Origin of the sequence: Eubacterium maltosivorans (genome assembly GCF_002441855.2) — a bacterium.
Lineage (GTDB): Bacteria > Bacillota > Clostridia > Eubacteriales > Eubacteriaceae > Eubacterium > Eubacterium maltosivorans.
Map to the genome: position 1 here is coordinate 3047961 of NZ_CP029487.1, position 115343 is coordinate 3163303.

91 protein-coding genes and 2 tRNA genes (1 of these 93 only partly in view) are annotated in these 115343 nt (G+C 48.7%); 73 read left to right on the forward strand and 20 right to left on the reverse strand.

Annotated features, from left to right (window positions below):
• Positions 1–6385 carry the 3' portion of a SpaA isopeptide-forming pilin-related protein gene (locus CPZ25_RS14170; RefSeq protein ID WP_096919055.1) on the forward strand. The gene continues 6107 nt to the left of window position 1, outside the view, so 6385 of the gene's 12492 nt are visible here — the last part of the coding sequence; the start codon falls outside the window, past its left edge; its stop codon occupies positions 6383–6385.
• Between the two features lie 168 nt (positions 6386–6553).
• On the opposite strand, the gene CPZ25_RS14175 is transcribed toward CPZ25_RS14170, so the two are convergent.
• The 3 genes from CPZ25_RS14175 to CPZ25_RS14185 all read right to left on the reverse strand — a co-directional run bounded on the left by CPZ25_RS14175 (position 6554) and on the right by CPZ25_RS14185 (position 10151).
• Entirely contained in the window at positions 6554–6928 is a 375-nt protein-coding gene (locus CPZ25_RS14175) for a YegP family protein (RefSeq protein ID WP_074618191.1), read from the reverse strand.
• Positions 6929–7182: 254 nt separating this feature from the next.
• A complete protein-coding gene (locus CPZ25_RS14180; protein WP_096919056.1) occupies positions 7183–8052 on the reverse strand; it encodes a DegV family protein in 870 nt (289 codons plus the stop codon).
• A 110-nt stretch (positions 8053–8162) separates the two neighbouring features.
• Positions 8163–10151, reverse strand: coding sequence for a fructose-1,6-bisphosphatase (locus CPZ25_RS14185; protein WP_074618189.1), 1989 nt, complete (start codon positions 10149–10151; stop codon positions 8163–8165).
• A 249-nt stretch (positions 10152–10400) separates the two neighbouring features.
• Between CPZ25_RS14185 and CPZ25_RS14190 the strand changes: the two genes are divergently transcribed.
• From CPZ25_RS14190 to CPZ25_RS14330, 28 genes are all read left to right on the forward strand, one after another.
• Positions 10401–11033 carry a cobalamin B12-binding domain-containing protein gene (locus tag CPZ25_RS14190; protein WP_074618188.1) on the forward strand — a complete coding sequence of 211 codons (633 nt, stop codon included), beginning with the start codon at positions 10401–10403 and terminating at the stop codon, positions 11031–11033.
• Between the two features lie 6 nt (positions 11034–11039).
• The gene (locus CPZ25_RS14195) at positions 11040–11744 is read left to right on the forward strand and encodes a GntR family transcriptional regulator (RefSeq protein WP_058696131.1); all 705 of its coding nucleotides are present in this window, start codon (positions 11040–11042) and stop codon (positions 11742–11744) included.
• 20 nt (positions 11745–11764) lie between these two features.
• Positions 11765–13708, forward strand: a complete 1944-nt coding sequence (locus CPZ25_RS14200; RefSeq protein ID WP_096919057.1) for an EAL domain-containing protein — start codon at positions 11765–11767, stop codon at positions 13706–13708.
• Positions 13690–15189, forward strand: coding sequence for a sensor histidine kinase (locus CPZ25_RS14205; protein ID WP_096919058.1), 1500 nt, complete (start codon positions 13690–13692; stop codon positions 15187–15189). Before CPZ25_RS14200 ends, CPZ25_RS14205 begins: the two co-directional genes overlap by 19 nt.
• Positions 15190–15198: 9 nt before the next feature.
• On the forward strand, positions 15199–16017 hold the full coding sequence (locus CPZ25_RS14210; RefSeq protein WP_096919059.1) for a LytR/AlgR family response regulator transcription factor: 819 nt from the start codon (positions 15199–15201) through the stop codon (positions 16015–16017).
• Between the two features lie 438 nt (positions 16018–16455).
• On the forward strand, positions 16456–17028 hold the full coding sequence (locus tag CPZ25_RS14215) for a hypothetical protein (RefSeq protein WP_096919061.1): 573 nt from the start codon (positions 16456–16458) through the stop codon (positions 17026–17028).
• 284 nt (positions 17029–17312) lie between these two features.
• On the forward strand, positions 17313–17852 hold the full coding sequence (locus CPZ25_RS14220; RefSeq protein ID WP_133067061.1) for a hypothetical protein: 540 nt from the start codon (positions 17313–17315) through the stop codon (positions 17850–17852).
• Positions 17853–17970: 118 nt separating this feature from the next.
• Positions 17971–18363 (forward strand): hypothetical protein, encoded by a 393-nt coding sequence (locus CPZ25_RS14225; RefSeq protein ID WP_096919063.1) that lies wholly within the window; start codon positions 17971–17973, stop codon positions 18361–18363.
• 57 nt (positions 18364–18420) lie between these two features.
• A tRNA-Val gene (locus CPZ25_RS14230) sits at positions 18421–18496 on the forward strand.
• Positions 18497–18692: 196 nt separating this feature from the next.
• Complete coding sequence (locus tag CPZ25_RS14235; RefSeq protein ID WP_096919064.1) at positions 18693–19418, forward strand: Fic family protein; 726 nt, start codon at positions 18693–18695, stop codon at positions 19416–19418.
• A 189-nt stretch (positions 19419–19607) separates the two neighbouring features.
• On the forward strand, positions 19608–20252 hold the full coding sequence (locus CPZ25_RS14240; protein ID WP_058696115.1) for a cobalamin B12-binding domain-containing protein: 645 nt from the start codon (positions 19608–19610) through the stop codon (positions 20250–20252).
• The gene (locus tag CPZ25_RS14245; protein WP_058696114.1) at positions 20245–20961 is read left to right on the forward strand and encodes a GntR family transcriptional regulator; all 717 of its coding nucleotides are present in this window, start codon (positions 20245–20247) and stop codon (positions 20959–20961) included. Before CPZ25_RS14240 ends, CPZ25_RS14245 begins: the two co-directional genes overlap by 8 nt.
• Entirely contained in the window at positions 20951–21664 is a 714-nt protein-coding gene (locus tag CPZ25_RS14250; protein WP_058696113.1) for a GntR family transcriptional regulator, read from the forward strand. Before CPZ25_RS14245 ends, CPZ25_RS14250 begins: the two co-directional genes overlap by 11 nt.
• A 229-nt stretch (positions 21665–21893) precedes the next feature.
• Positions 21894–23336, forward strand: a complete 1443-nt coding sequence (locus CPZ25_RS14255) for a trimethylamine methyltransferase family protein (protein ID WP_058696103.1) — start codon at positions 21894–21896, stop codon at positions 23334–23336.
• Positions 23337–23516: 180 nt separating this feature from the next.
• On the forward strand, positions 23517–24809 hold the full coding sequence (locus CPZ25_RS14260) for an MFS transporter (protein WP_096919065.1): 1293 nt from the start codon (positions 23517–23519) through the stop codon (positions 24807–24809).
• A gap of 29 nt (positions 24810–24838) precedes the next feature.
• A complete protein-coding gene (locus CPZ25_RS14265; RefSeq protein WP_096919066.1) occupies positions 24839–26287 on the forward strand; it encodes a trimethylamine methyltransferase family protein in 1449 nt (482 codons plus the stop codon).
• Positions 26288–26442: 155 nt separating this feature from the next.
• On the forward strand, positions 26443–27147 hold the full coding sequence (locus tag CPZ25_RS14270) for a Fic family protein (protein ID WP_058696100.1): 705 nt from the start codon (positions 26443–26445) through the stop codon (positions 27145–27147).
• Positions 27148–28269: 1122 nt separating this feature from the next.
• Positions 28270–29157 carry an ATP-binding protein gene (locus CPZ25_RS14280; RefSeq protein ID WP_096919067.1) on the forward strand — a complete coding sequence of 296 codons (888 nt, stop codon included), beginning with the start codon at positions 28270–28272 and terminating at the stop codon, positions 29155–29157.
• Positions 29158–29381: 224 nt separating this feature from the next.
• On the forward strand, positions 29382–30653 hold the full coding sequence (locus tag CPZ25_RS14285; RefSeq protein WP_074617894.1) for a redoxin family protein: 1272 nt from the start codon (positions 29382–29384) through the stop codon (positions 30651–30653).
• A gap of 154 nt (positions 30654–30807) precedes the next feature.
• Positions 30808–32250: an alpha-amylase gene (locus tag CPZ25_RS14290; protein ID WP_096919068.1), complete on the forward strand. Its 1443-nt coding sequence runs from the start codon at positions 30808–30810 to the stop codon at positions 32248–32250.
• Between the two features lie 184 nt (positions 32251–32434).
• Positions 32435–33244 (forward strand): ZIP family metal transporter, encoded by an 810-nt coding sequence (locus tag CPZ25_RS14295; protein ID WP_058696096.1) that lies wholly within the window; start codon positions 32435–32437, stop codon positions 33242–33244.
• Positions 33245–33260: 16 nt separating this feature from the next.
• Positions 33261–34088 (forward strand): deoxyribonuclease IV, encoded by an 828-nt coding sequence (locus CPZ25_RS14300; protein ID WP_096919069.1) that lies wholly within the window; start codon positions 33261–33263, stop codon positions 34086–34088.
• A gap of 155 nt (positions 34089–34243) precedes the next feature.
• Positions 34244–35194: a cation diffusion facilitator family transporter gene (locus CPZ25_RS14305; RefSeq protein ID WP_187368477.1), complete on the forward strand. Its 951-nt coding sequence runs from the start codon at positions 34244–34246 to the stop codon at positions 35192–35194.
• A gap of 96 nt (positions 35195–35290) precedes the next feature.
• Entirely contained in the window at positions 35291–35956 is a 666-nt protein-coding gene (locus CPZ25_RS14310; RefSeq protein WP_096919070.1) for an alpha/beta fold hydrolase, read from the forward strand.
• A gap of 255 nt (positions 35957–36211) precedes the next feature.
• On the forward strand, positions 36212–38170 hold the full coding sequence (locus tag CPZ25_RS14315; protein WP_167495241.1) for an extracellular solute-binding protein: 1959 nt from the start codon (positions 36212–36214) through the stop codon (positions 38168–38170).
• Positions 38163–40787 (forward strand): response regulator, encoded by a 2625-nt coding sequence (locus CPZ25_RS14320; protein WP_120785059.1) that lies wholly within the window; start codon positions 38163–38165, stop codon positions 40785–40787. The genes CPZ25_RS14315 and CPZ25_RS14320 overlap by 8 nt, the downstream gene beginning before the upstream one ends.
• On the forward strand, positions 40784–42469 hold the full coding sequence (locus tag CPZ25_RS14325; protein WP_096919072.1) for a methyl-accepting chemotaxis protein: 1686 nt from the start codon (positions 40784–40786) through the stop codon (positions 42467–42469). The genes CPZ25_RS14320 and CPZ25_RS14325 overlap by 4 nt, the downstream gene beginning before the upstream one ends.
• A 127-nt stretch (positions 42470–42596) precedes the next feature.
• A complete protein-coding gene (locus CPZ25_RS14330) occupies positions 42597–43994 on the forward strand; it encodes a GntR family transcriptional regulator (protein ID WP_243129310.1) in 1398 nt (465 codons plus the stop codon).
• Positions 43995–44148: 154 nt separating this feature from the next.
• Here CPZ25_RS14330 and CPZ25_RS14335 read toward each other — a convergent pair whose 3' ends face one another.
• Complete coding sequence (locus CPZ25_RS14335; RefSeq protein WP_167495242.1) at positions 44149–44661, reverse strand: ECF transporter S component; 513 nt, start codon at positions 44659–44661, stop codon at positions 44149–44151.
• A gap of 135 nt (positions 44662–44796) precedes the next feature.
• On the opposite strand from CPZ25_RS14335, the gene CPZ25_RS14340 reads away from it, so the two are divergent.
• Together CPZ25_RS14340 and rd are read left to right on the forward strand one after the other, a co-directional pair.
• Positions 44797–45744, forward strand: a complete 948-nt coding sequence (locus tag CPZ25_RS14340; protein WP_096919074.1) for an ROK family protein — start codon at positions 44797–44799, stop codon at positions 45742–45744.
• A 158-nt stretch (positions 45745–45902) separates the two neighbouring features.
• Positions 45903–46067 carry a rubredoxin gene (gene rd, locus CPZ25_RS14345; RefSeq protein WP_058696088.1) on the forward strand — a complete coding sequence of 55 codons (165 nt, stop codon included), beginning with the start codon at positions 45903–45905 and terminating at the stop codon, positions 46065–46067.
• 88 nt (positions 46068–46155) lie between these two features.
• Here rd and CPZ25_RS14350 read toward each other — a convergent pair whose 3' ends face one another.
• On the reverse strand, positions 46156–46614 hold the full coding sequence (locus tag CPZ25_RS14350; RefSeq protein WP_074617902.1) for a MerR family transcriptional regulator: 459 nt from the start codon (positions 46612–46614) through the stop codon (positions 46156–46158).
• Positions 46615–47816: 1202 nt separating this feature from the next.
• On the reverse strand, positions 47817–48521 hold the full coding sequence (locus CPZ25_RS14355) for a DUF554 domain-containing protein (RefSeq protein ID WP_199678177.1): 705 nt from the start codon (positions 48519–48521) through the stop codon (positions 47817–47819).
• A 148-nt stretch (positions 48522–48669) separates the two neighbouring features.
• Here CPZ25_RS14355 and CPZ25_RS14360 point away from each other — a divergent pair, with 148 nt between their 5' ends.
• Genes CPZ25_RS14360 through CPZ25_RS14370 form a run of 3 tightly spaced genes read left to right on the forward strand, consistent with a single transcriptional unit; the run spans position 48670 to position 53912 of the window.
• Positions 48670–50217, forward strand: a complete 1548-nt coding sequence (locus tag CPZ25_RS14360) for a Ppx/GppA phosphatase family protein (RefSeq protein ID WP_058696087.1) — start codon at positions 48670–48672, stop codon at positions 50215–50217.
• Positions 50214–52331 (forward strand): RNA degradosome polyphosphate kinase, encoded by a 2118-nt coding sequence (locus tag CPZ25_RS14365; RefSeq protein WP_058696086.1) that lies wholly within the window; start codon positions 50214–50216, stop codon positions 52329–52331. Before CPZ25_RS14360 ends, CPZ25_RS14365 begins: the two co-directional genes overlap by 4 nt.
• 51 nt (positions 52332–52382) lie before the next feature.
• On the forward strand, positions 52383–53912 hold the full coding sequence (locus CPZ25_RS14370) for a Ppx/GppA phosphatase family protein (protein ID WP_096919075.1): 1530 nt from the start codon (positions 52383–52385) through the stop codon (positions 53910–53912).
• Between the two features lie 85 nt (positions 53913–53997).
• On the opposite strand, the gene CPZ25_RS14375 is transcribed toward CPZ25_RS14370, so the two are convergent.
• Positions 53998–54948: an alpha/beta fold hydrolase gene (locus tag CPZ25_RS14375; protein ID WP_096919076.1), complete on the reverse strand. Its 951-nt coding sequence runs from the start codon at positions 54946–54948 to the stop codon at positions 53998–54000.
• A gap of 131 nt (positions 54949–55079) precedes the next feature.
• Here CPZ25_RS14375 and CPZ25_RS14380 point away from each other — a divergent pair, with 131 nt between their 5' ends.
• The 4 genes from CPZ25_RS14380 (at position 55080) to CPZ25_RS14395 (ending at position 58442) form a co-directional block, all read left to right on the forward strand.
• A complete protein-coding gene (locus tag CPZ25_RS14380; RefSeq protein ID WP_096919077.1) occupies positions 55080–55559 on the forward strand; it encodes a YbhB/YbcL family Raf kinase inhibitor-like protein in 480 nt (159 codons plus the stop codon).
• Between the two features lie 437 nt (positions 55560–55996).
• Positions 55997–56401 (forward strand): hypothetical protein, encoded by a 405-nt coding sequence (locus CPZ25_RS14385; protein ID WP_096919078.1) that lies wholly within the window; start codon positions 55997–55999, stop codon positions 56399–56401.
• A 128-nt stretch (positions 56402–56529) separates the two neighbouring features.
• Positions 56530–57495, forward strand: coding sequence for a glycosyltransferase family 2 protein (locus tag CPZ25_RS14390; protein WP_096919079.1), 966 nt, complete (start codon positions 56530–56532; stop codon positions 57493–57495).
• Between the two features lie 155 nt (positions 57496–57650).
• Positions 57651–58442: a metallophosphoesterase gene (locus CPZ25_RS14395; protein ID WP_243129384.1), complete on the forward strand. Its 792-nt coding sequence runs from the start codon at positions 57651–57653 to the stop codon at positions 58440–58442.
• 193 nt (positions 58443–58635) lie between these two features.
• On the opposite strand, the gene CPZ25_RS14400 is transcribed toward CPZ25_RS14395, so the two are convergent.
• Complete coding sequence (locus CPZ25_RS14400) at positions 58636–59169, reverse strand: ferredoxin domain-containing protein (protein WP_058696079.1); 534 nt, start codon at positions 59167–59169, stop codon at positions 58636–58638.
• A 146-nt stretch (positions 59170–59315) separates the two neighbouring features.
• On the opposite strand from CPZ25_RS14400, the gene CPZ25_RS14405 reads away from it, so the two are divergent.
• A complete protein-coding gene (locus CPZ25_RS14405; protein WP_096919081.1) occupies positions 59316–59936 on the forward strand; it encodes a GyrI-like domain-containing protein in 621 nt (206 codons plus the stop codon).
• A 78-nt stretch (positions 59937–60014) separates the two neighbouring features.
• Here the strand turns inward: CPZ25_RS14405 and CPZ25_RS14410 are convergent, their stop codons facing one another.
• The 3 genes from CPZ25_RS14410 to CPZ25_RS14420 form a co-directional block, all read right to left on the reverse strand.
• Positions 60015–61073: a YkvI family membrane protein gene (locus CPZ25_RS14410; RefSeq protein WP_096919082.1), complete on the reverse strand. Its 1059-nt coding sequence runs from the start codon at positions 61071–61073 to the stop codon at positions 60015–60017.
• Between the two features lie 92 nt (positions 61074–61165).
• Positions 61166–61939, reverse strand: a complete 774-nt coding sequence (locus tag CPZ25_RS14415; RefSeq protein WP_074617913.1) for a triose-phosphate isomerase — start codon at positions 61937–61939, stop codon at positions 61166–61168.
• A 13-nt stretch (positions 61940–61952) separates the two neighbouring features.
• Entirely contained in the window at positions 61953–62402 is a 450-nt protein-coding gene (locus CPZ25_RS14420; protein ID WP_058696075.1) for an RpiB/LacA/LacB family sugar-phosphate isomerase, read from the reverse strand.
• A 197-nt stretch (positions 62403–62599) separates the two neighbouring features.
• On the opposite strand from CPZ25_RS14420, the gene CPZ25_RS14425 reads away from it, so the two are divergent.
• From CPZ25_RS14425 to CPZ25_RS14460, 8 genes are all read left to right on the forward strand, one after another.
• The gene (locus CPZ25_RS14425) at positions 62600–64615 is read left to right on the forward strand and encodes a sigma 54-interacting transcriptional regulator (protein WP_096919083.1); all 2016 of its coding nucleotides are present in this window, start codon (positions 62600–62602) and stop codon (positions 64613–64615) included.
• 126 nt (positions 64616–64741) lie between these two features.
• Positions 64742–65140 carry a dihydroxyacetone kinase phosphoryl donor subunit DhaM gene (gene dhaM / locus CPZ25_RS14430; protein WP_058696073.1) on the forward strand — a complete coding sequence of 133 codons (399 nt, stop codon included), beginning with the start codon at positions 64742–64744 and terminating at the stop codon, positions 65138–65140.
• Between the two features lie 48 nt (positions 65141–65188).
• The gene (locus CPZ25_RS14435; RefSeq protein WP_339622556.1) at positions 65189–66205 is read left to right on the forward strand and encodes a dihydroxyacetone kinase subunit DhaK; all 1017 of its coding nucleotides are present in this window, start codon (positions 65189–65191) and stop codon (positions 66203–66205) included.
• 159 nt (positions 66206–66364) lie between these two features.
• Positions 66365–67012 carry a dihydroxyacetone kinase subunit DhaL gene (dhaL, locus tag CPZ25_RS14440; RefSeq protein WP_058696072.1) on the forward strand — a complete coding sequence of 216 codons (648 nt, stop codon included), beginning with the start codon at positions 66365–66367 and terminating at the stop codon, positions 67010–67012.
• Between the two features lie 94 nt (positions 67013–67106).
• On the forward strand, positions 67107–67544 hold the full coding sequence (locus CPZ25_RS14445) for a hypothetical protein (RefSeq protein ID WP_058696071.1): 438 nt from the start codon (positions 67107–67109) through the stop codon (positions 67542–67544).
• 148 nt (positions 67545–67692) lie between these two features.
• Positions 67693–68508, forward strand: a complete 816-nt coding sequence (locus CPZ25_RS14450; RefSeq protein ID WP_058696070.1) for an amino acid ABC transporter substrate-binding protein — start codon at positions 67693–67695, stop codon at positions 68506–68508.
• A 199-nt stretch (positions 68509–68707) separates the two neighbouring features.
• Positions 68708–69364 (forward strand): amino acid ABC transporter permease, encoded by a 657-nt coding sequence (locus CPZ25_RS14455; RefSeq protein WP_058696069.1) that lies wholly within the window; start codon positions 68708–68710, stop codon positions 69362–69364.
• A gap of 9 nt (positions 69365–69373) precedes the next feature.
• The gene (locus CPZ25_RS14460; RefSeq protein ID WP_074617917.1) at positions 69374–70126 is read left to right on the forward strand and encodes an amino acid ABC transporter ATP-binding protein; all 753 of its coding nucleotides are present in this window, start codon (positions 69374–69376) and stop codon (positions 70124–70126) included.
• Positions 70127–70208: 82 nt separating this feature from the next.
• Here the strand turns inward: CPZ25_RS14460 and CPZ25_RS14465 are convergent, their stop codons facing one another.
• Together CPZ25_RS14465 and CPZ25_RS14470 are read right to left on the reverse strand one after the other, a co-directional pair.
• Positions 70209–70859 carry a TetR/AcrR family transcriptional regulator gene (locus tag CPZ25_RS14465; RefSeq protein ID WP_058696067.1) on the reverse strand — a complete coding sequence of 217 codons (651 nt, stop codon included), beginning with the start codon at positions 70857–70859 and terminating at the stop codon, positions 70209–70211.
• Positions 70860–70982: 123 nt separating this feature from the next.
• On the reverse strand, positions 70983–71645 hold the full coding sequence (locus CPZ25_RS14470) for a TetR/AcrR family transcriptional regulator (protein ID WP_096919084.1): 663 nt from the start codon (positions 71643–71645) through the stop codon (positions 70983–70985).
• 259 nt (positions 71646–71904) lie between these two features.
• Between CPZ25_RS14470 and CPZ25_RS14475 the strand changes: the two genes are divergently transcribed.
• The 7 genes from CPZ25_RS14475 (at position 71905) to CPZ25_RS14495 (ending at position 79275) form a co-directional block, all read left to right on the forward strand.
• The gene (locus CPZ25_RS14475) at positions 71905–73044 is read left to right on the forward strand and encodes a uroporphyrinogen decarboxylase family protein (RefSeq protein WP_096919085.1); all 1140 of its coding nucleotides are present in this window, start codon (positions 71905–71907) and stop codon (positions 73042–73044) included.
• A 10-nt stretch (positions 73045–73054) separates the two neighbouring features.
• Complete coding sequence (locus CPZ25_RS20530) at positions 73055–73204, forward strand: hypothetical protein (protein ID WP_167495243.1); 150 nt, start codon at positions 73055–73057, stop codon at positions 73202–73204.
• 256 nt (positions 73205–73460) lie between these two features.
• The gene (locus CPZ25_RS14480; RefSeq protein ID WP_058696064.1) at positions 73461–74615 is read left to right on the forward strand and encodes a uroporphyrinogen decarboxylase family protein; all 1155 of its coding nucleotides are present in this window, start codon (positions 73461–73463) and stop codon (positions 74613–74615) included.
• A 21-nt stretch (positions 74616–74636) separates the two neighbouring features.
• Positions 74637–74771, forward strand: a complete 135-nt coding sequence (locus CPZ25_RS21035) for a hypothetical protein (protein ID WP_263422116.1) — start codon at positions 74637–74639, stop codon at positions 74769–74771.
• Positions 74772–74847: 76 nt separating this feature from the next.
• On the forward strand, positions 74848–76266 hold the full coding sequence (locus tag CPZ25_RS14485) for an MFS transporter (protein ID WP_058696063.1): 1419 nt from the start codon (positions 74848–74850) through the stop codon (positions 76264–76266).
• A gap of 85 nt (positions 76267–76351) precedes the next feature.
• Entirely contained in the window at positions 76352–77743 is a 1392-nt protein-coding gene (locus tag CPZ25_RS14490; RefSeq protein ID WP_058696062.1) for an SLC13 family permease, read from the forward strand.
• A 329-nt stretch (positions 77744–78072) separates the two neighbouring features.
• Positions 78073–79275 carry an MFS transporter gene (locus CPZ25_RS14495; protein WP_058696061.1) on the forward strand — a complete coding sequence of 401 codons (1203 nt, stop codon included), beginning with the start codon at positions 78073–78075 and terminating at the stop codon, positions 79273–79275.
• Between the two features lie 34 nt (positions 79276–79309).
• Here the strand turns inward: CPZ25_RS14495 and CPZ25_RS14500 are convergent, their stop codons facing one another.
• Positions 79310–79957 (reverse strand): TetR/AcrR family transcriptional regulator, encoded by a 648-nt coding sequence (locus CPZ25_RS14500; protein WP_058696060.1) that lies wholly within the window; start codon positions 79955–79957, stop codon positions 79310–79312.
• Between the two features lie 142 nt (positions 79958–80099).
• On the opposite strand from CPZ25_RS14500, the gene CPZ25_RS14505 reads away from it, so the two are divergent.
• On the forward strand, positions 80100–81245 hold the full coding sequence (locus CPZ25_RS14505) for a uroporphyrinogen decarboxylase family protein (RefSeq protein WP_074617923.1): 1146 nt from the start codon (positions 80100–80102) through the stop codon (positions 81243–81245).
• A gap of 10 nt (positions 81246–81255) precedes the next feature.
• On the forward strand, positions 81256–81402 hold the full coding sequence (locus CPZ25_RS20535; RefSeq protein WP_158501405.1) for a hypothetical protein: 147 nt from the start codon (positions 81256–81258) through the stop codon (positions 81400–81402).
• A 113-nt stretch (positions 81403–81515) separates the two neighbouring features.
• On the opposite strand, the gene CPZ25_RS14510 is transcribed toward CPZ25_RS20535, so the two are convergent.
• Together CPZ25_RS14510 and CPZ25_RS14515 are read right to left on the reverse strand one after the other, a co-directional pair.
• Positions 81516–82985, reverse strand: coding sequence for an NAD(P)/FAD-dependent oxidoreductase (locus CPZ25_RS14510; protein WP_096919087.1), 1470 nt, complete (start codon positions 82983–82985; stop codon positions 81516–81518).
• A gap of 103 nt (positions 82986–83088) precedes the next feature.
• Entirely contained in the window at positions 83089–84126 is a 1038-nt protein-coding gene (locus CPZ25_RS14515; protein ID WP_096919088.1) for an asparaginase, read from the reverse strand.
• A gap of 177 nt (positions 84127–84303) precedes the next feature.
• On the opposite strand from CPZ25_RS14515, the gene CPZ25_RS14520 reads away from it, so the two are divergent.
• From CPZ25_RS14520 to CPZ25_RS14530, 3 genes are all read left to right on the forward strand, one after another.
• Positions 84304–85923, forward strand: coding sequence for a hydantoinase/oxoprolinase family protein (locus CPZ25_RS14520; protein ID WP_096919089.1), 1620 nt, complete (start codon positions 84304–84306; stop codon positions 85921–85923).
• A 123-nt stretch (positions 85924–86046) separates the two neighbouring features.
• Positions 86047–86123: transfer RNA gene (locus tag CPZ25_RS14525), tRNA-Arg, on the forward strand.
• Between the two features lie 209 nt (positions 86124–86332).
• A complete protein-coding gene (locus CPZ25_RS14530) occupies positions 86333–87052 on the forward strand; it encodes a LytR/AlgR family response regulator transcription factor (protein WP_167495244.1) in 720 nt (239 codons plus the stop codon).
• A gap of 54 nt (positions 87053–87106) precedes the next feature.
• Here the strand turns inward: CPZ25_RS14530 and CPZ25_RS14535 are convergent, their stop codons facing one another.
• The gene (locus CPZ25_RS14535) at positions 87107–88999 is read right to left on the reverse strand and encodes a sensor histidine kinase (protein WP_096919091.1); all 1893 of its coding nucleotides are present in this window, start codon (positions 88997–88999) and stop codon (positions 87107–87109) included.
• A gap of 243 nt (positions 89000–89242) precedes the next feature.
• Here CPZ25_RS14535 and CPZ25_RS14540 point away from each other — a divergent pair, with 243 nt between their 5' ends.
• Positions 89243–91708 carry an MBG domain-containing protein gene (locus CPZ25_RS14540; RefSeq protein WP_133067062.1) on the forward strand — a complete coding sequence of 822 codons (2466 nt, stop codon included), beginning with the start codon at positions 89243–89245 and terminating at the stop codon, positions 91706–91708.
• Positions 91709–91795: 87 nt separating this feature from the next.
• On the opposite strand, the gene CPZ25_RS14545 is transcribed toward CPZ25_RS14540, so the two are convergent.
• On the reverse strand, positions 91796–92416 hold the full coding sequence (locus tag CPZ25_RS14545) for a 4'-phosphopantetheinyl transferase family protein (protein ID WP_096919093.1): 621 nt from the start codon (positions 92414–92416) through the stop codon (positions 91796–91798).
• A 145-nt stretch (positions 92417–92561) separates the two neighbouring features.
• Between CPZ25_RS14545 and CPZ25_RS14550 the strand changes: the two genes are divergently transcribed.
• The 6 genes from CPZ25_RS14550 to CPZ25_RS14575 are packed head-to-tail and all read left to right on the forward strand — an operon-like array spanning position 92562 to position 107365.
• On the forward strand, positions 92562–94487 hold the full coding sequence (locus CPZ25_RS14550) for a SpoIIE family protein phosphatase (RefSeq protein WP_096919094.1): 1926 nt from the start codon (positions 92562–92564) through the stop codon (positions 94485–94487).
• A 10-nt stretch (positions 94488–94497) separates the two neighbouring features.
• Positions 94498–96249, forward strand: a complete 1752-nt coding sequence (locus CPZ25_RS14555) for an MATE family efflux transporter (RefSeq protein WP_096919095.1) — start codon at positions 94498–94500, stop codon at positions 96247–96249.
• Positions 96250–96262: 13 nt separating this feature from the next.
• Positions 96263–96562: an STAS domain-containing protein gene (locus CPZ25_RS14560; RefSeq protein ID WP_096919096.1), complete on the forward strand. Its 300-nt coding sequence runs from the start codon at positions 96263–96265 to the stop codon at positions 96560–96562.
• A gap of 4 nt (positions 96563–96566) precedes the next feature.
• A complete protein-coding gene (locus CPZ25_RS14565; RefSeq protein WP_096919097.1) occupies positions 96567–96980 on the forward strand; it encodes an ATP-binding protein in 414 nt (137 codons plus the stop codon).
• Positions 96977–98335, forward strand: a complete 1359-nt coding sequence (locus tag CPZ25_RS14570; protein ID WP_096919098.1) for a phenylacetate--CoA ligase family protein — start codon at positions 96977–96979, stop codon at positions 98333–98335. The genes CPZ25_RS14565 and CPZ25_RS14570 overlap by 4 nt, the downstream gene beginning before the upstream one ends.
• A gap of 3 nt (positions 98336–98338) precedes the next feature.
• On the forward strand, positions 98339–107365 hold the full coding sequence (locus tag CPZ25_RS14575) for a non-ribosomal peptide synthetase (protein WP_096919099.1): 9027 nt from the start codon (positions 98339–98341) through the stop codon (positions 107363–107365).
• A 45-nt stretch (positions 107366–107410) separates the two neighbouring features.
• On the opposite strand, the gene CPZ25_RS14580 is transcribed toward CPZ25_RS14575, so the two are convergent.
• Positions 107411–108043: a DUF3786 domain-containing protein gene (locus tag CPZ25_RS14580; RefSeq protein ID WP_096919100.1), complete on the reverse strand. Its 633-nt coding sequence runs from the start codon at positions 108041–108043 to the stop codon at positions 107411–107413.
• 280 nt (positions 108044–108323) lie between these two features.
• Here CPZ25_RS14580 and CPZ25_RS14585 point away from each other — a divergent pair, with 280 nt between their 5' ends.
• The 7 genes from CPZ25_RS14585 (at position 108324) to CPZ25_RS14615 (ending at position 114817) form a co-directional block, all read left to right on the forward strand.
• Positions 108324–109205 (forward strand): class I SAM-dependent methyltransferase, encoded by an 882-nt coding sequence (locus CPZ25_RS14585; protein WP_096919101.1) that lies wholly within the window; start codon positions 108324–108326, stop codon positions 109203–109205.
• The gene (locus CPZ25_RS14590) at positions 109202–110194 is read left to right on the forward strand and encodes an ABC transporter permease (RefSeq protein ID WP_096919102.1); all 993 of its coding nucleotides are present in this window, start codon (positions 109202–109204) and stop codon (positions 110192–110194) included. The genes CPZ25_RS14585 and CPZ25_RS14590 overlap by 4 nt, the downstream gene beginning before the upstream one ends.
• On the forward strand, positions 110184–111035 hold the full coding sequence (locus CPZ25_RS14595) for an ABC transporter permease (protein WP_096919103.1): 852 nt from the start codon (positions 110184–110186) through the stop codon (positions 111033–111035). Before CPZ25_RS14590 ends, CPZ25_RS14595 begins: the two co-directional genes overlap by 11 nt.
• On the forward strand, positions 111032–111943 hold the full coding sequence (locus CPZ25_RS14600; protein WP_096919104.1) for an ABC transporter ATP-binding protein: 912 nt from the start codon (positions 111032–111034) through the stop codon (positions 111941–111943). Before CPZ25_RS14595 ends, CPZ25_RS14600 begins: the two co-directional genes overlap by 4 nt.
• Positions 111933–112625 (forward strand): ABC transporter ATP-binding protein, encoded by a 693-nt coding sequence (locus tag CPZ25_RS14605; RefSeq protein WP_096919105.1) that lies wholly within the window; start codon positions 111933–111935, stop codon positions 112623–112625. The genes CPZ25_RS14600 and CPZ25_RS14605 overlap by 11 nt, the downstream gene beginning before the upstream one ends.
• A gap of 26 nt (positions 112626–112651) precedes the next feature.
• Entirely contained in the window at positions 112652–114295 is a 1644-nt protein-coding gene (locus tag CPZ25_RS14610) for an ABC transporter substrate-binding protein (RefSeq protein ID WP_096919106.1), read from the forward strand.
• A 321-nt stretch (positions 114296–114616) separates the two neighbouring features.
• Complete coding sequence (locus tag CPZ25_RS14615) at positions 114617–114817, forward strand: cold-shock protein (protein WP_058696049.1); 201 nt, start codon at positions 114617–114619, stop codon at positions 114815–114817.
• Positions 114818–114860: 43 nt separating this feature from the next.
• On the opposite strand, the gene CPZ25_RS14620 is transcribed toward CPZ25_RS14615, so the two are convergent.
• Positions 114861–115076 (reverse strand): hypothetical protein, encoded by a 216-nt coding sequence (locus CPZ25_RS14620; protein WP_096919107.1) that lies wholly within the window; start codon positions 115074–115076, stop codon positions 114861–114863.
• Positions 115077–115343 lie beyond the last annotated feature (267 nt).

Here is a 115343-nt window from a genome sequence, read left to right on the forward strand (position 1 = left end):
GGCCGAAAAATTATCCGGTGCAGAATTGAAGCTGACCGGGAAATTCGTGGATTCGACAGATACAGCTAGTGGTATCATTTGGACAACCAGCAGCGATCAATTTGAAGTATTTTCTGGAAAGCTGATTGCCGATGAAGTCTACACCCTGACCGAAGTAACCCCGCCCGCAGGCTATGAAAAAGCTGCGGATGTGAAACTGAAAGTCGACGCATTTGGAAAATTGTCCGCCAGCACAGATGGCGGTACAAACTGGCAGGAGGTTGATAATAACCAATACCAGTTAAGCGACAATCCGGTGGAAATATCTTTTGATAAAAAAGACCAGTTTATCCAGCCGGTAAATGGGGCTGAACTTGCCATTTACAAGCTTAATGCCAGCAATAATCCAGAAGGTGATGCCATCGAAACATGGACAACTGACCAAAACAGCCACAAGGTCAGCGCAAAGCTGAGCGTGGGACAAAAATACCGTTTGACAGAGGAAAACACGCCAGCGGGCTACACGACAGCCACAGCCATTGATTTTACCATCACCGATGACGGAAAAATCAGCAATCAAAAAGGTTTGAGTAATAATGACGAAACCCTCACGATGACTGATAAGCGGATTATGGCGCATGTACAACTGGCAAAAACGGATACCAGCAATCAGGCGATCGGCGGTATGCGGTTTACACTGTACAAACAGATTGGAGATGCGCCTGATCTTAAAGATGGCAGCAACGGAGATAGCGCGATTACGTCCTTTACCCTGGATACCTCTGGTATCTGGAAAAGCCAGACACAGACAGGGGTGGACAATAGAGATACAGGACAAAAACTGAACGAAGGACTGGCCATAGGAAAATATTATTTCCTCGAAACCGACGCCACCGACAGTTATTATCTGCCGGCCGACATGGATGGGCGCGTGACACCCTTTGAAGTGACAGAATTACGAGATAAACAGACAATCGAGACAAGTACAAAAAATGCGCCGATGACCGCTGGGGTCACCCTCAAAAAGGTTGACGCTGAGAGCAAAGCCACAGGTCTTGCAGGCGCGCAGTTTACTCTGACACGCGTAAAAGACGGAAAAGGCAATGAAGTAACTGAAACAGCCAAGACGTTTAGCTCAGAAGCTGACGGTACCGTCAAAGCAGAAAACCTGAAAAAAGGACACTATACCCTGAAAGAAACAGGTGCTCCAGAAGGCTATGACCTTGGAACAGAACCCTTCGAGTGTGAATTTGACGTTACCGACGCAGTTCAGGGCAAGACACTGACCATCGCGGAGAATGCGGCCAACGATAGTGCCTTTAGCTTAAGCGTTACAAAGAACAAGAGCGCGGTAATCGCTGAAGGAATTGCCAACACCCGCAAACCCGCCAGCTTCACCCTGGAAAAAATCGACAGCCAGAATAGCAGTACAAAGCTGAGCGGCGCGAAATTTGGAGTTTATACCAAAACTACAGAAGATTTTGCGAGCGACAATGGCAAAAATCTAGTCTTAACCGCGGAAACCGGCAAAACCTATGACTGCTCCAAAAAAACGCCAACAGAAACAACCGGGACCGTTGGTCAGCTTGCGCTCAACAATCTGCCTTGGGGCGATTACTGGATCATCGAGACCGTGCCGCCGGCCGGCTATCAGCTGCCAGCGAACAACACCGCCAAAGCTTTTACCGTGGACGCGGCCGCCCTTGATGTGAAGTGGATGAGTGGCGAGGCCATTACAAATGCCCAGAACAATCTGACATTAAAAAAGACGGATATGGAGGGCAACGCCCTATCCGGCGCTAAGCTTAAAATTGCAGATAGTAAGGGTGTTTCGGTAGCGGATGCTGCTTTAAATGCAGAAGCAAGTACCTGGATTATTACAGGTGCCCTAACCGCTGATACAGAATATTTCTTATATGAAGAAAACGTACCGAAGGGTTACGAAACCCCAGCGCTTAAAAACAGCGATAATGGTTACCTTGCTAAAATTGTGATGGGTGCAGACGGAAAAATAAGCGTTACAGAAGATAACACCCAGAATGGTCTGGTGAAAACAGGAGATGACTCAACCAGCCTGACCATTAAAAACCAGCCCATCGAAGTTACCTTTAATAAAACGGATATGGATGGAACTGCTCTGAACGGCGCGGAATTTGAAATCACAGGTGCTTTCACTGATGGAAAAAATCTTGTTAAAATTACAGACACCGCAGCCCTCAGCGGCAAAATGGTGGCGGGCAGCCAGTATACCGTGACCGAAACCACACCGCCGAAAGGGTATAAAAAGGCTGCTCCGTTTACCTTTACCGTGAATATCGACGGTACGATAACGCGGTCTGATGAATCGGCAAGCTATGTTTCCGTTGCGCAAAACGACCAGACCAATACGGTTACCCAGATCACTGTCAAGGATGACCTGGTCAAGACAATGATCAAAAAGACTGATGAGGATGGAAAGCCGATAGGTGGTGCGGAATTTACGGTCACCGGTAAGTTTAAAGATGCACCTGATGTCGAGACATCACAGATCGTCAAACCGACAGCCGACGGCGCGGCGGAAATTCTAAACTTGATCGAAAGCTCAAGCAAAGACAATCCTGACCACATTTATACATTGAAGGAAACCCGCGCGGCTGACGGCTACCAGCGCGTGACCGAGACAGCACAGTTCTTTATCTGTCCTGAGGCCAAGGTGCACTTTGTCGCTGGAAAAGATATTTCTGGCGTGACTGACATTGAGGTTGATGAAATTACCATGACCTTCAAGGATAAGCCCATTGAACTGAAATTGAAAAAAACCGATGAAAACAGCGCGCCTTTGGCCGGCGTCACCTTTGAGCTTGCCGGCAAGTTCGCGGATAATCCGAGTGAGTCCGCCCAAAAAACGCTCGTCAGTGATAATAACGGCGGCTATACTCTGGACAAAACGCTTATAGCTGGAGAAGAGTATACGCTCAAGGAAACCAAAGCGCCCCAGCAATATCAGATTTACGAAAATGAGGTAAAGATCAAGGTAACCGAAAATGGAGAGACCATCGAAATTGTCGGAAACCATGAGGGTATCAGCATTGATAACAATGTCCTGACCTTCCAGAACAAGCTTAAGCTGGGCGATATCGTCTTTGCGAAGCAGGCTGTAAACAGCAGTGAAGATCCAAGCCCAACCAATCTGGGCGGCGTAACCTTTGGCTTATACAGCGATGCGGAATGTAAAAGTCTAATAAAGACTGCGGTCAGCAGTGATGAAGGAAAGGTCATGTTTAAGGATATTCCGGCGGGCGAATACTTCATACAGGAAATGCCGCAAGCCGGGGATGTAACCCAGTATTATCAGGCTAATAAAACTGTCTATAAAGCAGACATTGACGGCAGCAAAAAAGCCAATACCGGTGAAGTGTATACCATTGAGCTGGAAATCATCATCAATACGGCCATCCGCGGCAGTATCACACTCAGCAAAATCGACGACACTTTTAAGACGGCCGGAGCGGATGGAAGTGAAGTAGACCTTGCCCTCAGCGGCGCACAGTTTGCAGTCTGTCTGAAAGGTACTAAAACTGCTGTGGCTGGCATCACCGAAAAATCTGAAATACCCGGCGAGTACACGTTGCAGCCGGCTGGCCAGATCGCTCTGGGCGATGGGTACACAACAGAAGTACAGAACAGTTTTGGTATCCCGTACCTGTACGATAATAAGCTACTGGCAGGCGAGTATGACATTTATGAAACCGCAGCGCCCGGCGGCTATATCACACCGGACAATGTGATGGCAGAGCTGCATATAGCAGAAATAGCTACCAGTATTAATGGAGAGCCCACCACGCAGGCGGTCATCACGAACACGATCCGCCGAAGTATGGTTTCCATCGAAAAACAGATCGAGACAACCGCCGATGGAGCTATTGATGTTAAGACCGTCAGGGCTGGAGCAGGTTATCAGTTTAAGCTGGAGCGGGCTAAGGAAGCCGACGGCACAGCCGCCCGGTTTGGTTATACTGCGACAGCAGTAACCGGGGACAACGGGAAGGCCGTGTTTGACAATGTTCCAGTAGGACAGTATCAAATTACAGAAATTCCGGTTAAAAATTTAACCGAGCCTTATGTATTGCCAGCGGCCCAGACGATTATCGTCCATGAGGACGGAAGTGTGGACAACGGTGATAAACAGAATCAATTTATCAACGCCCTCAAACGCGCCTCCATCACCGGCGTCAAAACCGACACCGACACAAAACAAGGCGTCGCTTATCCGGTTAACGGCGCGGTCATCGGGCTGTTTAAGGACAGCCAGAAGGTGGCACAAGCCACCACTGATGAAAAAGGCGCGTACTGTTTTGATAACATTCCTTATGGCAGCTATACCTTGAAAGAAATCGCCGCGCCTGAAGGTTATGTTCTCAACGACACCCAGACCATTGATGTAAAAGTAAGCGAAGATGGTCAGGAGACACAGGTCGGCGAAACCATCACCAACACACTGTTGAAAGGTAGCCTGACGCTCTTAAAAACCAATGAAGACAGCAGTAAAAATCTGCCGGGAGCTCAGTTTACTTTAACAGGTAAAAATAATTATGGTGATGACATTATACCGATTGTCAAAACCACGGGTGCCGATGGTTTAGCCGCTTTTGAAAACCTGCCGCTGGGCAGCTATATCCTCACAGAAACCAGGCAGCCAAGCGGTTATGAACGCTTGACACAGAGCTTTGATGTCCAGGTAACGGCAGACAGGAACGGCAATGCCGCTGAGGTCAGCATGACACAAGATAAAACAGCTTTGCAGCCCAACAGAGAAGGACAATATGCCGTTACTAACAGCGTATCCCGGATTACTTTTACCAAAGAAGGGCACACGGGTGAGCTTTGTGCCAATGGCGAAAACGCCGATGCTATTTTAGGCGCGCGACGGCCGTTAAAGGGCGCGAAATTCGGCCTGTACACAGCAGATAACAGCCTTGTGAAGGAAGCAGTGAGCGATGAACAGGGACAGGTTGTATTCTCGGATATTGCTTCAGGTACCTATCTTGTTAAAGAGCTTGAAGCCCCGCACTGTTATCAGGTAGATGAAGCTGTTTATATGGCAGTGGTGGATGAAAATGGCATGTTTGGAGGATTAAAAGCTCCAGACGGACAGGACATCCCCGGTAACAAGATTGTGGACGATGCAGTCCGCAGCCAGATTAAGGTGATTAAAGTAGACGAGCAGGACCCAACCAAGGTACTGCCGGGCTCTACCTACGGCCTGTTCAAGAGAGTAGCGGTTGAAGCGCCGCAGAGCAGAAGCCGGTTCGCACGCTTCTTCCGGGCGGCGACACAATATGAGGATGTACTTGTCGCCACGGCGGTCACCGATGAAAACGGAGAAATCCTTTTTGAAGGTCTGCTGACTGGCGTAGAATATACAGTAAAAGAACTGGCGGCCCCGGCAGGCAGTCAAGTTTCTGAAAAACCCATTATAATACAGTTTACGTTGGAAGAAGGGCAAACAGATCCGAAAATCGAAAAATTTGAAGACGGGAACGGAACCGCTGCTATGGATAAGGATGGAAATATCACCTGGTATGAACCTCCGATCATGGTAGAGGTATCCAAGAAAGATGTAAATGAAAAAATGCTGTCCGGCGCCAGACTGCGCATTACTGATGAAAACCACCAGCCTGTAAAGGGACTGGAAGAATGGACCTCCACCGATGAGGCCATGCTCATCAAAAATCAGCTGCACGCGGACAAACAGTATTACCTTGAAGAAATTGAAGCGCCGTCAGGCTATACGCTGGCGGAGCCGGTTCCTTTTAAAGTAACGGTTAAAGATGTCGGCCCTGGTGAAAACTTTGCCGACAAGCTGGTGATGACCGACACGCTCACCAGCCTCTTCATCAGCAAAACAACCATCAACGGCACCGACGAGCTGCCAGGCGCAGTCTTGACGGTCTATGAAACAGCCGAAGATGGCAGCATCGTGCGCGATGAAGCCGGAAACGAAGTTGTCGCGCGGACCATCACAGGCGAAAGCCTGAACTGGACCTCCGGCACAAAGATGAAAAAGATCGAGGGTTTGCCGGCCGGTGCCTATGTCCTGCGGGAAATCACCGCGCCGGATGGCTACGAGGTTGCGGAGGAAATCACCTTCACCCTCATGCCAGGCGGCGCAGTGACCGTGGGCGGCGAAGCCTGTGAGGGCAACATTGTCCGCATGCAGGATAAGCCGGCGCCGGAAACCGTGACACCCGGTGTGCCTGACGAGCCACAGACATCAACACCCAATAATCCAGAGATAAGCGGCGGCGCAGACACCGGTATTGCCGGTTTGGTCAGCCCAGCCACTTTCTGGGGCGTAATGGCACTGCTCAGTGTCACGGCGCTTCTGGTCTGCAGCGTTGTTGTCTGGAGAAGAAAACGCTGGTAAGACAGTGAATCAAACTAAATAAAAAGAAGGGAAGCAGACACAGCTTCCCTTCTTTTTTTGAAAAAATATAATTCTTCGTTCCATCAGCTAATAAACAGAGCGCAGCAAGACGCCCCCCGGATAAACGTATCCAGGGGGCGTCTCATAAAATATATGAAAGGTAAAGGATCAGGCTTCTTCAACGATAACTTCGGCCTCGGGGGCGTTATGCCGGACAGATTCGATGCCCTTCAGGCAGCTGCCCTTTTCCTTGTAGCCGGCGGATACAGCGATGATCTCGCCGTTGCTGGCTTTCAGGTGGAAGCGGTATTTACCGCCCTTATCCAGGTACAGCTCAAACTTTGGATTTTTAGCGGGCGCCGGCTCTTTGGCGGTCTGGTCTTCCAGGTGCGCGCCCTCAGCGTTTTTCTTGACAGACTCCACACCGTGCTTGCAGGTGGTCAGGCTGGAATACACCTCAGACGTCGCGATCACCTCGCCATTTCTGGCTTTCAGATGAAAGGTATAGCCGGATTTGACCGGCTTGATAACAAATTTTCCCATGACAAAAACCTCCCGGGCTCAATTTTAAAATGAAACAAATGTTTAATTTAAGTATACCACAGGAGCAGTTAAGGCGAAGAACGTTTTCAGTAGAATAGGAACAGGTTTGGTAAAAAATGGAGAACGGAGAATTACAGGAACAAAATGGCATTGCATTTTGACTGGAACAGCGGCCTATGGCCGCTGTCTTAATCGTTTTTGCCTGAGCAAAAGAGTTCTTTTAATTTTCAATTCTGCAATTATTAATTAAATTTTTACCGTTCTGTCCCCAAAAAGAACAGCGCTACTGTGCCGGGGCCGGAGTGTGCGCCGATGACCGGGTCCACCCAGTTGATGACAATTTCTTTGGGGTGGTACTTTTCCTCGATCTTTTTGGCTACGTACTGGGCGTCCTCCAGGCAGTCGCCGTGGGTGATAAAAATAGACTGCTCAGACGGGTTGATGGCTGTCTGGTCCAGCCGTTCCACCAAAGCGTCCAGGGAGCGCTTACGGCCGCGCACCTTGGTCACAAAGATCAGCCGTCCCTCGTTGTCCATGTGCATGACAGGCTTGACATTTAAGAGTGTGCCGAAAATGGCCACAGTGCCGGAGACACGTCCTCCGCGCTGTAAAAAGAATAAATCGTCCACAGTAAACCAGTGGCAGAGGTGCAGGCGGTTTTCCAGAAGCCAGTCGTTGACTTCCTCGATGCTCTTGCCGTCCTCCCGCAGGTTCGCCGCGTGGTAGACAAGAAGCCCTTCGCCCAGAGAAGCGCCCAGGGTGTCCACCGCGTAAATCTTGCGTTCAGGATATTTCTTTTTCAGCTCTTCCAGGGCCAGGTAGCCAACCTGATAGGTACCGCTGAGGGCGGAGGAGAAACCGATGTACAGAACATCCTTGCCGTCCTGGAGCAGGCTTTCAAAAAGCCGGGTACAGATATCGCTGCTGATCTGGGAAGTGGTGATTTCCTCCTTGTTGCGCATCATGGTATAGAACTGGGCCAGATCGGTGATCTCACCCTTGGTATAGCTGTAGTATTCTTTTCCCTCGACTAAAAAACGTAAAGACAGAATATGCAGACCGTAGCGGTCAATGATGTCCTCAGGCAGGTTACAGGAAGAATCTGTTACAATTTCAAAGCTCATGTTTTCCCCTCCGATTGTATTGAAGTATTAGTGATTAATAGTAGTTTTAGTTTATCATAAGGAAAGAGATTTAGCAACGATCAACTAAAAAAACGGGCTTTGCCCGTTTTTTAATAAGATTTTTCCTTAATGATCCCTTTCCGGTAGGCCGAGATCAGCATTTCCAGATCGTGTACCTGAGCCTGGATGCTCTTGCCGATGTCGGTATCCTTGACGCGCTTGCGCTCAAGGGTGGTTTCCACCACCTGGCGGGTAGATTTAATATCTACGCCCTCGCGGATCGCCATATCGACCGACTCAAAGGGCCGGTGGCTGATGAGGGTGAGGCCGTAGGAATTGTAAGTCAGGGTGTAGCCCGCGATGCCTGTGGTTTTCTGGTAGGCTTTGGCAAAGCCGCCGTCGATGACCAGCTGCTTGCCGTTCGCGCGGATAGGGCTCTCGCCCGAGCCGGCCTTTACCGGCACATGGCCGTTGATCAGGTGTCCCTCTGCCGGGTCCACGCCGAATTCCTTGAGGATCATGACCGCGATGCTCTCGTTGTCGTCAATCCTTGTGTAGAATGGGGTGTAGCGCTCCTTGTGCGGGGTTTTATCGTCGATGAAATACCGCTCAAAGGTAGCCATCTTGTCCTTGCCGAAAAGCGGGGAATCCTTGTTGCACCACAGGTACCACAGGAAGTCCGACTTGTTCGGGCATTCCTCACTGTCGCCGAAATAGGCCTCGCGGGCCATCTGGTCGTATTTATCCATGAGAGAGCGGCCGGAATAATATTTGTTGTTGATCTTTTTAACCTTAAAGGTACCGTCCTCGTTCAGCAGTACGCAGGCGTGGAACAGCAGGTTGTTATTGTACACCAGATACATGCTGCCCTTAGCGTACATAAAGCGGATGTGCTTCTGAAGCTTTTCGCTGTGGCGGAAGGTATAGCACAGCTTATCCACCACGATCTGTTCCTCCTCGCTCAATTCCCAGGGTTTTTCGTGGTCGAGGGTGGGGAAGTTGGTGTCGTTGAGTTCATAGACCACGCCGTCCACTTCGACAGTCTTGTTGTCATCGCTGATTTTGCGCAGTAGCAGCCGGTCGTCCATCTCATATTCGGGATGGCGGGAGATCAGCTGGTCCTCCAGCTTGAACTGGATCATGCTGATGGCCTTGTGCATGCGGGTCATGAGCATGATTTCCGCGTCGGTCTCGATGTCGTCCGGGCTCACCTTTGGGGTGAACTGCTGGCACGGGTCCTCGCGGTATACGCGGTTGGCAAAGGTGGCCAGGGGCAGCAGGTTGATGCCGTAGCCGGTTTCCAGAGCGTCCATGTTGGCGTAGCGCAGGGCAATACGCACCACATTGGCGATACAGGCAGCGCTGCCCGCGGCGGCGCCCATCCACAGAATATCGTGGTTGCCCCACTGCATATCCAGGGAGTGATGCTTCATGAGAGTGTCCATGACCACGTCCGGCCCAGGCCCACGGTCAAAGATGTCCCCGATGATGTGCAGGTGGTCGGTGGTCAGGCGTTTGATAACGCCGGAGATCTCGATGATAAAGTGCTCGGCCCGGCCATATTCCACCAGGCTGGCGATGATCTGGTTATAGTATTCCTTTTTATTGAAGCGGTGCTCGTCCTCCTGCAAAAGCTCCTCCATCACATAGGCAAAATCCTTAGGCAGGGCCTTGCGCACCTTGGAACGAGTGTATTTGGAGGCAGCGGCCCGGCAGACCTTAACCAGCCGGTAAATGGTGAGCTCATACCAGTTGTCCAGGTAAGGGCCCTTCTTTTCCTTTTTGATAAGGTCCAGCTTTTCGCTGGGGTAGTAGATGAGCGTGGTCAGCTCTTCCAGGTCTTCCAGACTGACCGTGCTGCCCAGCTCGTCCATGACCTTGCGGCGGATAGCGCCAGAGGCGTTCTGCATCACATGGTTAAAGGCCTCGTGCTCGCCGTGAATATCGGTCAGGAAATGCTCTGTGCTCTTAGGCAGGTTTAAAATCGCCGTCAGGTTGACCACCTCGCCCACAGCGGTGGTAATGTTGGGAAAGCTGCCGGACAGCAGCTCCAGATATTTTTTGTTTTTTTCAAGCTCGGCTTTTGTAAAGTTTTCCATAGAATGCTCCTTAAAATTCTCTATATTTTCACAATATTTCTGGGAACCTTTGCAATATATATACCCATTATACGCCTTTTTCATTAAAATTCCAATAGAATAAAGAAGAATTCCTTGACAATTCTTTAACGAAAGGTTGACTAAAGAAAAACAAATAAAAGCCGCGAAACCGCCGGTTAAACGATTGTCACAGGCTGGTTTTTGTGGTATGATTTTTACTAAAATAGATTGATTGTGGACGGAGTTATCATGGAGAAAAAATTAATCGAAGCGGTAGAAAATATCGACGAGCCCCTGGCCATCCGCCAGGTGAAATCCCTGCTCGCGTCAGGGAAAAACCCGAAGGAGATATCCAATGACCTGAACTTTGCCCTCCAGCGCGTGGCCAACCGCTACGAAAAGGGCGAATACTACATCGCGGACCTTATCATGGCCGGCGAGCTGGTGTCCAGCCTGCTCAAAATATCGGGTATGGAATCCGAGCGCTCAAGCCGGCAGGCCCCGGCGGGCAAGATCGTGGTGGGCACTGTGTTTGACGATATCCACGATGTGGGCAAAAACATTTTTGTCAGCATGCTGCATTCCGAGGGTCTGGAGGTCATCGACCTGGGCACAGACGTCCCTACAGAGGAGTTCATCCGGGCGATCAAAAAAGAAAAGCCCCAGATACTGGGCATCAGCGGGATTCTGACCTCGGTGGTGGAAAACATCAAAGTAGTGGTGGAGGCCATCACAGCGGCCGGACTCCGGGATAACATCAAGATCATCCTGGGCGGCGCCATCGCGGGCAGGGAATACGCCAAATATGTGGGTGCCGACGCCTTTTCAAGCGACGCCATCGAGGGCGTTTCCATCTGCAGAGAATGGCTTACCCAGGAGTAAGAAACCATGCGTAAAATTTTATACCTCGATATCGTAAACGACATAAAAGGAAAAATCGAAAAGGGTGAGATGAAGCCCGGCGACATCCTGCCGTCGGAGCATGAGCTGTCCGAGTTTTATGACGTCAGCCGCACCACCCTGCGCAAAAGTCTGGCGCTGCTGGTCAATGAAAATTATATTTACACCATTCCGGGCAAGGGAAACTTTGTCTGTGAGCCCACGTCCAACCATTACCAGTTTTACTTTGACGAGGTGGACAGCCTCAAGGGACAGATCGACGAGGTCAAGCTCATCAAGGTGGGCGTTGTGTCGCCGGGGCGCAGGCTCATGCGTGAGCTCAAAGTCGGCTCCTTCGATAAGGTGATCCGCGTCCAGAAGGCCTTTTACATGGGCAAGGACGTGGTGCAGTACAGCAACATCTACCTGCCTTATCAGAAGGGAAACCCCATCGTGGAGGATGTCATCAATTTTGCCAATTTCCACGGTATTATGGAAAAGTCCAAGCTTCAGTTCCAGCTCAAGAAAAAGCTGCACATCGAGATCGTACAGCCCTCCCACGAGGTGCGCGGCTATCTCAAAATTCCAAGGGAGGAGAGCGTTTTCCTCATCTCCCAGTGCATTCTGTCTGTGGAGGACGGCATGCCCATCAGCTATAATGAATTTTATATCCGGAAGGATTATTTCTCCATCGACGCTGAAACGGTAATCTGAAAATTTAAGAGGTAAAAGAAATGACATGGCATTTGGAATTTGAAATCTATTCAGCGGTAATCATCGGGATCATCATGGTCTACTATTTCAGAGGACCGCGTGTTCCCACCTGGCAGAACCGCATTTACGGCGCGACCCTTGTCATTTCCATGGCCTTTATCCTCACCAACATTGTGGCCACCCTGCTGGTAGAACACCTGACGCCCGCAAACCTTGGGCTGGCCGTTTTTTTCAACAACCTGTACCTGATTTTTTTGCCCAGCATGCCCATGATGGTGCTGCTCTACGTGATCTCCATCATTTATCAAGAGTTCTGGCACAAAAGAGCCCTGGTCATTCTGGCGTTTTCAATGTATTTTGTTTACCTGATTCTGGCCCTGTCCAACCCGCTGACGCATTTTTATTTCACACTGGATCTGGAAAACGGCTACGTGAGGGGAGCCGGCAACCCGTTTACGCACGTCAGCTCCATTTCCTATATCCTGTGCGCCGCGGTTATCGCTGTCTATAACCGGAAGAAAATCTCAAAGCTGGTCTTTACAGCGCTCTGTGCCTTTATGGTGCTGTCGCTGGCCGCCATCCTGCTTCAGTTTGTCTTTACAGGCTACATCCTCACCGGTGTGGCCTGCACCTGCTGCATTCTGCTGGTGCATCTCTCCACCCAGAGCAACAGCCTGGTCAGCGACGAGCTCACCGGCACCTTTAAGCGACAGGTCTTTCTGCAGATGATTGAGATGCATCTGAGGGACGGAAAAAAGGGAGATATCATCGCCCTTGCCCTGCGGGATTTCAAATTCGCCAACGAGGTTTTCGGCGTCAAAACCTGTGACCGCCTGCTCAAGGAGGTTGCCGGATTTCTGAAAGAGCTGGCCCCCACCGGCCGGGTCTACCGTTTCGACGGCGATGTGTTCTGTATCGCGGAGCCGGGCGGCGAGGAAAACACCGACAGAGTGGTGAATATCATCGTCGACCGTTTTAGAAAGCCCTGGCATTTCCAGGGCATTGACTACAGCCTGAACTGCAGCCTGGGTGTGGTGCCCATGGGCAAAAGCGGCACGGAGACAGTGGACGAGATTGTTTCTGCTGTCGACTTTGCCATTCAGGAGTCCAAGCACCGTGAAAACGGCGTGGTGCGCGGCGGCGAAATCTTTAACGAGAAATTCAAGCGTAAGAACCACATCCGCGCCATGCTCGCCTACGCCCTCGAAAACGACGGCTTCGAGGTGCATTACCAGCCCATCTACGCCCTCGATAAGAACCGCTACGCCAGCAGCGAGGCTCTGGTGCGCATGCGCGACCCTGAGTTTGGCCTCATCCCGCCTGACGAGTTTATCCCAATGACTGAGGAGAACGGCATGATCGTGACCATCGGCCTCATTGTGTTTGAGAAGGTCTGCCAGTTTATGGCTGCACAGCCCTATACCGAGGGAGGCTTTGAGACCATCGGCGTCAACCTCTCGGTGGTCCAGTGCATGCAGGAAAGCCTGGCGGATGACCTGATCGCCATTATGGAGCGCTACCAGCTGCCGCCCGGACGCTTTAAGTTCGAGATCACCGAGACTGTGGCCGCGGCATCCATGTCCACGCTCAAAAATACCATGGACCGCCTTATCGATTACGGCTGCGCCTTTGCCCTGGATGATTTCGGCATCGGCTATTCCGGCGTCACCAATATGCTCAACCTGCCCTTTAAGTTCATCAAGCTGGATAAGAGCCTGACCGACCGCCTCACGGGTGAGCCCAGGACCAGGATGGCTGTGGAGGCTATTATCCGCCTCATCCACCGGTTGAACATGCGCGTCATTGCCGAGGGAGTGGAGGTGGCCGAGGAGGTCAGCATCCTGCGGGAAATGGACTGCGACTATATCCAGGGCTATTATTTTTCAAAACCACTGCCCGAAGCAGCATTCACAGCCCTTGTCAAAGAAGCGGCGGAGAAAATGATATGTCATCAAAACCTATAAAAAAGCCAGCAGAAAAAACCGTCTATTTCGCCTGTCTGGCCGTTATGCTCATCCTGATCGCGTTCATGGGCCTGCACGGGCTGGTCACCGGCCAGGTCGAAAACGCCCGCGTTCATACCGAGCTTTCCATGAGCCTCGTCGACCAGGACGTGGACAGCCTGCCCTCTGGTATTTACATCACCTCTGTCTTTACTAATCTCAAGGACGACGTCAGCTATTCGCCCCTGCAGATTTTTTCCATCTCTGTTCTCAGCACAGCCGTGCTGGTATTCTGCCTGGTTTATCTGCTGGTGCTCATGATCAGCCGGGTCAAAAATTATTCCAACATGATCCTGGGGGCTGTGGTGTTCCTGATTGTGCGCATGTTCAGCGTGGACATGGCTGTTACCCTCGAGGCTTTGTTCGGCCTGCCCTTTAACACCACCCTGGCCGTCATCTTTTACGGCGCTACCCTCGACGCCTGCTTTCTGCTGTGCCTGACGGTGGAGGAACAGACAAAGGGCAGGATAAGGCTCAGGACTGTGGTCATTCTGGCGGTCTATTACGCCGCTGTGCTGGCCGCCATCGCCTTAGTGTCCAAAAACAGCCAGACCCTGTACCTGGAGCAGCACATCCGCCTGGGCATGTTTTATCCTCTGATCTATATGTATGCCCGGCTGTATTGTCTGGTGGAGGAGAAAATTCCCCATATCCGTCCCGCGCTGGTGGGTTACGCGTCCATTATCGTTGGCCTGTTTGCAGACACCATGTACCTGTCTGGCTGGGCTACGGCCGATATGTATATGCTGTATCCTGTGACCCTGTGCCTGCTGCTGATGTGCATGATCTACATTTATTACCAGCGTGTCATCGAGATCCGGCAGCAGGAGGCCATCCGCATCGCCAATCTGTATAAGGAGATGGAGCAGAAAAGCGCCGACATGATGGTCAGCCAGCTCCAGCCCCATTTTATGTTCAACACCCTCCAGGCCATCCAAGTGCTGGCCCGGCGGGACACCCGGCTGGCCGACAAGGTTATCTTCACCTTTTCCAACTATCTGCGGTCAAACCTTGACTTTGTCAAGATCAACCAGCCTGTGCCCTTCGAAAAGGCTCTGGTACCAGTCCAGTGCTATGTGGACATTGAAAAAATCCGGTTTAAAAACCGTTTCGACGCCGTATACGATATTGAGGCCACCGATTTCAGCGTGCCGCCCCTGTGCATCCAGCCCCTGGTCGAAAACGCGGTCAAGCACGGCGTCTGCCGCAAGCCTGAGGGCGGTACGGTTACCCTGTCCACCCGGGAGCATCCCGATCATTACGAGGTGGTTATCACTGACGACGGCGTGGGCTTTGATACTGAAAAGCTGTCGGAAAAAAAAGACGGCGGCATTTACAACGCCCGTTTCCAGCTCACGCATATGCTGGATGCGGTGCTGGTTATTGAGAGTGTGCCCGGCCAGGGCACTGTGCAGCGTGTAAAGATTCCCAAGAAAGAATAGGAGACGGACATGAAAGTGATCATCGTAGACGACGAGAGCTTTGCCATCGAAGCCTTGGAATATGTATTGGAGGATATGGCGGACGTGGAGGTGGCAGGCACCTTTGAAAACACCGACGACGCCCTGGATTTTGTCAGCAAAAACCATGTGGACCTGGCGTTTCTGGACATTGAGATGCCTGGCTTTACGGGTATCGAGCTGGCTGGCTACCTGAAGGATGCCGCGCCCAACATCCGCACGGTTTTTGTGACAGGCTACAACAATTACGCCCAGCAGGCCTTTGACGTGGAGGCTGTAGGCTACATTCTCAAGCCCTTTACGGCTGAGCGGGTTCAGGCGGTCATTGACAAGGTCAGCCGGACGGCTTCTCAGAAACCGGAGAACGACGTGGTGTTCCGCACCTTTGGCCGGTTTGATGTTTTTGTCAGGGGGGAGCTGCTCATCTTTAAGAGCCAGAAGGCCAAGGAGCTGGTGGCCCTGTGTGTGGACCACCGGGGCGGCGTGGTCACCATGGAGGAGGCCATCGACAAGCTGTGGGAGGACCGGCTTTTTGACGAAAAGACCAAAAAGCTTTACCGCAAGGCGGTCATGATCGCCACGCACACTTTTGAGGAGGCGGGCGCGCCGGGGATTTTTATGACACGGCGCGGCCTGTGCTATATCGAACGAGATAAAGTCTACTGCGACTACTACAAGCTTCTGGAGGGCGAAATCCTGCCGAAATCCCCTTTCACCGGAGAGTACCTGTTTGAGTACTCCTGGGCCGAGGAACGCGTCCCCGAGATCTGGGAGATACAGGAGATGGTGGAGAAGCGGGGGAAGGAGTAAAGGGGGAGGTAGAGGAGAATTGGCGCTGTCCGCGGATTAAAAATGCCCTCTCTCATGCGCGAACGACAACCTGCGGAAGTCGTTCCCGAAATCGACCCGGGCATTGTTTTAATCCTCGGACAGCTCAGGCAGTTATTTGAGACATCGCCCAATACAGCACCGAAATGCCAGAACATCCCTCCGCTCGTCTCCGAACTTTATAAATGGATCAAGCATCGTTCGTATTGCGGCCAAAGGCCGCAATCCTCAATCAAATTTTTCAAAGAAAAATTTGCACAATAACCTTCCACTTTCCACCTTCAACCTTCCACCTGTTTAAGGAGTAGCGGAAGTGTAGCGTTTCCAATTGTATAATAGGTTCATCGTTAAGAACAAGTCATTGTTAAGAGGCAGCAATGCTTAAAAATTTAGAAGTATTTATACAGGAGGAATTTAAAAATGAAAAAGAAGACTTCGTTATGGATTAGTGGAATTACTACAGTGGCAATGCTGGCTGTGGCTGTTGGGTCGTTTGCGGCTTGGGATACGTTGACGGATAAAACTATGAATTTTACGGCAACATCATCAGAACCTGCTGCTTTAAGCGCAGAGGCAGATAGCAGTTATAATAATACAACAAAATTGATACCTGAGGAGAATGCTGCTAACCCTGTAAACAATACAACTGGTGCGGCTGATGATATAGTTGTGGGAAAAGTTAATGCATATCTCACTGGAGCTGATTCAACTACTAAAGTTAACTGGAATGGAAAAGTATCAATTGGAGATGCTGAAAATGCCGATGACTTTACAGTTTCATTACAGCCTTTAGATGCTGATGGTAACGATTCGGGAAGTGTTTTAGCTAACAATGCCGAAGTTACTGGAATTTCCTCAAATTCAACAACACCAACAAAGTATGCTGTTCATTTAAAGTTTGCGAAAGACAGTAAAGAGATTGATGGAACTACATTAGGAAATTTAGATGATATTAAAGTAGATGTAACTTTCACTGCTACTAAAACTAAATAGTAGAAGTTTTATGAGACTGAATTAATGGCGATGGAGAGAGAGTCTTCATCGCTCTCTTTCGTTAATATTTAAGTTTATTTTTAAATTTTTTAAGTGGTAAAGAATGCTAATTGAAAGTGGCAAAGAATGTGAAAGTATTAGTTAAATGTTTGAAATTTATTAGTTATGTCTTTTTTATTTTTGGAATAATATGTTTACTTTCTTATGCAATATCTGTAAAAATAAGTCCGGACGACGCCCCAAAATTCTTCGGCTACAAACCCTATGTCATCCTAACCAACAGCATGGTCCCCACCTTGCCGGTCGGCTCGCTGGTTATTGACCACGCCATCGACGAGGATGACCCGATTCCGGAAAATACGCCCATCACCTTTAAGGCCGAGCTTCAGGGGCAGGAGGTCTTTGTCACGCACTATTTCCGTTACATTGACACCAGCGACGGCTATGAACGTTACATGACCCAGGGGGAGGGCTATCAGGAAGGGCAGTATGACGAGTTTGAAATCCACCGGGAGGACATTGTCGGCACTTATGCTTTTCATATCCCGTACCTTGGCCGGGTGGCCCTATTTCTCCAAAGCCCGGCGGCGCTCACCATGTTTTTGCTCTGGGGATTTATCCTCATGATGGAGCACATGGTCAAAAAATGGCTGTCGTACAAATATCCGGAGGATGAGGAGGATCTCATGAAGCCCAAACACCGGGTCAAAGCCAGGGGTATCAAACCGCCGAAAGGGCGTTATCTGCGGGGGGAAACCCCAAGACACCGTCCACCGTCCGCCCCGCCGCTTAAACGCCCCTCCATGGACGAAATAAAGGGCTAAAACACACATTCAGGCAGAAAAAGAGAAAAGATGTTACGATAAAACCAGAAGATTGAACAGGAGGTGCCCCGTCACTTTCCACCTTCAACCTTCCACTTGAAAAAGGGTGGTGCTTCACATGACCAGAAAATGGAAAATCATAAACAGCTTGATCGCATGGCTGATTTTCTTCAGCCTGGTTCAGCCTGCCTATGGCGCCTGGGATACCCTCACCGCCGAGGTCACTTTCACCGCCCAGACCGGTACCTGGAGCACAGACCCGACCCCAACGCCGGAAACGAACGAGGCCCAGCCCGCCGCCGCTTCCGCAGCCCCGCAGCAGTCCGATACCCCGGCGGCCGCCGCAGCGCAGGTGAACGAAGCCACCCAGCCGGAAGACACGGCATTCGAAGACACAACGCCCGCCGAAGACCCGTCCCCCGAGGCCGCGCCAACCCCGTCCCCCGCCCCAGACCCATTGCCAGAATCCCCAATCCTCTCCCCCCAGCAGGAAAATTTGCCAACAGAGTAAAAAAAAGACTTTACAAACGCCGGGGAATTCGTTATAATAGACAAGCATTCAAAAAGTGATCCCGTAGCTCAGCTGGAAGAGCGCTACCTTGACATGGTAGAGGTCGTTGGTTCAAGCCCAATCGGGATCACCATTATATGACGTTTAACGGCTCATGTAGCCGTTTTTTTATTTTTTGTTTCTAAGATTTTTCTAAGAAACTTGTATGTAAGTCGTATGGCGGTTTATTAATTCAGGCCCTGAATTCAATTCAGGGCCTTTTTGCCGCCCATAATTTCCTTTAATTGGGGAGAAATGTTATAATAGATTATTATACACAGGGGTTTGTTATGAAAATAGACGCATTGCACAGCCGGTTTATGAGTGAAAAAAAAGCAAAATTATCTGACGGCATTTACCACTACACGCAAATTAAGATGGCCTATAATTCCAACCGAATTGAGGGAAGTATGCTCTCCGAAGAGCAGACACGAAGCATTTTCTCAACCAATACCATTTTACCAGAAGGGGACAGTCCTGTGAAAATTGACGATATTGTTGAGACAACCAACCATTTCGAGGCCTTCGATTATATCCTTGATCTCGCCAAAGAGCCCCTGACAGAAGATATTATAAAAAAACTTCACTATCTGCTAAAGCGCGGCACCGCCTACGAGCGTGAAGGGTTTCCCGCTGGTGACTATAAAATTTATCCCAACGTTATTGGAGGAATCACAGAGACAACACCGCCGGATAAAGTGCAGGCGGCGTTGGTAATGTTGCTTGAAAAATACCATGCCATTCCCGAAAAAACCTTAGATGATTTGATTGACTTCCACGTGCAGTTTGAAACCATCCACCCGTTCCAGGATGGGAACGGCAGAGTTGGGCGGCTGATCTTGTTTAAAGAGTGTTTAAAAAATGATGTTCTTCCGTTTATCATTCTGGATGAATATAAATTGTTTTATTATCGCGGGCTGAGCGAATACAAAAAAGAAAAAGGATATTTGAGGGATACGTACTTACTGGAGCAGGATCAGTTTCGGGAGGTTTGTAAATTTTTTTTGAGTTTTTGATGATTAAATTATTTTCCATAGATATGATTCTATTTAAATAAAATTATTTTTTTAGTTTATAAAAAGTATAAATTATAACTATGCATTATTTAAAACAATTACATTTATTTGCAGTAAAATAATGCTAGTAAATATATTTTAGGATAAACTATGCTATAATACTATTATAAATAGGGAGGGGGACTAGTTGTGGTTGAGTTGCTAAAAAAAAGCTTTATTCTTTTGGACGAAGAAAAAGTTATGAATCTTGTACAGCGATGTTTGAAATTAAAAATAGATCGGAACACGATTGTGACAGCACTAAATGAAGCACTCGAAAGTATAGGAAAAAATTTTGAAAAAGGTGAATATACATTATCTGATTTAATGATGGCAGGTATCCTATATGAAGATATTATGAATTTGGAGGAAATAAAGATTTCAAATGTTGTTGTTAGTGCGAATAAACAGAAATTAGGAACTATTGTTCTTGGAACAATTGAAACAGATATGCATGATATAGGAAAATCCCTTTTTAAAAGTGCTGCATATGCAATGGGATTTACAGTGATCGATATAGGAATCGATGTTACAGCTCAAACATTTTGCAATAAAATAAAAGAGTATAAACCAGAAGTGTTAGGAATTAGCGCGATTCTTTCAAGTACGGTTAAATATTTAAAAAAGACGATTGATAAAATCGAGCAGGAAGATCTAAGAGCAGGACTTAAAATAATTGTGGGAGGAAATATGCTTGATGATGAGTTGTGTCAGTATATAGGTGCTGATGCGTTTACACATAGTGCCATTGATGGTGTTGAAATATGTAGGCAATGGGTGAATGATAATGAATGATTATGCGAAATATATTAATATTGCAAATCAAATTAAGCAGAAAATTATTAGTAATTTTTATATAAACGGTCAATTACCATCAGAAAAGCAATTATGTATAGAATATGATGTGAGTCGAAGGACAGTTCAACGTTCAATTAAAAAACTTGCTGATGATGGTTTTGTACATACCGTTGCTGGAAAAGGAACGTTTGTGCATTTAAGATCGACTAATAAATATGAAATAAGTTTGAATATTAATGATATTCTTATAAATGGTTACGATATAGCAAAAATATATTCGACCAAAATTCAAAAGCCCAATATTAATCAAGTGTATAATCTCCAAGTAGCCCCGAATGAAAGAGTTTTTTGTAATCAATGGATTATTATGCGGGATGAAAGAATAGTCGCTTATGATGTCAAAACTTTGCCGTATTTCCAAGGGATTCCAATTGATGAATCAGATTTAAGTTATAAAACTTTGCGTGAAATGTTGGGTTCTAAATTTTCTCAATTTGAACTTAAAGAAGAAGTAAGCGTAACGTGTATAATAGCCAACGAAGAATTACGTTGCCTAATGGAGATTGAGGAAAATGATCAGCCATTTTTGGTATGTATTGATGTAAAAATATATGATAGTGATATGATGCCTTTAGCATGGAATGAGTTGTATATCAAGGCGGAAGAATGTGAATTTAATGGTGAGTTGATAAATTATGACGAGTGAAAAAAAATTTACTGTTTATGAAATGATCGGACAAGATATCAAGCAAAAGATATTAAGCGGTGAATATAAACCGAATGAAAAACTTCCATCTGTATTAGAGTTGTGTAAAATATATAAAACAAGTGATGCAACAGTCAGAAAAAGTTTTGAAATTTTAAAAAAAGAGGGATATGTTTATTCACAAAAAAGGATAGGGATATTCGTTGCGGATTATAAACTTCAAAGGTATGTTTATTGCTTCCATGAATTAGAAAATTTAAAAAATCACATAGATAATTATAAATGTTTATCATTAGCAGAAAAAAAAGTTGAGTCATTGGATTTACGAATATGGGAAAAAATGGGGGCGTGTCCACTAAAGAAATGTCTGAGAATTGAAAGGATGTATTACGCCGATATTTTGCCAATAGTTTATAGAATTGATTATATTGGATACCATGCAAATTTAAATTTTATTAAAAGTAATGCAGATAAATGGATTAAGGAAATGGATTCAATCTTGGATAGTTATGATATCAGAAAAGCTATTCGGATAAAAATTGACTCACAAGACGAAGAAATTAGAAATAAAATGATTATTCCAGATGATGTAGGAATTTTTCATATTGAAAAAACACATAAAACGCATTCGAAAAAATTTGTAGCATTTTCAGATATTTTTGTAGCAGCAACAGATTTTATATTTAAAGTTGATATAGAATAATAAAAATTAATTGAACAAACACTTTTATTTTTGATTTACAAATAAAAAGGCGCTAAAAGTATAGATATCGCCTCTATAAATGATAATAAGTAATAAATTACGAAAAATATTGACATGGAATAAGTAGCATGATACAATGAGTGCATAAAAGATAAGGATTACACTTATCTTTTAATTTTTAAGGCTTCTATGGTAGTCATGAATACTATAGAAAAATGAGGAGGAAAGAATGAAACCTTACGAGAAGTTTATTAGTCGGGAAGATGTTTTGCAAATTCATGAAGCAACGCTTAGAATTTTTAAAGAGTCAGGTATTGCATTTGAAAACGATAAAATCATTGAAATTTGCAAAAAAAATGGTCTTAAAACAGAAGGATATAAAGTTTTTTTTGATGAAGAAACTGTCGAAAAAGCGCGACAAACTTTTCCGAAAAAGTTTGAACTTCGTTTGACAGCTGATGAAAATGTTATTCTAGGAGAACACGCAATGCTGCGGTTACCTATTGGACATCCTGCTTTCTATTGTGACGAAAATGGCGTAATAAAGAAAATGAATTCAGATCTGGCGATACGACAGTTTAAAATGAACGAAGCTTGTAATGCGACTAATTCTTCATTGGTTAACCAAGCAATTATGTTTGACACTAATCCAACTGAAGAACAGATGATTTTTGGAGCAGCAGCATTTAGATATAAATATTCTAATAAATATCATATTAGTGCCGGAGAATACTGTAGTGGCTTACAACCGGAAGAAGCATATCATAGATCATTACAGGGATTGGAGCTACTTAAGCGTTTTAAGGGCATTGAATCGGGAATTTATGCACAGAGCGGAATTAATTCGCTTTCTCCACTTACATTTGATGAGATGCCATTGTATAGATTATTGGCAGCTGTAGAAAATGGAATTCCAATGGCTGTTATTCCTTGTGCGATGCCTTTGTTGACAGCGCCTGCATCGTTAGCGGGATTATTAGCACAAACAAATGCCGAGACATTGGCTGGGATGATATTGACACAGTTGATTAATCCAGGAAATCCTGTAATTTATTGCAATGTGTCAGGTGGAACAGATATGCGTACTTTGCAGCTTTGTATTGGATCGCCAGAAACTGCTCTGATTGGTTATGCTACAGCAGCGATGGCAGATTTTTATGATGTTCCGTTCCGTATGGGAGGCGTTATGGGAGATGCAAAACAGGTCGACGCACAAGCCGGAGCAGAAAGTTTTATGATGTTGTACGCAACCTATGATTGTAAACCCGATATTGCGCTTCATCATGTCGGTTGTATGGGAGCAATGAATGTTTATAGCTGTGAAAAATTTATTTTGGATGAAGAAGTAGCTAATTACGTTGAAAGGATGCTAAGAGGCATTGATATTAACGAGAAAAAGCTAGCGGTCGAAGAAATTGTAAAAGCTGGTCCTAGGGGAAGTCACATAAAAGGAAGAACGCCAAAAGATTATAGGGAAGATTTTTATTTAGCTCAGCTTTTCAATAAAGATGATCCTAATAATTGGCAGAATAGTGGTGGAAAAACAATTGTAGAGGTCGCACACGAAGAGGTTGAAAGAAGATTGAAGGCTTATACGCCGCCTGTTCTTAGTAAAGAGCAAGAAGAAATCATTATGTCATACCTTCCAGAGAAATTGAAATATGGAATTTGACATTTACTCTATAATAAACACTTCAAGCTTTTTAGAGTAATCTATTGTAAGTATAAAACTATGAAAATTAGTCAGGAATTCGTTTTCCTGACTAGAAATTTTATTTTTATATTATCAGTATATGTGATAGTTAAAAATTATACTCAAAAGTTATTATTAGATTTTAAATAAGGGGAAAAAATGAAAAAAGATAAATCAAAATTAAGTGGAAAAGCATTGTTGCAGTTTCTTGTGCTTAGTTTGGGTGCAACAACAATATATATGCCTGTTCTTTCAAAAAATTTGTTTTATGATGCATTTTTAGAAGCATTTGCGATAAGTAATGTCCAATTAGGAACTTTATTTAGTGTGTATACGCTAATGACTTTATTAACTTATTTTTTAGGTGGGATTGTGGCTGACAAATACTCACCTAGAAAGCTTTTGACATTTTCTTTTTTATCAACAGCATTGCTAACGGTTTTTGAAAGTATGTTTCCAAGCTATAACCTATTAATCTTTATTTTTGGAGGAATTGGAGTAACGAATACGCTTACTTTCTGGGCCGCGTTGATTAAGGCTACACGTCAATTTGGTCAATCCGTCGGAGGAGAAAGTAAGGCGTTAGGAAGCCTTGAAGGTGCACGTGGTATAGCTGCAATGATTATTAATACGACTTGCGTCATTCTTTTTGGAAAATTTGTTGAGATGGCATTTGGGTTAAAAGTGATTTTCTGGATTTATGCAGTACTGCTCTTTATAATCGGTATTGTTGGATGGTTTGTATTTAAAGATTTAGGAAATGAAGAAGAAAGTGTATCTAAAGAAAATACTGGAAAATTGATTATTGAATGTTTGAAAAATCCGATGATTTGGATTGTTTCTTTAATGGTAATGGGAGCCTATGCGTTAACGAGTACGATGGCTGGATATGTTGCGAAGATAGGAACCGTTGGTTTTGCAATGTCCGTGCAATTGGCAGCTTCTATTACAGTAATCAGTAATTATGTAAAACCGATTGGATCGTTTAGCGGTGGTTGGTTAGGAGATCGATTAGGTGCTACCAAAACACTGGTTATTGGTACAATTGGCATGATGCTTACGGCAATTGTTGTTATTATGTTACCTTCTACAGCAGCAATGGCAATACCGTTTATAATAGTTTATACTATTATGGCAGTTTTTATGGGAATTACTCGGGGGCAGTTTTATGCACCGTTGAGGGAAGCAAATGTTCCTATGTATCTTTCAGGAACGGCTACAGGATTAATTGCAACAATAGGATATTCTTCGGATTTATTTTTACCAATTATTTCTGGAAAGTTGCTTGATAGCGGAGACCCAGTTATGGCGATCAAATATATTATAATGATTTTAATTGGATTTGGCATTTTTGCAATAATAATGGCTTCGATAATGTTGAAACTTATGAAAAAAAATAAAGAAAAAGATGGTTCTGATAGTGTAGCAGTTCATGTAGCTTCAGAAGAATAAGCAAAGATGGAAGGAATAAGGGGAGTAATATGAAAAGTTATGAAAAATTTATCAAAAAAGAAGATATATTAAAGATACATCAGAATACAGTTCAAATTCTTGAAAAAGTTGGTGTGATTTTTGAAAATGAAAAAGCTCATGAAGTGTTCAAAAAACATGGAGCAAGAGTTGACGGAAATAAAGTTTTTATTTCAGAAGATTTACTGAATAAAGCATTAGACACTGTGCCGACTCAATTTACATTGCATGCAAATACAACTCCTAATGTTACAATTGGTGGAGAAAATGGAGATAGGATAATCCTTCCTAATGTATCAAATATTTATATAGAGGATAATGGAAAAATTCGAAAAACAACAAATGCTGATAATATTAACCAATTTAAAATGGCTGCGATGAGTCCGGTAATTAATTCTATATCATTAAATCAATTTCCGGATTGCAGTCGATTTACGAAAAAAGAAAAAATTTGGGGAACGCTTGCGATGAATTTAAAATATTCACCTAAATATCACTTTTCGCCAAGCATTAACCCAAGAGAGGTATCAAAAGACGAAGTTTTCGATTTAACCAGAAATTCGATTCAGTTCTTACGTGATTTTGAGGGAATACAAGATAAAGAAAAAGTTATGTCTATATCTGGAATAAATGCACTGTCGCCATTGGCATATGACCATGATCCAATTGAAAGATTATTTGCCTCTTGTATAGAAAATCAGCCCGTTTCAGTAACTCCCTGTGCCATGCCTTTACTCACTGCACCAGCTTCATTAGCAGGGCTTATGTCCACAACGAATGCTGAGATACTGTCTGGAATGGTTTTATCACAGTTAATTAAACCTGGAATTCCATTTTTATATGGAAATGTGTCCGGTGCAACGGATATGAGAACGATACAATTAAGTATTGGGTCATCTGAAGCGGCGTTAATATGTTACATTACAGCAGGTCTTGCTGATCTTTATAAATTACCATTTAGAGCAGGTGGTTCTTTGTCTGATGCTAAAGATATGGATTCTCAAGCAGGTGCGGAAGCTATGATGATGATTTATGCAACACTTGATTGTGGAGCAGACTATATAATGCATATGGCGGGAACAATGGGTACGTTTAATGTAGTTAGTTTTGAAAAGTATATTTTAGATGAAGAAATCATAACAATGGTAAACAGACAATTAAAAGGTGTTGAATGCACAGAGGAAAAGCTTTGCTTTGATAGTATTGTTAAAGTGGGACCAAGAGGAACATTTTTACGAGGAAGAACCCCTCAAATATATAAAGATGAATTTGTAATGGGGAAATTGTTTAATAAAGATGACCCTAATAATTGGCAGAGTCATGGCGCCATGTCAGTCAAAGAAAAAGCTGCAATAGAAGTCAAAAAACGCATTGAAAATTATGAGGCACCAGAGAGAACCAAAGAGCAGCTAGACTTACTTGAACCTTTGATTCCTGCGGTTTATAGACAGGCTATCTGAAATTTATACTAGAACATCAAACAAAATATTAAAGAAAGTATTGGAGATACGTCTAAAAAATTAGTTTGAGGAATTTTTTAAATAAAAAACTAACTATTTCAGCTTTAAATTCATAATTTTAGGAAGTGTTATCAAATGATGTGGAGTGTATATGTATGGTAAAAAACGAATTGTTGGAGTGTTTGCTAAGAGAGAAAGAAGCAAGACACTCCAATGGAGTTATTTACTATTACACACAAACCAAAATGGCCTATAATTCTAATCGATTTGAAGGAAACAGGCTTTCAGAGGACCAGGTTAGGGAAATTTTTTTAAAAAATACTATTTTATCAAGTAACAATATTCCTGTTGATATTAATGATATTATCAAAACAATCAATCATTTTAATGCCTTTGATTATATGTTAGAAATTGCAAGAGAACCCTTAACGGAAAAAGTTATCAAAAAGTTTCATTTCTTGTTAAATAGAGGTACAATTTGTGAATATACAAAGGATCGAATTGAGGCATACATAAACAATCAAAATATGGAATCAATATTATCTGAATATGCGATAAATATTTTGCTTGAAAAATATAATACATTGATAAAAAAATCTTTACATAACTTAATTGAGTTTTATATGCAGTTTGAAATGATTCATCCTTTTAAAGAAGGTAATGGAAAAGTAGGACGTCTAATTTTATTTAAAGAATGCTTGAATAGTGGGATTATGCCATTTATTATAATGAAGGATTTTAGACTTTACTATAAACGAGAAATAAACGATTATGAAAAGAAAAAGAGGTATCTAAATGAAATTTGCCTGTTGTCACAAGATCAATATAGAACTATATGCAAATATTTTCAAATCATATAAAAAACAATTTAAGTATAATTAGTAGATAGCAATAAGGCATGGTTTATAAATAATTTCTCCCGTGATGTTCCCTGAAATCAGCTGGTTTTAGGGAACATCATTGGGATTGAAAAGTAGTCATATAGTCAATAATGTTTTATAAAACGCTTCTTTTTAAAAGATAGAGGTCGTTGGTTCAAGCCCAATCGGGATCACCATTATATGATATCTGACGGCTCATGCAGCCGTTTTTTATTTTTTGTTTCTAAGATTTTTTCTATGAAAGATTTGCCAGACCGCAGATCACTTTCCATCAAAATTGCACTCTTAATTAATTTGCCAACAGATGACAGGTGCTGTATGATTAAAACAGATCAACAAAGAAATAATCAATCCGGTATTCCAGCCCCAAAACGCTTTATCCTTGGAATCCAGTCCCAAAACGATACCGCTGATTTCAGCCAAACCCGTTAAAACGATGGAAAAAAGAATGGTGTAGAGGGGAGTTGCCTGAAGACGTTATTTTCTTTTGATTTGTTTGTTAAAAATGCTGATTCTTCTGTATCTTAACAGAATCAGCGTCTGTAATCCCCTTTAAAAGCTATACGGATTGTGCATTTTTTAGAAAGCGCGCGCTAAAAATAACCCGGTACGCTCGTTAAGGGGAAAACAAAGGCCGGAGCCAGCGGCTGAATGCCAAGAGGGCCCATTGGGATTCAGCAAAGGGATGGTAACGGTTATAAAATTTGAAAAAATAAAGACATTGCATGCAGGCATTATGGTGGTTATTAATTCAGTCCCTGAATTCAATTCAGGGTCTTTTTTGCTTGCCTATAATTTCTTTTAATCGGGAGAAATGTTATAATAGATTATGATACACAAGGGTTAGCTGTGAAAACAGGCCTATTAAATAGCCGCTTTATAGGTGAAAAGAAAGTAAATTATCGGCGTTGATAAAGAATTGGTGTTTCAGATTATGGACGGTATTGCGAATACAATTTCCGATTGCTGCGAGCCTCAAATTATTCCTGATATTACATTTCAAACCATTGAGGGTAAGTGTATCGTAATGATTGAAATATACCCAGGAGCAAATCGGCTATACTAACAGTCGATAAACTGTGTCGAGACATCCGCAATTATATGATAAGCACCGTTCATTCGGAGGAAGAAAGAAGGGATATTCCAGAAGTTACAGTAGATCAGTTGCTGAATTGGAAGATTCTGAAAAAAACAGAAGGAAAGCTTTTGGCTACAAATGCATTTGTGCTGTTGACAAGTGATTATTTTCGCTTTGCAAAGATCCAGTGTGGACTTTTTAAAGGAACTGACCGGGATGAATTTATCGACAAAAAGGACTATACCGGCCCTCTCTATGAACAGATTGAAGGTGCATATCAATTTGTGCTGCGCCACATCAATTTAAGTGCAGAAATTGATGGGCTGGTTCGAAAAAAACGTTATGAACTCCCTGTTGGGGCGATCCGGGAGATGATCATCAATGCCCAATGCCACCGAAATTTTATGGATAATTCCTGTGTGCAGGTGGCGATCTATGATGATCGTCTGGAGGTTACGTCGCCTGGTATGCTTTATGGTGGACTGACTTTGGAAGAGGCTATGAGCGGCCGCTCGAAAATACGTAACCGCGCTATCGCGGAAGTTTTCAGCCGTATGGAGTTGATCGAAGAATGGGGAACAGGAATTCGTCGAATTTTAAAACGAGCCGAAGAATACAATTTACCGAAGCCAGAATTTCTAGAGATAGGGGATAGCTTTCGTGTAAATCTTTATCGGACGGCCGATAAAAAGCCGATAAAAAAAGCCGATAAAAAGCCGATAAATTTAGAACGGCAAACGTTGATTCTTGATTATGTAAAGAATCACGGTTTGATTTCTAATAAAGAAGCCCGAGAACTCCTAGGCGTCGCGGAGTCCACGACCAAACGATTTTTGAGCCAGATGGTCAAAGATGGGCTGCTTGTGGAGCAGGGAGAGCGAAAAGCGCGGGTGTATGTGTTGAAAGGTTAGATAATTCAGGCCCTGAATCCAATTCAGGGTCTTTATTTGACCAAAATCTTTCTTTCGATAATTTAACGGGCTTGATCTGACTTGACTATCCCAAAAACAATTTTTCCTTAAACCCCTTGACAAATCCATCTGTAACATTTATGATTACAAAATAGAAACTGTAATGTTTAAAATTACACTTTGTGGGAAAATAAATAGAATCATCATGGAAAAGAGGTTTTGATATGGGATTTGCTTCGGGGGCCGGGGTTCCGGCCATTATGGTATTTTTACAGGGGATTCTCAGCTTTTTTTCGCCCTGTGTGCTGCCGCTGGTGCCTTTGTACATCGGCTATCTGGCGGGTGGGACAAAGACGGTGGACGCGGACGGGACGGTTCATTATAAAAAACGGACAGTTCTGATCAACACGCTCTTTTTTGTCATTGGCATCAGCGCCACGTTTTTTATTTTGGGCGTTGGCTTTACAGCGGCCGGCCAGTTTTTTACAGGCAACCGGATGCTGTTCGCGCGTATTGGCGGGGTTATCATCATTTTATTTGGGCTGGTCCAGCTGGGGGTTTTTAATTTTGATTTTTTGAACCGTGAGCACCGCCTGCCCTTTAATTTGGACAAGCTGGCCATGAACCCGCTTCTGGCCTTTGTGCTGGGCTTTACCTTCAGCTTTGCCTGGACGCCCTGCGTGGGGCCGGTTCTGGCCAGTGTGCTGCTCATGGCGTCGTCCTCATCATCTTTCGCGTCGGGCTTTATCCTTATCGGTGTCTACACGCTGGGCTTTGTCCTGCCGTTTTTGGCGGTGGGATTATTTACCAGCACGCTGCTGGATTTTTTCAAGCGGCACCAGAAAGCGGTCCGCTACACGGTAAAGGCTGGGGGTGTGCTCATGATCGTTATGGGGATTATGATGTTTACAGGATGGATGAACGGGATTACCGGTTATCTCTCTCGGGCTGGGGCCGGGAGCAGCGCGCCGCAGCCAAACCCAACGGTAACCACAGAGCCTGTGCCGTCGCCCACACCGGAAAACACGCCGGAAGAAAGTGCCAAAAAGACACTGGCTCCGGATTTCACGCTCACGGACCAGTATGGGGTGACGCATACCCTGTCGGAATACCGTGGAAAGACGGTTTTCCTCAATTTCTTTGCCACCTGGTGCGGCCCATGCCAGAAAGAAATGCCGGATATTGAGACGCTGTATAAAAAATACGGCGATAATTCCGGAGACCTGGTAGTGCTGAGTGTTGCCAATCCGCACACGGAGGAGGGGCCGAACAATAATGATATGTCACCTGAAAAAATCGCAGAGTTCATGTCGGACAACGGCTTTACCTATCCGGCGCTCATGGACCGTACGGGTGCAGTGTTCCAGACCTATGGCATCCGCTCTTTCCCGACAACTTTCATGATTGACAAGGATGGCTATGTGGAGGGCTATGTGCCGGGAATGCTGACGTCCAGCATGATGGAGAGCATTGTTAACCAGGCCATGGCGCAATAGGTAAAAAGCCTGTATCGTTTTAACGATACAGGCTTTTTTAAGTCTTGGCGAAATAATGTAGAGTGAATCTATATTATTTATAACTTTGGGTATTTATTATCGTGCGTAATGCTTTAATTAACGCTTATTCTAAAATAGAAAGAGTTGATTTTTTATGAATGGAACGATGATGCAGTATTTTGAATGGTACCTGCCTGAGGATCAGTCCCTGTGGCGGCAGGTGGCAGAGGACGCCGATCATCTTAAAGCGCTCGGGATCACAGCGGTCTGGCTTCCCCCGGCCTACAAGGGCGCGGCGGGTAAGAGCGATGTGGGCTATGCACCCTACGACCTCTATGATCTGGGTGAATTTGACCAGAAAGGCAGTGTTGCCACAAAATACGGAACGGCCGATGAGTATTGCGAAGCCGTCAGCACCCTTCAGGATAACGGAATCGAGGTATACGCGGATATCGTGCTGGACCACCGCCTTGGCGCAGACCGGACGGAAAATGTCTATGCCTGCAAGGAAAATGATGAAAACCGGAATGAGCAGATTGAGCCCATCCGGCCGATCAAGGCCTGGACGCAGTTTGACTTTCTGGGCCGGGGCGATACCTATTCGGATTTCAAATGGAACTGGACGCATTTTGCGGGCATTGACTGGGATGAGAAACAGGAGGACAGCGCCGTTTTCCAGTTTCAGGGAAAGCGCTGGGCCAGGGATGTGGACCGTGAGAACGGCAATTTTGACTACCTGATGGGCGCGGATGTGGATTTAAACAACCGCGAGGTGGTTGAGGAGTTAATCCGCTGGGGCAGATGGTACTTGGATAAAACCCGGGTCAAAGGTTTTCGCATGGACGCGGTTAAGCACATTGATTTTAATTTTTTTAATGAGTGGCTGGACGCGGTCAGGCGTGACTGGGATCAGGAGCTTTTTGCCGTGGGTGAATACTGGTCTGGCGATCTTGAGGATCTCAAACGTTATATGGAAACAACGGACCGTGCCATGTGCCTGTTTGACGTTCCTCTTCATTATCATTTTTTCGACGCTTCGAACAGCGGTGACGGCTATGATATGCGCCAGCTGCTGAATAATACCCTGACAGCCCATGACCCTACCCGGTCTGTCACCTTTGTGGACAACCACGACACCCAGCCCGGCCAGTCGCTGGAATCCTGGGTGCAGCCGTGGTTTAAGCCGCTGGCCTACGCTTTTATTCTGCTCCGGGCCGACGGCTATCCCTGCGTCTTTTACGGCGATTACTACGGTATTCCTGCCCAGGGTATTGAGCCCATGCAGGAGCTTTTAGATAAGCTGCTCTGCGCCCGGCGCGAATCGGCCTACGGCGCCCAGCGGGATTATTTTGACGACTTCCACATCATTGGATGGGTGCGCGAGGGCGATCCGGCAGAGCCGGAATCCGGCCTTGCCGTGCTGATGACAAACGGCGACGGCGGCTCAAAGCAGATGTATATGGGGCATCAGTTCGCCGGAAAAAATTTTTATGACATCACTGGCAATGTGGAAGGCACGGTCACGGTTAATGAAAACGGCGACGGTGTCTTTCATGTGGCGCCCGGCTCGGTATCGGTCTGGGTTAGGACACGGTAAATTAAAAAGACGAGAGCTTAAGCCGGCAGGTAACAAAATTGTTGCCTGCCGGTTTTGCTTTTTTGCGGTGCTATTTAAAGCAAATGGGGTATAAATGATTAAAATGCTTTGAAATGGTGTGTGGAATGTGTTATGATTTAGTAAATTATAATGACTATAAACAATATAAAAACAGGAGGAAAATATGGATTTCTTAAACAATATCCCTCCGGTGGGGCAGGCGCTGGTCGCCGGTCTTTTTACCTGGGGCTTGACAGCGCTCGGCGCTGCCATGGTTTTTTTCTTTAAGGAGATCAATAAAAAGGTATTGAACGCCATGCTGGGCTTTGCCGCCGGCGTTATGATTGCGGCCAGCTTCTGGTCTCTGCTGGCGCCGTCCATCGAGATGGCGGAGGGCGGTCCGGTGCCGCCGTATGTACCCGCTGTGGTCGGCTTTTTAGGCGGCGGCGCGTTTTTATGGTGTGTGGATAAGCTTTTGCCCCATATCCACCAGGGAACAGGCCATGAGGAAGGGATTCACACCTCGTGGCAGCGCAGCGTGCTGCTGGTTTTGGCCATCACCTTCCACAATATCCCCGAAGGGCTGGCGGTCGGCGTCGCCTTTGGCGGGCTGGCCACCGGCAATGAATATATGACGCTGGCCGGGGCCATCTCGCTGGCGCTGGGGATCGGTCTTCAGAATTTTCCCGAAGGCGCCGCAGTCTCCATTCCCCTGAGACGTGAAAACATGAGCCGGTTTAAATCCTTTATGTACGGCCAGGCCTCGGGCTTAGTTGAGCCGATCTCAGCCGTTATCGGGGCTGCCGCGGTTGTGTTTATCAACCCGATTCTGCCTTACGCCCTGGCCTTTGCGGCCGGCGCCATGATTTACGTGGTGGCAGAAGAATTGATTCCCGAATCCCAGCTGGGCCATGACGGCGAGGGCGATATCGCCACCATCGGCGTGATGATCGGCTTTGCGGTCATGATGCTCATGGACGTGGCACTGGGCTGAGAAAGGCAGTGAGAAAATGATTTATATCGGACCACATATTTCAATCGCGAAGGGCTTTACCGCTGCCGGAAAGGATGCTGTATCCATCGGCGCGGATACCTTTCAGTTTTTCACCAGAAACCCGAGGGGCGGAAACGCAAAGGCCATTGACCCAAAGGACGCCCAGGGCTTGTGTGAAATAATGGAGGAACACCATTTCGGGCCGCTGCTGGCACACGCGCCCTACACGCTCAACATGGCCTCCGCCACAGAGGCGACCCGTGATTTCGCAGAGAGGGCCTTCAGGGAAGACCTTGAACGTCTTGAGCAGCTGCCCTGCCACCTCTATAATTTTCATCCCGGCAGCCATGTAGGCCAGGGACCGGAAAAGGGCATTGAGCTGATTTTAGACATCCTCAACCGCAATATGAAGCCAGACCAGAAAACCATCGTGCTTCTGGAAGCCATGTCGGGCAAAGGCAGTGAGGTCGGCCGTGATTTTGAGCAGCTGCGGGCCATCATCGACGGCGTCGAGCTCAAGGATAAAATCGGCGTCTGTATTGATACCTGCCATATTTATTCGGCGGGATATGATATTGTGAATGATCTGGACGGTGTAATCGAGGAGTTTGACCGGGTGGTCGGTCTGGATTACTTAAAGGCCATGCACCTCAACGACAGCCTGACGCCGTTTAACAGCCATAAGGACCGCCATGAGAAGATCGGTTTTGGCAGTATTGGAGTGGATACCTTTATCGCCATTGTGAAGCATCCGCGGCTTAAGGATAAGCCTTTTTTTCTGGAAACACCCCAGGAAAAATTTGCCGATTATGCCAAAGAGGTAGAGCTGCTCAAAAACGCGTAGAAAGCTTAAAGGTGACCTGAAGTGCAAAACAGTGTATTTCAGGTCTTTTTTTGCCCTAAATTCAAAACACGCTTGACGAAATCCGGGTTTTTCTTTATACTGGGATCATGTAATATAGAATGAATCCAGATTAGTTAAGGGATATTAACTTTGTCATGCAAACAAAAGAGGGATTATCAGTGAAAAATATTGAAGAAGTCGAATATACGGAGAGCAGTAATAAAAAGATCGCCATGCGTGTGTCGGTCATATCGATTTTTGTCAATCTGGCATTATCGGTTTTTAAATTTATCGCCGGGGTTTTAGCCAATTCTGGCGCCATGATTTCCGATGCGGTGCACTCGGCGTCGGATGTGCTCAGTACCTTTGTGGTCATTATCGGGGTCAATATCTCCGGCCAGAAGGCCGACCACAAGCACCAGTACGGCCATGACCGCATGGAATGTGTGGCTGCGATCCTGCTGGCGATTATTCTGTTCGCAACTGGCGTGGGGATTGGCTGGTCCGGAATCGAGAAGATCATCAACGCCGACAGCCACACGCTGGAAATCCCGGGAATGCTGGCCCTTGTGGCGGCTGTGGTTTCCATTGTGGTGAAGGAATGGATGTACTGGTTTACCCGCGCTGCGGCCAACAAAATTAATTCCGGTGCTCTAAAGGCTGATGCCTGGCACCACCGTTCCGACGCGCTTTCCTCTGTGGGCAGTTTGATTGGGATTGCTGGCGCGCGCATGGGTTTTCCGATTCTGGACCCCGTCGCGGCAGTGGTAATCGCTTTGCTGGTTATCAAGGCAGCCTTTGATATTGGAAAGGACAGTATCAGCAAAATGCTGGACAGCTCCATCGATGAGAAAACCGAGCTGGAAATCCGTGAGCTGATTATGAAGCAGCCCGGCGTCAAGCGGATTGACGATCTGAAGACCAGGACCTTTGCCTCAAAATTTTATGTGGACCTGGAGATTGCCGTGGACGGTGAGATGAAGCTGGTCAAAGCCCACGCCATCGCCGAGAATGTCCACGACGTGCTGGAGGATACCTACCCCATGCTCAAGCACTGTATGATTCACGTCAATCCTTATGAGGCGGAAAAAACAGAAAAAGTATAGAACCGGGAGCTTGTATTTCTTAAAAAGAAAACAGGCTCTTTTCTTTTCAGGCGGAATTGGATAAAATAGTGGGAACAGAAGACGAGGAGGAACACCATGAACATTCAAATTGGAGACATCGATTTATTTTATGAACAGGAGGGCCAGGGTGCGCCGCTGATCCTGATCCACGGCAACGGGGAGGACCATACGATTTTTGATAAAATTACAGGCCCGCTGAGCAGAGATTTTACCGTCTACGCTCTGGATTCCAGAGGACACGGAAGCAGTACGCCAGTAGACGCCTTTGACTACCGCGAGATGGCGGAGGACATCCACGGCTTTATTCAAGCCCTAAAGCTTGAGAAGCCGGCAGTCTATGGCTTCAGCGACGGAGGGATCATCGGGCTGATGCTGGCTTACCAGTATCCTGAGCTGCTTTCAAAGCTTATTGTCAGCGGCGCCAACACCACCCCTGACGGGTTGAAGGAGGTCTGGCTTGATAAATTCCGGCGGGCTTATGAGCGCACCAAAAAGGACAGCATTAAGATGATGCTGGAGCAGCCCAATATCTCCAATGCGGATCTGGCTAAAATTAAAATTCCAGTGTTGGTGACCGCCGGCAGCGACGATATGATCGAGGATGACCACACCCGTTATATCGCCGAATCCATCCCAGACAGCAGCCTTCAGATTTATGACGGCGAAACCCATGAGAGCTATGTGGAGCATAACCCTAAGATGGCGGCCGTTATCCGTAATTTTTTGTTATCCGGACAGTGATTCGGCTGGCGAAACGAGACAATAAAAGGCCTCCGCGGTTTTACCGCGGAGGCCTTTGTCATTTGACGCCGCCGGATTTTCCAAACAGAACATAAGATTACAGAGCCTTTAGGGATATGCTTTTACAGTCCCCTTTATGCATTTTCGGTATATTGTATCTGTTATTGTTTCGTGTTATAATTTTATTAACGCAAACACTGTCCAGATATATATCAATTGACAGGTCAGAAAATAATGTGGGGAGGATTTAATGCGATGTGGAAAAAGTTTATTGGTTTAGGGATGATTCTTGCGGTAATGTTTTCCAGTGCGGGATGTAATTTATCGCCGACTTCTTCGCAGCAGCCGGAAAAAAAGCAGATTGAAATTTCAATGATGTATCCCATGGAGCTGAAAAATTTTGAAGCGCTGGTGGAAAAGGAATACCCGGACATTGATTTGCAGGTGGAAATGACAACAACCGCTACAATGAACGGCGACAGCGAGCGGCGTCTCAGAAAAGGGCACGGCACAGACCTTGTGGTGACCACACTGCCGACCAGCGGGGTAAAGGATTACGTGATGGATTTAAGCGCAGAAGCTTTTGCTACGGCTTATCAGGGGAGTGTTGCCAGCCCGGTAATGATTGAGGGACATACATGCTACCTGCCCCTTCCCGGCCAATATGCCGGATATATTCTCAATAAAACATTGGTCGAGCAGCTCGGCATGGAAATCCCTGACACCAACAGTGCGATGACAGATATTTTTAAGGCCGGAAAAGAGCAGGGGAAGGGCATCGGCGAAGACGGCGCGATGTTTGGCCTCGCCACTGTGTCGCCTGCCTCTGTGGGGGCTTATATGATCGGCACACAGGTTCCGGATTTTCTGGGAACGGCGGACGGCATCAAGTGGATGTCCGAGTTTGACAGTGGAACCGCTGCCTTCAGCGGCGTCTGGGATAACAGCTTGGATTTGCTGGCAGCGTGGACGGAGCAGGGATATCTGAATGCGGGAACCTTATCGCTTAAATCCAAAAACACCATGCCGATCGAGTCAAGACTGCTGGATGGCACCCTGATGCTGTCTCACGGCAACGTGCAGATGCTGACAAAATTAAACAGCCAGAGCCAGCAGTATGAGTATGTGATGCTGCCCTATTTAAGCGATCAGGGAAACACCTCGTGGGTGACCTCTGAACCGGATGGTTATATTGCCATAAACGATGCCCTCTCGAATGAGGGGAGCAAGGATAAGCGTGATGCCTGCGTCCGTATTTTAGAGCTGCTGTCTACCCCGGAGGGGCAGCAGGCCTGGATGCAGGACACAGAAGCGCCTCATTCCTATCTTTCAGATTTTAAAGAATCCTTGGAAACGGTCCCCCAGGGCATTGCAGACTGTGTAAAGACAGGCTATATTTATGACCTGCAGCTGTCCTCTGATGTGGTTCAGTATTTCGGAAAAAACATGACCTCTGTGCTGGATCAGAAGATGAAAATGGACGAAGCGCTTTCAGCTGTGGATGATTACTGCCGCAATGGCTCTGCCCAGGTCGAGTACGACCAGTCCTTTATCGGGACCATGGCAGAGGACCTGCTCTATGAAAACTATAATACCCGGAGGGAAGAGACGGCGATTGGCAATTTGATTGCGGATGCCGTGAAAGAGTACACGGGGGCAGACATCGCGGTGGTCAACGGCGGCGGTATCCGCGCCAGCCTGTATAAAGGGGATGTCCTCGGGGAGGATCTCGATGCGGTCTGCCCCTATGACAATAAAATAATTTTGGTCGAAACAAAAGGGGAGACCATTGTCAGCATGCTTGAAAATGGCATCTCTCAGACTGTAAGAGATGCGTCTGTGCCTGCGGGGCGCTTTCTCCAGGTTTCAGGTTTAAACTATACCTATCAGCCAAAGGATGAAGAACAGCCGTCGAAGCTTGTATCCGTTACATTGGCAGATGGGTCTGAGCTGGATAAAAGCGCAGAGTACACTCTGGCGGTGACTAATTATATGGCCGGAAGTGTCGGGTATATTGATAACAACGGCGACGGCTATACAATGTTGAATCTCTACAGCGACACTACTCCTAAAGCGGAAAATGTTAAGCTTGTAAAGGAAACTGACGCAACCTACAGCGATGCCATAAAACAGTATTTTCAAAACCATGGTGACGCGCCAATTCAATCAAAATTAGAGGGGCGGATCACTGTGGTGGGTGCCGGGAATGAATGAGGCAATAAAGAAGCTCCAGGGCAATAGCCGGTATATCATCATCTTTTTTATTATCATGACAATGACCTGTACGTTTGGGTTTATCTGGTTTATCACGGCATCGTCAGGGGCTTCGCAAAAGGCGGGCGTCGAGATGAATAATCTTTACCTGCGGGAGCTGACCACCCAGACAATCGGAAATTTTCAAGCCAGTATCAATGGTCAGTTTTCGCAGCTTAAAACCTCGGCGTCATCAATAAAAAAGGAAGATCTGGAAAACCTCGGGACGCTTACCGAATATTTAAAGCGCACACAGGAAAATAATCATTTTGATTTTTTTGCTCTGGTGGATGAAAACGGGCGGTATTACTGTGCAGAGGGTGTGTTCCCGGCAGCGTCCAAGATCAGCTTTCTCGGACAACTGCTCGAGGGAGAGTCCAATCTGATTTCATATAACGAAACGGTTCTGGGCAAAGATATTATTTTAATCGGGGACGCTATGGCGCCGGTGGTCTATGAAGACCGGAAAATGATAGGCGTACTGGCGGGAATGGACGTCAATGTGATTAACAGCCAGCTCGCGCTGAAAAAAAAAGATGCGCAGACCTACTCGAGCATCATTGAACGAAACGGCAGATTTGTTGTCAATAATAATTATAATAATTTATTCCAGAGCTCAAATATTCTCTCGAAGCTGCAAAAGGATGCGGAATTTTCTTCGGACAGCACTCTGGAAATGGTTCAAAATGATTTAAAGAGTGGGGAATCAGGCCTTGTGGCATATACCCTTGAGGGACAGAAGGAGTACCTGTATTATGCCCCGATTGAGGGGACAGACTGGTATCTGCTGACAACCGTACCCTACGAGGTCGTAAATTCGACAATTGATGAGCTGATTGGCAGCCTAAGAAGGGATGCAATCGGGATGATGGTGTTCATTTTAGTCCTTTTGTCAGCTGTTTTTGTGTTTTTCTACATCAGAATCAGCAAAGAGGAGCAAAAACTGCAGGATGCAAAGGCCTTGGCGGAGAAGGCGCGTATAAAGGCAGAGGATGCGAACCGCGCCAAGAGTGAGTTTCTCAGCCGTATGAGTCATGAAATACGAACGCCGATGAACGGGATTATCGGTATGGGGACCATCGCAAGCCAGAATATCAATAATCCTGCCAGAGTTGAAGAATGCCTGAAAAAACAGGCCTTATCCTCACAGCATCTCCTGTCATTGATCAACGATGTTCTTGACATGTCTAAGATAGAAAGCGGAAAAGTTGAATTAAGAAATGAACCCTTTGATTTCAGAAATTTTCTGGAGGGGCTCGGAAGCATTTACTATGGACAGGCCAGGGTAAAGGATATTGATTATCAGACCATTCTGGCAGGAAATGTGGATGAGATGCTGGCCGGGGATTCTCTGCGCCTTAATCAGATATTGTCCAATCTTTTATCCAATGCCATGAAGTTTACACCCTCCGGCGGTTCCATCCGGCTGCGGGTGTCAAAGGTCGGCGAAGATGAGGAACGGGTTTGCCTCCGCTTTGAAGTAAGCGATACGGGCTGTGGAATCGCCAAAGAAAATTTCGGGAAAATATTCGAATCATTTGAGCAGGAAAACGCAGATATCACCAGCACATATGGTGGAACGGGGCTCGGACTGGCCATTGTCAAACGTTTTTCTGAATTGATGGGTGGAAAGGTGTGGCTGGACAGCCGTCTTGGCGTCGGAACAACCTTTACGGTTGAGCTGCCATTTGGAAAGGCAGCGGCTTTGCCAGAGGCTGTGGATTTTAATGGGCTTAAAGTTCTGGTCGTGGACAGTAACCGGGATAACGGGGAGCACGCGGCGACGCTCTTAGGCGCTATGAATTTAAAAAGCAGCTGGACCGCTGAAGGCGCCAACGCCATTTTGCAGGTGAAAGCGGCCCATGAAAGGCATGAGGATTATGATATATGCCTGGTGGACTGGAGACTGCCGGACATGGATGGTCTGGAAACAGCGCGCCGGATTCGTGAGGCTGTAGGAAAAGAAAAGCCGGTAATTATAATGACTGCCTATGACTCAGCGGAGTGCAGCCAGAATACAGGGACAACAGAGGAATACGAGGTGCTGACAAAACCGTTGTTTGCCAGCGCCATTGCTCAGGCGATCGCCGGAATCGGGCAGAAACGGCCGTCCGACACGCCGAATACGGCCGAGTTTGATTTTCATGGCAGACATATTTTGCTTGTGGAGGATAATGATCTAAACCGTGAAATCGCCACAGAGCTGATCGGGGCGGCAGGAGCCAGCGTCGAGACGGCTGAGGATGGAAAAGAGGCCGTTGAAAAATTTAAGGCCTCAGCGCCGGGGTACTATGATCTGATTCTGATGGATGTTCAGATGCCGGTCATGAACGGTTATGAAGCCACAAAAAGTATCAGGGAGATGGAGCGTGAGGACGCAAACACTGTCCCGATTTTTGCCATGACAGCCAATGCCTTTGCGGAAGATGAAGAAAAGAGCCGCAGGGCCGGGATGGATGTGCACATCACAAAACCGCTGGACATAAAGGTACTCTATACGATGATGAATCAGTATTTGTCAAAACAAAAAAGAAGTGAAGAAATGATCAAAAAATATAGCGGAGGCAGCGGACAATGAAGAATTTGAAGGTGGGGAAAAAGCTGTTTATCTCCTATGCGTTAATTTTAGCCATGCTTATTGCAGGCTGTATTGTAAGTGTGGCCGATCTGGTCAAACTGGGTAGCCAGATTGAAGTTTTTTACAATGGACCCTTTACGGTTAACGGCAGTGCCAATATAATCAATGCAAACTTTGAGCAGATGCAGAAAGGTGTTTACAGAGCCATATCGAATTCGGATTCAGCCATTGTGGACGAGGCGATTTTAAACGCAAAGGATTCAGCCGAAAATATAAAAGAGCAGATCCCTGTTATTAAGGAACATTTTCTGGGGGATCAGCAGATAATCGAACGGCTGGACACGGCGCTCGCTAAGCTGGAGCCTATGCGGGAAACCGTGCTTTTAATGGCGAAGGAAAACAGGAATGCCGAAGCCGCAAATTATATGGAAAACAATAATATCATTGTCATCCATGAAGCGCAGAAAGAACTAGATAAACTTGTGGAGAGCGGTAACGCCAAGGGCGAGGAGTTGATTAATGGTTTAAAAAGCAATCAGGCAGATGCGATACGCACGCTGGTTTTGCTGGGCGGCGCCAGTGTGATCGTCAGCATTATTTTTGGCGTCTACATTACGCGGGGGATTACCCGGCCGGTCGAGACGCTGGAAAAGGCGGCGCGCAGCATGGCCCGGGGCGATCTTTCCTCTGTCCAGATCTCCTATGAGGCGGGCGATGAGCTGGGAAGTCTTGCAGACGATATGCGCAGCATGACCGCCATTTTACTAAACGTTATCCAGGATGAAACATATCTTCTGGGTGAAATGGCGGATGGGAATTTTGATGTGCGCAGTAAAACGGAAGCGTCTTACGTGGGCGATTTCCAGCGGCTGCTGCTGTCTATGAGAGCAATCAACAGCCGTCTGAGCAGTACGCTGCGGCAGATGAGCCAGGCGGCAAGCGAGGTGGCGTCAGGTTCTGAACAATTATCATCAGAAGCGCAGATCCTTGCGCAGGGAACAATGGAGCAGGCAGCTTCTGTAGAGGAGGCATCACATACCATTAACGATATATCGGACCAGGCTGATGGAAATGCTGAAAAGGCCCAGGAAGCCAGCAGCAAGGCCCAAAAAGTAAAATCAGATACCGAACAGAGCAGCGAGAGGATGCAGGATATGCTGTGCGCGATGTCCGATATCAGCAGAGATTCCATTGAGATCCGTAAAATTGTAAAAACCATTGAGGATATCGCCTTCCAGACCAATATCCTTGCCCTGAACGCGGCGGTAGAGGCTGCCCGTGCCGGAGATCAGGGAAAAGGCTTTTCGGCAGTGGCAAATGAGGTGCAGCATCTGGCGAACAAGTCCAGCGCCGCGGCCAAGAGCACGGCAGGTCTGATTGAAAATGCCGTTCGGACAGTTGAAAAGGGTAAAAAAACAGCTTATGAAACAGCGGATATCCTCTCAGAGGTAGTCAGGGGAGTCGACGGCGTATCGGGAGCCCTGCAGCTTATCACGGAGGCTTCGGTTAAACAGTCAGACGCCGTTAAGCAGATAACAGAGAGTGTGGACATGATCTCCAACGTGGTGCAGACCAACTCGGCCATGGCGGAGGAAAGCGCTGCCGCCAGCGAGGAATTATCATCCCAGGCAGAGCTTTTGAACAGCCTTGCCAGTCATTTTAAAATAAAAACCGAGGAATAGCCCCGTCTGTGCCAGCCGGGCAGCCAAATTGTGAATTCTTGTACGTTTCACCTTCATGTGGTATAATTGCCCAAATGCCTGCGGGCAGAATTAATATGGAGCATACAATAAGAGAAGGATTTTAGCTGTGAGTGCAGAACTGATTTATAATTTGGTTTACGATTATTATGAGACAAGAATTGCGATGGGGGTTTACCGGCGCGGCGATATCCTGCCGTCAATCTCCAAGATTGCAGAGGGCTTTCAGATGGCGCCTCTGACGGTCCGCTCTGCCCTTACACGCCTGGAGAAAAAGGGATACATAAGGATCATTCCCAGAAAGCCGGCCGAGGTGATATACCGGATAGACGAGAGCCATGTAAGGCAGAATGCGGCGTCCTACTTTGTACCGAGAATGGCAGGCCTCGTCGATTTTTGCCAGTCCGGAAAATTGCTGATTGAACCTGTCTGGGAATACGCGCGGCTTAACCTCGGCGAAGAAAAACTGCCGTGTCTGAAAAGTAAACTGGCGCAAGCTGGAAAAGTAGAGCTGCCGGTGTCTGTCCGCCATCACCTTTATGTTTTTGCGGCCCTGAAAAATAAACTTTTTCTGAACTTTTACTGGGAAGTCCTGCGCTATATGCGCTTTCCCTATCTGGCAGGCCATAGCACGCACCAGGAAAGAGACCAGGCGCTTCTATTTAATAAAAACGAAAACCAGATCGAATTTATGAAAGAAGCCTTTGAAGGCGATTATGGCAGCAGCTTAAAGTATCTCCAGGATTTCTGTTTATGGGCGCAGAAAGAATATGATTTGGAAGATAAGGAACAGATACCATTTTGCTGGAATATTTACTGGCAGAGACCACAGCTGTGCTACACACTGGTTTCACACATTATCCTGGAAATTATAAGGGGGACCTATCCTGAGGGCAGCGCCCTGCCCTCTATGCCGATAATGTCAAAGCAGCTAAAGGTCTCCTACCGTACGCTGCGCCGCACCCTCAGTATTCTCGGCGGCCTTGGCGTTATCCGCTTACACCAGGGAAAAGCAGCGGAGGTCTGTACAGATATTGAGCAGATTGATTTTTCCAGACAGGAAATAAAGGAAGGGGCGAGGTTTTATAGAGAAAGCCTCCAGTTTATGGCGCTGACAATACGTCCCGTGCTGCTTTTTACCCTTGAAAATGCCAGAAAAGAGGATCAGGAGTATCTGGCGGATGCGTTTGCTCAGATGCTCAGACAGAATACCTGCCATAAGTGTTTTAAGCTTACTATCGGGTTTATAATTGAAAAATGTCCGTCTGCGACGGTTCGCGAATGCTACAGGAAATTGTCAGAATTTATGGTCTGGGGATATCCCTTTACGCTGCGCCGCGTTAAAAAGGAGCAGCTGAAGAATGAATACGCGTCGATGGTCCAAAGGACAGCGCCCTGCCTGAAAGATGGTGATTGGGCGTGCTTCGCAGAGCACTGGAAGGATTTGATGGCCTGTGAGCAGCAGAAAGCCGAACACTTTTTATTTAAGAATAATATCCGCCTGTAGCGCGTTTGGTCCGTGTTTTTATGAAGGAAAATTTGGGAGAGAAAGCATTTTTCAGATAAAAAGGGCACAGTCCTGGACTGTGCCCTTTTTATGACAGCTTGAAACCGTCTGTTTTTTTTGGTGGCCCCACTTTTAACCCGCTGTCTGCGGGTTTTTAGGATTGCTCAAATTTTCCTTTGAGGGCTTTTTTAAAGGCCAGATACAGCAGAGCCGCAATGGCTACGTTGACTGTGGAGGCGATGAGCAGTGGCGCCAGCATGGGAATGACAAAGCCCATGACAGAGGGCGAGATGCCCAGGATCACAGCCAGAACGCCAGACAGGAAGGTCATGACCACACCGTTGATCAGAATGGCGATGACAGAAGCCACGATCAGGTTGGTCTTTTTATTAATCCAGGCATAGGCGTAGCAGGCGCCGGCCATGCAGGCAGCTACCAGAATGTGCATTGGCAGGCCCATAGGAAAGCCGGACAGGGCTGCGGAGAAAAGGTGTCCTACCGCGCCGATCAGCGCGCCGACAGGTCCGCCGAGCATCAGCGCGCCAAAGTACGCTGGAAGGGCGTCCAGCGCGACGCTTCCGAATATTTTTACAAGGGAGCCCAGATAAGACAGGGCGATGAGCAATGCGGTAAAAACAAGGGTTTTCGTATTCAGTTGATTCTTCATGAGGTCCTCCGGTTGCATTAAGATAAATGAATTGCGGAAGTTATTATATCGCAGAAACCCGAGAATGTAAAGCGTGATGAACTTAAGGGTATAAAATGCTATAATAGAGAAAATGACGAACGGAGGATAAATAACATGAATATCGGGATCGATGTAGGCGGTACTAACCTGGTAGCCGGGCTGATCGGCGAGGGCGGCAGGGTGTTAATCAAAAAAAAGCAGCCCACAAAGGCCAGGGAGGGCTATGAGGCCGTGACAGGAAAGATTGCAGCGCTGGTGGAGCAGGTAAAGGCAGACGCTGCGGAATACTCTGTTGACAGCATCGGTATCGGAGTGCCTGGAATCGTCTCAGCGAACGGAAAAACGGTTGTGTCCTGTCCTAACCTTTATTGGGAAAACAGGCCCTTAAAACGTGATTTGGAGGAAAAACTGGGTCTTCCGGTTTATATGGCCAACGACGCCACTGTGGCAGGTATTGCCGAGAACCGGTACGGCAGCAGCAGAGGCTGCAGTGATGCGGTGATGTTTACGCTGGGCACCGGGGTAGGCGGCAGCGTGATCGTCGGCGGAAAGATCATTACGGGGGTGCACGGCGTCGCCTCGGAATTTGGTCATATGATTGTGGGAGACGGCCACTATCAATGTAACTGTGGCAAAATGGGCTGCCTGGAGACTTATTCCTCAGCGACGGGAGTGATCTGGCTGGCGAGAAAGCGTATTGAGGAAGGCCGCGAAACGGTGATTCTGTCCATGGCCGGGGGCGATCCGGAAGCGGTCAACGCTGAGATGGTCATCAATGCGGCCAGAAACGGCGATGCAGTAGGCCTTGAATGCTTTGAGTCGATGGTGGAGCACCTGGCCATCGCTATTTCCAACCTTGTGGATGTTCTGGACCCTGAGGTCTGCGTTCTGGGCGGCGGAGTAGCCCACGCGGGCGCTTTTCTGCTGGAGGCGGTGCAGAATGCCACAGCGGAAAAGATCACCTATAAGCGTCTGGTGAAGCCCGAGATTGTTCTGGCGACGCTTGAGAACGACGCGGGCCTGGTGGGGGCCTCCTGTATTAAGGAATATCTGTACGATTAAGAAAACTCCTTGCATTTATAGAAAGTGCTTGCAAAATCCTTTGTATTTTATTATGATAGGGTAAGTGAATTTAAAATTTTCTTTCTTATTAATATAATAATAGGTTAAGGATGTTAACCGGTTGTTAAAATAAGAGGGACCGTCAAGGAGGCACGATCATGCAGAAGTATGAATGTGAAATTTGCGAGTATGTCTATGATCCGGAATTAGGTGATCCGGAAAACGGCGTTGCTCCGGGTACCCCGTTCGAAAATCTGCCGGATGGCTGGTTTTGTCCCACCTGTGGTGTGGATAAGGACGCGTTTAAACCTGTGGCTAAGTAGATACAAAGAATGCAGGAAAAGAAAAAGGGCTCTGTTTGGAGAGCCCGATAATCTCAATAACGATGATTAAGCTTACTGATTTTGCCGGTTATCCGGCATTTTTTATTTTTTTGGCGGCCTCTATCTCGGGGCGCTCGCCCTTTTCTTTTTTGTCCGCCTCGTTTTCACGCTGGCGCGCTTCGTAGATAGCGCAGGCTTCGTCGTAAAACTGGATGCGGTGTTCAACCATCTCCAGGTTTTTTTCCAGCTCTTCGATCTTTTTAAGCAGGCGGACCCGGTGGTCGATAAAGATCTGGCGCCTTGTCTCAAGGGTGGAGGTGCCTTCCAAAAACAGATCGATGTATTCTTTTATTTCTTTCAGCGGCATCCCGGTATCCTTCAGGCAGCAGATCGTCGACAGCCATTCCAGGTCGGCGTCAGTAAACTGGCGGATGCCGGTCTCGCTGCGCTCCACAAAGGGGAGCAGGCCTTCCTTGTCGTAATAGCGGAGGGTATAGATGCTGAGCCCGGTCTTTTCAGACACTTCTTTGATCGTGTAAATGTTCATAAACGCCTCTCCTTTCCATAAAACAGCTGTTTTCTCTCTATTAGGTATACCCCAAAAAGGAATGAAAGTCAATCATTTCCTGCGGAAAACCTAGAGTAGACTCTATTGTTTTCGTTTAAAAAAATGTTCTTTCGTAAATACAATCTGAAATCTTAAAAATTTCTTAGATAAAAAAGAATCGTTCTAAATTAGTGCGACGAAATATTGTTTGAGAATTAGAACATCAGAAAGCACTGTATTTAGCTGATGTAAACGACCTGTCAGGATTTGGTTAAATTTACCACAACCTGTAAGGGTTTTACGGGTTTTTAAAAATAAAAATAAAACCGTGAAAGGGTATTGACCTAGAGTATGCTCTAGGGTCTAGAATTATAACCAAGTTAAGGGAAACACCCAAGACAAACAGGAAAGAAGGTCATAACAATGATGTACTACAATCCAAGAAGAGCAGCGTTGCTGAAACTTAAAAAAGTTGTAGAAGAATCAAAATGATCCGTATTTGGTAACTTGTTAGATTGATATAATAAAATAAAAATTGAAGAAAGAGGTAAACACAATGATGTACTATAATCCAATGAAATTATTACTAGAAAAATTAGAATGCGGAGCAAAAGCTTCCAAGTAAACAGCATACAAAAAATACGATAAATTAAAAAGGAGGTAAGCGAAATGATGTATTACAACCCAATCCGTAAATTATTAGAAAAAGTATCCAGATAATGAAGCTAAACCGGCGAGTGATTCGCTTTATATAAAATAAATTGATCAGGAAAGAGGTAAGTATAATGATGTATTACAATCCAATCCGTAAATTATTAGAAGAAATTGAACAGGCAGAAAAATCTGCAAAATAACAGGCAGACCGTGAGATAACGAAATTTTGAAAAAAAGGGAGGTACACAAAATGATGTACTATAATCCATTAAGAAAATTATATTCAGAATTACAGGAATCAGCTGAGTAAAAACAGTTGATTTACTAATGACATTAGGAGGTAAGCATAATGTTTGTATTTGGTAAAGAAAATAAACACAGTGTCGGGGCCCCCTGCGGGTTCTGCTGTGACACAAACAGAAAATAACAAATGGTGAAAACTCAGGAGAAGTTCTTAGCGAGACTCCTCATCCCTCATATAAATAGTTCTAAAGCGCAAAGCGGACAGGCATCCCCCTTATTTGACCTGTCCGTTTTGTTTTTTTATTTTATAAAGAAAATCCAAAGCAGCCCATGAGCCAGAGCAGCAAAATGGGTATAAAGATAGCGGGGATCAGATTGCCGAGTCTCAGGGATTTAATCTCCAGCAAATTGATGCCAATGCCCATGATGAGCACGCCGCCGACGGCGTTCATCTCTGTGATCATCGGCTCAGTTAAAAAGACTTTGATTGTGCCTGCGGCCAGAGTGATAGCGCCCTGGTAAAGCAGGACAGGCACAGCGGCAAAGAGAACGCCGACCCCCATGGTGGAGGCAAAGATAATGGCGAAAATACCGTCTAAAAGCGCTTTGGTTACCAGAATGGTATAGGTGCCTGAAATCCCGCCCTCAATAGCGCCCATGATGGCCATGGAGCCGGTGCAATACAGAAGTGACGCGGTGACAAAACCCTGGGCAAAGCTGCTGTTTTCGCCGCTCCCAAATTTTCGTTCAAGTCGGCCGCCAAGACCGTTGAGGCGGCCCTCGATATTTAAAGCTTCGCCGATCACTGCCCCGAGGGCCAGTGAGATCAAAACGATTAGAAAATTCTGTGTCTGAACGCCCATGGAAATCCCCAGCACCATGATACCAAGGCTGAGCCCGTGGGTGATGGTGGTGCTGACGCGCTCAGGCAGTCCCTTTCTGAAAAGAAGTCCTAAAAAACCGCCCACTAAGATGGCGGCCACATTGATGATGGTACCGAGCACAGACATGCCCTCCTTTACGAGAATGCGTTAAAGCGTTTGCTCCATCAATTCTATCATAACCGGCGAAGCGAAAAAAGAAATTTTTTCAAAGATTTAACATTCGAAAAAGCTTCTTATGCTATAATATTAAAAAAACGAAAGAGGTGAAACCTCCTTGATTAAACGATTTGCAGCGATTTATATCGGTTCCAGCAAATGTGAGCTGGTGGTAGGCCAGCGCGGCAAAGGAGCCATCAATATTTTAGACCGCGCGGTTTACCCCATTGACTTTGGTGAGCAGAGCTTTGCAAGCGGTAAAATATCCTTCAGCTCGGTGTATGCCCTGTGCCGGATTATCGGTGAATATATTGAGATCGCCAAGGCTTCAGCTGTCGAAGAGATTGAAATCGTAGCCACTGCTGCCCTGCGCGAGGCAGAAAACCGTATCTACCTGCTGGAGCAGATAAGAACTTACACTGGCGGCTACCGGGTGCATCTGCTGGAAAAGGAAGACGAGATTGAGCTGATCTACCGTTATATGCTGCTCAAATGCGAGGATTTCCTAACTGAGGAAAGAGTGCAGGAGGAGACTATGCTCTGCTCCATTTCCAGCGGAAATATCGCTCTCGCCCTCATGAACGGCGGCCTCATCGACTACTATCAGACGCTGGAGATGGGCTACCTGAAGATCCGCGAGGTGTTGCGCGCCATCGAGGAGGAAACCGAAAACTTTGAAAATCTCCTCTCAGATTTTTTTGCCATCAACCTTCATGCCGTGACGGACAATATCCACAAGCGGAAGATCAAAAATCTGGTGGTCACCTCCCACGATGCCGAGATTATCGCCCGTTTCTGCGGCATGGAAGCCGGGAACGCTTATTACCGGATCAGCCGGGAGCGCTTTGTGGAGCTGCACGAAAGTCTTAAAGGGCTGACCTCCGGACAGCTTCAAAGAAAATACCCTGAGCTTAACCTGTTCGAGGCCGAGACCATGCGGCATACCCTGATGTTTTACCTGAAACTGCTGGATGATACCAAAATGGACGAGATCGTCCTGGTACAGCTGAGTCTCTGTGACGCCATGGTCGATTTCAAATTCAACCTGACCAAGGACCAGCGCCTGCGGGAATGGATCGAGGAGAGCAGCTACAGCTCTGCCCGGATGCTGGGGAAAAAATACCACGTGGACAGCAAACATGCCGAGACGGTTGAAAAGCTGGCGCTGAAGCTTTTTGATTTCCTGAAAAAGCGTTACCAGCTGGATAAGAAAGAGCGGCGCCTGCTCAGGCTTACCGCCGAACTGCTGGACGTGGGGCGTTATGTGGGCGGGCAGAACAGTAAGCCCATGAACCGCATGATCATTGAGAACGCGGACATTATCGGGGTGAGCGAGCGGGAGCGCAAGATCATCGGGACAGTGGCGGACTGTGTCCGGACCATTCCCTTTGACGAATCCCTGCTGGACAAAGCCATGCCGGCCGAGGAACAGCTGGCCATTTCCTGCCTCACCGCTATTTTGAAGCTGGCCACAGCCTTAGATAAAAGCCATAAGCAGAAGATCAGTAAAATACAGTGCCGGATCGAGGAGCGGGAATTTATTATCACTGCGGTCACAAGCAAGAACGTACAGCTGGAAAGCTATTTCTTTAACGGGAGCAAGCTGGCCATGCGCAAGGTCTTTGGCCTGAAGCCTGTACTTAAAATCAAGAGGGAAAAAATATGAAAGAGAATTTATATATCAACCGAGAGAAGAGCTGGCTGGATTTTAATTACCGGGTGCTGGAGGAAGCCTATGACAAGACCAACATGATCATGGACCGGATGAAATTTTTGGCCATCACAGCCTCCAATCTGGATGAGTTCTTTATGGTGCGTATCGCCGGCCTCATGGACCAGGTGAATGTGGGCTACAACAAGAAGGGGCTGGACGGCAAAACGCCTACCGAGCAGCTGGCAGAGATCAACACTATTACCCAGGAGATGATGAAAAGACAGTATAACTGCCTGCTGAAATCCCTGGTGCCTGAGTTAAATCAGAATCATATCTTTTTTGTGGAGTATGACGAGCTGACCCCCGAGGAACGGGAATATGTGGACGACTATTTCCTGGAAACCTGTTACCCAGTGCTCACGCCCCAGGCCATTGACAACAGCCGCCCCTTTCCGCTGGTCAAGAACAACCAGGTTTATCTCTGCGTCCAGCTTCTGGATACTCAGGAGGACAAAAAGAAAAAGAAGAAGGACGGCAAAGAAGATGAGGAATACATGGCGATTTTGGAAATTCCAAAGGTACTGGACCGCATCATCGCTTTGCCGAGGGCAGACCGCGACGCGCCCTACCGCTATGTTTTCATCGAGAACATTATTATCCACAACGCCGGGCAGCTTTTTACCGGCTATGACGTCAAGCATGTCTCCGAGTTCCGAATCACCCGAAACGGGGACCTTGCCATTGACGAGGACGAAGCAGAGGATCTGCTGATCGAGATTGAAAAGTCCATCCAGCAGCGCAAATGGGGCGCCTGCATCAAGCTGGAGATCACCAAGGCCATGAGCAAAAAGGCCAAGCGGAAGCTCATCGAGGAGCTGGAAATCTCAGAGGAGGACGTCTATGAGCTCAAGGGACAGCTGGATTTGACCTGCTTTATGAAATTCCAAGGGCGGCCGGAATTTGACGAGCTGCGTGAGCCCATCTACAAGCCATTGCCGTCCAGAGATTTTTACGAGCGAGAGGATATCTTTGAAGTGATCCGTGAGAAGGACCGCCTGCTTCACCATCCTTATCAGTCCTTTGACACCGTGGTCGATTTTGTAAGAAAGGCAGCCGCGGACCCGGATGTGCTGGCCATCAAGCAGACCCTTTACCGCGTCAGCGGGGATTCGCCCATCATTGCCGCCCTTATCGAGGCAGCCCAGAACGGCAAGCAGGTCACAGTGCTGGTTGAGCTGAAAGCCCGGTTCGACGAGGCCAACAACATCGTCTGGGCTAAAAAGCTGGAGCGCGCGGGCTGTCATGTTATTTACGGCCTGGTGGGTTTAAAAATCCACTGCAAGATGATTCTGGTGGTGCGCAAGGAAGAAGACGGCATCCGAAGGTACGTTCACCTGGGTACCGGCAATTATAATGATGTGACCGCCCGTCTCTACACCGATATCGGCATGTTCACGGCCAAGGAGAGCTACGGCTCAGACGTCTCCACCCTGTTTAACGTGCTGTCCGGCTACAGCCATTACACCCTGTGGAAAAAGCTGGAGGTAGCGCCCACCACCATGCGGGAAGCCTTTAACCGCCACATTGACCGAGAGATCGAGAACGTGAAGCTGGGCGTGCGCGGCCGGATTATCGCCAAGATGAATTCTCTGATCGACGACCAGATCGTGGAAAAGCTGTACGAGGCCTCCCAGGCCGGCGTCGAGATCAAACTCATTGTCAGAGGCATGTGCTCGCTTATTCCGGGGATACCAGGAGTGAGCGATAATATCACAGTCCACAGTATCGTGGGCACCTTCCTGGAACACAGCCGGATCTACTATTTTTATAACCAGGGCAAGGAGGAACTTTATCTTTCCAGCGCAGACTGGATGCAGCGGAATCTGAACCGCCGCATTGAGACTTTGTTCCCGGTGGAGGACCCGGATTTGAAAAACGAGCTGAAGCATATACTGGACATCACCCTGCGCGATACCATCAAAACCCGCGTGATGACCGAAACCGGCGAGTACGTGAGGGTTGACAAGCGGGGTAAGGAACTGTTAAGCTGTCAGCAGTACTTCTGCGAGGAGGCCGAAGGACAGTTTGAGGAAGCGAAGCGTAAATTGCGGCTGAAGGCAGAGTAGCGGCGGGTTTGAAATTTGTTGAAAATCCTTAAATAGAGAAGGTGGAGAGAAATGGATAAAAGTATTGGAGTCATTGATATTGGCTCAAACAGTGTGCACCTGGTGGTGGGGGAATACCACAACAACGAGTATTTTCACATCATAGACGATGTCAAGGTAAATGTGCGTCTGTGCGAGGGGCTGTCTGAAACGGGCTGCCTGCGGGAAGACCGCATGGCGCTGGGGGAACAGACCCTCATGATGTTTAAAAATATGTGCGATACCTACAAGCTGGACAAGGTAATCGCCGTGGCCACCGCGGCAGTCCGCAAGGCCAAAAACGGTCAGGTTTTTGTCGATCTGATCAAAAAAACAACCGGTATTGAGATTGAGATCATCCCAGGTGAGACCGAGGCCGCCATGGATTATCTGGGCGCCATTAACACCATCGACATCCGCGACGCGCTGCTCATGGATATCGGCGGCGGCAGCGTGGAGTTTGTCCTGATCCGTGACCGCAAAATGGCGGACGCAGTGAGCCTGCCCTTTGGCTCCATCGACCTGACGGAAAAATTTGGGCTAGAGGATGTGGCGACACCGGGCAAGCTTCAGAAGCTGCACGCCTTTTTAGAGGAGGCCTTCGCAGGGGTCGAGCTGTTTGAAAAAGCCAGAGGACTGCCCGTGCTGGGTGTGGGCGGCACGATTCGGAATATTGGCCGTATCCATCGCCGGGTGGTCGACTATCCTTTGGAAATTGCCCATAATTACCGTATGTGCGAGGATGAGGTCGCTAAAATCTGTCACATGACTGCGAAGATGAACCTGGAGGAACGCAAAAACCTTAAGGGACTGTCCAAAGGCCGGACCGATATTTTTGTGGGCGCCAGCCAGGCGGTTTATAAGGTCATGCAGACCATTTTCTCACCAGAATTGATCATCTCTGACGCCGGTCTGCGGGACGGCTTGATTTTCAAGCATTTCGGCAACGGGCCGGAGGATCTGGTCCACAATATCTTTGATAACTCCCTGGTCAATACCATGCTCAACTACGATGTCAATATTCCACACGCCTATCACGTGTACGGGCTGTCTGTGAAGCTGTTTGAACAGCTGAAGTCTTTGCACGGCATCGAGGAGGATGTGTCCAGGATGATGAAAACCAGTGCCATGCTCCACGATGTGGGGATCAAAATCCAGTACAGCAACCACCACGAGCACAGCTTTTACCTGATTTTGAACTCCGGACTCGAGGGCCTTTTGCAAAAGGAACTGCTCATGAGCGCTTTTATTGCCCTGAACCACCGGACTAACAAAAAGGTCAAGGTCGAGGCAGAATACATGACGCTGCTGCGTGAGGAGGACAAACGCCTCATTGACAAGCTCAGCCTTTTCCTCCAGATCGCTGAGTATCTGGACCGCAGCATGGACGGCATCGTGAAGGATATCGACTGCGACATTAAGGACGATGTGGTCGAGATGATGGTGCTGACCACCACCCATTCTGTCTTTGCGGATATGATCATCAGCGAGTGCGGTAAAAAATTTAAACGCGTGCTGGGCCGTGAGCTGACCATTAAGAACAAGGTCATCGCCGCGGTGTAGGCAGACATGATTGATGCTGCAAAAAATACCGAAAAATCCCATCCGGGGACTTTTCGGTATTTTTGTATCTAAAGCCAGTGCCCGTTTAATTTTTCAGGATGGCGGTCATGGCCTCTTTAAAAGCCCGGGGATTGTCAAGCATTGGGCTGTGGCCTGCATCTTTGATCCGGAATTCCCTTTTGACCGGTGCGGTGAGGCGCTTCAGGTATTTCTCTGCTTCGCTGGCCGGGGTGGTCATGTCACGGTCCCCGGAGATAAAGTAGACGGGCACCTGATAGTCATGGCTGTAGTCATAGAGGGTGAAATTGCCCACTGAGACGAGCAGCGCGGTGTTGATTTTACTGCTCTGGAACAGGCCGAGGATATCCGAAGGTTTAAAAATAGGGCTTTTGAGCGCGGATTTGATGATCGCTCCGGTTTTGCCGTCCGGAAAGTATTTTTGCTTCAGGGCGCTGACTTTGGTCATTTTCTGGAGCATGACTTCATCGAATGGACGCTCTGGATATGGGCCGATACGGCGCAGCTTTTTGATGTCGCGGCTGTTGCCGGAGCGGATCACCGCGCCTTTGAGCGCATTGTAGCCAGCCTGCTCGTTTTCGATCACGTCCACCAGCTGGCCTACGCCGATATAGGCCGCTACGTTTTCAGGGTGCTCCAGGGCGTAGAGGGCGCCAAGCACAGTCCCCCAGGAATGTCCCAGAACATAGAGCTTATCTTTATGATATTGTTTTTTAAGCGTTTCGACGGTCTCATGCAGGTCAGTCATGAGGCTGTGCAGGTCGGGAGCCGCGCCGGGATTGCGCATAAAGGTTTTGCCGGTGCCGCGCTGGTCGTAGTGGACCACAGTGCACAGGTCTGAGAAAATCGACTCCATCACATAGGCAAAATAAGCCTCGGAGGAGCCGGGCCCGCCGTGGACAAAGAGCAGAACTGGCAGCTCGGGCGCGGCGGTATAGTGGAGGGTATACTCCTCAATGCCGTTTACAGCAATGTATGTTTCTGTGAAATTATCGGGTATGGGTGCTTTCTTTTTCATGATGACCTCCTTTGGGATTAGTATTAGTGTACCCCAGAAGCAGAGGAAAGAAAAGGGAATTCAGGTTTATAAAAGAAAATAAAAAGCAAAAAAGCGTATAATGGGGACAGCAAGATGATTGGAGGATATGGATGGAAGTATTGACATTAAGCAGCAGAGATTTTGAGGCCGGGGGCTGGATTCCCAGAAAAAATTCGGCCAGAGGTGAAAACCGCTCCCCGGCCCTGACACTGGAGGGGATCACGCCAGAGGCCAGGTCACTGGCCGTCACCATGGACGACGCGTCGCATCCTTTATTTAAAAATTATAATCACTGGGTCATCTGGAATCTGCCCGTGCAGGCAGAGATTCCGGAGGGTATTCCGGCGGGCAAGATCGTGGACAACCTGGGCGGAGCGGTGCAGGGGATGGCCTATGGCAGGCATGTTTACAAAGGGCCGAAGCCGCCGTTTAAGTCGGTTCATACCTATACCTTTACCGCCTATGTACTGGACTGTGAGATCAGCCTGCCACCGGAAAGCCACCGGGCTGAGCTGCTTGCAGTCATAGAAGGGCATGTGCTGCAGAGAGCGACCCTGTCGGCAAAGTTCCAGAGCCGGCGTAAGGAGTAGAAGGGATCTGCGGGGGATTTTCAGATTGTACAAAATTCAGGATTTTAAATAAAGAGATTGCGCAAAAGGCGAAAGCAGTTTATAATAAAGGGTAGAAAACTGAATAGAAAATGCGGCATCCGGAATAGTGTTCGCACCACTAATCCGGCTTGCGCAAGGTGTAGACCCACCGTACACAACGGCCTCTTGGGGCACGTACCGCATTACTTATTATAGATGATTTGAGTTCCAAAAACAAGGGATTCGTCCAACTATTTAAGTAGGCTTTTGTTTGTGTTAGCATTTTTAAGAAGAAGAATCTTTTTAGCTGTGTACAGGTGGCGTCTGCCCTGCACAGCTTTTTTATTTGGACTTTCTGATGACAGCGGGGAAGCAGGCCTTTTCCGCTGTCTGCTTATTCACTGAAAGGGAATAATAAGGATGGGAGGTGCCAGTAAATGAAAAAAGAACGATCTCCGGGGTTTTCCCAGAAGGGAGACAGGTACTATGCTAAAGGAAGCTTTTTTGATGAGGATAAAACCTTTGACGGCCGGCTGGCGCGTGTTGAGCGCCATGTGGCCCGGGACCCTGATGCGCCGGACTCCAAACGGCTTTACAGCTTTCACACTTTTGTGATTCAAAAGGGCGCAAAAACCCGGACCTATGTCTTTAAAGGCGTAAAGGAGATTAATCTGACGGGCTATTTTAAGGAAGGTGACCGGGTACGGCATCATTACGGCCATGCGATTCCGGAAAAGTATGATAAGTCTGGAGACTCGGAAGTGGTCTGTATTGTGTGTGGCGAGCCAGTCAACTGCCGGCGGAGCGTCTGCCCCTACTGCGGAAGTGTTTTGCTGAAATAAGTTGATACAGAAAATACAGAAAAGTCAGCGTTTTGGACTTTTCTGTATTTTTTGTACCCAAATTAAAGCCATTTGCCGGTCTGTTCATGTTATAATGAATGAAAAGTAACTTGGAAAGGAAGAATGCCATGGGTTTAATCACCATTGTGATCCCCTGTTATAATGAGGAGGCGGTGCTGCCGGCCTTTTATCAGGCCGTCTGTGAGGCGACCGCGGCCTTTCCAGCGTCGGAGGATTTTGAGCTTTTGTTTGTGGACGATGGCTCTGGCGACAGCACCCTCGCAGTGCTCCGGGACTTTGCCGGGCGTGACCGCCGGGTGCGCTACCTGTCCTTCTCACGCAATTTCGGCAAGGAGGCCGCCATCTACGCGGGACTTAAGCACGCCAGAGGCGACCTGGTGGCGCTGATGGACGCTGATCTGCAGGACCCGCCGGATTATCTGCTCAAAATGTACTTAGCCATCACCGAAGAGGGCTACGACTGCGCAGCGGCCAGACGGGTGAGCCGCAGAGGCGAGCCGAGAATCCGCTCCTTTCTGGCCAGACGTTTCTACCGGATCATGCGCCGGATATCCAATGCCGACATCGTGGACGGCGCCCGGGACTTCAGGATGATGACCAGGCCGGTCGTCGAGGCGATCCTCAGCGTGACGGAGTACAACCGGTTCTCAAAGGGCATTTTTGGCTGGGTGGGCTTTAAGACCAAATGGCTGGAGTATGAAAACATCAAACGTGCGGCCGGGGAGACCAAGTGGTCGGTCTGGAAGCTGTTTAAATACTCGATGGAGGGCATCACTGCCTTTTCAGTGGCGCCTCTGGCGCTGGCCTCCTTCGGCGGCATCGCCCTGTGCGGCGTGGCCGTCATCGCCATTCTGTTCATCATCATCCGCCAGCTGCTCTACGGCGGCTCCGCCTTTGGCTGGCCTTCCATGGCCTGTATCGTGATCTTCATCGGCGGCATTCAGCTGCTGTGTGTGGGCATTCTGGGACAATATCTGGCCAAAACTTATCTGGAGGTCAAGGAGCGCCCGGTTTACATTGTGCGGGAGGAATCCCGGCATGTGGATAGAGCCGATGGTGAGCGGCAGAGATAAATGGGAATCATTTAAGCATCGTCCGTTACAATAGGCTTCATAGGACATACGAAAAATGCCAAAAAGTCCAGAAAAAGACTTTTCGGCATTTTTTGTACCTTACCTGTAAGAAATGACGACCTGAAAGGATTTGATCATAGATGAAGAAAACAATCATGACCGCCCTGGCCGGGGTCGGCCTGCTGGCGGCTTACAGCATTCTTGTGGAGCCGAACCGCCTGGCGGTAAAAAAACACGCGGTGGGCAGCGGCGAGACGCGGCTGCGGGTGGTCCAGCTCACCGATATTCATATCGGTCCCTTTTATCCCAGGCGCAAAGTCGCCCGTCTGGTGCGCAGGGTCAACCGGCTCTCGCCCGACGTGGTGGTGTTCACCGGCGACTTGTACGACCGCTTTATCCATTACCGGCGTGAGGACGCGGCCGGCCCGCTTGCAGAGCTGGAAGCGCCTATGGGTAAATTCGCGGTCTGGGGCAATCACGACTGCACCAAGATGGCAAGATGGTACGCGCCGGTGCTGGAACAGGCGGGCTTTACCCTGCTGGAAAACGAGGCGGTGTGCCTCCCGGCCGGAGAGGGACGGACCCTGGCCATCGGCGGCGTCGATGACTTGCTCTATGGCGAACCCGATGTCCGGCAGACGGTCCGGGGCACAGCGGGTGGTGATTACAGAATCATTCTCATGCACGAGCCCGACGGGGCGGACCGGTTGAAGGGAGCCGGGGTGGATTTGATTCTCTCCGGCCACACCCACGGCGGGCAGATCCGCCTGCCGCTGCTGCCCACCGTGCCCACAGACCTCGGGAAAAAATATATCCGCGGCTTTTACACCATCGATGTGGAAAACAGCACGGAGTTGTATGTGAACAAAGGCATCGGCTGCACCCAGATTCCGGCCCGCCTCGGCGCGGCGCCGGAGATCGCGGTCTTTGATATTAAAATGACGTAGTATGTGGGAGAGCAGAAGGGTTAAGGCGAAGCTGAATTTGAGAAAAATCTGGAGATAAAGGTTGAGATCATTCGAGTGGAAAATGAATGAACGTCTTGGCGATCACCAAAACGAAAAAAACGCGGCCGCAGGCCGCGTCAAATCAAAATGCGTCAGCATTTTGCTCCTATAATTCTCCATTTTTAATTAATCCCTAACCCCGGTCAAAGTAAGGTGATTTTCCCTTAGCGGAAAGTGGAATCCCCAGCACCATGGTCATTTTTTCGTCCAGATAGCCCAGAGAAATGGCCGCCTTCCCCACAGAAAACATGATGCGGTTGTCTACATGGGCGGATGCGGCCACGCTCACGGCAGAACCAAGGGCAATCCCCAGATCCATGGGGTCAAAGGCACAGAGTCCGTTTTCACGGGCGCACTCAGCACAGTTCTCGTGGCCGCAGTACTGGCAGGCCTCGTTCAGGCCTCTCTGGCCAGCGCTGGCGCCGATGAGCACCACAGCCGCGCTGTCGCGCACATTCTGCGCGTCGCGGATAAAAAAGGCCAGATCCTGCGCCTTGCCCAGACGGTCCATTTCAGCTGCCAGCGCCTCCTTTTCCACGTCCGTCAGGTAACAGGAATCAATGTGGTCGACGCCGCGGGCTTTGGGCGCTGTACGGGCAGCCACACACATGCTCTGGGCTACGCTTAAAATACCGGATGTCTCAGCATCCTGAGAATGACAAATCATTTTAAAAGCCTCCTTCTTATGACAATGCTTTTTAAGATTATAGCACAAAGTCCTGTAAGAAACCAAAATTGTATCAAAAAAGCCTTGACCTTCCCCTGCGCGGGAGATGTTATCCTGAAGATAAGAAAAAACAGGAGGATACTCAGATGACAATCGCCAAGATGGATTATAAAAAAGAATACAAGGATTTATACATGCCGGGAAAAAAGCCCGGACGCATTACTGTGCCAGAGATCGCCTTTATGATGGTGGATGGCGCCGGCGCGCCGGAAAGCCCGTGCTACCAAAACGCGGTGGGCGTCCTGTACGCCCTCAGCTTTGGCATCAAGATGCAGAAGATGAAGGACAGGCCGCCAGAGGGCTATTTCGAATATGTTGTGCCGCCCCTGGAGGGCCTGTGGTGGTGTGTTTCAGATAATCGTGACGACTGGCAGTGGACCTCCATGATCCGCCAGCCTGAATTTGTGACGTCTGAGCTGTATGAAGCTGTGCTTCTGGAGAGCAGGGAAAAAAAGCCGGAGCTTGATTTTGAGACGGTCCGTTTTCAGCGTTTTGACGAGGGAGACTGCGTCCAGATCATGCACATCGGCCCTTATGCGGACGAGGGAAGGTCTTTTGATGAGCTGGCCGCCTTCATGGAAGCCGAGGGTCTGGCCCGCCGCCCAGGGTGGGAACAGAAGCATCATGAAATCTACCTCTCCGACCCGCGCCGGGCAAAGCCAGAGCGCTTGAAAACCGTACTGCGCATGCCGATCGCAGCCGTTTAAGATACAAATAATGCGGAAAAGTTTCAATTTTGGACTTTTCCGCATTATTTGTATGTCAAATCACTTTCTGTTTAAAAACTATGGATGGCTTTTCCGAACGATGGATAAGTAATGCCAGGCCACGCTCACCAAAGCCAGCAGTCCAAAATATCCAAACAGGGGAAAGAGGGTGGCGATGAGGTTTTTAAATCCGGCGATACTCCCGAGCGTGGCGGCGGTCATGATGGTGATCAGCAGGCCCTTTCCACGGACAGGGCCGATCCGGCGCACGCGGGTGGACACCGCGTAAAGGCAGGAAAGCCCGGAGCCGAACATGCCACAGAGCAGCAGCAGGGCATAGACAATACCCAAAACCGGATGAATGGCAGAGGCAAGGGTGAGCATGGGCAGGCTGGAGGCCTGGACCAGCGGTAAATGCAGGGCGATGGGCACCAGCACGCACAGGGCAATGACAAACAGCAGAAGCGATCCCCAGAATATCCCCCGGGTAATTGAACGATCCGAGTCCACATGGGGCGCGATGGGCGTAAGTACAGAAATGGCCACCAGCAGGTTGTAAGAGACAAAGGTTAAAGCCGCTATAAGCCAGTTGCCAACCAGTGGATTGCTGCCGGATACAGGTGAGGTGGTCAGTGGCGAGAGAGACAGGTTAAAAAAGGACAGAACACCCACCAAAAGACCGACCGCCACCATAAAGGGAACCACAAAGCCAAAGGCTGAGACCATCCCCCGGGCGCCGGTCGTTCCTGCCGCGGCCAGCAGAAGCCCCATGAAAACACTGCCTGCAAAGGCCGGAAAGCCCCAGAGTTGTTCAAGAAGCGCGCCGGCGCCGGCCACCACGACCATGACCACCGTGAACATAAAAAGCAGGGTAAAACCGCCGAAGATCAGGCGCAGAACCGGATGATAACCCCGGACCACCAGCTTTTCAAAATCCCGGATGCCCGTGCGGTGGGAAATGCGCATAATCATACAGCCAAAAATAAAAAAAACAAACACCGCCACCGCCATACCTGCAATGCCATATCCGCCGAACACGCCGAAAAACTGGTAGATCTCCTGGCCAGAGACAAAGCTTGCCCCCAGGTAGATACCGATAAAGGTCATCATGACCTGCCGCATGGTGATTTTTTTCATGGCCCTTCCCCCTTAAAGCTGATTAAGATTATATCACAAAAACGTTCCACAAGAAAAGAAACAAACAAAAAAGCCCCGAAAGGCTTTTTTGTTTATGCTAAGGTTTCGTGCAAAGATTTCATGATGGCTTCGAAGGAGTCTGGCTGCCATGCGCTTCTGCCGATGAACAGCCCGTTGACATTTTCGAAAGGGGCGTACTGCTTGGCGTTGTCAATGTTGACACTACCGCCGAACAGCAGCGGAATTTCACGTCCGGCTTCGCCGTAGAGCTCAACCGTGACATCCCGCAAATGGTTGTGAATGTCGTTCACCAAAGGTGCTTCAGCGGGAATCCCGTTAACGCCGATGGCCCAGACAGGCTCATAGGCCACCCAGAATTTGCCGATGGCCTCTGCAGGCACATCATGCAGGGCAATTTTGAGCTGGCGGGCCAGCACTTCTTTAGACACACCGTATTTTTTGTCCTGCATGCTGTCGCCGATGCAGACAAGCGGCGTAAAACCGTGCTTTAAGGCTGCAAGGGTTTTGAGGTTAACGGTGTAGTCGGTCTCGTTAAAGTACTGGCGGCGTTCGCTGTGGCCGATTTCCAGGATGTCCACGCCGATTTCCTTTAGCTGTGTGGGGGAAATCTCCCCGGTAAACTGTCCGGCGTCCTCATAATGCACGTTTTGGGCGCCCAGTTTTAAAGCGGATTTTTTAGAGTCGATGAGCTCACGGATTTTCCAAAGCTGAACATAGGGCGGAATGATGAAAAATTCAAATTCCGGGTAGTTTGGAATAATGTCCGTCAGCGCCTCCGTGTAAGACAGCCCCTCAGCGGTTGTCTTATTCATTTTCCAGTTTGTTCCTAAAAACATCTTTTTCATGATGGAACCTGGATTATTTCATGTAAGTTTTTTCGAGCTCGCGCATGCGTTCTACTTTTTTGGTAGAACCGCCGCCGGCAAATTCACTCTTCAGGTAAGCGTCAACGATCATTTTGCCAAGTTCAACCCCAATGCAGCGTGCGCCCATGGTGATAATGTTGGCGTCGTTAGATTTTGCCAGACGTTCTGCGGCAAAGGTATCGTGGCAGGTGCCTGCGAAAGCGCCTGGTACCTTGTTCGCCATCATGGCAACGCCAAGGCCGGTACCGCAGATGATGATTCCTCTGTCATAGGTTTTGTCCGCTACCTTTTCAGCCAGATTAAAAGCAATGTCCGGGTAATCGCAGTCATGGTCAGCAGAATATTTTAAGTCCGTAATGTCGTAACCTTCGCTTTTTAAATGTTCGTAGATCGCATCCTTGAAATCAAAAGCAGCATCATCACAATCAATTGCAATTCTCATTTGTAAATCCTCCTGGAATTTTATTAGTTTCTTTAAGTCTATTATGCCATATTTTTAATTATTTGCATAGCAGAAATTAATTTCCGAGTAAAATGTAAAGTTTTATTAAGGTTACAGGAACACGACAAAATAAACACTGGAAAAAAGCATAAAAACAGGATAGAATGAATGCAATTGAAAAAGAAGGAGGGCGCAGCTTGCGAACAAAAAAAAACGTGACCATCGGCTACGAGAAGGGAATTCATACCCGGGTGGCCGCGATGGTGGTTCAGAAGACAACAGAGCTTGAGGAGCGTTTTGGATGCCGCCTGTACATTAAGCGGGTGGACCGTGCCCTGATCGTTCCCTGCAATTCCGTACTGCCGCTGGTGGGGATGAAGTTAAAGAAGGGCGAACAGATCCAGATCTTTGGCGACGGCACGGGGAGTGAGCAGGCTGTGACCGCCCTGGCCGAGTTTATGGACGGCGCCGGTGTGGTGGATCAGGATGAGGTTGACAACATCATCCAGAAAAATACCCTGACCAGTGAAAAGATTTTTGAGAGCATCCACAACGGCCTCATTGTCATGGACGGCGCAGGGCGCATCACCATTTTCAACGCTGCCGCTGAGGCCATGACCGGTATCGACGCCGCTGAGGCCATCGGCCGCCTGGTGGACGACCTGATCCCCGGCTTCGGCGCAGCGGAAGTGATTGCGACTGGCAGGGAAAAGCTGGGGGTAAAGGAGGCCGTGGGCGGCAACTGGGTCATTAGCGACAAAAGCCCGGTGGTGGTGGAAAACTGCAATGTGGGCGCTGTGGCCGTGCTTCAGGACATCACCCAGATCGAGGCGTTATCCTGGGAGCTGAGCAGTGTAAAAGAGCTGGAGGGTAAGCTTATCAGCATTCTGGAGGCTGTGTACGATGGCATCTGCCTGGTAGACAAGGACCATCGGATCACCTATGCCAACGATGCTTTTACGGGTATTTTGAAAAAGCGGGTGTCCGAGCTCACTGAACAGAGCATCAGCATTTTGTTCCCTGGGGAAAAAATCCCCAATGGTTTTTTTAACGGACAGAGCGGTACGGTCATCACCAACGCCGATGGGCGGGAATTCATGCTGGACGTGCGCCCGATCGCAGTGGATGGTGCGGTCAGCGGCAACGCCATCGTGGCCCGTGAACTGACTGAGATCACCAAGCTGGCCGCCAAGGTAGAGGAGCTTTCCGCCAAGACGGTCATGCTCGAAAAGGAACTGGAAAAGCGGGAGGACATCGGCGCCTCCTTTGAGAAAATCATCGGCAAGAGCGGCGTACTTTTAGAGGCGCTGTCTCTGGCCTCCAAGGCATCCAAAACCGACGCCACAGTGCTCATCCGCGGCGAGAGCGGTACCGGCAAGGAACTGGTGGCCAAGGCCATTCATAACGCCAGCACCCGGAAAGACGCAGCCTTTGTGAGTATGAACTGTGCGGCCATCCCGGCTGACCTTCTGGAGGCCGAACTTTTCGGCTATGAGAAGGGTGCCTTTACGGGAGCGGTGCGCATGAAACCGGGTAAATTTGAGCTGGCCGACGGCGGCACCATTTTCCTGGACGAGATTGGAGATATGGACCGCGCCATGCAGGCCAAGCTGCTGCGGGTGCTGCAGGAGCAGGAGGTTGAGCGGGTCGGCGGACTTGCGCCTGTCAAGATCAATGTGCGGGTCATCGCAGCCACCAACGCGCCCCTTGAGAAATTAATGGAAAATAACAGCTTCCGCAAGGATTTATACTACCGTTTGAACGTTATTTCAGTCATTTTACCGCCTTTACGCCAAAGAAAAGGCGATATTCCCTTGCTTGTGGAAGCATTTATTGATAAAATATGTATGCGATACCAATTACCGCCGAGGCACATCACAAAGCCTGCGCTTCAGTGCCTGGAGGACTATGTCTTTCCTGGGAACGTCCGTGAGCTGGAGAACATCATCGAGCGGGGGGTTACCCTGAGCGCCGGTGAGTGGATCGGCGTGGACGATCTGCCGTCCTACGTCCGAGCGATTGGGGAAAATATCCCCGGATTTTCGGGTGTGCCGGATGAAAACGGGGAAAAAATACCCACCTTTGCGGAAATGGAGCGGGACCTCATCGCTTCTGCCCTGTCTAAATATAAAAGTTTCAGAAAAGCTGGGGAGGCCCTTGGCCTTGACCACAAGACGGTTTCAGCCAAAGCTAAGAAATATGGGTTAACATAAAAACAGACCCGGTCTTAAGTTTTGGCACGCATCTTGCGTTATATAATCAGCGTGCCCATTTGGCAGTGTTCAACGGGCATAAAAGAAGCTTCACGGCGAAGTGAATCAAATTTTAGGAGGATATTTATGGCAGGTACAGGTGTTGTAATCGTTTCTCACAGCGCAAAGCTGGCAGAAGGTTTGGCAGAAATTGTCGAAGAAATGAATGATGGTAGTGTAAAGGTAATCGCGGCAGGCGGCGCTGACGGCGGAAGAATCGGAACCAGCGCGATTAAGATTCAGGACGCCATCGAGTCCCTGGAGGACTGTAAGAACATTTTGATTTACGCCGATATGGGCAGCTCGATCATCAGTGCGGAAACCGCCATCGATATGCTCGAGGACGACCTGCAGGAAAGAGTCCATATGGTGGACTGCCCCATCGTGGAAGGCGCTTTCGCCGGTGTGGTGCAGGCGACCATCACCGACGACCCGGAAGAAATCATGAATGTGTCCAAATCAGCTAAAGAGCTGTGTAAATGTTAATAACGGGAGTCACCCGTTAAAATAAAGAATTTCAGGAGGAAATTTATCATGACAATGAAACGTTTGATCAACGATCCCTACGACGTAGTGGAAGAAATGGTGGAAGGATATGTCAAAGCGCATGACCGCTATGTAAAAATGTGTGACCTTGAAGAAGCGCAGGGCCGTGTCGTTGTGGCAAAAGATGCTGGAACAAAAGACAAAGTTGGTGTTGTTATTGGTGGTGGCTCCGGTCATGAACCGCTGTTCATCGGTTATGTCGGTGAAAACTTTGCGGATGGCGTTGTAATTGGTAATATCAATACTTCTCCTTCTCCAGACCCATGCTACGCAGCCGCTAAAGCTGTTGACAATGGCAAGGGCGTTATCTATTTATACGGTAACTACGCAGGCGACGTGATGAACTTTGACATGGGCGCAGAAAAAGCCGATGAAGAAGACGATATCCGTGTTGAAACTGTTCTGGTAACAGACGATGTTGTTTCCTCAGAAAATATCCCTGACCGCCGCGGTATTGCAGGCGACTTCTTCGTATTCAAGGCTGCTGGCGCAAAAGCTGCCATGGGCGCAGATCTGGACGCTGTTGTCGCCGCCGCTTCAAAATGTAATGACAATACCCGCAGCATGGGCGTTGCCATGTCTTCCGCTACCTTACCATCTAAAGGCGGCCCGATCTTTGACATGGAAGACGGCGATATGGAAATCGGTATGGGTATCCACGGCGAACCTGGTGTCAGAAGAGGCAAGATCGAACCGGCTGACGCGGTAATCGACGAAATCATGGACCCAATCCTGAAAGACCTGCCATACGAATCTGGCGATGAAGTTTATGTACTGGTAAACAGCTTAGGCGCTACTCCGATTCTTGACTTACACATCTGCTACAGACGTGTTGCGCAGATCCTGGAAGAAAAGGGCATTAAGGTTCACAGAGCTTTAGTTGGTCCTTTTGCCTGTTCCATGGATATGGCCGGGATGTCCGTTACCTTATGTAAACTGGATGACGAACTGAAAGAATTATTAGACTACCCATGTGATACACCTTACTTCACACAGGTAAAATAATTAAGACGTTAACGAAATTAAGAGAGAATAAACTATAACTGTGTCTCGGGCCCTTAGCGGGGTCCGGGATTCTTTACTTCACAAAGTACGTCCTGTCCTATGTCCCTATCGATAGGACAGGGCGCATTTGGTGAAATAAGAACAAAAGGAGACCAAAAAATGAGCGAATATGTTTTAGATAAACAGTACTTTGTAGATGTTGTCAAAGATCTCATCAAGCTGGCAGAAGACCGTAAGGACTATTTTACAGAGCTGGACTCTGCCATCGGCGACGGCGACCACGGTATGAACCTGTCCATCGGCTTCAGAGAAGTGGATAAAAACCTGGACGAATGGCAGAAGGAAAGTGTTAACGGCTTTTATAAAAAAGTTGGTACCGCGTTACTTGACAAGGTTGGTGGTTCCTCCGGACCGTTATACGGCAGCTTTTTTATGAAATTTGGCCTGCCGGTCAAGACAAAGGGCCCGGACGACGGCGTTACCTTTGACGAATTCATCGAAATGATGGAAACCGGCGTCAACATCATTAAAAAGCGTGGCAAATCGACCACCGGTGAAAAAACAATGCTGGATACTTTAGTACCAGCGGTTGAAACTTTAAAATCCGCCTATGAAGGTGGTGCAGCTCCGAAAGAAGCCATGGCGAAAGCAGTAGAAGCCGGCAAAGACGGCCTTGAATCGACCCGCAACATTGTTGCGACCAAAGGCAGAGCCATGCGTCTTGGTGAACGTGCCATCGGCCATCTGGACCCGGGTGCTGCATCCTCCGCAGAAATTCTGGAAGTATTCTACAATCATATGCCGTAAGAGAACAAAAAGGCAGACAGGTGCGTCGCGAAACAGGACGCACCTGTTTTTTTGTAATTGAAAAGGTAAAGAAAAACCAAGGAAGGGACAACATATGAAAAATACGTTTGCGATCCGCTGCCAAAAGTGCGGCTATGAAAAGGACTTTTACCTGGGCGTTGGACTGCTCCATTCCGGGGCGCCGGATTTCGATTCGGAGTATGCTGTGCTGCCAAGACTGGTCCGGGACCCGGAGGCGCTGGCCCGCATTAAGCGTATGGTGGCAGAGGAAGGCGGAACCCTCGTCACCGATTACCGCTACGGCGTTTACCGCTGCCCGGCCTGCGGAGCTTTTTATAAACGCTTTGCCTACGCGGTGGAGAAAGCCGATGGACAGAAGATCATGCCAGAATATATTTGTGAATGCGGCGAAACGCTTGAAGCAGTGGAACCCGAGACCCTCAACCTTTCGGACTGCGTTTGCCCGGAATGTGGCGAAAAGCGGCTGCATGAAGCGGATTCAACCTTTTCACCTCTGGATAGTGAGGATTAATTATGAGGAAAAGGCACTCTAAGGCTAATGGACAATAAATAAGTACAACAAATAAATAATAAAAAAATATGCATTTTATAGTAGCATTTTACTGTAATGAAGTGTATAATACAGGTATATGAATACTGTCATTTTAAAGGAGAGAGAAATGAAAAAGAAAAGTATGATGACCTTACTCATCGTTGCGCTTCTGTCCCTGGCCATGCTGTCAGGCTGCAGCAGCAGCGGTGGAAACGACAACCAGGCAGCAGGAAACAGCGCCAATGACGACAAAACCTTTGTGGTTGGTCTGGACGATTCCTTTCCGCCAATGGGCTTCCGAGACGATCAGAACAACATCGTCGGCTTTGATGTGGATTTAGCTACCGAAGCCGCCAAACGCATGGGTATGGAACCTAAGATGCAGGTCGTCAACTGGGATACCAAAGAGCTTGAGTTGGACAGCGGCAACATCGACGCGATCTGGAACGGCCTGTCCGTCACACCAGAGCGCCAGGAAGCCATGCTCATGACCAAGCCGTACCTGAAAAACGATCAGGTAATCGTGGTTAAGAAGGATTCCGGCATCGCTAAAAAAGCAGACCTTGAAGGCAAGAACGTCGGCCTCCAGAAGGGCTCCACCGCCTATGACGCCTTTGAAGCGGACGATATCCACACCAAGGTTGCGGGAATGAATGAATACCCCGAAAATGTATCCGCCCTTCAGGATTTAGGCATTGGCCGTATCGACGCCGTCATTGTCGACTCTGTGGTCGCGCGCTACTACATCTCAAGTGAAAATGCAGATTATGTGATCCTGGACGAAAGCCTGTCACCAGAAACCTATGCGGTTGGTGTCAAGAAAGGCAATACTGAATTACAGGAAAAAATTCAGAAAGCCATCGACGACATGGTCGCTGACGGTACTGCCGCTGAAATTTCCAAGAAATGGTTCGGCGAAGACATTTTCTATACAGGAAATTAAATGATTTGAGAATTGAGCATTGAAAATGGAGAATTAGAGGAGCGGATGCGCTGTGCGCATCCTACAGATTGTCAAAAGAGTGCCGCAGGCCGAGACTGCACCTTTTAAGATTTTTTGATACTCTGAAACCATACAGTGGTTTGCCCTTTTAATTCTCCATTCTGCATTCTCAATTCTCCACCTAAAAACGGGAGATATTATGGATTCAACCTATTTTATGAATGTGCTCACGCCAATGCTCCAGGGGTGTCTGGTGACATTGGCTGTTTTTGCGGTAACGATCATTTCGTCCCTGCCGCTGGGATTTTTGTTTACCCTGATGTCCAGAAGCAGGATTATGGTGCTGCGGGGCTTTGCAGAAGTCTATATCTACATCCTCAGAGGAACGCCGCTGCTCTTACAGTTGATGTTTGTCTATTTTGGCCTGCCGCTTCTACCGGGCGTTGGCAAATTTTTGGTGTTTGACCGCTTTGTGGCAGCCTGCATCGCCTTTGGGCTTAACTACGCCGCCTATTTTGCCGAAATTTTCAGAGGCGGGCTCTTAGCCATTGACAAGGGGCAGTACGAAGCGTCTAAGGTGCTGGGGCTGACTAAGTTTGAGACCATGACCCGTGTGGTCATTCCGCAGATGATCAGAGTCTGTCTGCCCTCCATCAGCAATGAGACCATTACCCTGCTCAAGGATACCGCGCTGGTCACCACCATCGGTGTGGCGGAAATCATCCACTATGCCAAAACAGCAGTGAACCGGGACGCCAACCCCTTTGCCTTTGTGGTGGCAGCGGCGATTTATCTGGTCATCAATTTTGTACTCACCTTTGTCTTTAAAAAACTGGAAAAGAAATACGAATTTTAGGAGACTGTCATGGAAGAAATCATCAACGTATTCAATTTGAACAAGAGCTTTGACACCAATCATGTGCTGAAGGGCGTCTCCTTTCAGGTGAACCGGGGCGATGTTGTGGCGGTGATCGGCTCCTCCGGCTCTGGGAAATCGACACTTTTACGCTGCCTGATCGATCTTGAAAAGGCCGATAGCGGCACCATCACCATGGAGGGCAAGGACCTGATGAAGGACGGCGTTTATGCTTCCCAGAACGAGATTCGGAGCATTATCATGAAGATGGGGATGGTGTTCCAGCATTTTAATCTCTTTCCGCACCTCACAGTCCGCCAGAATCTGGAGCTCGCCCCCAAGGTTGTCAAGAAGGAAAAGGGCGAGGCTATGGATATGCGCTGTGAGAAGCATCTGGCCCAGGTCGGTCTGCTCGAAAAGATCGACGCCATGCCGTCCACTCTTTCCGGCGGCGAAAAACAGCGCGTCGCCATCGCCCGCGCCCTTATGATGAACCCAGACATTCTGCTTTTTGACGAGCCGACCTCCGCTCTGGACCCAGAACTGACCGGCGAGGTTCTGAACGTTATGCAGCAGCTGGCCGAGGCACACATGACCATGATCGTCGTGACCCATGAAATGAGTTTTGCCAGAGAGGTCGCCAACAAGATCCTCTTTATGAACGACGGCATCATCTTAGAGGAGGGCACGCCTGAAGATATCTTCGAGCATCCGAAAAACGACCGGACAAAGGAATTCCTCAGCAGTATCACGCGCAGATAATATCTAAAAAATACAGAAAAGTCCAAAATCACAAAGGTTTTGGACTTTTCTGCATTTTTTGTACCCAGTTCAGGAAAAAACATCATTTTAAAAGCTGAACGTCTGAAAAATCATGGCTTCTGTAAAAAACCAGAGACTGGTAGCTGGTTTTATAGATGGCGGCCTCAGGAATACCGATACAGCGGGCTGTATTGGTCAGGAGGAAAATGCCGAAATCCTCAATGGGCATCTTCAAACGTCCCTCACAATAGGAAAGCAGACACTCGCGGCGGGCACCGAAATCGGCGGTTACAATGGCGTTAAACTCAATGGGCCGAATGCGCAGACTGTAATCCCTTATAAAATCATGGTAAATCTGGCTGATGTTCCCGTGAAGAGAGCTGAACAACGTATCATTCTTAAAAACCTCGTAATAGAAATTCCGCGTGTGCGGGTCTGATAAGAGGTTGTGGTAGTAGATCATGGTCAGCCGGAAGTGGCTCTCAAAGGAATTCCACGGTTCGTATTGTTTTTGGCGGATGGCTGAGTCAAGATTGGTAAAGTAGTCGTCGAAAAGACGGCTCACAAAGGTGGCTTTGGTCGCAAAATGGTAGGTCATAGAGCCAAGCGTTGTCCCCGAATGGTCAGCGATCTGTTGGATGGTGGTTGCGTCGTAGCCCTGTTCGTAAAACAGCTCCTTGGCGCTCGCGAGAATGCGCTCCTTTGTCATTTCGCCTTTTGTCATTTTTCGCATAGTTGGGCTCCTTCTAAAAAAGTTCTAACAAAAATTTTAACATGGATTTTAGAGGAGGACAAGGCGTAAACACGCCGGAACAGACAGAATTTTGACGTGTCAATGTAAATATTAGCATCGGCCTCAGACCAGAAGTTTTATTTTTGAATGATCGTATTTTTGTTCAAATTCTTCACCCCTTAAAAGGTAGGTCTGCATCTTCTCCTCATCAATTTTAAAAAGCCGACTCCGATAGAGGTAAAGGTGCGTGATGAGTCCCCTGACGGTGTGCCCCGGCCTTGGATTTTCAATGAAATCGAGGACGATCTCACGCCGCATGCCAAGATCGGCCAGACTGAGGGTGTAGAGCTCAGCATCACTGAGGGTGTAGCCACAGTCCTTGATGAACTGGCGGTAGACATGGCGGAAATTCTGGCCCAGAAAGGCCTGGATGGATTCCCGCCGGAGGGTATCGGCGTGAAAGCAGGCGGTAGCGTCATCCTTGAAGACAGCGGCGTAGTACAGAAACGCGGTGTAGGCGTTCTTCTCAATACTGTTAATGCCTTCGCTCTGAGTATGGTTTTCCACAAAGGCGTAGGTCTGGAGATGGAGATCGGAATAGACGGCCTTGATCAGATCTTCCTTTGTCTTAAAATAATAGGCGAAGGTGCCAGTGCGGATGCCAGCCTGAGCGCAGATGTCCTTGACCGACGTCTTTGCAAAGCCCTTACTGTGAAAATCGGCCCGGGCGATCTCAAGAATTTTGTTTTTAGTTTTCAATCCCTTGTCGGATGCTGCTTTTGCCATAAACCTCTCCCTGATGCTGTTTTTAACAGTATAGCATAACTTTGTTCAGAAAAAAATTAAAAAACCCGAAAGACGTGATTTTATCAGGGTTTTAGAAGAAAAGATAACAGTAAAAACAAAAGTTTTTAATAAAAATGTTTGACAAACCCTGAAATAGGTCCTATAATGCAAACTATAAATCGGCTATTTTGAAAAAAGCCGAAAATATTGCGAGGATTCTACGGTTATGTAAATTTAGTATTGGGAAAGGGGTAATCAAATGAATCAGAAACAGGAGCGGATCGAGAATATCCGTAAGGTGGTGGCGCTGGAAACACCGGACTATGTGCCCATTGAGCACGTGGTCACGCCAGAGCTGGCTATCGAGTACGCAGGGTATCCCATGTTTAAGGGGCTTTGGGACACCAGTCTCGCCATCGACGCGATGGGTAAGGCCATCCCGGCCTACGATGGTGATTTTATCCGGAGCACCTTTTACCGTTCACCGCGGTATTACAGCGCTCTGGAAGCCAAATCTTTTGTGCAGAGCAAGGACGGCTATGTCCAGCATCCGGAGGTGCACGCCATGGAGGATACCGAGTACGCGGCGCTCATCGCGGACCCGGCCGCCTTTCTGGCCGGTACATGCCTGCCGAGGCTTTATCAGGTCTTTGACAAGCCAGAGCCTTACCGCAGCATGGCGCTGGCCAGAGGCATGATGACCTTTAACCGGACCTTTGGGCCCTTTAACGCAGCGGTGGGACAGATCCTCACAGATAACGGCCTGCCGCTCATCACATCTGCCTCAGCGGAAGCACCCTTTGACTTCCTGGCCGATCTGCTCAGAAGCTTTACGGGCATTTCAAAGGATATCCGCCGCCATAAGAGCGAGGTAAAGGAAGCCTGCGAAGCCCTGCTGCCGTTGATGATCCAGAAGGCCTGTGTTGCGCCGCCGGCAGCCCATCAGATGGTCTTTATGCCGCTGCACATGCCGCCATACCTCAGCGAAAAGGTCTTTGGCGAGCTGTGGTGGCCGACCTTTAAGCAGATGGTTGAAACGCTGGTGGAAAAGGGGCACTATCTCTATATTTTCTTTGAGGGCGACTGGACCCGCTATTATGATTATCTGGAAGAACTGCCAGCCGGCCGGATTCTGGGGCGCTTTGAGTACGCAGACCCCAGAGTTATCAAGGAGCGCCTTGGAAAGATCATGAGCGTTACCGGCTTTTTCCCTGTGACCATCATTGCCCAGGGAACAAAGGAGACATGCCTTGACAAGACCAAAGAGCTGATGGATATTCTGGCCCCGGGCGGCGGCTATGCCTTTGGTTTTGACAAGATCACCACATCGGTGCGGGATATTAACATGGAAAACATTACCGCGGTCAACGCCTATGTCCGTGAGCATGGAAAATATTAGGAGGTGCAGAATGGATAACAACGTAAAAACAGGATTGTTCCCCTTTGAGGACGTAAAGGAAACCATGGCTCTCGATGCAGAAAGGGAGGCGCTGGTGCGCGAAATCTGGGAGAGCGATGAAGCGGCGTTCATGAATTTTGTCATCGGACTGCTGCAATAGCTTAAGAAAAGAGAAAAGGCACTTTTTCTGGAAAGGGCTTTAAAAAGCCTTGCTTTCAGAAAAAGTGTTATTTTTTACTGTTAAAACAGTAAAAAATAAAATATTTAATAAAAAAATCCTTGACAAAAAATCTGAAAAGGTTTATCATTTCAGTAAACAAAAAGAAATTTACTGAAAAAACAGTAATCAAAAAAGATTATACTAAAAAATACATTGATCCGGAGCAATGTATTGGTTTCTAAGAGAGGGAATTAAAATGAGTGATGTAAAACAACTGCAAGAGGAAAGAACCCAGTTATTCAAAGATGTTTATGATGGAGTGCAGCCAAAGCGCGTGCCCATTGAATTATCCATCACATGGGACGCGGCCATTCCATACGCAGGCATGGATATGAAAACAGCCCAGTGGAATCCTGAAACCTTCGAGACTTTTTTCGACAAGGTCTGCTCAGAATTTCCAACAGATAAAGCGCCGATTGCCCCCACGCTGCGTCCGCCGGGATTTTACGAAATTCTAGGCGCAAAGGGCATTATCATGAGCAATACCGGCACCATGCAGCACCCTGAGGTGCACTGCCTGGAAGTGGAGGAATACGACGAATTTATCGCCGATCCCTACAAATGTATGGTTGAAAAGCTGATGCCCCGCCTGTTTGCAGCGCTGGACACAGAGCCCATGCGCGCAGCTCTCAACTTTGCCAAGGGCTACAAGGCAAAATGTGATATTGACGCGGCTATGGGCGGTGTTGCCGCTGCGATGACCAACAAGTACGGCTTTGCCGCGCTGCCTAAGGGCGGCATGACCGAAGCGCCGCTGGACTTCATGGCAGATTTTATCCGCTCCTTCACAGGGATCATCAAGGATATGCGCAGAAACAAGGAGCAGGTCGTGGCAGCGGTTGAGGCCATTCTGCCGCACATGGAAAAAATCGGGATTGTGCCTGCCTCCTCACGCTATGCGAGAACCTTTATTCCGCTGCACATGGCGCCTTTCATGAAGGAAAAGGACTTTGCCAAATTCTGGTGGCCGACCTTTGAGGCACTGATGCAGTACCTGTCCGACCATGGCGCAGGCGTCAAGCTGTTTGTTGAGCAGGACTGGATGAAAAAGATTGATTATCTGGCATCCCTTAAGGACCGTGTCGAAATGCAGTTTGAATTCGGCGATCCAAAGCTGGCCAAGGAAAAGGTGGGCAAGGACCATATTATTTCTGGCTTCTTCCCGATCACCATGCTCCAGACCGCAACCGAAAAAGAATGTGTGGACAAGGCCAAAGAGCTCATCGACATTCTGGCGCCGGGCGGCGGCTTCATCTTCAACACCGACAAGAGCCTGTACTCACTGGCAGGGCCCATTGCCGACAACCTGAAGGCCGTGATCGAAACCGTCAGAACTTACGGCGTTTACTAAGAATTTAAAGGAGAGAAAATCATGAACAGCGAATATTACACAACCTGGGAAGAATACGTCAAGGAACGCCCTCAGTTAGAGGAGATTGCGGACGCAGAAGTGGTGCAGTCCTACGAGGAAGCTATTTACCGCTTTGTGTTCCAGTTGTTTTTATAAAATTCACGTACGGATATGTTACGGAGCCGGGTAAGGCCGGCTCCAGCTTCAAAACAGGGGAAAGAGGAGTAAAATTATGAAGCGAATTAACAGTAAGATTAAGAATTTCTTCGGCTTGGGGGACGCCGGATTTTCATTCATGACCACGGTCGAAACGTCATTCTTCCTCATCTTTTTAACAGACGTTGCGCACCTGCCACTGGCCTGGGCGGCCATTATTTCGACATTAACCGGTGTCTGCGACACGGTTTCCGCCATTGTGGCCGGAGCCATCGTGGACAAATGCAACCTGAAGCACGGTAAATACCGTTCCTGGCTGCTCTACGGACCACCCTTTGTCATTGTCTTTTTCGCGCTCCAGTTTACAAAGGTGGGCACAGACCTCACCGCTGCGATTGTCATTTGTTTAGGATTCATCATCAGTCATTTTATCTGGAATATCGCATGGACTGCCAATCGCTCACTGGTCGGCGCTCTGACCGACGAGCCCACCGAACGCGCCCACTTATCCGGCCGTATCTCAGCAGGCTCCAGCATTGGTAAACTGTTCGCATCGAAGCTTGTTCCGCTCATGGCAGTTGCCTTTGCCGGCCTTTTCGCAGGCGGCGGTGAAGTATGGGGCTATACCCTGACCGCTCTTGTCGGCGCGATCTTAATGTTCATCGGCTATTATGTCCACTACTATATTACCGCGGGCTATGATCTGCCAGAGCCAAAGGCTGAAAAAGGGACAGAGCTGGCCGAGGTTGAGAAGGTATCGGTTCTGGATATGCTCAAGGGCGTGTTCGCCAACCCACCGCTGGTCGCCACAGTGTTTTGTGACTTTATCCGTCTGATCGGCTACTATGCACTTATGGCCTTTGTCGCTTACTACTCAAAGGTTATGTTCCCGGAAAGCTCAGCGGCTGTAACTGGCAATGTACTGCTGGCCTTTAACCTTGGCACACTGGTCGGCTCGCTGCTCTCCAAGCACGCGGTCGCCAAATTTGGAACAAAAATGTCCACCATCATCGGTATGGCGGGCTGTGTGGTCTTTACAGCCATTGCTTACTTTTTCGCAGGCAGCCAGATTGCGGTCATCGTGCTCATCTTTGTGAGCCAGGTCTTCTTTGGTGTGGCTTACGGGCTCACCACCAGCCTTTACACCAACTGCGCCACCTACAGCGAGTACAAAACCGGCAAGAACACCAAAGGCTTTATCATGGGTCTGTGCTCCTTCTCCATCAAGATGTCCATCGTGCTCAGAGGTCTGGTCATCACGACGGGTCTTGGCATCATCGGCTACTCTGCCGAAGCGGCCATCACCGACAGCTTAGTCAGCGGCGCGACCGTCATGTGCTTTATCGTTCCGGCCATCTTCATCGCGGTTGCCATCATCCCGCTTCTGTTCTACAAGCTCAGTGACAAGGAAGTCATGGAAATGGACGGCGAGATTGCCCTCCGCAAAAAAGCCGCCATCGAAAAAGCAGAAGCAGACGACGCGGCAACAGAATAATCCTTCATAGAAAAGTAAATAGGAGCTCTCTTTTTTCGGGAGCTCTTTTTTTATACCATCAATAAAAATAAGAATGAGGAATAAAATGAAAAAAAGACAGCTTTTGGGCTTGATCGTGAGTGTTGTTCTTTTAGCGGCCGTTTTCGTTTTGCCAGCTCCTCAGGGGCTTACCAGCGAAGGCTTTACCACCATTGGTATCCTGCTGGCGTTTCTGATGCTTTTGGTGACAGAGGCCCTTCCCATTGGTGTTATCTGTATTTTCTGTATCGCACTACTGCCCACACTGGGCGCGGCAGACAGTCTGAAAACCGCGCTCAGCGGTTATACCACGCCGATTCTATACTTTGTGCTGGTGTCCTTTGGCATCTCTGAGGCCGTGGCTAAGGTGCCGCTGTCTCGCCGGATACTCATTGGGCTCATGCGGGTCTTTGGCAAAAATGTCAAGACCATCCTGCTGGCCATTATGATCTGTGCGGCGGCCATATCGTCGCTGGTTTCCAATGTGCCCACAACTGCCATTTTCATGGGGATCGGTCTGGGCTTTCTGGAAATCTTTGAATCGGAGGCAGAGCGGAAACGCACTGGAAAGGCCATTATGATCGCCATCCCGGTGTCCAGTATGATCGGCGGCATCATGACGCCTGCGGGCACTTCTTTAAATCTGCTGACCATGGATCTGTTAGACCAGCTGGCAGGCATGAACATCACCTTTGTGCAGTGGATGTTTGTGGGGATTCCTATCGCCGTTGTTCTGCTGCCCATCGCCTGGTTCGCCATTATCAAGGTTTACAAGCCCGCGGAGGTGGGGCAGGAGAAAATTCAGAAGTACCTCGAGACCATCGCGGTGCCGGATAAAATCGAGAAAAAGGAGGCGCTGGTCATGATCATCACACTGGGTATGCTGGCTTTCTGGATTGCCAGCTCCTGGCTCCCGTTTCTGGATGTGACCATCATTGCCCTTTTGGGCTTTGTCTGCTACTTTCTGCCAGGCGTCGAGGTGCTGACCTGGAAAGAATTTGTGAAAAGCGTGAGCTGGGAGGCCTTTTTCCTGGTGGGGACAGTGCTCTGCATTGCCAACTGTATTGTGGACAACGGCGTGAGTGCCTGGTTTATCGATACTGTGCTGCCCGCCACCCTGAGCCTGCCTGCCGCAGGCGTGGTGTTTATCGTGAGCGTCATTGTATTTCTGATGCTGTTAGTCATACCGGTGGCCCCGGCGCTCATCGCGGTCCTTGCGCCAGCGATGGTCAGCTTTGCGGACACAACGGGGGTGAACGTCATGATTCTGCTGGTGGCGATGGGAATCTGCGCCAGCAACTGCTACCTGTTCCCACTGGACACGGTGCCGCTCATCACCTATTCCACCAAATATTACACCATGATGGACATGCCGAAATCCACGGCCTTTATCCAGATGGCACTGGCGGGTCTGGTGGCGCTGTGGGTACCGATTGCCGGCAGTCTTATGGGCTGGTAGGGCTGGCTGTTTTAGTCCTTTTTAGAAGCTGAAATCTTTTGATTTTGGCTTCTTTTTTATGTTTTGGACAGAAAAGATAATATTATAAAATTACAATGAATTATAAAATTTGAGAAAATCAATAAGTCAGAACTCAACCGTAAAATAACTTTAAATCCCTTTGAAATAGCCAAAAAATTAAGAAGATTTTAAAAATCCAAAGGATAAAAATTATAAAAGTTTTATAAAATACAAAATTATGGTTGACAAACCAGGTGATAGCGAATACAATAATATTGTAAATTTCATGAGGTTTATAAAATTTGATTGTGAAAAATTTGGAGGGGAAAATGGAAAAAGCAGCAAAAGAAAGCTCTGGTTTTCGTTGGTTTATGTTATTTATTTTGTTGGCCAGCTTTACCGTCACCTTTATGACGCGGTTTATCTGGTCGCCGCTCATTCCTACCATGAGTAAGGAATTTGGCCTGTCCGCCACCGAGGCTGGGGCTTATATGTCGGCCTTTTATACCGGATATCTGATTACACAGATTCCGGGCGGCATGCTGGCAGACCGTTTTGGCGTCAAGTTTGTCATGTCCATCTCGCTTTTGATCGGCGGCGTGGCAACCTTCTTCTTGTCCATGATGACAAGCTATGAGATGGGCTTTGCCCTGAGAGTGGCGACAGGTCTGGGCGCTGGCTGTATCATGGCCTGCTGTGGAAAGATGATCAGCAAATACTTCAAGCCAAACGAAAGAAGTATGGCTTTTGGGATTTTACTTGTCGGCCCGACTGCCGGACTGCTTTTAAGCAATTACCTTGGACCTGTTCTGCTGAGCAGCATGGGCTGGCAGGGTGCTTTCAGAGTAATCGGCATTATCGCCATGATTATTGCAGTTTTAGTTTTTGTTCTTGTTAAAAGCGAAAAGGTGGATAAAAGCCAGATTGCGAAGGTCGGCTTTTTCTCAAGCCTGGGCGATGTTCTGAAAAATAAAGGTGTCGTGCTCGTGGGGCTGGCAGGCTTTGGCCTGATGTGGGTTTCCCTTGGCACGGCGACCTGGGCAAACGCTTATATGGGCTCTCTCGGCATTGAAAGCTCTGTGGCCGGACAGGTTATGATGCTTTACAGCGCCGGCGGTATTATCGCTTCAGTAATTTCTGGCTTTATTGTTGATAAATTCCATCTGGACCGCCGTAAGTTTATTATGGGCTGTTATCTGGTTCTGGTGGTGATCACTGTTATTTTTGGCATGCAGACCAGCGTGGGCGCCCTGATGCTGACCGGCTTTTTGTTTGGCTTTTTCTCTTATACGGCCAACCCGCATCTCAATGCCATTGTCATTGACTACTCCGGCGCGGCCTTCTCGGCAACGGCCACAGGCTTTACCAATGTCATGTTCCAGCTGGCGTCTCTCATCGGCCCGCTGGTATTCGGGTTTATGTCTGACAGCACCGGCAGCTTTTCTTCTGTCTGGATCGCCATGGCGGCAGGCCCGCTTCTGGGGATTCTGGTTCTGCTGGCAGCCAAAAACGCTAAGAAGGCTGAGGAATAAAAAAAGCCCGGCGGCTGCGGGCTTCGTCTCTCCTTTACACAAGGAAGCGAATATCGTCGTGATAAATGGTTTTGGCAGTGTTGATGCCTTTGTAAAGCATGGTAGTAATGGTATTCTGGTCGATGCCCAGAAGCCTGGGAAGGATACCGTTAATGAGAAAAATCACATCGTCGGTGGTGTCGGCCAGAGGCTTTTCAAAGAAATTCAGAAAGTATTCCCGCCGGGCGCCAAAGTCGAGGTAGAGGAGATTTTGGAAATCATGGTCAGAGATCACGACATTGAAGTCCTCCACATAGCGGCGGTAAGTCTGGGTAGCGGTCTTATTCATGATCCGGTAGTTTGAGGTTTTCTTGAGGTTTTCATAGTAAAACCGGCGGTTGTTTTCATCGCTGAGGATAATCTCATAATAAATCCAGGACAGAATGGCGTGGCGCAGGATGGAATTGTCCAGGCCGTCCTTCATCGCTTCGGTGATACGGAGGCTGATCTGGGTGAAAAACTCAGAGTAAATGTGCTGAACAATCTTATCTTTGGTTTTAAAATAATAGGTAAAAAGACCGATGGGAACCTCAGCCGTGTCGGCGATTTCCTTGATTTTGGTCTTTTCGTAGCCTTTGTCATAAAATAACTGCTTGGCAGTTTGATAGATCATGTTACGGGTTTGAACCCCTTTTTCGTACATAAAGCGGCTCCTTTTCATAAACTGTCTCATTAGAATATCATATTTCCTGGGAAAGGACAAGCTTTATGTCTGCGAATGAATTTAAACAGGATGACAATTTTGGAAAAAAATAATTATAATTTTAAACATTAAGAGGTGTAAAATGAGTAAATATCAGGAAAGTTTAGAAAGATGCCAGAAGGCAGTCAATCTTGAACAACCGGACCGCATTCCGGTTATCTGTAAGGTCGATCCGACCTTTGCCATCGAGTATGCAGGCTTTGATATGAAAGAAGCCCTTTGGAATGTGGACCGTATCGCCGAGGCCTACTCAAAGGTTTATGAGGACTTCTATTTTGACGGCGGCGGCTATATGGGCCGTTTCCCGCTTTTCTACAAAGTTATGCAGTCTAAATCGTTTGTGCCCAACGACAGCAACGGCTACGTGCAGCATCCAGAGGTATCCGGCTTAAACGCTGACGAATACGATGAGTATATCGCAGACCCCTACAAGACCATTGTCAACAAGGTAGTGCCGCGTTTATACCCGGCCCTGGCGGCAGAGGGGATGGAAGGCGGCCTGAACTGGGCAAGAGCCATCAATGCCAATAACCGTATCATGGGCAAGATTGTGGCAGGCAACAACCTGGTGGCAGAAAAATATGGGGTTCCAAACCTGCGCCGCGGCATCACCGAAGCCCCCTTTGACTTTGTGGCAGATCAGCTGCGCGGCTTCAGCGGCGCGTCTATGGATATCCGCCGTCATTCCGAACAGATCCGCCAGGCGGCAGAGGTTTCCACACCGCTTATGGCCAAACTGGCCCGTCTGAGCAACCCTACACCAGGCGGCAGCGCATCTGTTTTTATGCCGCTGCACATGCCCTCCTACATGCGCACCAAGGACTTTGAAAAGCTATACTGGCCAAGCTTTAAGGCACTTATCGACGAGCTGGTGGGCGAAGGCTACACCATTCAGGTGTTCTTTGAAAAAAACTGGACCCGCTATTACGAGTTCCTTCAGGAGCTGCCAAAGGGTGTTATCGGCTATTTTGAAGAGGATGATCTGGGCGTGGTCAAGGAAAAGCTGGGCAAAAAGATGTGTATCATGGGCAATATGCCGCTCAGCATTCTGAGAACCGGCACCGTGCAGCAGTGTATCGACACTGCCAAAGAAATCATCGACAAGGCAGCGCCGAACGGCGGCTACCTCTTTACCACGGATAAATCGCTGCTCACCGTCAAGGACGTGAAGGCGGAAAATTTCCGCGCGGTCAACGAGTTTGTGCACGAATACGGCATTTACAAATAGGAGGAAAATCATGGAAATCAAATCAGAAGCAATTAAATCCTGGGAAAGCCAGGTAGAAAAGGGCATTGAAAAAGAAGAAAACACAGAGATCATGCAGTCCTTCTGGGATGAAAATGAGGATTCTGTTTTTCAGTTTGTTATGAGTTTAATGGTGTAGAAACTATTTAAAAACGGTACGGTCTGTTTCGGACCGTACCGTTTTTTCTGCGCTTTATGGCACAGAGAATGTAGAAAAAAACTTATCCGCATTGTTTGTATCTCAGGGCAGGCTTATTCATCTTTCATATGTTCTTCGATGTAGGCAACAATTTCGTTTTTGCCGATGCGGTTAACGCCGCTGTGCTCAATGTCAAAGCCTGGGTCGATTTCGTAGCCCAGCTCTTTCGACATGACTTCAGCGACGCGCGGACGGCAGAAGGTGCCCTGGCACCAGCCCATACCCGCGCGGGTGCGGCGTTTGATGCCGTCGATGGTGGTGACGGGGATACCGCGGTGCATGGCGTCCAGAATCGTGGCCTCGGTGACCTGCTCGCAGCGGCAGACCATGCGCTCAGGATCACCCAGCGGCAGATCTAAAAGCGGCAGGATTTCCTTCATTGGTTTTAATGCCTTCTTAGTGATGATGGGATCGCGGTGCGGGTTAAAGCCCGGGTCCTCCCGAAGATCGAGACCAGCGTCTCTCAGAATTCCAGCGACCATCTGGGCGATGGCCGGTGAAGAGGTAATACCTGGCGACTGAATGCCCGCAACGTTGATGAAATGAGGCACACGACTTTCCTCAACGATAAAGTCATCGGTGGTGCTGACTGCCCGCACACCTGTAAAGCTGCGGATAAACTGCTTGATATTCAGCTTGTCTGTGGTCAGGGTCGCTTCCTTAAAAATCTTCAGAAGGCGTTCGGCGTGGGTGTCGCGGTCGACGCTTTCGTCATTGACAGCGTCCGGCCCGATGAGCAGGTTGCCATGGTAGGTTGGTGTGACGAGAATACCCTTGCCCATTTTGGTCGGCATCTGGAACAGCACCTGGTTGATGGCGGAGCCGGAGCCGCGCACCATGAGCAGATACTCGCCGGAGCGCGGGAGAATCTGAAAATCGTCCACGCCCACCATAGCGGAGATTTTATCTGAGTACAGCCCGGCAGCGTTGACCACGTAGCGGGTATCAAAAACCTGGTCCTCGCCGGCAATGACGTCAAAGCCGTTTTCGGTCCGTTCGATGGCTTTTACCGGCGTTTCAAGGTAGAGCTCCACGCCGTTGGCCACTGCGTTTTCGGCCAGAGCGATGGCCATTTCGTAGGGTGAGCAGACGCCGGCGCCTTTGCAGTACAGCGCGTATTTGACCTCAGGGTTCACATTCGGTTCGATTTCCATTATGGCGTCGTGGTCCAGAATTTCGAGATCCGGAAGCCCATTGAGGCGTCCGTTTTCAAGCAGGTCCTCCAGACCTTTTTTCTGTTCCTCCTCAAATGCAAGAACCAGCGAACCAATGGGCGCAAAACCAAAATTCAGCTCCTCGTTCAGCTTCTCAAACTGCCTGCGGCCCTGATAGCACACGCGGCCCTTGAGCTTGGCGTGGGCTTCGGCGTAGCCGCCGTGGACAATGGCAGAGTTTGCCTTTGTGGAACCCATAGACACATCGTTTTCCTTTTCAAGCAGGGCGATTTTGAGATCATATCGGGAGAGCTCACGGGCAATGCTCGTACCGATGATTCCAGCGCCGATTATTACAACATCGTACATTTATATTACCTCCTAGATTCGTTACCTTAATATATATCCTTATTTTATAACGAAAAACAGAAAAGATAAATGCAAATTTTTGCTAAATGCGAATTATTTTAATTTACACGAACTCGAAAAACCGCTCAGCGCGCATGTAGTCAGCCGGATCGGTTTCTTTCTGGTTATAAGCAAAATAAAGCTTGGTGACCGCGGCCTCAAAAGAGATATTTTCCAGAGGGATGCCGCCCTGGCTAATGAGGTCATGGCCGGTGGCGTAGAGGTCTCCCTGCGCGTTCTTAAAGGAGATCAGATAATGGTCGGACTTCGGATGGCTGGCGATAAAACCCGCAAGAGAAGCGCCGTCGGGGCCTTGGGCGTTGCCGGTGGCCGAGTGGTAGAGCGCGTGAAGAACCGCGGCCGGCGGTGTGCCACCCAGATCAATGTAGCGGTAGTCCATGCCCGGATAAGCGCGGAGCGCCAGCACCTTCTGGTTGAACACTGGCGTGGCGGCCCAGCCGGTGTGGTGTGGTCGGTTCTTTAAAGCGTCCATGGACGGGCTCAGCCGCGCGTTTCCATGAGAAAGGCAGTGCCGGTCATTGATGGCGAAGGGGCGTCCGCCAAAGCTTAGGAAATTGTCGTTGATCCAGTCCGCCTCCAGAAGCCGCGTCCCCAGATGAATCTGCGTTTTGCCGTCTTTATTCTCATAGACGGTAAAAATGCCTGGCAGGCCGGTGTTCAGGATAAAATCCACCGCGCCGCTGAAATTGGGCAGTGCGTTGCTCTCGGGATGACCCAGCGGATGGTTTGAGCAGACTAGCACAATGGGAATGGGTGTGGTATTAAAAAAATAGCTTAAAGCCGCCGCTGTGTAGGGCAGGGTATCGGAGCCGTGTGTCACGATAATGCCCTTGTAACGGTCAAAATCGACGGTTTTAAGGGCGTTGATGATCTGGGACCAGTGGGCGGGCACCAGGTTTTCGCTCAGAATGGTAAAGGGGCGGCTGACCTCGAAATCGACCAGCCGGGACGCATTTTTCAGATAGGTCTGGATCAGAGCGTCACCCTTTTCGGGGTCTATGTCAATACAGCCGTCATGAATGGCGCTGCCGATAGTGCCGCCGGTTTGCAGCAGAAAAATATTTTGGATGATGGGATACATAAGCACTCCTCGATTTTCATTTTGTTTTAGATTATTTTAACATAGAAAAGAGCCGGAGGCCACTGTAAAACCAGAGCTGGCCGCGCCGAAAGAACGTGAAATGGGAGAGACTTCCAGGCAAATATTTGTTATAATGGGTTCATCACAGACAGGTTTTAAGACAGGAAGGAAATTTCGATGCAGACAGTATTAGGAATTGATACGGGCGGAACGTATACCGACGCCGTTTTACTGGAACAGAAAACAAAAAAAGTGTTAAAAAAAGCAAAATCACCGACCACCAGGGACAATCTGGCCGTCGGGATTGGAAAGAGTATCCGCGGTCTTGGCTTAGGCCCGGAGGATACCGTTGAGAAGGTGGTGCTGTCCACCACGCTGGCTACCAATGCTATTGTCGAGGGCGAAGGACGCCCCACAGGGCTGATCATCATCGGCGAGCTGCCAAAGGGCGAGCTGCCCGACACACACAGGGCACAGGTTCAGGGAAAGGTCAATATCAAGGGAAAAGAGGTGATCCCGCTGGATACGGCGCAGGTCATCGAAGCCTGCAAAGCCATCGCGCCCCAGGTGCAGGCCTTTGCCGTGTCCGGCATGATGAGCGTGCGCAACGCGGGTCAGGAGCTGGCGGTCAAAAACATCATTAAAGCGCAGTGCGCCCTGCCAGTGGTCTGCGGCCACGAGCTCAGCAGCCAGCTGGGGTTCCACGACCGGACTGTCACCACAGTCCTCAACGCCAGCCTGATCCCCATTCTCGAGGATTTTATCCGTGCTGTGGAGGTGACGCTGGCAGATCAGGGCATCGACGCGCCCGTGTATATGGTAAAGGGCGACGGCAATCTGGCCAGCCTTTCCTTTATTCAGGAAAAGCCCATCGAGTCCATTCTGTCCGGCCCGGCCGCCAGCGTTATCGGGGCTTTGAGCCTGGCAGGCTGCGATGACGGTGTCGTTGTCGATATGGGGGGCACTACCACTGACAGCGGCATTGTCATAGACAACACCCTGACCCTGGCGCCCATCGGCGCGCGCGTTGGCGACTGGCAGACCCAGATCGACTCTGCTCAGATCAACACCTGCGGGCTGGGCGGCGATACACAGATCATTCCAGTGGACGGACGCCCCACCCTGACAGGGCGGCGTGTCCTGCCAGCCTGTCGCGGCGGCAGCGATGGGCTGACCCCTACCGATCTGCTGCACTACACCGGAGATTTTGAAGGCTGGGACCGTGAGCGGGTCGTCCGCGCCGTGGACGCGCAGACAGATAAAAACCCCGATGCCTATGTCGGCGAAGCCGAAGCGCAGATCCTGGGAATCATCAAAAAAGAGGTGCTCAGCCTGTACGAGGAGCATGCGGTTCCCATCATCGCCATCGGCGCGCCGGCCAAAACCTGGTATGAGAAAATTCACGAGGAAACAGGCCGCATTGTCATTGTCCCAGAGCACTACGAGGTGGCCAACGCTGTGGGCGCAGCCATGGCCGCTGTCGAGGAGCGCGTCACCGCGCTGGTGCGCCCCGATGAGGAAAACGACGGTTATGTCGCCCATGTGGCCGGCCAGTGCAGAAGCTTTCAGGATAAAGCCGAGGCCGTGGCGTTTGTGCAAAGGGAAGCCGAAGCCCGGGCGGCCGCGGCCGCGAAAGCGCAGGGTGCTCCGGACATCAGCGTCCAGGTATTCTGCGACGACATCGTGGAGAAAATCGGCTGGCGTGAGCGCTATATCGAGACCCGCGTAAAGGCTGTGGCCAAGGCCACCACCCTCAAGCTGAAAATGCAGGAAGAGAAGGACGAAAGACGGCCGTAGGGGGCGTTAGCAGCAAAATACGCGCGGCTTGAAATTTTTTAAAACTTTTTTCAAAAAAAGACTTGCAATCTTTTGGAAAGCTGTTATAATATGAAAGGTAAGCACGACAGGTGCTCACGATGCGTGCCACTAGCTCAGCTGGATAGAGCGTTCGGCTACGAACCGAAAGGTCGGGGGTTCGAATCCCTCGTGGCACGCCATATAAGCAGAAAGTAAGCGGGTTTCAAATGGAACCCGCTTTTGTTATTTTTTGGCGGCCACGAAGTTTTCACAATTTTCTTTTGTTTCAATACGATTCCCCGCCAAAAACACTTTTATCTGCGGATGAAAAAAGAATTGTCTGATTTGCTACAAAATGGTATACTTTCTCTGAAAAGAGATGCTCGATTTTAAGAAAGGCGGTGGCAGGATGTACCGGATTGCTATCTGTGATGATGATGAAAATTTTTTGAACCAGCTGAGCCGGCATACAGAAACCATCCTCTGTGAAAAAGGGCTGATAACCGGCTCTGATTTCGAGATAGACTGCTTCTCCGAAGCCGGCGGGATACAGGAAAAAGTGCTGAAAGAGCCCGCCCGTTATCAGCTTCTGCTTCTGGACGTCGAGCTTTCCGACGAAAACGGCATGGCCCTTGCAAGGATATTCCGCAAACACGAGGTCACCTGCAGCATCATCTTTATCACGTCCTACCGCGACTATGTGTTTGACTGCTTCGACACCCAGCCGCTGTGGTATCTGCTGAAGCCAGTGGATTTTGAAAAATTTAAGGAGATTCTGTTATCAGACTACCGCCGCAGCTATGCCGATACCCGCCTTGTCGTCAAGATCAACGGCAGAAAGATTATCATACCGTTTCAGGAAATCTACGCGCTGGAAGCGACAGAGCACCGCACGAGGATATGGATGAGCGACGGATTTCGTGACTGGAACGGGGCGCTTTCCGCCCTGAAGCCACAGCTTCCCCTATTTGAATTCTGTCAGTCACACAACAGCTATGTTATCAATCTGGCCCATGTGAAGGAAATACAGCGCACGGAAGTTCTCATGGACAATGACCGGATATTCCCTGTCAGCCGCCGCTACTACGACAAAATCTTTGAGAAATATTTTACCTTTTTAAAAATCTGATCCAGCATAAAAAACGCTGCCTTTTTCCAGTCAAATGGAAGAAGGCAGCGTTTTTTATGCGTTGTCCTGCGGCATGAGAAGCGCTGTGCGCACCATGATGGTCCCCTTCTCCAGCTTGATTTGCAGGATACTGCTGTACTTTTTGGCAATGTCCGACATGGCTTTCATGCCATAGCCGTGGCCGTCACCTTTATCACTGACGCAGAGTCCGCTCTTTCCATCCATCCGCAGCGGCTTCTCACAGGGGTTGAGCGTTTCCACGAACAGGTAGCGGCCGCGCACATGCATGGTGAGCTCTATCCGCCGCTGTCTGTTCTTAGAAAGTGCGGACACTGCTTCGATGGCGTTATCGAGCATATTCATCAGAAGCGTGCAGAGGTCATTGTCTGTAATCGAGATACCGGCGGGCACCTCCACATGTAAATCCATCCGAATATCTGCCTTCTCTGCCTTTATCAGCGCCCGTGTTACAAGGGCGTTGACGACAGGATGCTCACACACCTTGACCGGCAGTATGGCTTCCGTCTCCTGCGTCAGCTCCCGCAGGTATGCCTCCAGCCGTTCACTGTTTTCTTCATGGTAGAGGTCCAGCATCGTGTGCAGATGGCGCAGCATATCGTGACGCATTTCCGCGATCTCCCTGCTGCTTTTCTGGATGCTCTGGATATTTTCGCTTATCAGCTCATTTTTTACAGTCATGACAGAAAGCTCACTCTGCATGTCCGCCGCCCTTTTGATGGTCAGCAGTAAGCTGACAGCCCCGCCAAGTATCAGCAGAATATCTCCGCAGTGTTGTAGAAGGAGATAAGACATGGCGACCGGGTGTCTCAGAACGCCCACAAGATTATTGTCGGTGTTTCCCGTCAGTTCAAAGCCGAGATAGACGAGAAGAATACCGGCAAGGACTGCAAAAAAAGCCGGCGTAAACAGACGGTAGACAGTATTGCGGTCACGGTATTCCAGAACCGCGAATACGACAAGGGCCAGCAGTGAGATATACAGCAGCGTATCGTAGGGATAGTAGGAAAGAAATGAAAACAGTTCAAACCCTGCCGCCAGATGAAACGTGGCCACCAGGCCCAGCGGCACGATCAAAAACCAGCCATACCACTTCTGCCACCGCTTCATGTTCGCAAACAGATACAGCATGGGAAGTCCGGCGCACAGAGGGATCAGCAGGTCTGCTGCCGGGACGCTCAGGGAAAAGTGCGAAGCAAAATAAAACTCAAACCCCAGCAGCGTGCGCAGTGCCTGCACCAACGCCGCCGCTGTCAGCAGCAGGATAGAGCAGGATTTTTTGCCATGATAAAAATCATAGAGAAACAGTCCCAGCAGCAGCAGGGCAGCCATCATATAGGCCGCCGCAGGCATGGAAATACGGTTCGCGTCACTGATGAGCGTCTGCGTCTGTATGGCTTCGCTGGACAGCCGCACCATCGGCATACTCTTGTAGTCCGGCTCGCCGCCATAGCCGAGGGCGATTGTCAGCGTCTTTCCGGCATAATCCGGCGGCAGCGATACCCTGGCATACTCGCCCACTCCCTGTATGCCTTTGTACGCTTCTGGAAATTCCACAGCGCCGATCCGGTTATCGAGCGCCGGGTCTACGGTATAGAGAAGCTCGCCGTCCAGAAAAACGCTGCTTTGCCAGCCGGTCCCATCCAGCTCCAGAACCGTATAACCCGTCTCCTCCAATTCCCTGTCTAAAACCCTTGAAAGGTAGAGCGTTCCCCTTGTGCCGGGCAGCTCCTGTGTCGTGACATCCTTTCTGGCGCCGTTTTCCAATGTGTAGATGTCCCAGCCTCTGCTGTCCTCAAATACCGGGGTGAGGAACAGCTTCTCCGCGTCTGTATGAGTGTAGGAGCCGAGAAAGGAAACGCCAAGCAGAGTGATGACGGCAAAGAGCAGAACCAGCCCGCGTTTCCATTTTGACGTATTCTTATCCAACTGAGGACACCTCCTTTTTTATAAGGATAGCAGGAAAGCATAGTGGATTTCAAGGAAAAATCTTACCACTTAGGAAGAAGTTTCGACCAAGTAGGAATACCCCCCTTTTTTATGGATTGTTTTTTTGCTAGGATAAACTTTATAGACGTGCCGGCTCAAACGCCAGGCGCAGCCCGGGAACAGGACAGCAGGCTGTGCCTGAAACCTGCACGGTAAAAGGAATAGAGAGGAAGATTAGGGAAGATGAACAACAGGAAGAAACAAATGGCGGCAGTGGCAATGACAGCGGTTTTCAGTGTTTTTACGGCCCTGAGCCCAGTCACTGTCAGGGCAGGAGAAAGCGCCCCTGCGCCCGCGCAGACTGCCATACAGACGAACGGCGCAGAGCCAGGTGAAAAGGAACCGGCTCCGGCCACAAAGGCCGGGGATGTTGCGATCAATGAAGAAAATTTTCCAGATCCAGCGTTTCGCGAGTATGTGAAAAGATATGACAAAAACAACGACGGTAGCTTATCGGCAGCTGAAATAGCAAAAGTTAAAGTCATACAGAGACTTTTTGAAGTCACAGGCCTTAAAGACCTTAAAGGCATTGAGTTTTTTACTGCTTTGACAGAACTGAAATGTATGAATACAGAAATAACGGAATTGGATGTCAGCAGGAATACGGCGTTGACCTACTTGGACTGTGATGGTACAAAAATAACGGAATTGAATGTCGGCGAGAATACCGCTCTGGAAAACTTGTATTGCAACAACACCGGAATAACGAGCCTTGATATCAGAAAGAATAAAGCGCTGAAAATTTTGTGGTGCTACAACACCGGAATAGAAAGTCTTAATGTCAGCGAGAATACTGATTTGACAACCTTGGACTGTAGTGGTACAAAAATAACAGCGTTGAATGTCGGCGAGAATACGGCTTTGACAAACTTGTATTGCAGAGACACCGGAATAACAAGTCTTGATATCAGCGAGAATACGGCGTTGAAAAAATTGTATTGCAGCAACACCGGAATAGCAAGTCTCGATGTCAGCAAGAATACGGCTTTGGAAGAATTGAGATGTACCGGCTGTCCGCTGGCATGGCTGGATGTCAGCAACACGCATTTAAGTACTTTTGATAAACCAGACCCCTCGTCCATCGTCTTAACCTTGGGCGCTGGTGAAGACTCGTTTTCTATTGAAGAGAAGCTTCCCGGGCTTGATATCAATAGGTTATCAGAGTTAAGCGGAGCAAGCGTTAGCAATGGCAGATTCACCAATTACAGCAGTGACACGCCGATCAAGTATATCTATGATTGCGGCAATGGAGAAAAATTAAAGGTCGAAATCACCCTGAAAGGGCTTAAGACAGCCAGCTCCATAAGCATAACCGAGAACCTGGGTAAGACCTATGACGGGCAGTCTGTCAGCAGCACACCGGCTGTCACAAAGACCGGCAGCACTGGCGCCGTTTCCTATAAATGGGAAAAACAGAAGGAGGACGCCAGCTGGGAAGAAATTGCAGCGGCTCCTGCAGATGCTGGAACCTACCGCGTGACGGCAGCCGTCGCGGCCGATGACAACCATCAAGGGGCGACGTCTGACGCAGAGGAATTTACGATTTCCAAAGCTATAATGACAAATACAGACATAGAAATACCAATTGAGCTGAAAGGTAACGATGGTAAAGAATTGTCTACGGTCACGCTCCCTGCCGGCTGGACATGGGCAGACGGCACACAGGAGCTGACGCACAGCAATAGCGGCTATGAGGCAAGGCTTACCGTCGATGACAGCAACTACGACTACACAAGCGTCAGCCGTTATAACAGCAGCGGTCATTATGTGGCAAGAACCCTGCAAGTAGCCGTACCAATGTCAGAGAGCCAGATTACCATTACCGAGAACCTGAGTAAGACCTATGACGGGCAGCCTGTCAACGATACGCCGGCTGTCACAAAGACAGGCAGCACTGGCCAAGTTTCCTATAAATGGGAAAAGCAAAAGGATGATCTTAGCTGGGAAGAAACTACAGCAGCGCCTGAAAGCGCCGGAACCTACCGTGTGACGGCCACTGTCGCGGCCGATGACAACCATCAATCGGCGACGTCTGACGCAGAGGAATTTACGATTTCCAAAGCAGCGAATGCATGGACAGGCGCACTTGACATTTCCGACTGGACCTATGGCGCCCCGCCGAATACGGCGGCTGCCGGCTTTCGATTTGGACAGCCGCGCTATCTCTACAGCGACAGGGCGGATGGCATATTCACCGAGGCGGTACCGACCAATGCCGGGACATGGTATATGAAGGCCGTCGTTGACGGCACGGATGATTACGAAGGCGCAGAAAGTGAAGCGATTTCCTTTGTGATTGAGCCAAAGAGCGCGGCGGCAGACAGCCAGATAACCGTACCGGAGATCGGCGCAGACACTGATCTCAAGCATCTGACGCTGAAAGACGGCGATCAGGTGCTGGTGCAGGGAAAAGACTATGATGTGACGACGATGCAGGACGGAGACACAGTCACGGTCACTATCACATTCAAGGGCAACTACACAGGAGCGATGACAACAACCTATACGCTGAGTGATAAGAAGCCAGAGGATAACGCCGGTGCCGGCAGCGATAAAAACAAAGACACAACGTCTGATAAAAACAGCGCCGGGAATGGCGCTGTAAAAACAGGCTACAGGGCAGATACGGACTTATGGGGATCCTTGTGATCTCCGGCGGTTTGCTGGCCATCCTGGCGGCTAAAAAGCGTAAGGAAGAAAAAGAAGATAAGTAGGTAACGCCGTATAAAGCGAGCGTTAAAACTGGACGTTCTCAACCTCGACATTTTCAGCGCCGCCCTTTAGACAAACGGCCAGAGAATATTCGGGATAAAAAGGGATGAGCAGCGGCGTGTATCCGGTGTCGGTATCGAACTGCGGGCCATTTTCGGTGAGCGAAATGGAAAAAGAGGAGGAAGGCATCGAAAAACCCATTCCCACTGCTTTCATGTAGCTTTCCTTCAGGCTCCAGAGGGAATAAAAGGTCTCCTTTAGCGGTCTGCAGCTTTTTAAATACTGCTGCTCTGATACGTGAAATGCAATTCTGGACAGGGAAATATAATCGCCCTCTTCGTGATACTGGATATCGACGCCCACCGCCCGGGCGGATAATGCGAGAACGACATAATCGCCTGAATGGGAGAGATTAAAACAGAGGCCGTCTTTTATGAAAGGCTTGCCATAGGTATTATAAAAAACACGGCTGTCATAATCTGCGCCAAAACAATGCGTTAAGAGAAGCCGCCCTCCCAGGCACCGCAGTTTGTCTTCTGGCCGAAGGAAGGAATTGATCTTAGACCGCTGGCTTTGAGGAAGACGCTGAAGAAGAGAAGTGGTGTCTGAAGGAAAATCTTGTATATTGCAGTAGAATATTTTCATTTTTTAACTCCCGGCAGGCGTTCTGGTTTTAAAGGCCAGCTTATAATCAATTCGAAAAATTAAGCAAACTTGCATTTGTTATATTATAATACCACAATATGTTATAATATTCATAAAAAAATGCGGATAAAAGAAAGGATGGAGAATGAAGGCAAAAAAGTTTGGAATGTATCTGTTGATCGCAATTCTCTATTTTATTTTAGCGTTTCCTTTTGCACAGCTTAGCTTTGGCGGGGGCTATTCACAGATTCGGTTTACCAATCTAATCTCGATGCCTGCGGGATTGCTGTTTGGATTTCCGGGGGCGCTGGCGTGTGCGCTTGGCAACCTTGCGGCAGATATCTGTACGGGCTTTGACAGCTACTGTATTTTTGGTTTTTTTGGGAACCTTTTGATGGCCTGGCTTCCTTATAAAATGTGGCACAGCATGTTCTTTTTCAAAGAGCATTCGCTGGCCTATCTGGAATCATTGGGGTCGGTCATAAAGCTGGTCTGTATCTCCGTTGTTGTCAGCTGCGCGTCCATCGGCGTTATTGCGGCAGGCGGGCAGCTGTTGGGAGGCTTTTCCTTCGCGGGCTTTTTTCTTCCTGTGGCGCTGCAATACTATGATTTTTCACTGCTTGGAGGAATGCTTGTTTTTCAAATCTGTTTAACCATTTTTCATATAAAGCCGCAGATACCAAAAGCAGCTTACAGGCAGAACTACAAAAAGCGGTATTTTCTCGTCGATTATATACTTTCAGCCTGTATTGTCATTCTCTCAGGTGTTTTGTCAGTGATTGCCACAGGGGCAGAAGTGCGGAGCACCCCATTGATTACGGGCTTATGTGTGGGTTTACTTATTTTTACCGCAGCTCTGGCGCTGCTGCCAATGACCCGGGGCCGGAGAACAAAAGAGCATGCCGACATGGATATCAGCCCTCCGGCGGTAGGAATAGGCGCACAGTTTGTGACCTTTTTTCTGTCGATTTTAGGGATAGTTTTAGTCATTTTCTGTATTTCGATTCTCCGGATTCTCTATGCGGATTTTGTCTACATGGCCGGGGGAGAGGGAGATGTTTCTGTACTGTGGCTGCGCGTAATCACGCTTATTGCGATAGCGGGAACATTTTTGATTATTACCCTTCCGTTACTGTTGAAAATCATCCAGCGGAAGATCATCAACCCGGTTTTGGCGGTTTCGAAGTACGCTCGGAAATTTGCTTCGGGAGACAGGCTTGAGGAGGACCGGCTGGTTATTGAGCCTGTGGGGAATGAGCTGGATGATCTGAGCGAGTCTGTCAATATAATGGTGGACGACCTCAAAAGTTACGTGGAGGATATCCGCAGACGCACGGAAAAAGAGGAAAAGCTTGCGGCAGAACTGAGTGTCGCCAGAAATATACAAAGAGGCCTGCTTCCTGGAAATTGGACGGGGACGGGCTTTGACATTGTGCCTTACATTAAACCTGCAAAGGAGGTGGGCGGAGATTTCTATCATTTTTCTACGCTGGATGAGGACCGGGTTTTTATCTGCATTGCGGACGTCTCAGGAAAGGATATCTCGGCGGCGATGTTTATGGTAGAGACAAAGACGCTGATTGAGGCAAATTGTATGCTGCCGCCGGAGCAGATGCTGGCGCGTGTCAACGATATTCTCTCCAAAACCAATCCGGCAATGATGTTTGTCACTGCTTTTGCGGCCGTGGTGGACCGGAAAAACAGGCAGATGACTTATGCCAGCGCGGGTCATAATCCGCCGATCTGCCGAAATGCCGGTGAAGTTAAATGGCTGGACGGGGAAGCGGATTTTGTGCTCGGGCCCATGGAGGGGATGCAGTACCGCCGCTACACGATGGAAATCGCGGACGATTTTGAGCTGTTTATCTACACCGACGGCGTGAATGAGGCTGAAAATCAGGCGAAGGAATTTTATGGGAACGACAGGCTCTTTGAGCAGATAAATACAGCGATGAATGAAAATACCAGCTGCCGTGAATTGATTAAAACCATGGAGCAGAGTCTGGAAGCTTTTACAGAAGGCGCCGAACCATCAGACGATATTACCATGTTGGCGCTGGCGGTAAAATAGGAGGGAAAAAGTGTTCGAGAGAAAAGGAAATATTATTGAGCAGCAGTTTATGAAGTTTTTTTTCCCGACAGTGTTGATGACCATGGCGCTGTCCCTGAGTACAGTGGTCGATGGTATCATCGTGGGAAATATCTTAGGACCAGACGCGCTGGCCGCGGTCAATTTGGTGCTGCCGATCACATTGTTGTTCAACTCGGTCTATGTGCTGGTCGGCGTGGGCGGCGCTACCTTATATTCGGTAGCCCTTGGAAAAAGGGAAAAGGAATATGCGAAACAGCTCTTTACACTGTCCGTTTTAGCCATGGTTTTGGTATCGGCCATCATATTCGTACTAGGCCTGTTTATCTGCCGGCCGCTTGCAGAAATCTTGACAGCGAACGCGCAGAACCTGACGGAGCTGGTGTTTGACTACATGCGCGTGGTTATGCTGGCAGCGCCGTTTTTGATTCTTGCTCCGGGGCTGGTATACTTTCTCCGTTCTACCGGAGAAGTAAAGCTTGCCTCCAGTGTTTTGATCATTGCGAATGTCGTCAATTTGACTCTGGACATCGTTTATATTGTGTTTTTGAAAACCGGAATCGGCGGAGCGGCGCTCGCCACGGGCACCGGCTATCTTGTGGGACTCTTCGTCGCATTATTTGGGATATACCGGGCAAAAGAGCTCCGCTTCTGCAGAGTGCCGGACAATAAACTGAAAACGCTGATTCAGATCATGAGCACAGGCCTGCCCATGACCATCAACACAGCGTTGAATTTTTTCAGGCTTACCTGCATTAACGCGATTGTCATGGTGTATCTTGGAAGCAATGGCGTGACGGCCTTTTCTGTCTGTACGTCCTGCCTGTCCATTGTCTCCATGTTTGTCGGAGGCTCGGCGCAGACCATGATCCCGCTTCTGGGGACGCTCTATGGTGAGCGGGACATTGAAGGGGTACGGTTCACTATTCGAAAAGCCATTGCCATCACCGGAACGGCTACGTTAATCCTGCTGTTCTTCTTTGAGACGATACCCGTGCAGATTACCAGTTTATTTGGTGTGACAGACCCGGTCCAGATATCGATCGCGGTAGAGGCCATTCGGATTTACGCGATCAGCCTGCCGTTTATGGGACTTCTGTTTATCTCCATCTGCGTATACCAGGTCATGGGATATCAGAGCTTATCGAGTGTCGTTGCCTTTTTAGAGGGCTTTGCAATTGTAGTGCCTGCCGCGTGGATTTTATCCAAAATATTTGGCGCTGTCGGCATTTGGGCAGCTTTTCCGGTGGGAGAAATACTGACGATTATCTGTATTTTTATTTACACCAAAACAGTAAGGAAGAAAAATCCAAACGCCAGCGGATTTTTCCTGGTCGAAAAGGAAAGAGACGAAACCATGCTGGACGTGACGCTCTCGCAGGAGGCCGCGCAGGTGGTTGGACTCTCGGATGCGGCGATCCGGTTTTGTATCGATAACGGCATCGATAAAACGACCGCGGGAAGAGTGGGCGTAGTGCTAGAGGAGATGGCTGTTAACACCATTGAAAACCAGCCGGAAAATCGCAGAAAAAAGAAAAAACAATATATTGATATTCGTCTGATTTTAGAGGACGAGGCAATCTCGATTATCTTTAAGGATAACGGATATCCTATGGACCCGCTTAAAACCAGAGAAACGCAAAACCAGTTTAGTAACTTGGCAGTGGCGGAAGCAGTTTCCAGCGATATCGCTTATGACTATATCCTGGGAATGAACTGCAGTGTTGTAAAAATAAATAAATGAGGAGACAAAGCGTATGAACATTTTGAAAGTGAAGGATAAAGACTGTATGACCATCGCCCTGGAGGGCCGGCTGGACACAGTGACGGCGCCGGAGATGGTGGAGACTGTGAAGGAACTGGATTGTAAGGAACTGGTTGTAGATCTCGAAAAACTGGAGTATATCTCCAGCGCGGGCCTGCGGGCCCTGCTTGTCTGCAAAAAAGCAGCGGATCAGTGCGGTGCATCTTTTTGTGTGAAAAACCCGACCCAGCCGGTCTTTGAGGTTATGCGGATGAGCGGATTTGACAAGGTTCTTACAATCCAAAGAGATTAGGGAGATGAAAGAGGTCGTATTGCCGGCAAAGACAGACCGCCTCTATCAAGCTCTGGATTTTGTCACTGAGACGGCCCGGGAATACGGGGGCGTAAAAGAGCCAGAAAAGCTTGAGCTGATTGCGGAAGAAGTCTTTGTAAATATAGCGAGTTATGCGTATAAAGAATCACAGGGCAGTGTGAGGATCGAGTGCAGCGCAGAGGCGGGTTTGTTTGTCGTTCGCTTTAAGGACTGTGGTGAGCCATATAATCCTCTGCTGCGTCCTGCCCCGGACATTACGAGTCCTGCGGAGGAACGCCCTGTCGGCGGGCTTGGCATATACCTTGTTAAGGAAAATGCTGACCAGATCGATTATGCATATATAGATGGAGAGAATATTCTTACTGTTGGAATGAATTTACGAGGAGGAACAAAATGAAGACAATTGAGATGCAGGAAGCCGTGGCGTTGTGCCAGGAGGCTGAGAAAATGAGCCCAGAGCAGCGCGGCAGCCTTAGAGAAAAAAGGCTTCACAGTCTGGTGGACTATGCGAGAGCGCACTCTGCATATTTTAGAAAAGCCTATAAAGATATTGGAGAGCATTATGCCCTTGAAGATCTGCCGCCAACCAATAAGCGGGTGTTGATGGAAGACTACCAGGGTTGGGTCACCGATCCGCGGATCACCTACGATGGTGTGTTTGAATATATCAATAGTCCAGAAGCTGGAGTTAAACGTTATCTTGAAGCGTACACAGCCATCACAACCTCCGGAACCACCGGAAGCCCTGTGCCGATGGTCAGAGATTCCTATCACAACACTATTCATGGCGCCATGATGCAGACCAGACTGCTTAGACAGACAGACCCGGATTTGATGATACCAGTCAGAAATAAAATCGCAGCAGCGATTTTTCTGGACCCGCATGTATCCTCATATTCCAGTCTGCTTCGGACTAAAAAAGCATACCCCGGATGTGAGGAAAATATATTGGAGGTCTCCATCACATCGGACGTCGCTTCGATTGTGGAGCAGTTAAACGCCTTCCAGCCAGACCTGGTCACAGGGTACCCTTCAGTTATGGGAGCGCTGGCCAATGCGCAAAAACAGGGAACGCTGCGTATCGCTCCAAAGGCCATTGCCTGCTCGGCAGAGGTTTTAACAGAAACAGTATACCATGCGCTGAGACAGACCTTTAATTGTCCGATATTAAATAATTATTGCAGCACAGAGGGTGGCGAGGCCGCGATGTCCTGCTCTTTGGGAAAGCTTCATGTGAATGACGACTGGGTGATTCTGGAGCCAGTTAACCAGGATGGAAGCCCGACAAAAGTTGGCGAATGGTCGGACGGCGTCTATGTCACAGATCTGACGAATTATGTGCAGCCGATTATCCGCTACTATATGGAGGATAAAATAAAAATATACCAGGAGCCCTGTTCCTGCGGCATTGCCCTGCCTGTGATGGAAATACTGGGAAGAACGGGAGAGAACCTGACCGTAGGCGGCATTGAGATGCTGGGCGTTAATGTAGAATATTTGCTCCAGTATGTCGAGGGGGTCTACGCCCTGCAGCTGGTGCAGCGAGGGGAAACAGAATTTGAGATCAGAATGATTCCCGAGTCAGAGGAAAAGCGTACTACTGTGTTTGAGGAAGCCAGAAAAATACTGGAGGATTTTTTTCAGAGAAACGGGTGCCCGCCTGTAAAATTTATACAGAGTCAGGAGCCGCCCATTCATAATCAAAAAGGAGGCAAGTTAAAATTCATTGTCAAGGATTTTGACGGGAGGTAAGCTATGCGATTATTTTTGGATCAATTTTTAGAAAATGTTAAAAAGGCGCCAGAGCACCTTGCGATTTCAGATATGGAGGGCGAAAGGACAACCACTTATCAGGAATTGGCGGATATCAGCGACCAGATCGCAGGAAAGCTCATGGATACTGGCGTAAAAAAAGGTGACTTTGTAGCGGTGATGCTGCCGAGAAAAATGGAATATATAGCGGCTGTCCTCGGGGTCCTCAAGGCCGGCGGCGTGTTTGTGCCCCTTTCCTTCAGCTATCCCAAGGACCGGATAAACTTTATTCTGAAACAATGCCGCGCCCGTACCGTGGTGGATGAAGCGTTTATGAACGCGCTTCAGGAGGAGGTTCAGGGAGTAAAGGAAAATCCAGCCTTTTCCGGCCCGCAGGTAAACGCCGGGGACCGGGCCATCGCCATTTATACCTCCGGCTCCACCGGCAGTCCCAAAGGGATTGTTCACGATCACCTGAGCTTTGCGAGCAGTGCCTATCGAAGCGCGAAGGCCTTTGGGTATACGCCGGAGGACATCTATCTGTCGAACCTTCCGTTTCATTTCATAGCGATTATTGAGGATGTTTTCGCCCTGCTGTATGCCGGCGGAGCCGTACACCTCAACAGTGAGGATGGGCGAAAAGACATCCATCGGATTGAAGACGCCATCGCCACGCACCATATCACAGCCACACTCATTTCTCCGCAGATGATGAAGCTGTTTAAGAACAAGAGCGACACCCTTCGTCTGGTGCTCTGTGGAAGCGAACGTGTCTCAAATGTAAAGGGAAACGGATACGAACTGTACAATATTTACGGTTCCAGTGAAACGACCCCGGCGGCTACCTATTTTAAAATCGACAGGGAATACGATAACACGCCTATCGGAAAAGCATTTGAAGGAATGCATGTTTATGTGCTGAGAGAAGACGGCAGCATCGCGGACCCAGGAGAGACAGGGGAAATTTGTATTTCCGGCTATCTTGCACAGGGATACCTGGAGCTGCCTGAAAAAACCGCTGAAGTATTTACGGATAACCCCTTCGCGGAAGGCGACAACGATAAAATTTTATACCATAGCGGCGATCTGGGAAAAACGCGGGAAGACGGAAATATTATCTATGTGAACCGCAAAGACTGGATGGTAAAAATAAATGGTCAGAGAGTGGAAACCGGAGAGATTGAAGCGCAAATGAATGCGCTGCCATATGTGGAGCGCGCCGTTGTCAAAGGATATGAAAATAAATATGGGCAGACCTATCTTTGCGGATATTTTCAGACAAAAGAAAGCTTAAGGCCGCAGGATCCTGCTTTGGCGGTCAAAGCAGCGTTAAAGGAAAAATTAGCGGACTATATGATTCCGCAGTTTTTGATTGAAATGGAGAGAATCCCGTTAAATCAAAATGGGAAGATAGACCGGCTGGCTCTGAAAGCTCCGGATGCTTCAGCTTTTAAGGCCGATTACGAAGCGCCCGTGACAGAGGCGGAAAAAAGAATCTGCCAAGGCTTTGAAGCGATTTTAGAAGTGGGGCAGATCGGGAGAAAAGACGACTTTTTTGCCATTGGGGGCGACTCCATCAAGGCAATCCGTCTGCAGGAATACTGCTCAGATCTGGCTTTGAGCTCATCACAGATTTTTGAAGGGAAAACGCCCGAGGGCATTGCGGCGCTCTGCACAGGAGAACAGAGCGATCCCTATCAGGGCTGCGAAGAGGAAAAGGCGTTTTATCCCCTGACCGACAGCCAGCTTGGCGTGTTTCTGGAATGCCTGCAGAGTCCGGAGAGCGTTATGTACAATATTCCCTTCTGCTTTACCGCCCCGAAGGATGTGGATGCAGACAAATTAAAAAAAGCTCTGGAGACAATGGTCAACCACTACCCTGTGCTCAATGTCAGTATTGTAGAAAAAGACGGGTGCTATGGAATGCTCCCACACCCAGAGCGGGCGTATGGTGTGGAGACAGAAGAAATTTCCGAAGAGCGCTTTCAGCAGGTCAAGGCCGGATTTGTCAAAGCCTTTGATCTGGAGAATGGCCCCCTCTTTCGCATAAAGCTTTATCAAACAGAGGAACAGATCTATCTGCTGGCCGATTTCCATCACATTATTTCGGACGGCGCGTCCATCGCCGCGTTTTTCAATCAGGCGGCAGAAGTCTATCAGGGAAAGATGCCGGAAAAGGAATTGATCAGCCAGTTTACCCTTTCAAATTATGAGACGACCCTGAAAGAGCAGAAGACTTACAGGGAAGCCCAGGCATATTTTAAAGATTACCTGGAGGGGAATGAGGTCAACGTCAACCCAGTGTTTGACCATCCGGAAGATCCGGAACAGAGCGTATTGCCCGCTAAACGCCTTTACTGCAATCTGGAAGGAAAGGTTTCAGCCGAAAGGTTAGAACAGTTTACCCGAAACGCAGGAATTACGGAAAACACTTTCTTTTTAGGCGCTTACGCCTACACGCTGGCAAAATATACAGGACAGGCCGAAGCCCTGTTTGCGACCGTCAACAATGGGCGGCACGACCCCAGAATGTCACGAACCATGGGGATGTTAGTCAGAACGCTGCCAGTCTACGTAGCGATTGATGAAAAAAGTGAGACAGCCTCATTCCTGCGGCAGCTGCAGGAGCGTTTCTTTGAGACCATGAAGCATGATTGCTGTTCCTTTGGGGAGTTAGCCAGCCAATACGGCGTTTCGTCAGAATTACTTTTTGTTTATCAGGCCGAGACGTTAAACGCAATCACGCTGGATGGCCGCGAGATCGCCATGGAATCCCTGGAAACCGGGTGCAGCCTTGCCAATATCGCCCTGCACGTTTTCAAGAAAAAAGGCAGCTATGACCTGTTTTTCGAATATCGGAGCGATGTTTACGACCGGCAGAACATGGAATCCTTTGTCAATCTGTTTTTGCGCGTCGCTGAGGGATTTTTAGAATATGATCTTTTAAAGGCCATTCCACTGGTTTCTCAGCAGGAGATACAAACGCTCCAGTCTTTTTATGGCGAGGAGAGACTGTTTGACAGAAGCCAGACGCTGGTCAGCCTTTTCAGGCAGCAGGTCAGAAGGGCGCCGGATAAAACAGCAGTGATCTATAAAGATAAGCGCTATACCTACCGTGAGGTGGATGAACTGTCTGAGCGCATTGCCGCCTTTGTGAGCGGAAAAGGAATCGGGCCGGAACAGGTGGTTTCTATCTTGATTGACCGCTGTGAATATATAGTTATCGCTTCTCTTGGCGTTATGAAGTCAGGGGCCGCCTACCAACCGCTGGACCCTACCTACCCCGAGGAGCGGCTGGCGTTTATGATGAAGGACGCGGAAGTAAAATTATTGATCACGGACGATCAGCTGCGCTCGAAGGTCCCGGAATATCAGGGTGAGGTATTGCTGACAGAAGCGATACCAGCGCTGCCGCCTGCCTCTGCGCCAGGGAGAACAGACCCGTCGCCGGAGGATCTGTTCATTTTACTGTATACTTCCGGCACGACAGGAACGCCCAAGGGCTGCATGCTGACTCAGAGCAACATCGTGGCGTTCTGCTCATGGTACCGCTCCTATTACGGGCTGGAGGACAGCAGCATCGTGGCGGCTTACGCCAGTTACGGCTTCGACGCCAATATGATGGACATGTACCCAGCGTTGACGAGCGGCGCCGCTGTCTGCATTATTCCAGACGAGCTGCGTCTGGAGCTGCCAAAGCTCAACGCCTATCTGGAAAAAGAAAAAGTGACGCACTGTTTTATGACCACGCAGGTCGGCAGACAGTTTGCCTCAGAGATCGAAAATCACGGGCTGAAGCATCTCTCCACCGGAGGCGAGACCCTGGTGCCGGTACAGCCGGGATCGGACTATGCTTTCCATAATCTGTATGGACCTACAGAGTCAACGGTGCTGGTAACGGCTTTTGAGGTGGATAAAACCAAAACCTATGATAATGTGCCCATTGGACACGCCATTGACAATATAGAGCTCTATGTCGTCGATCAATACGGGAGGCGAGTACCGGCCGGGGCCCTTGGAGAGCTCTGCGTTTCCGGCTATCAAGTGGGAAGAGGGTATCTCAACCGGCCGGAGCAGACGGCAAAAGTTTTTACGCCCAACCCCTTCGCGCAGAAAAAAGGCTTTGAGTACATGTACCATACCGGGGACTTGGTCCGCTATCTCTTTGACGGCAACCTTCAGTTTATCGGAAGACGGGACGGACAGGTCAAAATTCGCGGTTTTCGTATTGAGCTGACTGAGGTAGAGGGAATCCTGCGCCAGTATCCCGGCGTTAAGGACGCGACGGTCATGGCCTTTGATGCGCCAGCCGGAGGCAAAGCCATTGCGGCATATATCGTTTCCGATGAGACCGTGGATATAGAAGGACTAAAGGCGTTTATACAGGAAGAAAAGCCGCCTTATATGGTGCCAGCGGTGATCATGCAGATCGAGAGAATCCCGCTCAATCAAAACATGAAGGTCAACCGCAGAGCCCTTCCAGATCCGCTCAGCCAAGCACACCAGGCTAATACAGACGGCGAGAGACCGCTGACGCTTTTAGAAAAAGAATTAAAAGAGATCATCAGCGGGATCGTGGGACATCAGGAGTTTTCTGTCAGTACAGAGCTTTCCAATGCGGGGATCACCTCCCTGTCGGCCATTAAGCTTGCCGCAGAAGTGGAAAAAGAATACGGCGTTATGCTCGAAGTCAAGAAGATGATGAAGCAGTGCAGCATTTTGACCATCGAAGACGAGATTTACGCCGGGCTTATAAAAGAGAGAATGGAAGAGACACACAAGCCCCAGAGCGACAGCGGTGCAGAGCTTCCCTTGGCAGCAGACTACCCATTGTCACAGGGACAGATGGGGGTATACTATGACGCGGTAAAGACGCCCGAAGCCACCGGCTATAATATACCGGCGCTTTTCAGCTTTCCAAAGGAAGTGAAGGCAGAGGCACTGGCAGAAGCAGTCCGGACAGTGGTTGAGGCACATCCCTACCTGAAGACCAGATTAGGCTACCGGGAGGGGACGCTGGTTCAGCTCCCCGTTGAAGAGCCCGCTGCCCTTGCGGTGTTATCCATGACAGAGGAGGCCCTTAAGGCTTATGTGGAAGACTTTGTAAAACCCTTTAGTCTTGAAGGGGAAAGGCTGTATCGTTTAGCTGTCATTGAGACAGAAAACCGGACTTGCCTCGCAGCGGATTTCCATCATATTATTTTTGACGGCGGCTCCTTGGCTGTATTTCTCCGCCAGGTGGTGTCTGCCCTTGAGGGGAACGAGGTCGAAAAGGAGCGTTACAGCTATTATCAGTACGTCAGCGACGCCGCGAATGCGAAGGATGGCAAGGCATACCGGGAGGCACAGGATTATTTTAAAAACATGCTGCAAAATTGCGAAGGGGCAAGCCTGCTGATGCCAGACTTGTCAGGCGATGAGGAGGCAGGGAAAAAAGCAGAGCAGACCGCTCTGTGTAATAAAAAAGAAATAGACCGCTTCTGTAAAAAATATGGCGTGACCCCGGCCCATCTGTTTTTGTCAGCCGCTTTTTATACCCTGGCCCGCTTCACGGATTCGCAGGAAGTCTTTATTTCCACTATCAGCAACGGAAGATCCGATTTACGCGTGCAGGACTCCTTTGGGATGTTTGTCAACACCCTTCCGCTTGCAGGTGATCTGGGGCAGGACAAGGTGGTTCTGGATTTTATTGAGGAGGCAAAAACCTGCTTGATGGACACCGTTGCACATGAGATTTATCCATTTACACAGATTACGGCTGACTATGATTTCAAACCGCATATCATGTATGCCTGCCAGCTGGGCGTTCTGGAAAAAACAGAGTTTAATGGCAGAGAGATTGAGATGGAAAGTCTGGAAGGCGAAAAGCCCAAATTTAAAATTTCCATTCACATTGAAGAAAGGCAAGGACAGCCAGCCGTCTGCATTCAGTATAACGACGCCCTGTACAGCGCGGCGCAAATGGACACCCTGGCCCACGCCATCGCAGTGTGCGCAGAAGCGATGATGGCTGCGCCCCAGGAAAAACTTCGGAAGCTTTGCCTGGTAACGCCAGAGCAGCGGCTTCTTTTGGACCGTTTCCATCTCAGAGCAGCGGCAGAGCCAGAAGAGGTTCTGTTCCATCGGGCTTTTGAAAAGCAGGCACAGCTTCATGGGGAGAAAATCGCGTTGGTAGACTCAGAAAGAACATATACTTACAAAGAGCTAGACAATAAGATGAACCAGATCGCCAACGCTCTGGTCGAAAGAGGTTTTGAAAAAGGACAGGCAGCCGTTGTTCTGCTGCCCAGAAGGGCTGCCCTGCTGATGGCCATGTATGGCGTCATGAAAGCCGGCGGTGCATACATTCCGTGCGATCCGGAATATCCAGAAGACCGGATCCGGCAGATTACCCAGGACAGCGGCGCAGCGCTGATCATCACGACAGCAGACCAGTTGTCCCGCTATGAAAAGGCTGTGGATGTTCAGGCCCTGCTGAGCTGTGGCAACACCAAGGCTCCGGACATAAGTGTTTCGGGGAATGACCTGGCGTACATGATTTATACTTCAGGATCGACAGGAAAGCCCAAGGGCGTAATGCTGGAGCACCGTGGAATCGCCAATTATGTAAGAGATCATGAGGGAAACCCCCATGTTCACGCCTGTGTGACAGATGGCAGCGTCATGGTCTCAGTGACCACCGTTTCCTTTGATATGTCCTTAAAAGAAACCGCTGTGGCGCTGTGCAACGGGCTGACTCTGGTGCTGGCAGATGAAGACTCTGCTAACCATCCCCTGCATCTGGCGCAGTTAATGGCAAGGTACGGCGGCGATATCATCAACGCTACCCCTTCCAGAATGCTGCAGTATATGGAACTGCCGGAATTTTGCCAGGCTTTGGCCAGCTGTAAGGTGATCATGTCGGGCGGTGAACAGTATAGTCCGCTGCTGCTGGAAAAACTAAAAAAAGTCACGCGGGCGCGCATCTTTAACACCTATGGACCGACAGAAATCACCGTATCCAGCAACGCCAAGGAATTGACCTTTGAGGATACAGTGACCATTGGCCCGCCGCTTTTAAACTATACAGAATATATTGTGGATAAAGACGGCAATCTGCTGCCTCCGGGCGCGGTGGGCGAGCTATACATCGGCGGACCGGGGCTTGCGCGGGGCTATCACAATATGCCTGAGATGACAGATGAAAGCTTCATCACCATTTTCGGTGAACGGATGTATAAATCAGGAGACTATGCACGTTTTACAGAACAGGGTGATGTGGTTATATTAGGCAGAGCGGATCATCAGATTAAGCTGAGAGGACTGCGCATTGAACTGGGAGAAGTCGAAGCATGCATTGCAAAATACCCGGATATAAAAAGCGTAACGACCATTATTCGTGAAATTAACGGCGCGGAGCACCTCTGCGCATACTTCACAGCAGGTAAAACAGTTGAGGTAGAAAAGCTGAAAGAATTCCTGCAGGAAAAACTCACAAAATATATGGTGCCCACAGGCTACTGCCAGCTTGAAGAAATGCCGATGACACCTAACGGGAAAATTGACCGCAAAGCCCTGCCCGAGCCGGGACTGGCAGAAGCCGCCAAGTATGTGGCGCCGGCAAACGAGACGGAAAAAATCTTCTGTGAAATCTTTGAAGACGTCCTTCACCTGGAACAGGTAGGCGTCAACGATGATTTCTTTGAGATGGGCGGGACCTCCCTGACAGTGACGCAGGTCATCATCTCAGCGACAAAAGCCGGTTTTGATATTACCTATGGCGATGTATTTTCCCATACGACGCCGGGAAGCCTTGCGGCAATGTTCCAGAAAGGCGATGCCTTAGAAACCGGTCTGGAAGACTTGTCAGTCTATGATTACAGCGAGATCGCCAAAGTGCTGTCACAGAACAATCTGGAAGCCTTTTTGGCCGGTGAGCCGCTGCCGCTTGGGAATGTTCTGCTGACCGGCGCCACCGGTTTCCTGGGGATTCATATCCTGAAAGAATTTCTGGATTCTGAGGAAGGACGCATTTTCTGTATTCTGAGAAAAGGGAATTATGATTCATTGGAAAAACGCCTGAACGCCATGCTCTTTTACTATTTTGAAACAACCTATGAGCAGCTGATCGGCGACCGGATCATTCTTGTGGAGGGGGACATTACAGACCCTGCCGTCTTTGACAGCCTGCTGGATGAAGATATCCAGACCGTCATCAACTGCGCGGCAAATGTGAAGCATTTTTCAAAGGGCACCGATATTGAGGACGTCAATGTGGGCGGCGTGCTTAACGCCATCGAGTATTGCCGGAAAAAAGGGAGCCGGATCGTCCAGATTTCAACCACCAGTGTCTCAGGGTTCAGCGTAGGAGACGTACCGCCAGCTAAAACCATTATGAATGAAGAAATGCTGTATTTTGGTCAGGTTTTAGATACAAAGTACGGCCACAGTAAATTTCTTGCAGAAAGAGCCATCCTGGAAGGTATAGCCTCCTTTGGGCTCAGCGGAAAAATTATGCGGGTGGGTAACCTGTCCGCGCGTGACACTGACGGGGAATTCCAGATGAACTTCTCGACAAACAGCTTTGTGGGCCGGTTAAAATCCTATGTGATGATCGGGAAATTCCCTTATTCCATGATGGATCAGACAGCTGAAATGGCGCCCATTGACAGCACCGCAAAAGCGATCATAACCCTTTCGAAAACACCGGAAGCCTGCTGCGTTTTTCATCCCTATAACAATCACAGCATCTATATGGGGGACATTATCCAGGAAATGAAAAAATATGGTTTAAAAATAGCGTTTTCGGAAGAATCCGATTATATGGAAGCTCTTGAAGCAGCGCAGAAAGACCCGGAAAAGGCCAAAGTCCTGTCCAGTATGATCGCGTACCAGAATATGGGGCATGGACAGACAACCCTGCCCATCGCAAGGTCCAACGAATATACTATGCAGGTACTCTACAGAATGGAATACCATTGGCCGACAACCTCAAAGGAATATGTGGGCAGATTCGTGGAGGCCATCGACGGACTAGGATTTTTTGAGTAAATGAGAATCAGATGACTCATGCATTAAAAAAAGCTGATCGAATGATCAGCTTTTTGTTTTTTCCAATTCTCTCAAAATAAACTCGCCGGCCACCACAGCGTCCTCAATGGTCAGGTAGTGGGACGCGCTTTTGCTTAACAGCAGCTTACCCTCGGGCGGAAACTCTTCATCAGCAAACCAGACCTTCAGCGCGACGGGGTAATGTGGAAGAAAGGGGAGGACAGCGCAGAGATCCGCGTTTGACGGCACAAAGGCCGCGTCCAGTTTCTCGAGGACGGCTTTTATCTGCTCAGGCCGCCTGCCGGTAAGAAAAGCGCGCAGGGCCTGCGCGGCGGTACGGTCAAACTTAGTGCCGCGGATCAGGCCTTCCTGCTGGTCGGCAAAGGGGACAAAGGCATCAGAAACCGGTGTTTCGTCCGCCAGGTCCATGTAGTGGAGCAGGACGAGGTGAAACCACTCGTCAATGGCTCCCCGGCATTCAAATTCCGGATAGGTGAGCGTGTAGGTGCGGCCCAGACTTGTGACCGTGAGAGCTCCGGCCTCCAGGTCAAAAACCGCGCCCGTTTTGCGGGCAAGGTCATCAGGCAGACGCTGCTCCAGCCGCTTTTTTGCAGACTTCAGCATTTCATTAAAAGCCCGGTTATCCTGGGCCTGTTTTGGGTTTGATGGGTCAGCCATGTTGGGTTCCTCTCAAAATTCTATAAAATTGATGATATACATCAGATTACTATTATAGTATCTTATCCTCCCGTAAAAATCAATTCAGAAAACTTTGACGTGCAAAATATAAAAAAAAACTTGTGAAAACCTTTTATGTCTGCTATACTATAGCTTATAAACGTACAGAAAATTGTAAAAGTGAATAAAAAATATTAAGGCTTGAAGGCTGTTGATTTGATTGTAATCATGGCTTTTGAGCTTTTTTTGTTGTTCGACAAAAAAGTAAAGGTAGAGTTTAGTGAATCGAAGAGAAGAATTTTGGATAAAATGCTGGAGAGATGCGGCAGAGCGTTCCCTGTACCGGGAGGCCTTTTCGGAGGAGCGTAAATGCTGGGATGCTTCGGCAGACTACTATGACACGGGTATGGGGAGCAGCAATGAGCGCGTAGATGTTCTGCTGGAGTATTTAAAGTGTCAGGGTTTTTGGGAAGGCACACAAAAACGTGTTCTGGACATCGGCAGCGGCACAGGATCCTTTGCACTGCCCCTGGCAGAGTGTGGCGCTGCGGTGACGGCTTTGGACTGTTCAGCGGAGATGAACCGTATTGTCTGCCAGAAGGCCCAGGAAAAAGGTGTTGATGTGAAGGTGCAGACCGGCGATTTTAACCGGCTGCCATTTGAAACACAGGCTTATGATCTGGTAATCGGCAGTATGAATCCTGGCCTTTATCATCCGGAGCCTTTTTTAAAAATGCTGAGTCTCAGCAGGGATCTCGTGGTTTACGTGGGAATTTGTGACACGCCTGTTAAACAAAAAAGTGAGAAGTGCCGTAAATCCTTAGACGAAATCCTGCTCGGGCACACCCTGACCCACGGCGGCAGCAATCAGGTAAAGTACCCGTATCAGCTTTTAAAGGCAATGGGCTATGAGCCAACTGTGTTGCCAGTACAATGCCAGTGGCACTGCGCAGAGGAGGAAAACCAGGCAGTGGAGCGTCTGGTCCGCCATTACGAGACCGTGGAAACAGGGATCACGGTTAAAAAATGGCGTGAAGCAATCCGGAACTATGTAAAAGATAATTTAGAAGAAGGACATTTTATCAACGAGGGCAAAACCGTTATGGGTGTTTTAGTCTGTCCGCTAAAATTGGAAGAGACAGCGCTGGAGATGACAGTATGAAAAAAGTATTGTACTATTTGCTACGCGCTCTTGGGTTAATCCTTGTCGCAATCAGTCTGAATTTTTTACTGGTTCACCTGATGCCTGGAGACCCGTTATTACACATACTGGGAGAAGAAGAATATTTTACGCTTTATTACAATTACCCGGAAATTCTGGACAAGGTAAGGGTTCAGTACGCTCTGGACGGTTCTCTCTTTGAGCAGTATATCCGGTTCCTTTGGAATACCGTCACCTTCCAGTTTGGAAAGTCTTATATCAGCGGCCAGAATGTGGTTCAGGTGGTGCTGTTCCGGCTCCGCTGGACTCTGATTTTGTCGGTTACGGCCATTATTCTGTCAGCCTTTGTGGGCGGCGCCTTAGGCATTTTTGCCGGGTATCATAAAGGCGGACGGGCAGATTCGTCGCTGACCTTTATTTTTCTGCTGTTCGAGACCATACCGGCCAACTGCCTGGCCCTCATCGTTCTGGTGATCTTCGCCTTTAACCTGCACTGGTTCCCCGTTGGCGGCATGGCCTCGGGTGGGTTGACCGGCTGGGCGAAATTTGTGGATACCCTGTATCATATGGTGCTTCCGGTCAGCGTATTAGCCCTGTTTAAGACCTCGACTAATTTTTTGATGATGAAAAGCTTTGTCTCACAGATTCGGGATGAAGAATATATCCTCACCGCTGAGGCCAAGGGGCTGCCGCGGCACAAGGTGTTGTTCAGGCATGTGCTGCGCAACGTGGCCGTCCCCTATGTGACACTGCTGTGCATGCAGTTTGGCTATATGCTTGCGGGTTCAATGCTGATTGAGGTAGTTTTTTCGTGGAAAGGTCTGGGAACGCTCATCTACGACGGCGTCATCCAGCATGACTATCCAACCGTCCAGCTGTGCTTTTTGCTCATTGCAGTCTGTGTCATCTTTTTTCAATTCATTGCGGACATTCTCGCGTGGAAATTTGATCCGAGGATAAAGGACGGTGCGGTCATTCATGAAGCTTAAAAGGTATCAATTAAAACAGGTACACCTTTGTGTCTGGGCAGGCGCCATTATTCTGGCTTTTTTTATCTTTGTCGCTGTCTTCGCAGACGCGCTCATGCCCTATGGGATGGAGGAGCTCACAGCGCCCTTTCAGAGACCATCCTCAGAGCACCTGCTTGGAACAAATGATATTGGGCAGGATATTTTCAGCGAGCTCATTCTCGGTACCCGGACAACCCTGCTGACAGGAATCACTGCGGCGGCGTGTATCATCATTATCGGGACAGGTATCGGTCTGGCAGGCGGTTATTTTGGCGGACGGCTGGACAAAGCTTTGCAGTCCCTGACAGCAGTCGGGATGACGATACCGCAGCTGCCCTTTGCCATTGTGTTTGTGGCGTTTATGGAGCCCAGCATGTGGAATATTGTGATTGCAATCTGCCTGACCGCGTGGCCGACCACGGCCCGCCTTGTCAGGGCAAAGGTACTGGAAGTCCGCCAACTGCCCTTTGTCCGGGTTGAGGAGATGATGGGGCAGAAATCCAGCGTCATTATGCTGCGGCATATCTTACCCAATATGAGCGATATCGTCCTGATGCGGGCCACTCTGGCAGTAGCCACCTCAATGGTGACAGAGGCGAGTCTGAGCTTCTTGGGGCTCGGCGTCTATAATCAGAAAAGCTGGGGCTCCATTTTATACTATGCCTTCCATAAAAATGGTGTCGTGGCAGGCTACACCTGGTGGTACGTGCCGCCAATCATCTGTATCAGCCTTTGTATTTTTGCCTTTGTGCTGATCGGCTATTATGGGCTTGGAACCAGGAGTCCGGGAAAACGTGAGGAATATCAGGTAATACAATGATCGAGATCAAAAATTTGACCATACAGTTTAACAGGCAGCCGCCAGTGGTGGAGGATATGAGCCTTACGGTGCCAGAAGGAGGCCGCACTGTTATTTTGGGCGAATCCGGCAGTGGCAAAAGCGTGACTTTGGCGGCCATATTAGGCATTTTGCCAAATGACGCCGCAGTTCGGGGAAGCATAAAAATCGGCGGGGACGAGGTGCTGGGCCTTAAGGAGCGCGAGCTTCGAAAAATAAGAGGGAAGGTCATCGGCTATATTCCGCAGGGAAGCGGAAACGGGATGAACCCGCTCATGACTGTTGGAGAACAGGTATCCGAACCCCTTGTTGAACACAGCGGCCTCAAAAAAGACGAAGCCCTTCAAAAGGCAAAGGCGTGGATGGAGAGGCTGGGCCTGGCGCCGGCCGATAAACTGGCAAAGGCGTACCCCCATACGCTCAGCGGCGGTATGCGCCAGCGTGCGCTCATGGCAATGGGCGCCGCCGGAGGCGCCAGAATCCTTTTGGCAGACGAGCCCACAAAGGGTCTGGATGAAAAACGGATCGCAGAGGTAGAAAAGCTTTTGCGGACACTGGATGACCGCACATTGCTGTGCGTCAGCCATGACATCCGTTTTGCCAGCAGAATCGCAGATACCGTCTGTGTCATGTATGGCGGAAAAACCGTCGAGGTGGCAGCGGCCAAGACATTTTTTAAAAAACCAAAGCATCCCTACAGCAAAATGCTGCTGGAAGCACTGCCGGAAAACGGATTAAACTGCCCGGGCGGTTATGCGCCCTCCATTGACAAACGCTTTGCCTGTGCTTTTGCGCACCGCTGTCCACAGGCCAGTGGAAAATGTCTGGAGGCACCCAAAATGGTCAGAGCAGAACAGCATTATGTGAGGTGTCATCTTTATGGGGCTTAAAATTGAGCATGTATCACACCGCTATCCGCAGCAGGAGGATTTTGTCCTGAGGGATGTTTCAATCACACTGGAAGACAGCCAGATTGTTGGACTTTTAGGGACGAGCGGAAGCGGAAAATCAACGCTGGGACAGATAGCTGCCGGGCTGATCCGTCCGGCACAGGGAAGGGTACTCTATCAAGGCGAGCCCTTTCAGGCCCTGCCCGCAAAGGAAAAAAGGCGTAAACGCGTCCAGATGATCTTCCAACATCCCGAGGTATCCTTTAATCCCAGGCTTTCGCTGGATAAAAGCATGGCTGAGGTATACAGGCTCTGTAAAAAAGAGTATAACGAAGCGGCGCGGCGCGAAATGACAGAACATTTTGGTATCTATCCAGAGCAGCTGAAACGAGTGCCGGCACAGCTTTCAGGAGGCGAGCTCCAGCGGCTTGCCATTGCCAGAGCGCTTTTGCCAGAGCCGGATATTCTCATATTAGATGAGCCCACGTCCATGCTGGATGTGATTTCACAGGCGCAGGTCATGCGCATGCTGCTCGCACTGCAGAAAAAAAGAAAGCTGTCCTACCTTTTTATTACCCATGACGTGGCCCTCTGCCGTTATGTGTCTCATAAGATTTATACCATTGAAGAGGGCATTATTGTTGAAGACAAGCAGCTTAATCCAGCTGCTGTTGATAAATAACCATTTATTAAAGGAGTAAAAAAGAAATGAAAATTAAAAGAGTGATCGCAGCCTGTTTGGCAGCTGTGATGGTGGCATTGCCCTTGTCGGGCTGTGGAAACGCAGGAGGCGGGCAGCAGGGAAATGGGTCAGGGCACGTAGAGGTGCTGCGTATCGGGACAACCTACAAAAACGATGGCTACAGCGCCATGAACAGTGAAAGCGCTTATGGCCGCCTCAACTACCATTCCTTTTCGCAGCTGAATTTATGGCGTTTTGATGAGGAAGGAAAGCTGACTGGAGACGGCTGTTTTTTCAAAAAATGGGAGATCAGCGATGATAACAGGCAGGTTACCCTTCACTTCGATCCGCTGGGCAGCTTAAAATGGCATGACGGCGAGCCAGTGACCATTGAAGATGTGCTGTTTACCTTCGATTATTATAAGCAGCAGAACATGACCTGGTTCTTAAAAATCACATCTGTCGACCAGATTGACGATACCAGTATCCGTCTGAATTTTGATGACAGCGAAGCCTTTGCGTTTATGAATGAGGCAACCCTGTCTTACTACATTTTACCAAAACATATCTGGGAAAACGTCACAGAGTCCAAAAAGTATACAGAGCCCAACGCCGCAGTCGGCTGCGGACCCTATAAATTCGTTTCAGCCGACGAGGATGCCCAGACATCCTATTATGAAGCAGTGAGCGATTACCCGCTGGGAGAGATCACCGTGGATAAAGTTGAGCTGAAGAGCTTTGATAACCAGTCCTCCCTGATCATGGCAATGCAGTCCGGGGAGATCGACGTCATGTACGGATACTCCTCCTCACTGGACACCACACTGCTGCCAACCATCGAAAGCGACTCCAATATCGACCCGGGAGAAAGCCTGAATTCCGCCACCTATCAGATCGTTTTTGGGTTCAATCAGTACCCGACAAACGACCTCAATTTCAGAAAAGCCGTTCGTTATGCTCTGGATTACGAGCTTCTTGCCCAGTCCATCGGCGGCGGACATGGCCAGATCGCCAATGAAGGCGCTGTGTCGCCCGCCTGCCTGGGCTATGACAGCAGCCTTCCAGAAAATAAACGGGACTTGAAAAAAGCCGCTGAGCTGCTGGACCAGGCGGGCTTTGTGGATAAAGACGGCGATGGCATGCGCGAGCTTCCAGACGGCAGCCCCATGAATGTGAAAATCGCCCTTCAGGGATCAACCGAAATTTATAAGCGCATCGCAGAAATGCTTCAGACCAATCTGGCAGAAGCAGGAATACGGGTATCTGTTGACGAGCAGACCATTTCAAATCCAGACTATACTAAACAGCTGAGAACAAACAGCGCGTATGAAATCTATCTGGGCATGACCACGGTCGGTATTGCCAGTTGGACAGGCATTGCCAGCTACATTGCCGATATTACCATGACGAGCAATCAGCATTTTGGAACCTACGCCGACCCGGCTTATCTGGACGCTTACTCAGGAATGATGAAATCCGAAAACTATGACGAATACAGCGCAGCTTTTAAGGATATCCAGAAAATGAACGCCGAACAGGCTCCGGGCATTGCTCTGGCCATCATGAAAACCTACTTCCCTTACCGTACCGATAAGATCACCGGCTGGGTAAACTACCCTTCACGCGGCGTGATCAATGGCGAGACCTGGTATAAGGCCGTCGCCAAATAATACGTGAAACCCGAATTTATAAAAGCTGCATTGCGCCAAAAAAGCGGATGCAGCTTTTATTTTGTTCAGGTATTCACGATTTAAGATTAGAGCTTTCTTAAGAGATTCAGCCTTTTTATAAAGAGAATTTGACAAAAAGCATCCTGTGGGTTATACTAAGAATGTATTTAAGAGAGTATCAATTGATTTCACATATTTTTGCAAGTCGTTTTTGTCTACTTAAGTTCAATGTAAGCTTGGTGACAAGAGGGTTTGCAAAAATATGTGTTTTTTTATTCTACGATTGCGAATATAATATAATATTTCAGGAGGTACCAATTAATGAATAATGGTACAGTAAAATGGTTTAACAGTGACAAAGGTTTTGGTTTTATTTCAAGAGAAGAAGGCGATGACGTATTCGTTCATTTTTCTTCAATCATGGGCGGCGGCTTTAAGTCTTTAAATGAAGGCGACAAGGTAAGCTTTGATATCGAACAGGGCGCTCGCGGCCTTCAGGCTTCAAACGTAACTGTTATCTAAATAAAACGCCATAAATAGCTTTAAGCCGGATTAAAAATCCGGCTTATTTTTGTGTTTGCGCGCGTTGTTTTTCCAATATCCAGGCACTGGCCTGTTCTGATTTCAAGTGAATGGTGTAGCCAAGATCTCTGGCTGCGAGGACAATTTCGTCCGGTAGACAACCGTTGGAAAAATAAAGCGTTAACTGTCCTTTGGGATTAAAGGTTTTGTGTAAGGTTTGTTCAGTGATGTAATCCTTAATGGCTGCTAACCGTTTCATCTATAGGCCTCCTTGCTTTTTTTATAAATATATCCAAAAGAAATTTTTTTTAACTGCTATAAGATGTTTTAAAGGTTACGGAAAGGGTATAAATGATTTTGTCAACATATACAAATCTCCTATAATTTGTATGGTAACCTCTTTTCATTTAGCTCAGTCTCCCTGCGGGACACCCATGAAGCCACTTTCCGAAGTGGCTTCATGTTTAAATACTTTTGTATTGGATATAAATAGTTCTGAACAACATACCTCAAATTTAATTTACAT

What these genes read in the sequence shown, in the direction of transcription:
- CPZ25_RS14255 (WP_058696103.1), top strand. Translation starts at nt 21,894, where the DNA reads ATGAAACCTTACGAGAAGTTTATTAGTCGGGAAGATGTTTTGCAAATT.
- CPZ25_RS14510 (WP_096919087.1), bottom strand. Translation starts at nt 82,985, where the DNA reads ATGTACGATGTTGTAATAATCGGCGCTGGAATCATCGGTACGAGCATT.
- CPZ25_RS14540 (WP_133067062.1), top strand. Translation starts at nt 89,243, where the DNA reads ATGAACAACAGGAAGAAACAAATGGCGGCAGTGGCAATGACAGCGGTT.
- CPZ25_RS20535 (WP_158501405.1), top strand. Translation starts at nt 81,256, where the DNA reads ATGGAAATCAAATCAGAAGCAATTAAATCCTGGGAAAGCCAGGTAGAA.
- CPZ25_RS14270 (WP_058696100.1), top strand. Translation starts at nt 26,443, where the DNA reads ATGGTAAAAAACGAATTGTTGGAGTGTTTGCTAAGAGAGAAAGAAGCA.
- CPZ25_RS14175 (WP_074618191.1), bottom strand. Translation starts at nt 6,928, where the DNA reads ATGGGAAAATTTGTTATCAAGCCGGTCAAATCCGGCTATACCTTTCAT.
- CPZ25_RS14225 (WP_096919063.1), top strand. Translation starts at nt 17,971, where the DNA reads ATGACCAGAAAATGGAAAATCATAAACAGCTTGATCGCATGGCTGATT.
- CPZ25_RS14570 (WP_096919098.1), top strand. Translation starts at nt 96,977, where the DNA reads ATGAAGACAATTGAGATGCAGGAAGCCGTGGCGTTGTGCCAGGAGGCT.
- CPZ25_RS14200 (WP_096919057.1), top strand. Translation starts at nt 11,765, where the DNA reads ATGACATGGCATTTGGAATTTGAAATCTATTCAGCGGTAATCATCGGG.
- CPZ25_RS14295 (WP_058696096.1), top strand. Translation starts at nt 32,435, where the DNA reads ATGGATTTCTTAAACAATATCCCTCCGGTGGGGCAGGCGCTGGTCGCC.
- CPZ25_RS14305 (WP_187368477.1), top strand. Translation starts at nt 34,244, where the DNA reads ATGCAAACAAAAGAGGGATTATCAGTGAAAAATATTGAAGAAGTCGAA.
- CPZ25_RS14205 (WP_096919058.1), top strand. Translation starts at nt 13,690, where the DNA reads ATGTCATCAAAACCTATAAAAAAGCCAGCAGAAAAAACCGTCTATTTC.
- CPZ25_RS14595 (WP_096919103.1), top strand. Translation starts at nt 110,184, where the DNA reads ATGAAGCTTAAAAGGTATCAATTAAAACAGGTACACCTTTGTGTCTGG.
- CPZ25_RS14280 (WP_096919067.1), top strand. Translation starts at nt 28,270, where the DNA reads ATGATAAGCACCGTTCATTCGGAGGAAGAAAGAAGGGATATTCCAGAA.
- CPZ25_RS14615 (WP_058696049.1), top strand. Translation starts at nt 114,617, where the DNA reads ATGAATAATGGTACAGTAAAATGGTTTAACAGTGACAAAGGTTTTGGT.
- CPZ25_RS14190 (WP_074618188.1), top strand. Translation starts at nt 10,401, where the DNA reads ATGGAGAAAAAATTAATCGAAGCGGTAGAAAATATCGACGAGCCCCTG.
- CPZ25_RS14335 (WP_167495242.1), bottom strand. Translation starts at nt 44,661, where the DNA reads ATGAAGAATCAACTGAATACGAAAACCCTTGTTTTTACCGCATTGCTC.
- CPZ25_RS14395 (WP_243129384.1), top strand. Translation starts at nt 57,651, where the DNA reads ATGACCGCCCTGGCCGGGGTCGGCCTGCTGGCGGCTTACAGCATTCTT.
- CPZ25_RS14550 (WP_096919094.1), top strand. Translation starts at nt 92,562, where the DNA reads ATGAAGGCAAAAAAGTTTGGAATGTATCTGTTGATCGCAATTCTCTAT.
- CPZ25_RS14435 (WP_339622556.1), top strand. Translation starts at nt 65,189, where the DNA reads ATGACAATGAAACGTTTGATCAACGATCCCTACGACGTAGTGGAAGAA.
- CPZ25_RS14575 (WP_096919099.1), top strand. Translation starts at nt 98,339, where the DNA reads ATGCGATTATTTTTGGATCAATTTTTAGAAAATGTTAAAAAGGCGCCA.
- CPZ25_RS14375 (WP_096919076.1), bottom strand. Translation starts at nt 54,948, where the DNA reads ATGAAAAAGAAAGCACCCATACCCGATAATTTCACAGAAACATACATT.
- CPZ25_RS14420 (WP_058696075.1), bottom strand. Translation starts at nt 62,402, where the DNA reads ATGAGAATTGCAATTGATTGTGATGATGCTGCTTTTGATTTCAAGGAT.
- CPZ25_RS14310 (WP_096919070.1), top strand. Translation starts at nt 35,291, where the DNA reads ATGAACATTCAAATTGGAGACATCGATTTATTTTATGAACAGGAGGGC.
- CPZ25_RS14185 (WP_074618189.1), bottom strand. Translation starts at nt 10,151, where the DNA reads ATGGAAAACTTTACAAAAGCCGAGCTTGAAAAAAACAAAAAATATCTG.
- CPZ25_RS14215 (WP_096919061.1), top strand. Translation starts at nt 16,456, where the DNA reads ATGAAAAAGAAGACTTCGTTATGGATTAGTGGAATTACTACAGTGGCA.
- CPZ25_RS14315 (WP_167495241.1), top strand. Translation starts at nt 36,212, where the DNA reads ATGTGGAAAAAGTTTATTGGTTTAGGGATGATTCTTGCGGTAATGTTT.
- CPZ25_RS14460 (WP_074617917.1), top strand. Translation starts at nt 69,374, where the DNA reads ATGGAAGAAATCATCAACGTATTCAATTTGAACAAGAGCTTTGACACC.
- CPZ25_RS14365 (WP_058696086.1), top strand. Translation starts at nt 50,214, where the DNA reads ATGAAAGAGAATTTATATATCAACCGAGAGAAGAGCTGGCTGGATTTT.
- CPZ25_RS14515 (WP_096919088.1), bottom strand. Translation starts at nt 84,126, where the DNA reads ATGTATCCCATCATCCAAAATATTTTTCTGCTGCAAACCGGCGGCACT.
- CPZ25_RS14400 (WP_058696079.1), bottom strand. Translation starts at nt 59,169, where the DNA reads ATGATTTGTCATTCTCAGGATGCTGAGACATCCGGTATTTTAAGCGTA.
- CPZ25_RS14380 (WP_096919077.1), top strand. Translation starts at nt 55,080, where the DNA reads ATGGAAGTATTGACATTAAGCAGCAGAGATTTTGAGGCCGGGGGCTGG.
- CPZ25_RS14590 (WP_096919102.1), top strand. Translation starts at nt 109,202, where the DNA reads ATGAAAAAAGTATTGTACTATTTGCTACGCGCTCTTGGGTTAATCCTT.
- CPZ25_RS14450 (WP_058696070.1), top strand. Translation starts at nt 67,693, where the DNA reads ATGAAAAAGAAAAGTATGATGACCTTACTCATCGTTGCGCTTCTGTCC.
- CPZ25_RS14500 (WP_058696060.1), bottom strand. Translation starts at nt 79,957, where the DNA reads ATGTACGAAAAAGGGGTTCAAACCCGTAACATGATCTATCAAACTGCC.
- CPZ25_RS14405 (WP_096919081.1), top strand. Translation starts at nt 59,316, where the DNA reads ATGACAATCGCCAAGATGGATTATAAAAAAGAATACAAGGATTTATAC.
- CPZ25_RS14530 (WP_167495244.1), top strand. Translation starts at nt 86,333, where the DNA reads ATGTACCGGATTGCTATCTGTGATGATGATGAAAATTTTTTGAACCAG.
- CPZ25_RS14300 (WP_096919069.1), top strand. Translation starts at nt 33,261, where the DNA reads ATGATTTATATCGGACCACATATTTCAATCGCGAAGGGCTTTACCGCT.
- CPZ25_RS14620 (WP_096919107.1), bottom strand. Translation starts at nt 115,076, where the DNA reads ATGAAACGGTTAGCAGCCATTAAGGATTACATCACTGAACAAACCTTA.
- CPZ25_RS14465 (WP_058696067.1), bottom strand. Translation starts at nt 70,859, where the DNA reads ATGCGAAAAATGACAAAAGGCGAAATGACAAAGGAGCGCATTCTCGCG.
- CPZ25_RS14485 (WP_058696063.1), top strand. Translation starts at nt 74,848, where the DNA reads ATGAAGCGAATTAACAGTAAGATTAAGAATTTCTTCGGCTTGGGGGAC.
- CPZ25_RS14410 (WP_096919082.1), bottom strand. Translation starts at nt 61,073, where the DNA reads ATGAAAAAAATCACCATGCGGCAGGTCATGATGACCTTTATCGGTATC.
- CPZ25_RS14470 (WP_096919084.1), bottom strand. Translation starts at nt 71,645, where the DNA reads ATGGCAAAAGCAGCATCCGACAAGGGATTGAAAACTAAAAACAAAATT.
- CPZ25_RS14265 (WP_096919066.1), top strand. Translation starts at nt 24,839, where the DNA reads ATGAAAAGTTATGAAAAATTTATCAAAAAAGAAGATATATTAAAGATA.
- CPZ25_RS14580 (WP_096919100.1), bottom strand. Translation starts at nt 108,043, where the DNA reads ATGGCTGACCCATCAAACCCAAAACAGGCCCAGGATAACCGGGCTTTT.
- CPZ25_RS14325 (WP_096919072.1), top strand. Translation starts at nt 40,784, where the DNA reads ATGAAGAATTTGAAGGTGGGGAAAAAGCTGTTTATCTCCTATGCGTTA.
- CPZ25_RS14565 (WP_096919097.1), top strand. Translation starts at nt 96,567, where the DNA reads ATGAAAGAGGTCGTATTGCCGGCAAAGACAGACCGCCTCTATCAAGCT.
- CPZ25_RS14320 (WP_120785059.1), top strand. Translation starts at nt 38,163, where the DNA reads ATGAATGAGGCAATAAAGAAGCTCCAGGGCAATAGCCGGTATATCATC.
- CPZ25_RS14390 (WP_096919079.1), top strand. Translation starts at nt 56,530, where the DNA reads ATGGGTTTAATCACCATTGTGATCCCCTGTTATAATGAGGAGGCGGTG.
- CPZ25_RS14475 (WP_096919085.1), top strand. Translation starts at nt 71,905, where the DNA reads ATGAATCAGAAACAGGAGCGGATCGAGAATATCCGTAAGGTGGTGGCG.
- CPZ25_RS14180 (WP_096919056.1), bottom strand. Translation starts at nt 8,052, where the DNA reads ATGAGCTTTGAAATTGTAACAGATTCTTCCTGTAACCTGCCTGAGGAC.
- CPZ25_RS14290 (WP_096919068.1), top strand. Translation starts at nt 30,808, where the DNA reads ATGAATGGAACGATGATGCAGTATTTTGAATGGTACCTGCCTGAGGAT.
- CPZ25_RS14235 (WP_096919064.1), top strand. Translation starts at nt 18,693, where the DNA reads ATGAAAATAGACGCATTGCACAGCCGGTTTATGAGTGAAAAAAAAGCA.
- CPZ25_RS14355 (WP_199678177.1), bottom strand. Translation starts at nt 48,521, where the DNA reads ATGTCTGTGCTCGGTACCATCATCAATGTGGCCGCCATCTTAGTGGGC.
- CPZ25_RS14495 (WP_058696061.1), top strand. Translation starts at nt 78,073, where the DNA reads ATGGAAAAAGCAGCAAAAGAAAGCTCTGGTTTTCGTTGGTTTATGTTA.
- CPZ25_RS14480 (WP_058696064.1), top strand. Translation starts at nt 73,461, where the DNA reads ATGAGTGATGTAAAACAACTGCAAGAGGAAAGAACCCAGTTATTCAAA.
- CPZ25_RS14505 (WP_074617923.1), top strand. Translation starts at nt 80,100, where the DNA reads ATGAGTAAATATCAGGAAAGTTTAGAAAGATGCCAGAAGGCAGTCAAT.
- CPZ25_RS14490 (WP_058696062.1), top strand. Translation starts at nt 76,352, where the DNA reads ATGAAAAAAAGACAGCTTTTGGGCTTGATCGTGAGTGTTGTTCTTTTA.
- CPZ25_RS14285 (WP_074617894.1), top strand. Translation starts at nt 29,382, where the DNA reads ATGGGATTTGCTTCGGGGGCCGGGGTTCCGGCCATTATGGTATTTTTA.
- CPZ25_RS14610 (WP_096919106.1), top strand. Translation starts at nt 112,652, where the DNA reads ATGAAAATTAAAAGAGTGATCGCAGCCTGTTTGGCAGCTGTGATGGTG.
- CPZ25_RS14340 (WP_096919074.1), top strand. Translation starts at nt 44,797, where the DNA reads ATGAATATCGGGATCGATGTAGGCGGTACTAACCTGGTAGCCGGGCTG.
- CPZ25_RS14250 (WP_058696113.1), top strand. Translation starts at nt 20,951, where the DNA reads ATGACGAGTGAAAAAAAATTTACTGTTTATGAAATGATCGGACAAGAT.
- dhaL (WP_058696072.1), top strand. Translation starts at nt 66,365, where the DNA reads ATGAGCGAATATGTTTTAGATAAACAGTACTTTGTAGATGTTGTCAAA.
- CPZ25_RS14370 (WP_096919075.1), top strand. Translation starts at nt 52,383, where the DNA reads ATGGATAAAAGTATTGGAGTCATTGATATTGGCTCAAACAGTGTGCAC.
- CPZ25_RS14560 (WP_096919096.1), top strand. Translation starts at nt 96,263, where the DNA reads ATGAACATTTTGAAAGTGAAGGATAAAGACTGTATGACCATCGCCCTG.
- CPZ25_RS14195 (WP_058696131.1), top strand. Translation starts at nt 11,040, where the DNA reads ATGCGTAAAATTTTATACCTCGATATCGTAAACGACATAAAAGGAAAA.
- CPZ25_RS14605 (WP_096919105.1), top strand. Translation starts at nt 111,933, where the DNA reads ATGGGGCTTAAAATTGAGCATGTATCACACCGCTATCCGCAGCAGGAG.
- CPZ25_RS14220 (WP_133067061.1), top strand. Translation starts at nt 17,313, where the DNA reads ATGGTCCCCACCTTGCCGGTCGGCTCGCTGGTTATTGACCACGCCATC.
- CPZ25_RS14210 (WP_096919059.1), top strand. Translation starts at nt 15,199, where the DNA reads ATGAAAGTGATCATCGTAGACGACGAGAGCTTTGCCATCGAAGCCTTG.
- CPZ25_RS14520 (WP_096919089.1), top strand. Translation starts at nt 84,304, where the DNA reads ATGCAGACAGTATTAGGAATTGATACGGGCGGAACGTATACCGACGCC.
- CPZ25_RS14415 (WP_074617913.1), bottom strand. Translation starts at nt 61,939, where the DNA reads ATGAAAAAGATGTTTTTAGGAACAAACTGGAAAATGAATAAGACAACC.
- CPZ25_RS20530 (WP_167495243.1), top strand. Translation starts at nt 73,055, where the DNA reads ATGGATAACAACGTAAAAACAGGATTGTTCCCCTTTGAGGACGTAAAG.
- dhaM (WP_058696073.1), top strand. Translation starts at nt 64,742, where the DNA reads ATGGCAGGTACAGGTGTTGTAATCGTTTCTCACAGCGCAAAGCTGGCA.
- CPZ25_RS14350 (WP_074617902.1), bottom strand. Translation starts at nt 46,614, where the DNA reads ATGAACATTTACACGATCAAAGAAGTGTCTGAAAAGACCGGGCTCAGC.
- CPZ25_RS14455 (WP_058696069.1), top strand. Translation starts at nt 68,708, where the DNA reads ATGGATTCAACCTATTTTATGAATGTGCTCACGCCAATGCTCCAGGGG.
- CPZ25_RS14600 (WP_096919104.1), top strand. Translation starts at nt 111,032, where the DNA reads ATGATCGAGATCAAAAATTTGACCATACAGTTTAACAGGCAGCCGCCA.
- CPZ25_RS14245 (WP_058696114.1), top strand. Translation starts at nt 20,245, where the DNA reads ATGAATGATTATGCGAAATATATTAATATTGCAAATCAAATTAAGCAG.
- CPZ25_RS14385 (WP_096919078.1), top strand. Translation starts at nt 55,997, where the DNA reads ATGAAAAAAGAACGATCTCCGGGGTTTTCCCAGAAGGGAGACAGGTAC.
- rd (WP_058696088.1), top strand. Translation starts at nt 45,903, where the DNA reads ATGCAGAAGTATGAATGTGAAATTTGCGAGTATGTCTATGATCCGGAA.
- CPZ25_RS14445 (WP_058696071.1), top strand. Translation starts at nt 67,107, where the DNA reads ATGAAAAATACGTTTGCGATCCGCTGCCAAAAGTGCGGCTATGAAAAG.
- CPZ25_RS14545 (WP_096919093.1), bottom strand. Translation starts at nt 92,416, where the DNA reads ATGAAAATATTCTACTGCAATATACAAGATTTTCCTTCAGACACCACT.
- CPZ25_RS14260 (WP_096919065.1), top strand. Translation starts at nt 23,517, where the DNA reads ATGAAAAAAGATAAATCAAAATTAAGTGGAAAAGCATTGTTGCAGTTT.
- CPZ25_RS21035 (WP_263422116.1), top strand. Translation starts at nt 74,637, where the DNA reads ATGAACAGCGAATATTACACAACCTGGGAAGAATACGTCAAGGAACGC.